The 115,343-nt window shown below is 54.1% G+C and carries 108 protein-coding genes (2 of these 108 running past the window's edge); 55 read left to right on the top strand and 53 right to left on the bottom strand.

What is annotated here, in order from left to right; genetic code table 11:
* Window positions 1-637 carry the 3' portion of a zinc-dependent peptidase gene (locus tag Q4606_RS04765; RefSeq protein ID WP_303606826.1) on the top strand. 191 nt of this gene lie to the left of the window's left edge, so only the last 637 of its 828 coding nucleotides appear in the window; its start codon lies beyond the left edge, outside the window; the stop codon is at window positions 635-637.
* 8 nt (window positions 638-645) lie between these two features.
* Here the strand turns inward: Q4606_RS04765 and Q4606_RS04760 are convergent, their stop codons facing one another.
* The 8 genes from Q4606_RS04760 to feaR all read right to left on the bottom strand — a co-directional run bounded on the left by Q4606_RS04760 (window position 646) and on the right by feaR (window position 8,558).
* Complete coding sequence (locus Q4606_RS04760) at window positions 646-1,344, bottom strand: crotonase/enoyl-CoA hydratase family protein (protein WP_303606825.1); 699 nt, start codon at window positions 1,342-1,344, stop codon at window positions 646-648.
* A gap of 107 nt (window positions 1,345-1,451) precedes the next feature.
* Complete coding sequence (locus Q4606_RS04755) at window positions 1,452-2,933, bottom strand: triacylglycerol lipase (RefSeq protein ID WP_303606824.1); 1,482 nt, start codon at window positions 2,931-2,933, stop codon at window positions 1,452-1,454.
* A 181-nt stretch (window positions 2,934-3,114) separates the two neighbouring features.
* Entirely contained in the window at window positions 3,115-3,294 is a 180-nt protein-coding gene (locus tag Q4606_RS04750) for a hypothetical protein (RefSeq protein WP_303596332.1), read from the bottom strand.
* Window positions 3,295-3,342: 48 nt separating this feature from the next.
* The gene (locus tag Q4606_RS04745) at window positions 3,343-3,735 is read right to left on the bottom strand and encodes a hypothetical protein (protein WP_303606823.1); all 393 of its coding nucleotides are present in this window, start codon (window positions 3,733-3,735) and stop codon (window positions 3,343-3,345) included.
* 164 nt (window positions 3,736-3,899) lie between these two features.
* On the bottom strand, window positions 3,900-4,340 hold the full coding sequence (trxC, locus tag Q4606_RS04740) for a thioredoxin TrxC (protein WP_303596334.1): 441 nt from the start codon (window positions 4,338-4,340) through the stop codon (window positions 3,900-3,902).
* A gap of 33 nt (window positions 4,341-4,373) precedes the next feature.
* Window positions 4,374-4,757: a DUF2750 domain-containing protein gene (locus Q4606_RS04735; protein ID WP_303596335.1), complete on the bottom strand. Its 384-nt coding sequence runs from the start codon at window positions 4,755-4,757 to the stop codon at window positions 4,374-4,376.
* Window positions 4,758-4,786: 29 nt separating this feature from the next.
* Window positions 4,787-7,402, bottom strand: coding sequence for a DUF2339 domain-containing protein (locus tag Q4606_RS04730; protein ID WP_303606822.1), 2,616 nt, complete (start codon window positions 7,400-7,402; stop codon window positions 4,787-4,789).
* Between the two features lie 241 nt (window positions 7,403-7,643).
* Complete coding sequence (gene feaR, locus Q4606_RS04725; protein WP_303606821.1) at window positions 7,644-8,558, bottom strand: transcriptional regulator FeaR; 915 nt, start codon at window positions 8,556-8,558, stop codon at window positions 7,644-7,646.
* A 343-nt stretch (window positions 8,559-8,901) separates the two neighbouring features.
* On the opposite strand from feaR, the gene Q4606_RS04720 reads away from it, so the two are divergent.
* From Q4606_RS04720 to Q4606_RS04660, 13 genes are all read left to right on the top strand, one after another.
* Window positions 8,902-10,224 carry a hypothetical protein gene (locus Q4606_RS04720; protein WP_303607012.1) on the top strand — a complete coding sequence of 441 codons (1,323 nt, stop codon included), beginning with the start codon at window positions 8,902-8,904 and terminating at the stop codon, window positions 10,222-10,224.
* 75 nt (window positions 10,225-10,299) lie between these two features.
* The gene (locus Q4606_RS04715) at window positions 10,300-11,709 is read left to right on the top strand and encodes an aldehyde dehydrogenase family protein (protein ID WP_303606820.1); all 1,410 of its coding nucleotides are present in this window, start codon (window positions 10,300-10,302) and stop codon (window positions 11,707-11,709) included.
* Between the two features lie 71 nt (window positions 11,710-11,780).
* Window positions 11,781-12,920 (top strand): amine dehydrogenase large subunit, encoded by a 1,140-nt coding sequence (locus Q4606_RS04710; protein WP_303596339.1) that lies wholly within the window; start codon window positions 11,781-11,783, stop codon window positions 12,918-12,920.
* An 8-nt stretch (window positions 12,921-12,928) separates the two neighbouring features.
* Complete coding sequence (locus tag Q4606_RS04705) at window positions 12,929-13,471, top strand: MauE/DoxX family redox-associated membrane protein (RefSeq protein ID WP_303606819.1); 543 nt, start codon at window positions 12,929-12,931, stop codon at window positions 13,469-13,471.
* Window position 13,472: 1 nt separating this feature from the next.
* Complete coding sequence (gene mauD / locus Q4606_RS04700; protein ID WP_303606818.1) at window positions 13,473-14,084, top strand: methylamine dehydrogenase accessory protein MauD; 612 nt, start codon at window positions 13,473-13,475, stop codon at window positions 14,082-14,084.
* Between the two features lie 17 nt (window positions 14,085-14,101).
* Window positions 14,102-14,632: a methylamine dehydrogenase light chain gene (locus Q4606_RS04695; RefSeq protein ID WP_303596342.1), complete on the top strand. Its 531-nt coding sequence runs from the start codon at window positions 14,102-14,104 to the stop codon at window positions 14,630-14,632.
* A gap of 2 nt (window positions 14,633-14,634) precedes the next feature.
* A complete protein-coding gene (locus Q4606_RS04690; RefSeq protein WP_303596343.1) occupies window positions 14,635-15,159 on the top strand; it encodes a cytochrome C in 525 nt (174 codons plus the stop codon).
* 319 nt (window positions 15,160-15,478) lie between these two features.
* Window positions 15,479-16,663, top strand: a complete 1,185-nt coding sequence (locus Q4606_RS04685) for a thiamine pyrophosphate-dependent dehydrogenase E1 component subunit alpha (protein WP_303606817.1) — start codon at window positions 15,479-15,481, stop codon at window positions 16,661-16,663.
* A gap of 1 nt (window position 16,664) precedes the next feature.
* Complete coding sequence (locus tag Q4606_RS04680; protein WP_303596345.1) at window positions 16,665-17,642, top strand: alpha-ketoacid dehydrogenase subunit beta; 978 nt, start codon at window positions 16,665-16,667, stop codon at window positions 17,640-17,642.
* Between the two features lie 26 nt (window positions 17,643-17,668).
* Complete coding sequence (locus tag Q4606_RS04675; RefSeq protein WP_303606816.1) at window positions 17,669-18,952, top strand: 2-oxo acid dehydrogenase subunit E2; 1,284 nt, start codon at window positions 17,669-17,671, stop codon at window positions 18,950-18,952.
* A gap of 5 nt (window positions 18,953-18,957) precedes the next feature.
* Entirely contained in the window at window positions 18,958-20,841 is a 1,884-nt protein-coding gene (locus tag Q4606_RS04670; RefSeq protein ID WP_303606815.1) for a phosphotransferase, read from the top strand.
* A gap of 93 nt (window positions 20,842-20,934) precedes the next feature.
* Window positions 20,935-21,678 (top strand): class I SAM-dependent methyltransferase, encoded by a 744-nt coding sequence (locus Q4606_RS04665; protein WP_303606814.1) that lies wholly within the window; start codon window positions 20,935-20,937, stop codon window positions 21,676-21,678.
* Window positions 21,679-21,764: 86 nt separating this feature from the next.
* Entirely contained in the window at window positions 21,765-23,933 is a 2,169-nt protein-coding gene (locus Q4606_RS04660; RefSeq protein ID WP_303606813.1) for a type VI secretion system Vgr family protein, read from the top strand.
* A gap of 81 nt (window positions 23,934-24,014) precedes the next feature.
* Here the strand turns inward: Q4606_RS04660 and Q4606_RS04655 are convergent, their stop codons facing one another.
* The 10 genes from Q4606_RS04655 to urtA all read right to left on the bottom strand — a co-directional run bounded on the left by Q4606_RS04655 (window position 24,015) and on the right by urtA (window position 34,045).
* The gene (locus tag Q4606_RS04655) at window positions 24,015-24,368 is read right to left on the bottom strand and encodes a zinc ribbon domain-containing protein (protein WP_303596350.1); all 354 of its coding nucleotides are present in this window, start codon (window positions 24,366-24,368) and stop codon (window positions 24,015-24,017) included.
* A 6-nt stretch (window positions 24,369-24,374) separates the two neighbouring features.
* Entirely contained in the window at window positions 24,375-25,607 is a 1,233-nt protein-coding gene (fmdA, locus tag Q4606_RS04650) for a formamidase (RefSeq protein WP_303596351.1), read from the bottom strand.
* Between the two features lie 167 nt (window positions 25,608-25,774).
* Complete coding sequence (locus Q4606_RS04645; protein WP_303606812.1) at window positions 25,775-26,782, bottom strand: formamidase; 1,008 nt, start codon at window positions 26,780-26,782, stop codon at window positions 25,775-25,777.
* Between the two features lie 156 nt (window positions 26,783-26,938).
* Window positions 26,939-27,976: an AAA family ATPase gene (locus tag Q4606_RS04640; RefSeq protein WP_303606811.1), complete on the bottom strand. Its 1,038-nt coding sequence runs from the start codon at window positions 27,974-27,976 to the stop codon at window positions 26,939-26,941.
* Window positions 27,977-28,004: 28 nt separating this feature from the next.
* Window positions 28,005-29,051 carry an aliphatic amidase gene (locus Q4606_RS04635; protein ID WP_303606810.1) on the bottom strand — a complete coding sequence of 349 codons (1,047 nt, stop codon included), beginning with the start codon at window positions 29,049-29,051 and terminating at the stop codon, window positions 28,005-28,007.
* A gap of 158 nt (window positions 29,052-29,209) precedes the next feature.
* A complete protein-coding gene (gene urtE, locus Q4606_RS04630; protein WP_303596354.1) occupies window positions 29,210-29,899 on the bottom strand; it encodes an urea ABC transporter ATP-binding subunit UrtE in 690 nt (229 codons plus the stop codon).
* Between the two features lie 2 nt (window positions 29,900-29,901).
* Window positions 29,902-30,660 carry an urea ABC transporter ATP-binding protein UrtD gene (gene urtD / locus Q4606_RS04625; protein WP_216007385.1) on the bottom strand — a complete coding sequence of 253 codons (759 nt, stop codon included), beginning with the start codon at window positions 30,658-30,660 and terminating at the stop codon, window positions 29,902-29,904.
* Window positions 30,660-31,847 (bottom strand): urea ABC transporter permease subunit UrtC, encoded by a 1,188-nt coding sequence (urtC, locus tag Q4606_RS04620; protein WP_303606809.1) that lies wholly within the window; start codon window positions 31,845-31,847, stop codon window positions 30,660-30,662. The genes urtD and urtC overlap by 1 nt, the downstream gene beginning before the upstream one ends.
* A 9-nt stretch (window positions 31,848-31,856) precedes the next feature.
* On the bottom strand, window positions 31,857-32,783 hold the full coding sequence (gene urtB, locus Q4606_RS04615; protein ID WP_303596356.1) for an urea ABC transporter permease subunit UrtB: 927 nt from the start codon (window positions 32,781-32,783) through the stop codon (window positions 31,857-31,859).
* Window positions 32,784-32,866: 83 nt separating this feature from the next.
* Window positions 32,867-34,045 carry an urea ABC transporter substrate-binding protein gene (urtA, locus tag Q4606_RS04610; RefSeq protein ID WP_303596825.1) on the bottom strand — a complete coding sequence of 393 codons (1,179 nt, stop codon included), beginning with the start codon at window positions 34,043-34,045 and terminating at the stop codon, window positions 32,867-32,869.
* Between the two features lie 393 nt (window positions 34,046-34,438).
* Here urtA and Q4606_RS04605 point away from each other — a divergent pair, with 393 nt between their 5' ends.
* The 4 genes from Q4606_RS04605 to Q4606_RS04590 all read left to right on the top strand — a co-directional run bounded on the left by Q4606_RS04605 (window position 34,439) and on the right by Q4606_RS04590 (window position 40,833).
* Window positions 34,439-37,822 (top strand): ATP-binding protein, encoded by a 3,384-nt coding sequence (locus Q4606_RS04605; protein ID WP_303596357.1) that lies wholly within the window; start codon window positions 34,439-34,441, stop codon window positions 37,820-37,822.
* Window positions 37,809-38,714: a response regulator gene (locus tag Q4606_RS04600; protein WP_303596358.1), complete on the top strand. Its 906-nt coding sequence runs from the start codon at window positions 37,809-37,811 to the stop codon at window positions 38,712-38,714. The genes Q4606_RS04605 and Q4606_RS04600 overlap by 14 nt, the downstream gene beginning before the upstream one ends.
* A gap of 105 nt (window positions 38,715-38,819) precedes the next feature.
* Complete coding sequence (locus Q4606_RS04595; RefSeq protein WP_303606808.1) at window positions 38,820-39,950, top strand: hypothetical protein; 1,131 nt, start codon at window positions 38,820-38,822, stop codon at window positions 39,948-39,950.
* Between the two features lie 37 nt (window positions 39,951-39,987).
* The gene (locus Q4606_RS04590) at window positions 39,988-40,833 is read left to right on the top strand and encodes a DUF72 domain-containing protein (RefSeq protein ID WP_303606807.1); all 846 of its coding nucleotides are present in this window, start codon (window positions 39,988-39,990) and stop codon (window positions 40,831-40,833) included.
* 30 nt (window positions 40,834-40,863) lie between these two features.
* Here Q4606_RS04590 and Q4606_RS04585 read toward each other — a convergent pair whose 3' ends face one another.
* The gene (locus tag Q4606_RS04585; protein ID WP_303596361.1) at window positions 40,864-41,658 is read right to left on the bottom strand and encodes an SDR family oxidoreductase; all 795 of its coding nucleotides are present in this window, start codon (window positions 41,656-41,658) and stop codon (window positions 40,864-40,866) included.
* A gap of 168 nt (window positions 41,659-41,826) precedes the next feature.
* The gene (locus Q4606_RS04580; protein WP_303596362.1) at window positions 41,827-43,572 is read right to left on the bottom strand and encodes a PHB depolymerase family esterase; all 1,746 of its coding nucleotides are present in this window, start codon (window positions 43,570-43,572) and stop codon (window positions 41,827-41,829) included.
* A gap of 186 nt (window positions 43,573-43,758) precedes the next feature.
* Between Q4606_RS04580 and Q4606_RS04575 the strand changes: the two genes are divergently transcribed.
* From Q4606_RS04575 to Q4606_RS04550, 6 genes are all read left to right on the top strand, one after another.
* Window positions 43,759-43,902, top strand: coding sequence for a DUF3096 domain-containing protein (locus Q4606_RS04575; RefSeq protein WP_100686898.1), 144 nt, complete (start codon window positions 43,759-43,761; stop codon window positions 43,900-43,902).
* A 387-nt stretch (window positions 43,903-44,289) separates the two neighbouring features.
* Complete coding sequence (locus Q4606_RS04570; protein WP_303596363.1) at window positions 44,290-44,559, top strand: ComEA family DNA-binding protein; 270 nt, start codon at window positions 44,290-44,292, stop codon at window positions 44,557-44,559.
* A gap of 161 nt (window positions 44,560-44,720) precedes the next feature.
* Window positions 44,721-45,500: a (Fe-S)-binding protein gene (locus Q4606_RS04565; RefSeq protein ID WP_303606806.1), complete on the top strand. Its 780-nt coding sequence runs from the start codon at window positions 44,721-44,723 to the stop codon at window positions 45,498-45,500.
* Complete coding sequence (locus Q4606_RS04560; RefSeq protein ID WP_303596365.1) at window positions 45,497-46,933, top strand: LutB/LldF family L-lactate oxidation iron-sulfur protein; 1,437 nt, start codon at window positions 45,497-45,499, stop codon at window positions 46,931-46,933. Before Q4606_RS04565 ends, Q4606_RS04560 begins: the two co-directional genes overlap by 4 nt.
* Window positions 46,930-47,583 carry a lactate utilization protein gene (locus tag Q4606_RS04555; protein WP_303606805.1) on the top strand — a complete coding sequence of 218 codons (654 nt, stop codon included), beginning with the start codon at window positions 46,930-46,932 and terminating at the stop codon, window positions 47,581-47,583. The genes Q4606_RS04560 and Q4606_RS04555 overlap by 4 nt, the downstream gene beginning before the upstream one ends.
* On the top strand, window positions 47,580-48,536 hold the full coding sequence (locus tag Q4606_RS04550; RefSeq protein WP_303596367.1) for a DMT family transporter: 957 nt from the start codon (window positions 47,580-47,582) through the stop codon (window positions 48,534-48,536). Before Q4606_RS04555 ends, Q4606_RS04550 begins: the two co-directional genes overlap by 4 nt.
* Here the strand turns inward: Q4606_RS04550 and gloA are convergent, their stop codons facing one another.
* Window positions 48,537-49,085: a lactoylglutathione lyase gene (gloA, locus tag Q4606_RS04545; protein WP_303596368.1), complete on the bottom strand. Its 549-nt coding sequence runs from the start codon at window positions 49,083-49,085 to the stop codon at window positions 48,537-48,539.
* A gap of 274 nt (window positions 49,086-49,359) precedes the next feature.
* Here gloA and Q4606_RS04540 point away from each other — a divergent pair, with 274 nt between their 5' ends.
* The 4 genes from Q4606_RS04540 to Q4606_RS04525 are packed head-to-tail and all read left to right on the top strand — an operon-like array spanning window position 49,360 to window position 54,658.
* Window positions 49,360-50,382, top strand: a complete 1,023-nt coding sequence (locus Q4606_RS04540) for a DUF6160 family protein (RefSeq protein WP_303606804.1) — start codon at window positions 49,360-49,362, stop codon at window positions 50,380-50,382.
* Window positions 50,383-50,421: 39 nt separating this feature from the next.
* Window positions 50,422-51,480, top strand: a complete 1,059-nt coding sequence (locus Q4606_RS04535) for a lysylphosphatidylglycerol synthase transmembrane domain-containing protein (protein ID WP_303606803.1) — start codon at window positions 50,422-50,424, stop codon at window positions 51,478-51,480.
* Window positions 51,477-53,714, top strand: coding sequence for a glycosyltransferase (locus Q4606_RS04530; RefSeq protein ID WP_303606802.1), 2,238 nt, complete (start codon window positions 51,477-51,479; stop codon window positions 53,712-53,714). The genes Q4606_RS04535 and Q4606_RS04530 overlap by 4 nt, the downstream gene beginning before the upstream one ends.
* Window positions 53,711-54,658 carry a DUF523 and DUF1722 domain-containing protein gene (locus Q4606_RS04525; protein WP_303596372.1) on the top strand — a complete coding sequence of 316 codons (948 nt, stop codon included), beginning with the start codon at window positions 53,711-53,713 and terminating at the stop codon, window positions 54,656-54,658. Before Q4606_RS04530 ends, Q4606_RS04525 begins: the two co-directional genes overlap by 4 nt.
* A 9-nt stretch (window positions 54,659-54,667) precedes the next feature.
* Here Q4606_RS04525 and Q4606_RS04520 read toward each other — a convergent pair whose 3' ends face one another.
* The 3 genes from Q4606_RS04520 to Q4606_RS04510 form a co-directional block, all read right to left on the bottom strand.
* On the bottom strand, window positions 54,668-55,399 hold the full coding sequence (locus Q4606_RS04520; protein ID WP_303596373.1) for a YdiY family protein: 732 nt from the start codon (window positions 55,397-55,399) through the stop codon (window positions 54,668-54,670).
* 35 nt (window positions 55,400-55,434) lie between these two features.
* Window positions 55,435-56,454: a rhodanese-related sulfurtransferase gene (locus tag Q4606_RS04515; protein WP_303606801.1), complete on the bottom strand. Its 1,020-nt coding sequence runs from the start codon at window positions 56,452-56,454 to the stop codon at window positions 55,435-55,437.
* 140 nt (window positions 56,455-56,594) lie between these two features.
* Window positions 56,595-57,326, bottom strand: a complete 732-nt coding sequence (locus Q4606_RS04510) for a thioredoxin domain-containing protein (RefSeq protein WP_303606800.1) — start codon at window positions 57,324-57,326, stop codon at window positions 56,595-56,597.
* Window positions 57,327-57,454: 128 nt separating this feature from the next.
* Here Q4606_RS04510 and Q4606_RS04505 point away from each other — a divergent pair, with 128 nt between their 5' ends.
* Complete coding sequence (locus tag Q4606_RS04505; RefSeq protein WP_303606799.1) at window positions 57,455-58,417, top strand: nitronate monooxygenase family protein; 963 nt, start codon at window positions 57,455-57,457, stop codon at window positions 58,415-58,417.
* Here Q4606_RS04505 and Q4606_RS04500 read toward each other — a convergent pair.
* The 5 genes from Q4606_RS04500 to Q4606_RS04480 all read right to left on the bottom strand — a co-directional run bounded on the left by Q4606_RS04500 (window position 58,414) and on the right by Q4606_RS04480 (window position 64,798).
* The gene (locus tag Q4606_RS04500; protein ID WP_303606798.1) at window positions 58,414-60,354 is read right to left on the bottom strand and encodes a methyl-accepting chemotaxis protein; all 1,941 of its coding nucleotides are present in this window, start codon (window positions 60,352-60,354) and stop codon (window positions 58,414-58,416) included. The genes Q4606_RS04505 and Q4606_RS04500 overlap by 4 nt on opposite strands.
* Before the next feature lie 127 nt (window positions 60,355-60,481).
* Complete coding sequence (locus Q4606_RS04495; protein WP_303606797.1) at window positions 60,482-61,975, bottom strand: DUF5666 domain-containing protein; 1,494 nt, start codon at window positions 61,973-61,975, stop codon at window positions 60,482-60,484.
* 40 nt (window positions 61,976-62,015) lie between these two features.
* Window positions 62,016-62,417 carry a hypothetical protein gene (locus Q4606_RS04490; protein WP_303606796.1) on the bottom strand — a complete coding sequence of 134 codons (402 nt, stop codon included), beginning with the start codon at window positions 62,415-62,417 and terminating at the stop codon, window positions 62,016-62,018.
* Window positions 62,414-63,271, bottom strand: coding sequence for a DUF6502 family protein (locus tag Q4606_RS04485; RefSeq protein WP_303606795.1), 858 nt, complete (start codon window positions 63,269-63,271; stop codon window positions 62,414-62,416). The genes Q4606_RS04490 and Q4606_RS04485 overlap by 4 nt, the downstream gene beginning before the upstream one ends.
* An 81-nt stretch (window positions 63,272-63,352) precedes the next feature.
* Entirely contained in the window at window positions 63,353-64,798 is a 1,446-nt protein-coding gene (locus tag Q4606_RS04480; protein ID WP_303606794.1) for a DUF5666 domain-containing protein, read from the bottom strand.
* 203 nt (window positions 64,799-65,001) lie between these two features.
* Here Q4606_RS04480 and Q4606_RS04475 point away from each other — a divergent pair, with 203 nt between their 5' ends.
* The gene (locus Q4606_RS04475) at window positions 65,002-65,175 is read left to right on the top strand and encodes a DUF6435 family protein (protein ID WP_303606793.1); all 174 of its coding nucleotides are present in this window, start codon (window positions 65,002-65,004) and stop codon (window positions 65,173-65,175) included.
* 30 nt (window positions 65,176-65,205) lie between these two features.
* Here the strand turns inward: Q4606_RS04475 and Q4606_RS04470 are convergent, their stop codons facing one another.
* Together Q4606_RS04470 and Q4606_RS04465 are read right to left on the bottom strand one after the other, a co-directional pair.
* Window positions 65,206-65,547: a chaperone modulator CbpM gene (locus Q4606_RS04470; RefSeq protein ID WP_303596382.1), complete on the bottom strand. Its 342-nt coding sequence runs from the start codon at window positions 65,545-65,547 to the stop codon at window positions 65,206-65,208.
* 15 nt (window positions 65,548-65,562) lie between these two features.
* Entirely contained in the window at window positions 65,563-66,528 is a 966-nt protein-coding gene (locus Q4606_RS04465) for a DnaJ C-terminal domain-containing protein (protein WP_303606792.1), read from the bottom strand.
* Between the two features lie 135 nt (window positions 66,529-66,663).
* Between Q4606_RS04465 and Q4606_RS04460 the strand changes: the two genes are divergently transcribed.
* Window positions 66,664-67,173, top strand: coding sequence for an acyl-CoA thioesterase (locus Q4606_RS04460; RefSeq protein ID WP_303606791.1), 510 nt, complete (start codon window positions 66,664-66,666; stop codon window positions 67,171-67,173).
* A 96-nt stretch (window positions 67,174-67,269) separates the two neighbouring features.
* Window positions 67,270-67,713 carry a YtoQ family protein gene (locus Q4606_RS04455; protein WP_303596385.1) on the top strand — a complete coding sequence of 148 codons (444 nt, stop codon included), beginning with the start codon at window positions 67,270-67,272 and terminating at the stop codon, window positions 67,711-67,713.
* A gap of 36 nt (window positions 67,714-67,749) precedes the next feature.
* Here Q4606_RS04455 and Q4606_RS04450 read toward each other — a convergent pair whose 3' ends face one another.
* From Q4606_RS04450 to Q4606_RS04430, 5 genes are all read right to left on the bottom strand, one after another.
* Window positions 67,750-68,181 (bottom strand): DUF3010 family protein, encoded by a 432-nt coding sequence (locus Q4606_RS04450; protein ID WP_303596386.1) that lies wholly within the window; start codon window positions 68,179-68,181, stop codon window positions 67,750-67,752.
* Between the two features lie 36 nt (window positions 68,182-68,217).
* A complete protein-coding gene (locus tag Q4606_RS04445) occupies window positions 68,218-68,562 on the bottom strand; it encodes a PBPRA1643 family SWIM/SEC-C metal-binding motif protein (protein WP_303606790.1) in 345 nt (114 codons plus the stop codon).
* 42 nt (window positions 68,563-68,604) lie between these two features.
* A complete protein-coding gene (locus tag Q4606_RS04440) occupies window positions 68,605-69,210 on the bottom strand; it encodes a class I SAM-dependent methyltransferase (RefSeq protein WP_303606789.1) in 606 nt (201 codons plus the stop codon).
* Window positions 69,211-69,321: 111 nt separating this feature from the next.
* Window positions 69,322-71,691, bottom strand: a complete 2,370-nt coding sequence (locus tag Q4606_RS04435) for a choice-of-anchor F family protein (protein ID WP_303606788.1) — start codon at window positions 71,689-71,691, stop codon at window positions 69,322-69,324.
* A gap of 424 nt (window positions 71,692-72,115) precedes the next feature.
* A complete protein-coding gene (locus Q4606_RS04430; RefSeq protein WP_303606787.1) occupies window positions 72,116-72,484 on the bottom strand; it encodes a hypothetical protein in 369 nt (122 codons plus the stop codon).
* On the opposite strand from Q4606_RS04430, the gene Q4606_RS04425 reads away from it, so the two are divergent.
* The gene (locus Q4606_RS04425; protein WP_303606786.1) at window positions 72,483-74,666 is read left to right on the top strand and encodes a LemA family protein; all 2,184 of its coding nucleotides are present in this window, start codon (window positions 72,483-72,485) and stop codon (window positions 74,664-74,666) included. The two genes, Q4606_RS04430 and Q4606_RS04425, sit on opposite strands and share 2 nt — an antisense overlap.
* Here Q4606_RS04425 and Q4606_RS04420 read toward each other — a convergent pair.
* Window positions 74,657-76,126, bottom strand: coding sequence for a DASS family sodium-coupled anion symporter (locus Q4606_RS04420; RefSeq protein WP_303606785.1), 1,470 nt, complete (start codon window positions 76,124-76,126; stop codon window positions 74,657-74,659). The two genes, Q4606_RS04425 and Q4606_RS04420, sit on opposite strands and share 10 nt — an antisense overlap.
* A gap of 272 nt (window positions 76,127-76,398) precedes the next feature.
* Here Q4606_RS04420 and ovoA point away from each other — a divergent pair, with 272 nt between their 5' ends.
* Both ovoA and Q4606_RS04410 read left to right on the top strand, forming a co-directional pair.
* The gene (gene ovoA, locus Q4606_RS04415; RefSeq protein ID WP_303606784.1) at window positions 76,399-78,561 is read left to right on the top strand and encodes a 5-histidylcysteine sulfoxide synthase; all 2,163 of its coding nucleotides are present in this window, start codon (window positions 76,399-76,401) and stop codon (window positions 78,559-78,561) included.
* Between the two features lie 43 nt (window positions 78,562-78,604).
* Window positions 78,605-79,225, top strand: a complete 621-nt coding sequence (locus Q4606_RS04410; RefSeq protein ID WP_303606783.1) for a flavin reductase family protein — start codon at window positions 78,605-78,607, stop codon at window positions 79,223-79,225.
* Window positions 79,226-79,251: 26 nt separating this feature from the next.
* Here the strand turns inward: Q4606_RS04410 and Q4606_RS04405 are convergent, their stop codons facing one another.
* Window positions 79,252-81,138 (bottom strand): monovalent cation:proton antiporter-2 (CPA2) family protein, encoded by a 1,887-nt coding sequence (locus tag Q4606_RS04405; RefSeq protein ID WP_303596395.1) that lies wholly within the window; start codon window positions 81,136-81,138, stop codon window positions 79,252-79,254.
* A gap of 5 nt (window positions 81,139-81,143) precedes the next feature.
* Complete coding sequence (locus tag Q4606_RS04400; RefSeq protein ID WP_303596396.1) at window positions 81,144-81,347, bottom strand: hypothetical protein; 204 nt, start codon at window positions 81,345-81,347, stop codon at window positions 81,144-81,146.
* 119 nt (window positions 81,348-81,466) lie between these two features.
* On the opposite strand from Q4606_RS04400, the gene Q4606_RS04395 reads away from it, so the two are divergent.
* The 3 genes from Q4606_RS04395 to Q4606_RS04385 all read left to right on the top strand — a co-directional run bounded on the left by Q4606_RS04395 (window position 81,467) and on the right by Q4606_RS04385 (window position 85,478).
* Window positions 81,467-82,684, top strand: a complete 1,218-nt coding sequence (locus Q4606_RS04395; protein WP_303596397.1) for a polyhydroxyalkanoate depolymerase — start codon at window positions 81,467-81,469, stop codon at window positions 82,682-82,684.
* Between the two features lie 163 nt (window positions 82,685-82,847).
* Window positions 82,848-83,591: a 3-oxoacyl-[acyl-carrier-protein] reductase gene (gene fabG, locus Q4606_RS04390; protein WP_303596398.1), complete on the top strand. Its 744-nt coding sequence runs from the start codon at window positions 82,848-82,850 to the stop codon at window positions 83,589-83,591.
* Window positions 83,592-83,684: 93 nt separating this feature from the next.
* Window positions 83,685-85,478 carry an alpha/beta hydrolase gene (locus tag Q4606_RS04385; protein WP_303606782.1) on the top strand — a complete coding sequence of 598 codons (1,794 nt, stop codon included), beginning with the start codon at window positions 83,685-83,687 and terminating at the stop codon, window positions 85,476-85,478.
* 42 nt (window positions 85,479-85,520) lie between these two features.
* Here Q4606_RS04385 and Q4606_RS04380 read toward each other — a convergent pair whose 3' ends face one another.
* From Q4606_RS04380 to Q4606_RS04360, 5 genes are all read right to left on the bottom strand, one after another.
* Complete coding sequence (locus Q4606_RS04380; RefSeq protein WP_303596400.1) at window positions 85,521-86,378, bottom strand: ABC transporter permease; 858 nt, start codon at window positions 86,376-86,378, stop codon at window positions 85,521-85,523.
* Window positions 86,375-87,256 carry an ABC transporter permease gene (locus Q4606_RS04375; protein ID WP_303606781.1) on the bottom strand — a complete coding sequence of 294 codons (882 nt, stop codon included), beginning with the start codon at window positions 87,254-87,256 and terminating at the stop codon, window positions 86,375-86,377. The genes Q4606_RS04380 and Q4606_RS04375 overlap by 4 nt, the downstream gene beginning before the upstream one ends.
* Window positions 87,256-88,404 (bottom strand): ABC transporter ATP-binding protein, encoded by a 1,149-nt coding sequence (locus tag Q4606_RS04370; RefSeq protein WP_303596402.1) that lies wholly within the window; start codon window positions 88,402-88,404, stop codon window positions 87,256-87,258. The genes Q4606_RS04375 and Q4606_RS04370 overlap by 1 nt, the downstream gene beginning before the upstream one ends.
* A gap of 11 nt (window positions 88,405-88,415) precedes the next feature.
* Window positions 88,416-89,489 (bottom strand): extracellular solute-binding protein, encoded by a 1,074-nt coding sequence (locus tag Q4606_RS04365; protein ID WP_303596403.1) that lies wholly within the window; start codon window positions 89,487-89,489, stop codon window positions 88,416-88,418.
* Between the two features lie 92 nt (window positions 89,490-89,581).
* Entirely contained in the window at window positions 89,582-90,667 is a 1,086-nt protein-coding gene (locus Q4606_RS04360) for a GGDEF domain-containing protein (RefSeq protein WP_303596404.1), read from the bottom strand.
* 178 nt (window positions 90,668-90,845) lie between these two features.
* On the opposite strand from Q4606_RS04360, the gene Q4606_RS04355 reads away from it, so the two are divergent.
* The 8 genes from Q4606_RS04355 (at window position 90,846) to Q4606_RS04320 (ending at window position 99,285) form a co-directional block, all read left to right on the top strand.
* Complete coding sequence (locus Q4606_RS04355; protein ID WP_303606780.1) at window positions 90,846-93,281, top strand: response regulator; 2,436 nt, start codon at window positions 90,846-90,848, stop codon at window positions 93,279-93,281.
* Between the two features lie 37 nt (window positions 93,282-93,318).
* The gene (locus tag Q4606_RS04350) at window positions 93,319-93,930 is read left to right on the top strand and encodes a YqaA family protein (protein ID WP_303596406.1); all 612 of its coding nucleotides are present in this window, start codon (window positions 93,319-93,321) and stop codon (window positions 93,928-93,930) included.
* 66 nt (window positions 93,931-93,996) lie between these two features.
* The gene (locus Q4606_RS04345; RefSeq protein ID WP_303606779.1) at window positions 93,997-94,782 is read left to right on the top strand and encodes a DUF1206 domain-containing protein; all 786 of its coding nucleotides are present in this window, start codon (window positions 93,997-93,999) and stop codon (window positions 94,780-94,782) included.
* Window positions 94,783-94,882: 100 nt separating this feature from the next.
* Complete coding sequence (gene phnD, locus Q4606_RS04340) at window positions 94,883-95,827, top strand: phosphate/phosphite/phosphonate ABC transporter substrate-binding protein (RefSeq protein ID WP_303606778.1); 945 nt, start codon at window positions 94,883-94,885, stop codon at window positions 95,825-95,827.
* Window positions 95,828-95,919: 92 nt separating this feature from the next.
* Window positions 95,920-96,735, top strand: a complete 816-nt coding sequence (gene phnC, locus Q4606_RS04335) for a phosphonate ABC transporter ATP-binding protein (RefSeq protein WP_303606777.1) — start codon at window positions 95,920-95,922, stop codon at window positions 96,733-96,735.
* The gene (gene phnE / locus Q4606_RS04330) at window positions 96,732-97,541 is read left to right on the top strand and encodes a phosphonate ABC transporter, permease protein PhnE (RefSeq protein WP_303606776.1); all 810 of its coding nucleotides are present in this window, start codon (window positions 96,732-96,734) and stop codon (window positions 97,539-97,541) included. Before phnC ends, phnE (Q4606_RS04330) begins: the two co-directional genes overlap by 4 nt.
* Window positions 97,538-98,347 (top strand): phosphonate ABC transporter, permease protein PhnE, encoded by an 810-nt coding sequence (phnE, locus tag Q4606_RS04325; protein WP_368502304.1) that lies wholly within the window; start codon window positions 97,538-97,540, stop codon window positions 98,345-98,347. Before phnE (Q4606_RS04330) ends, phnE (Q4606_RS04325) begins: the two co-directional genes overlap by 4 nt.
* Window positions 98,347-99,285, top strand: a complete 939-nt coding sequence (locus tag Q4606_RS04320) for a TIGR01459 family HAD-type hydrolase (protein ID WP_303606775.1) — start codon at window positions 98,347-98,349, stop codon at window positions 99,283-99,285. Before phnE (Q4606_RS04325) ends, Q4606_RS04320 begins: the two co-directional genes overlap by 1 nt.
* A 57-nt stretch (window positions 99,286-99,342) precedes the next feature.
* Here Q4606_RS04320 and Q4606_RS04315 read toward each other — a convergent pair whose 3' ends face one another.
* Window positions 99,343-100,512 carry a DUF418 domain-containing protein gene (locus tag Q4606_RS04315; RefSeq protein ID WP_303606774.1) on the bottom strand — a complete coding sequence of 390 codons (1,170 nt, stop codon included), beginning with the start codon at window positions 100,510-100,512 and terminating at the stop codon, window positions 99,343-99,345.
* A 165-nt stretch (window positions 100,513-100,677) separates the two neighbouring features.
* Between Q4606_RS04315 and Q4606_RS04310 the strand changes: the two genes are divergently transcribed.
* Window positions 100,678-101,724, top strand: coding sequence for a serine hydrolase (locus tag Q4606_RS04310; RefSeq protein ID WP_303596413.1), 1,047 nt, complete (start codon window positions 100,678-100,680; stop codon window positions 101,722-101,724).
* A gap of 138 nt (window positions 101,725-101,862) precedes the next feature.
* Complete coding sequence (locus Q4606_RS18210) at window positions 101,863-102,396, top strand: sigma 54-interacting transcriptional regulator (RefSeq protein WP_368502303.1); 534 nt, start codon at window positions 101,863-101,865, stop codon at window positions 102,394-102,396.
* Between the two features lie 28 nt (window positions 102,397-102,424).
* Here Q4606_RS18210 and Q4606_RS04300 read toward each other — a convergent pair whose 3' ends face one another.
* A complete protein-coding gene (locus Q4606_RS04300) occupies window positions 102,425-103,432 on the bottom strand; it encodes an NAD(P)-dependent alcohol dehydrogenase (RefSeq protein WP_303606773.1) in 1,008 nt (335 codons plus the stop codon).
* Window positions 103,433-103,694: 262 nt separating this feature from the next.
* Here Q4606_RS04300 and Q4606_RS04295 point away from each other — a divergent pair, with 262 nt between their 5' ends.
* Window positions 103,695-104,591 carry a DMT family transporter gene (locus Q4606_RS04295; RefSeq protein ID WP_303596416.1) on the top strand — a complete coding sequence of 299 codons (897 nt, stop codon included), beginning with the start codon at window positions 103,695-103,697 and terminating at the stop codon, window positions 104,589-104,591.
* A gap of 136 nt (window positions 104,592-104,727) precedes the next feature.
* Complete coding sequence (locus Q4606_RS04290) at window positions 104,728-105,072, top strand: hypothetical protein (RefSeq protein WP_303596417.1); 345 nt, start codon at window positions 104,728-104,730, stop codon at window positions 105,070-105,072.
* A gap of 76 nt (window positions 105,073-105,148) precedes the next feature.
* On the opposite strand, the gene Q4606_RS04285 is transcribed toward Q4606_RS04290, so the two are convergent.
* Window positions 105,149-105,793 carry a DsbA family oxidoreductase gene (locus tag Q4606_RS04285; RefSeq protein ID WP_303596418.1) on the bottom strand — a complete coding sequence of 215 codons (645 nt, stop codon included), beginning with the start codon at window positions 105,791-105,793 and terminating at the stop codon, window positions 105,149-105,151.
* The gene (locus Q4606_RS04280; protein WP_303606772.1) at window positions 105,774-106,799 is read right to left on the bottom strand and encodes a GTP-binding protein; all 1,026 of its coding nucleotides are present in this window, start codon (window positions 106,797-106,799) and stop codon (window positions 105,774-105,776) included. The genes Q4606_RS04285 and Q4606_RS04280 overlap by 20 nt, the downstream gene beginning before the upstream one ends.
* Before the next feature lie 172 nt (window positions 106,800-106,971).
* Between Q4606_RS04280 and Q4606_RS04275 the strand changes: the two genes are divergently transcribed.
* From Q4606_RS04275 to Q4606_RS04265, 3 genes are all read left to right on the top strand, one after another.
* The gene (locus tag Q4606_RS04275) at window positions 106,972-107,640 is read left to right on the top strand and encodes a glutathione S-transferase family protein (protein WP_303596420.1); all 669 of its coding nucleotides are present in this window, start codon (window positions 106,972-106,974) and stop codon (window positions 107,638-107,640) included.
* Window positions 107,641-107,709: 69 nt separating this feature from the next.
* The gene (gene ltaE / locus Q4606_RS04270; RefSeq protein WP_303606771.1) at window positions 107,710-108,720 is read left to right on the top strand and encodes a low-specificity L-threonine aldolase; all 1,011 of its coding nucleotides are present in this window, start codon (window positions 107,710-107,712) and stop codon (window positions 108,718-108,720) included.
* Entirely contained in the window at window positions 108,717-109,727 is a 1,011-nt protein-coding gene (locus tag Q4606_RS04265; protein ID WP_303596422.1) for a DUF6635 family protein, read from the top strand. The genes ltaE and Q4606_RS04265 overlap by 4 nt, the downstream gene beginning before the upstream one ends.
* A 31-nt stretch (window positions 109,728-109,758) precedes the next feature.
* On the opposite strand, the gene Q4606_RS04260 is transcribed toward Q4606_RS04265, so the two are convergent.
* The gene (locus Q4606_RS04260; protein WP_303606770.1) at window positions 109,759-110,739 is read right to left on the bottom strand and encodes a tetratricopeptide repeat protein; all 981 of its coding nucleotides are present in this window, start codon (window positions 110,737-110,739) and stop codon (window positions 109,759-109,761) included.
* Window positions 110,740-110,801: 62 nt separating this feature from the next.
* Window positions 110,802-111,911 carry a hypothetical protein gene (locus Q4606_RS04255; RefSeq protein ID WP_303606769.1) on the bottom strand — a complete coding sequence of 370 codons (1,110 nt, stop codon included), beginning with the start codon at window positions 111,909-111,911 and terminating at the stop codon, window positions 110,802-110,804.
* 212 nt (window positions 111,912-112,123) lie between these two features.
* On the opposite strand from Q4606_RS04255, the gene Q4606_RS04250 reads away from it, so the two are divergent.
* Together Q4606_RS04250 and Q4606_RS04245 are read left to right on the top strand one after the other, a co-directional pair.
* On the top strand, window positions 112,124-112,621 hold the full coding sequence (locus tag Q4606_RS04250) for a DUF2780 domain-containing protein (RefSeq protein ID WP_303606768.1): 498 nt from the start codon (window positions 112,124-112,126) through the stop codon (window positions 112,619-112,621).
* 104 nt (window positions 112,622-112,725) lie between these two features.
* On the top strand, window positions 112,726-112,923 hold the full coding sequence (locus tag Q4606_RS04245; protein WP_303606767.1) for a hypothetical protein: 198 nt from the start codon (window positions 112,726-112,728) through the stop codon (window positions 112,921-112,923).
* Between the two features lie 39 nt (window positions 112,924-112,962).
* Here Q4606_RS04245 and Q4606_RS04240 read toward each other — a convergent pair whose 3' ends face one another.
* From Q4606_RS04240 to Q4606_RS04230, 3 genes are all read right to left on the bottom strand, one after another.
* Entirely contained in the window at window positions 112,963-113,418 is a 456-nt protein-coding gene (locus tag Q4606_RS04240; RefSeq protein ID WP_303606766.1) for a GatB/YqeY domain-containing protein, read from the bottom strand.
* A 121-nt stretch (window positions 113,419-113,539) separates the two neighbouring features.
* On the bottom strand, window positions 113,540-113,995 hold the full coding sequence (locus Q4606_RS04235; RefSeq protein WP_303596428.1) for a DUF4112 domain-containing protein: 456 nt from the start codon (window positions 113,993-113,995) through the stop codon (window positions 113,540-113,542).
* Between the two features lie 41 nt (window positions 113,996-114,036).
* On the bottom strand, window positions 114,037-115,343 hold the end of the coding sequence (locus Q4606_RS04230; protein WP_303606765.1) for an EAL domain-containing protein. It continues 1,528 nt past the right edge of the window; only the last 1,307 of its 2,835 coding nucleotides appear in the window; its start codon lies beyond the right edge, outside the window; it ends in the stop codon at window positions 114,037-114,039.

Below are 115,343 nucleotides of genomic sequence, written 5' to 3'. Positions count from 1 at the left end.
GGAAAAGCAGGTTCAGCTATTCCTCGCTGAAAAAAACTTCTATGGATGCGACGGCTTTGAAGTGAATGACCGCGTGCGGGTAGCGATCGCCGGGCACGCCTGCCTTTTGACGCTCATGCGCTCGTATGCGGATTACAACGAGGTTCGCAGCATTCTTGTTTATCCTGATGTCTACAGGGTCGAAGCTTCGGAGCGCGATGGCATGGTGGTTGGCGTCAGCAACCAGGTTCGGGCGGGCGAGGCGTCATCTTTGGGGCAAGTCGTACTGGCCTGGGCGGAGTGTGAAAGTGGAGCTATGCAGCCCGGGACGGCGCACAATGTGATCCTCCACGAATTTGCTCACCAGCTGGACTACCTGGATGGCACCGCAGACGGCGCACCGCCGCTAAGCGGGGAGCAAGCCGATGAATGGCAACAGACCATGACCATCGCCTATGACAATCTCCGACACTCCCTAAGGCACCGGCGCAAGAGCTGGCTGGACCCCTACGGCGCCACAAAACCCGCCGAGTTCTTTGCAGTGCTGACAGAAACCTTCTATCAGCAACCGCAACACCTGAAAGACCAACAGCCAGCGGTTTATGATCTGCTCAGCGATTTCTACCGAATAGACCCTGGCGAGTTAATCCAGCACTAGCTTGTCTATCAACCTGAAATGCCCAGGCTTTCCGAATCTTTCTCGATGGACCGATCCAGCAGCTCCAGATAACCGGCTTTGGCTTTAAGTTTGGTCTGGGCGTGTGCTCTCATGTTCAGCTTCCGGAACGCCTGGGCCAGCTCACTCGCACGGTTCATAAGCTGCTCTGGCGCAACAACCTCATCAAGGAAGCCGGCTGCCACAGCGCCTTCAGGGGAGTAGATTTCAGCATTGATAACCGAACGATAAAAGTGAGCAGGAGCCAAACGATGCCGTGCAATCTCGATGCCGGCATGGTGCATGGTCATACCGATCGCCACTTCATTGAGCCCAAGCTTGAAGTCGCCTTCAACGCCAACCCGATAGTCGACAGACAGCATAATAAAAGCACCTTTGGCAATGGCGTGACCGCTGCATGCCCCGATAACCGGCAAGGGAAATGCCGCCAGGCGGCGGGTCAGTTTTGAGCCCACCGTGACCAGCGCGGCCGCCTCTTTCATGCCCTTCTGCATTTCCTTCAGGTCATAGCCCCCGGAAAAGATACCCGGCTGCCCTGACAGGATAACCACGGCCTTATCTTGTTCTGCCTGGTCCAGGGCCTTGTTCAGCTGTTCGAACACCTCGTGGCTGAGGGCATTGGCCTTGCCGTTATTAATAACGATTGTCGCGACACCATCGTTCAGCGAGTAATCTACAAAGTCCGTCACCGGCGTTTCCTCTTGGTGGAGTTAGGTGTGAATGCGCAGAACTTTGCCAGCTTATGCTGGCCGCCACAAATCATTCTTCAACCAATGCCGGTTTCTGCCAGATTTCATCAGGTGCGGTGCTGAAGATTCAGCCGCAACTGAGCGCTGAAACCTTTTTTCGATGACAGAGGAATCAGGTAACTGTCACCATCAGTTTCAGCCTTGCTTCCTCCACGTTCGCTCCATTGCTCATCTGTGGTGACATAGCGCAGGTTCCAGCCGTCACCGGCAGGCGTCATTTTCAGCGTGAGCGTGTCTCGGTACAAGTATTCGCCCTCCACCCTGTGTTCTGTCCACAATGCACCATCAATAAAGTAATCCGTTGCGGATACCGCAAGCTCGACAGTCATTACCATGGTTCGCCCTCGATCAACCGTGATTTTCGAGCTATCCAGGAACGTCGAAAACAGCACCGGAGAGCGAGCTGAATCAAGCCCAGCCTGAGAGGGTTTCATCATCTCGTCGAACTTTCTCAGCACGGCACTGAACGTTTCTTTGCGCCTTTCTGTCAACCGAAAGCTACGAGGCCCCCGGGGCGACACGACAACCTCGAAATAATAGGAAGCACGGACTCGTCTGCCCTCCTGCTTCGCCTTTTCGACAGACGGTGGCAGTGGCAGGGATTCAACCTCCATCACCCCATCGACGCGAACATCACCGAACAAAAATCGCACCATGTTCTGGTAGCCGTCTTCGGAATTAACGATGCCATATGGGCCACTGTGACTGCGATAAACAAAAGCCCTGGGCGCTCCCTGAACGCTGGCGTTCTCTATCGCAACCAGCCCGTCACTCATCTTGCCGGCAAGCCACTTGGATACGCCCTTGGCCGCCCCATAGTCTTGCTGATTGGTCCCGACCAGGCAGAAAAAGCGGTCTGGATCGAATTTGCCATCAAGGGTATCCACTCGCTCCGGCTTGCCATCCAGATCGAGATATTCCGCCATGGTTTTCCGGTTGAAGTTATTGATATCCCAAAGCCCGAGAAACGAAGGGACATTAATGCCAGCCATCTCGATACCATTGTGGGGCGTAGCATAGGTAAACACCTTATCCACAATGTTGCGCATCGGCGGGTTATTAATACCGTCATTCTGCAGCAGGCAACGACAAACTAGGCCGCCCATGGAATGCGCGACAAGATGCACCCGGAATTCCCCAAGCAACTCAGGGTCATCACCACAAAGCTGTTGCCGGATATTCAGAATCAAATCCCTGAGCTGCAAAGCGGCGGCGGGAATGGACAGCGGCTTACCTTCGCCAAAATCCCTGTCCGCCTGATCGTAATAACGGTAAACAACAAGGGTTTTATGAGTAATGTCCCGGTCGACCTCAGCACCATCGGAAAAGGCATCGGTATAACCGTAATCCTTCATCAGGCGCATCATCGGAGATTCAAAAATTTGCTTGTAGATGGCTCCATCCCAGGACTGGCGAACTTTCGTCGCGCCCAGGTTAAAGCCCATATAGGGCATGGATACAGTATCGGCAATTTCATTGGCCGTCATGGCATAGCCACGAACATAAATGATGGGATGGAACTGGCTCATGAGACATGCTTCCTTTCAGGCTGATCCTGCCCGACAGGCATGCGATATTCGTTCCGAAAGTCTCTTTATGATGAAGCTGCGAGCACTTGGACCCTTAGGGGTCAAGCTGTTTCAGGTTGGCTTGGCAGAAGTGTAAAAAAGGCTGACGAACAAAATCCCCCGGAGCTGCCTATCCTTTGTCTCAGAAAAAATAATACCGAACCATTTGAGCCACGATCAGCAAGGCCACCAAGGGGAAAATAAACCTTGTAAGGTTGCCGTAGTTACGCGATTCGCCTTTCGGAGCATATTTCTCAACTAGAGGCAGAATAACGATCAACGCCACGAAAAGAACGGCGAGAATAATCAGCAAAGTTTCCATAAGTTGTGTCCCATCTGGCTAGTTCCTTTTAACGAAGGCCGGGGTTGCTCAAGGCTTCAGCTCAATCGTTGGCCGTTGCTGCTTGTCGCGGCGCAGAGCGCAAAACTCCTGAGTTTCCCCGCCCTTGTATCGCACTTTCACATTGAAGCCTGCACCGGGAGTATGGTTGAGCACAAGCACGCGCTTTTTGCCGGGTGCAACGCGAAAAGCCAGTATCGATGATTGAGTATCGGCAGTTCCGAAATCCAGTTGTATGGACTCCACAGGAACCTCACTCCGGTTGTGAAACGTGACTTCCATTCCCTGAACCGGAGCAGTATTGCGGCCAATCACCCAGCCAACCGTCAATGCGATCACAAGTGCCAGATAGAAATAACGTCGGCGCATGCGAGGACGGCGGGGCTCCTCGCCAGAAGAAGCGCTGATAGTAGTGCCATCCATTGAACAAACTCCCGAAAAAACTTATCCCACAAATCTGTGGATAACTTTGTGAAAAGGCGAGGGACAAGCAAGCTCAGCCCGGTTAAAACGGGTGTTCGACAAATGTGACCGTTAAGTGACCAGATCATTTATTGTTCGGTGGCATTCTGTCGATACGCCGGCCTTCAACAGCCGTTGCTTTGCAGCCACTGATTAATCTGGCCCTGATTCATCGCGCCGCTTTGCCGAGCCAACTCGCGGCCGTTACGGAACAGAATCAACGTTGGAATACTGCGGATACCGAATTGTCCGGACGGCCCAGGGTGTTCTTCTGTATTGAGCTTGGCAAAGCGAACCTTGCCTTTCCAGCTTCGCGCTGCCTGCTCGAACTGCGGGGCCATCATCTTACAGGGGCCACACCAGCTCGCCCAAAAATCCACCAGAACAGGCAAGTCACTGCGCCCGGTATGAGCCGCAAAGCTCTGCCCGCTCAACTCCAGCACACCCTCTGGCCATAACGGCTGTTTACAGGCTCCGCAGTTACCGCCGGCGGCCACACGCTCCGCCGGCACGCGGTTTGTCTTGTTACAGTGGGGGCAAACTACATGTTTAATGTCATCACTCATGATTTCACCTCACAGTGCTTGGAATCGCTCGCTCTAAAAACCGGAAAGCTCGTCTTGCAGATCCTTTTTAAGCTCGGCCGCTTCGGTTATCCACACCGTTTTATCAAGGCCCGGAAACACTCCCACCTGCAACCCGTCTTTCGATAACCCCGGCACCCACTTCTTGAAGAAATCAGGCAAAGAGATACTTTTCGGGCTCAAATCATCCGAACCCTGGGCATAGGCAACAGCGAATTCTGAACTGGGCCAGACCGGCAAGTGCGCCATCCCGTCATCTTCCGAGACAATAGTCAAAAAGCGGCTATCCGAATTGACGAGTATCCAGATGTCCCGTTCTTCCATCACTTCGCTCAAAAAATAATCGTAACGCTCTTCGCCAGTCATCTCGAGAACGCTGGTCAGTTGCTCATCCGTCATAATCTGCATCTCTGTTTATTGAATTCGGCTCAGGAAGCCTGCTCACTGGTACGCTGCGCTTTTCGATACATCCAGGCCAGCCCGAGCAACGCCAGGCCCAGCCCCATAAAGGCTGCCACCCGCCAGAGGCCCTGCAGGCCAGCCATATCCAGCAGGAATATCTTGCCGATAACCATGCCCAACAAAGCCATGCCCGCCTTATACAACATAATATGGGCACTTTTCGCCGAATAAACCGTGGAATAGATAATTGCCGCGATGGCGTAGAGCATTCCAACCACCGAATAGGTATATAGCTCTCCCTCTGTCATACCAAACCAGAATGCCATGTCGCTACCTTGCCAAAGCTGACGAATTTCCAGGGCAGTGAACAGAAGAAAGCCCGCCGCCGCGACGCACAGAGACCAGATCTTCGGTGCAATCTCCGGGAACCGGCTGATAACCAGAGCCAGAAGAACCGGACCACCGAAGGCCGGCAGCAGCATATTGAAAATTGGCGTATCCCCGATAGTACCTTCACTCCACCAGGGGTTGTGGATAGTGATTAACGCAAGGTAACTGAGACTGGAAAGCGCCAACAAAATCCATGAGAACAACCGATAAAGCCAGGTCAGGGACTGGCTGGTTTTGGCACGAACAGCATAGGTCACGCTAAGCGCACCCCAGAGTAAGGCATTCAAGGTTGCTTCGGTAAGGCTGTATTCGTGAATAAAGATATTACCGTCGTACAGCCAGTAACGCAGCTCCGTACCGAGGAACAGCACCAGCAGGTGCAGGGTTGCGCCTTCCAGCCAGGGGCGAATCGAATGGTTTTTATCCGCCAGCCTGGTTGCAACCGCCGCAAGCAAAGTGGCTCCGCCGTAGGTCCATAACGACCAGTGAACACTCGCATCGTAACCCTGCAGCCAGGGGTTAAACGTCAGACGTGCCACGACCAGTGCCAGAACGCCTTTCAGAAGCAGGTAGAGTTCTGGCATCTGATAACGCCGCGCAAGCCAGGTCAGGCTGACAAACTGAACCGACAGCGCCAGCGTGAGCGATGCTTCACGGAAGGCCATAACCGTGGCCAGCGAGTAGCTGACGTGCGCTGCCAACACTGCCCAGACCACACCGTTTCCGTAACGCGCCCGCCCTTCCATTTGCCAGGCCAGAGCGCCGTATACTCCGCCCAGAAGAAGAGTGACAACCGCCCAAACGGTCGACGTCTCGCCATAACCGTGCAGCAAAAGCCACCCCAGGATCAGCCACACCAGCGGTGAGAGCAGCGTTAGCGAGGCCCAGCGCCGCTTATCGTCGAAGCGCCCCCATTGCCACAAACCAAGGCCTGTGGAGGTGATAGCAGCGACCATGAGGTAGCTGATAAAACCTGCCTGTTGCTTCATGGGGAGCTGAAGCAAATACACGAAATCATCCCCCACTCCTCCTACATAAAGCAGCCAGCCCGCGGCAGTAGCCAGAACAGCCGCCCAGGGCAGAAACCACAGAGCACCGCGGCTCTGTGGAACCAGGATGGCTGCCGGGAGAAGGAGCAACCAGCTCCACATCGGCGTACTGCCGGCAGTCTGGTGCGCAATTGAAATACCCCAGATGGCTAATATCGGCAAAAATGCTTCGCGCAACCGGGAGGGCGCGGCCTGCTCCTGGCCAGGCAAGAAAGCAAAAACCACAAACAGTACAGCCAGATAGCAAGCTGTGGCCAATTCCGTGGGCGCCGCAACGACGGTAACGGCCCACCAGAGCAACGCTCCCGCAAGCGTGGCGTACCAAAGCCAGTCGCGAAAGACGTAACGCATTAACAGGAGTGAGCTGAGCGTAATCAGGAAGCTGTATGAAAGCACAAAAGTGACACTGCCATCCTCACCACCGATCAAAAGAGGCACCAGGTAAGCGCCACTCAAGCCCATGATCGCCAGCAAGGGGCCGTGCACCAGTGCCAGAGCCATGGTCGCCAGAGATACTACCGCCAGGGCAATCAGCCCAATGACAGGCCCGATCAGGTCGTAGTGGTAAACACCGGCCAGCAAGGCCGCATACAGTGTGACACTGCCGCCGCCCGCCAGTGCAGCAAACACCTGGTCGGTGCTCATGTGGCGCCGGCGCAGATACTCCGCTCCCGCATGCAAGGCAAGGCCAGTAAAAAGAGCGAGCAGCAATTGCTGAGCCGGACCGATCAACCCTGCATTAATGGAATGGCTGACCATGAAAATGCCTGCCAGAGCCACACTCAGACCACCCAGCCAGACCATCCAGTTCTCTTTCAGAGCAGCAATAAAGCGGGATGGCTCACGGGGCTCAATCCAGTCATCTGTCTCTACTTCTGCGTGACTGCGCGAGGTTGACCACTGAGCCTCAATGGCCTTTTCGACTGCCCGCCGCTCAGACTCCGCCTGTTGTTCAGGGATAATCTCTCGTGGCTGTTCGGGCCGCTGTGCCCGCGAGGGTGACGGCGAAGCCTCCGGTGGAGCCTGCCTGTTCTGAAGACGCAATTCGGCAACCTCAAGGTGCAACGAAGCAACCTCATGACTCAGTGCGTCGATACGGGAGGCTTGCTCATTGCGCTTGCGAAATGCCAGAAAACCAAGAACGGAGCCAATTGGTATAAACAGTAAAAGACCCACGCCAAGAAGAATAAGTATTGCTTCCAAACCCCTTCACCTTTTTCAAGATTCCATTCAGATGCGGCGTAAGGCGCCGGCGTAATGCGCAGTCTATAGTTTCTGAGAAAAATGCTCATCTACAAAAGCCGACGTATTACGCGTCCAGGCAAAAAAACCAGCCAAGCAACCATCTATAACTTCTCGGGGTACGGGCGAAAAAAATGAACAGAAAGGGGCAACAGTTGAAATACAGAATTGGCTTGATGCCAGCCAATAGACAAAATAAATATCAGCTTGGGGAACAGCGTTTCCTGAAGTCAGAGGGAGTCATTCCAAAGCGCCCCTTGAACGCGGTGGAGAAATAACTGGAGCTACCAAAGCCAAACCTATACACAACCTCTGTGAGGCTCAACCTCCCGCTATTTGCCCTGATATAATCAGCACACATTTCCAGCCTCTGAGCCTTCACATATTCTGACAAAGTGATCGAATTACCCGCAAATGCTCGATGAAGGCTCCGGACCGATGTCCCGACTGAGTTGGCAACCATCGATGCGTTAAGGCCAGGTTCTCCGATATTGTTTTTAACAAACTCTGAAGCGGCCCTGAAAATCTTGTCGTAAGGCTCGGTACTATGGACGCTCTTAAGGACTGACGGTTTAATCAAGGTGGCCAGCGAATCGAGAATCGCCGCACCTTCCTCTATGTCGAGATTTTCATGCCGAGAGGCTTCAAGCACCAGCTTGGTAGCAAAGCGGGCAATATGTGAGTCAGCCGGAATTTTTACGCCCAGTTCAACCTTACTGAGATTCAATATCCGCTCAATAATCTGTCGCGGCAAAATGAGAGATATCTGTTGCGCCAGCTTTTGATAGGAAAACCGGAACGGTAATGCGGAATCCACAAGTACAATGTCCCCTGGCGTCAGAGACGAACGATTCCCGACTTGCTCCACCAGCGAACAACCCTGGATCTGGAAAACACAAAAAAAGTCCGGCACCCCACTTTTCTGTATCTCTTTGGGGGTTCGATATAGATCTGCGCCTCGGATACTAACCCTGGACATATCCAGCGATCCACCTACTTTCTCGACAGATCCTGAAAATTCATCTCCTACTGGGTTCGCCAAAAATGGCCCGCATATATCATTGATATTGCTGATCCATCTATCGAAATCATCAGTCCCGCCAGTACGTAAGGACACGTTTATGACCTCTTGCTCTTGTTAGTAATTATTGGCCATGAAGTTGACTAGAAAACAATCAAAAGTCAAGGAATCGTTCCGAGAGCCTGCGCCCGGATTTTGATACAAGCCCCTACGAATATCAAAGAAAGGGGTATCAGGCCAACCATGTGTTTTCGCCATACTGGCACAACAACGAAACCTTCTGGCACCGAAGAGAAAGCCCGCAGCGTGCTGAGTTGATAAAAATAGAAGACATAACGGCACCCATGCCGACGAAGGCCAGAGGCAGCTGCACAAGTTACTTCTGAGCCAGCTTCAAACATAAAACAAAAAAGGCTGAACAATGCATCAGAACAATCAACTGCGACATGCTTTTTTATGTCTTCTTGCTGCCGGTCTTGCGGTTCCAACGGCCTCCGCAGTCGAAATTTCAAACAGTGACAACCACGAACTTAATGCAGACCTGGAGCTAGCCGCCGGCATTTTTAAAAGTGACAAGAACTATCTGTATGACTCCGACCGAGGCGGGGCTACCTGGCAAGAAGGCTATTTCAAATACGGCCTATCGGGTAATTACTCTTTAGGTAAAAACGCTTCAATTTACGGAAGCGTTAGTGCTGTCTCGTCGGGTACGTTCGGTGAGGGCGATGCCGGCGGTTTCAGCACGGGAGACGAGCGCAACACGGATCTTGAGGATGCCTATATTGGCTTCAAATCCGGTGACTACCTGCCATTTCTCGGCCACAACGGCCTGGACGTATCGTTTGGCAGCCAGAACTTCGCCATTGGCGATGGCTTCCTCATAAACGGCGATGCCCTGAATTTTGGCGAGGGGTTGAATGGGGGAGGCTTTGATTTTGATCGCGGCGGGGCGTACTGGCTTGCGGCGAGAAAGGCCTTCGACAAAACCGCATTGGTTCGAATTGGAGGCAACACAGGATTACGCTCGGATTTGTTCTGGGTTGAATCGGACAATAATGCCCAGGCCGATACCAAGCTGACTGGCATCAACCTTGAGTATGTATCGCGCAACGGAACCTTCGGCCTGATGCATTTAAAAGGTCTGGGCGTAAACGACCGATATGCTCAGGCGCTTGGACTCACGGCCAGAGATGGCCAGGACACTACCAGCTTCAGGTATCAGGGTAATGCCGGCGTCGAGCCACTTTTTCTTTCGGCTGAGTTTGTAACCCAGGGCCAGGGTGACACCAGCCGTGAGGATGCCAGGGCCTGGTATATGGAAGCCGGGTGGAGCTTTAGTGAACAGTTGTGGTCTCCAAGCGTGAATATCCGCTACTCCACGTTCGAGGAAGACTTTGACCCTCTGTTTTTCGGTTTTAATCGCGGGTATGGAACCTGGTTCCAGGGTGAGGTTGCCGCGAACTACGCCGGGCCATTCAACAGCGACACAGATGTACTCCACCTTGGCATAAAAGCTTACCCCTCCCCCACCGTCGCAATTGGCGCTTTATTTTTCGACTTCAGTGACACTGCTCAAGGAAGCGGGACACTGGATAGCCAGGAATTCGACCTTTACGCCGAGTGGGCCGTTAACGACCATCTATTCCTGAGCCCTCTCATCGGTTTTTTTAAACCCGAGAACCGTGGGGCTGATGGCGGCAGCCAGCTCCAGGACAACGACCTGAACACATACGCTCAAATCATGGCGGTTATTGCCTTTTAAACAAGGGGCCAGCGGGGCACCAATATGGCTTCGCCCAAGAACAACATTGAACATCAACAGCTGGAGACCTGATACATGCAGACTTACCGGAATACTGTGGACGGAAACCTTGCAGAACCCGCGAGCAGGTACGAAATATTCAATCCTGCCAACGGTCAATCCTTGGGGTATGCGCCAGAGAGCGACGAACAGGAAGTCGACCGAGCGGTTCATGCGGCCTTGCTCGCTCAGAAAACCTGGGCAAAACGAAGTGATGGGGAACGACGCGACATTACTTTGAAAATCGCTCAGATCCTTGAAGATAACTCGGGGTATCTGGCAGAACTGCTCACACGGGAGCAAGGCAAACCCCTGTCCGGCCCCGGCTCGCGTTTTGAAATGCAAGCCTGTGTCGGATGGACTCAGATCCCGGCTAGTCTGGAACTCCCACCAGAGACGGTATACGAAGATGATGAGCGCAAAGATACATTACATCGTGTTCCACTAGGAGTTGTTGCGGCAGTCGCCCCATGGAACTGGCCCCTGATGATAGCCATTTGGCAAATCATCCCCGCCATAAGAATGGGTAATACCGTTGTCCTGAAGCCTTCTGAATACACCCCTATCGCAACGTTAGAGATGGTAAGGCTGATTAGCGAGGCTCTCCCGCCGGGAGTGCTCAACACCGTAACCGGTGACGGAAACATTGGCAGCAAGCTGACCCATCATCCCGATATCAGCAAAATCATGTTTACCGGCAGCGAAGCCACAGGCCGCCATATTGTCAAAGCATCCGCCAGCAATCTGGCTCCCATAACCCTGGAACTGGGTGGCAACGATGCCGCCATCGTTCTACCGGGAACGGACATTAAACGCATAGCAAATGATTTGTTCTGGGGGGCATTCCTGAACATGGGTCAGACATGCGCCTGCATCAAGCGTCTCTATGTTCAGGAGGACGACTACGAAGCCGTCATGTCCGAACTCAGCGCAATCGCCAGCCAGATGAAAATAGGTGACGGCATGGATGAATCGGTGCTGATTGGCCCCCTCCAGAACAAAATGCAATTTGAAAAAGTCAGAAACCTTGTGTCCGACGCCAGATCAGCCGATTGCGACGTCCGTGAATTTGGCGAAGTACCCGAACAAGGCTACTTCCTGCCAATTACGCTGGTCGGCAACATTATGGACGGCCAGAGGCTGGTTGATGAAGAACAGTTTGGACCTGCCTTGCCAATCATTCGCTATCGGGAGCTGGATGATGCTTTCGAGTCCGCAAACCGGCTCGACGCAGGCCTCGGCGCCTCCCTTTGGACAGACAGACCGGAAGAAACAATCGAGCTTGCAACCCGATTGGAAGCCGGGACTGTGTGGGTCAATCAGCACGGCGCGATTCATCCTATGGTTCCCTTTGGCGGGAACAAAGCATCCGGCTACGGCGTGGAATTCGGCATTGACGGCCTGAAAGCAGTCACCCAGAGCCGAGTGATAAGCATAAAAAAATAGAACAGCCTGCCGCATTTCCGGGATGCGGCAAATAACGAAACAACAGAAAAACAACATCGAGGATCTAAACAATGTACCTACCCAAAAAACTGGCGTGCTGCCTGATGGTAGCGTCCAGCCTTGTTGCTGCGAGCGCGAATGCGCGGCTACCCAACGAAACCGTTGGCAAGACAACCCTCCCGCTGCCTGATGACCATCGAAGCTACATGGTGGATTTTGAGTTCAACAACATGGTCTCTACGCGGGTTGTGGTAATTGACCCCGATAACCAGAAATACCTGGGCATGATACCGACAGGTCACGCTGCTCCTGCGACACTGTCTCAGGACAGGAAGACCATCTTCACCGCTGACTTCTACTACACGCGTTACGTGCGCGGGGAGCGCACAGATGTCCTCACCGCCTGGGATAGCCAAACCTTATCTCCGTCGTGGGAGCTTGAGTTACCAAGCCAACGTGCCTTCACCTTGACTGAACGTTTTTCGCTAGCGACCAGTAGTGATGACAAGTTCGTCTACATATACAACTTCACTCCATCTACCTCTGTAACCGTCGTCGATACCACCAAGAAAGAGATGGTTAACGAAATTACGATCAACGGCTGCATTCTTAACTACCCGGTGGGTGAGCGCCGGTTTGCTTCCCTCTGCGGAGACGGATCGCTGCAGATGATTACGCTGAACGATGAGGGTCAAGAAACCGACCGCACAAGAACCACATTTTTTGACCCGGATGTGGTCAAGCTGGTTGAAAGAGCAACCGTTATTGGAGAGACCTATTACTTCGTGACTACTCTGGGGGAAGTTCTGCCTCTGGACTTATCAGGAGACAAACCAAAGCTTTTACCACGCTGGTCGCTCGTAACGCGTGAAGAAATGGCCGAAGGCTGGGCACCGGGCGGCTGGCAACTGCTCACAGCCGCGCCGGAGCTGAATCGCCTTTACGTGCTGATGCACCCCGACCATAAGCCCCATAACTGGGAAGACCCAAGCCAGATTATCTGGGAGTTTGACCTGAAAACCGGCGAAAAAATCGGGACACTGGAATCCCCTAATTACATCTGGAGCCTGAGTGCTACCTCAGACAACACGCCTTTACTACTGGGCTCAAATATTGAGGGTGGGCTGGAGATATTTGACCTTTCCACTGGCGAACATACGGGAACAATGGAAGGCGTTACGAAAACTCCGACGCTGATACTGAATCATTAAGAGGTGACATGATGATAGACCCTATTATCAGCACAGCGGCTGCTTTGGCACTGAGCGTTATCTTCGCCAGTGCTGCCAGCCATAAACTTCGGCACCCCGGCTGGTTTCGCCGCCAGGTGCAAGAGTATGAGCTAGTCCCAGGGCTCACGGTACCCCTCGTAGCAACAGCCCTGCCGCTGGCGGAGCTCACGATTGCCGTTGGCCTGCTATGGAGCATCAGTAGACCTTATGCCGCGGCTCTGGCATTCATACTTATTGCTGCTTACACACTGGCCATCGCCATCAACCTGGCGCGGGGTCGCAAAGATATCGACTGTGGCTGCTCCGGGCCGGCAATGCGCCAGCCACTGCAACCCGCTTTATTTGCTCGCAACCTGCTACTGGTAGTCATGGCCCTTTGCGCTTTGCTACCTATGCTTGACCGTTCGCTCAGCCTGCACGACAGCTTCGTAATGATTGCCGCAGGAACCGTGCTGATTTTGTTATACACAGCCACAGATCTCTGGCTTGCCAATAGACCACTACTACTAAAAATGTCAGGAGAAAAATAAGATGCAAGCACTCATCGTTTCAAACATTCTGCTTTGGCTTCTGCTGATAGCCAGCTCCCTGGTTCTTCTCGGCCTTATCCGACAAATTGGCGTTTTACATTCACGAATTGCCCCTGCCGGCGCACTTATGCTCGATAAGGGCATCGAAGTTGGCCAGCCTGCCCCGCAAGTTACGGCACCAGACCGTTTCGGGCGTCCGGTCAACCTGGGCTATGCCGGTGAACGATCAACTCTTCTCTTTTTTCTTTCGCCTACCTGCCCCATCTGTAAGACGTTGATCCCTGCAATCAAAGCCATCAGCCGGTCGGCAAAAGATGTGGACGTTGTTTACGTCAGTGACGGCGACGCCGCAGAACATGACAAGCTCATTGCCGAGGCAGGGCTTGAAAAGTCTACCTATGTTGTAAGCCCTGAAGTCGGCATGACCTATCAGATTGGCAAGCTGCCGTATGCGGTGCTAATCGATAAAGCCGGCACTCTCAAGGCCAAGGGCCTGGTAAATTCCAGGGAACATCTGGACAGTCTTTTCGAGACCGAGATACTGGGCTCATCAACACTTCAGGATTATTTGAAGACCCAGTCCGCATCCCCGGGTATTCACACGCCATCCTGATTAAGGAGAAAAACAAAATGAAATTTCTTGATCGCTTTTTTGAACGCTCGTCACGTCACGTGGCCAATACGACGGGGCGGCGGCAGTTCATCGCAAGATTCGGATCCTTTATGGCTGTTGGTGTGGCTGCTCCAGCACTTCTTCCAATCGACAGAACGGGCAAAGCTCTGGCTGCCGGAGCGCCTTCAGCTGGGGACCCAGGGGATCCAACCAGCTGTGACTACTGGCGCTACTGTTCTGTTGATGGTTTTTTATGCAGCTGCTGTGGCGGCTCGGTAACCAGCTGCCCACCTGGAACGGAGTCCTCACAAGTCACTTGGGTCGGCACCTGCCGCAACCCGGCCGACGGCATCGACTACATCATTTCCTACAACGATTGCTGTGGCAAACACAGCTGTGCCCAATGCGCCTGTACACGGAACGACAGTGAAGAGCCCATGTACCGGCCATTCAATAACAATGACATCAACTGGTGTCTCGGCACCGACAGCAGTGTCTACAATTGCACAGTAGCGGTTATTCGGGGTGTAGCAACCCCAGGAGCTTGACAATGCGTGCACTGCTAAGTGCTTTGACTTTAGCCCTTCTGGTTGCCTCCCCTTCGGGGGAGGCAAGGGTTATTCCCGACCCTGGCCAGAAACCGGCACCGGGTAACGAAGCCCGGCAAACGCCTTTGCAGCAAGCCGGTTATTCACCCTCGGTGAACTATCAACTGCAATGTCTGGGCTGCCATCTGACAAACGGCGAGGGTTCGCCTCGAAATGATGTTCCCATGATGACAGGCTTTGTCGGGAACTTTCTGAAGGTAAAAGGAGGCCGTGAGTTTCTCATACAGGTTCCAGGCTCATCGCTGTCTGCTCTTAACAACCAGCAGTTAGCCGACTTACTCAACTGGATGCTGACAGACGACGGAATTGCATCAGGAAGTGCCCCTGACGGATTCAAACCCTACACGGGAGAGGAGGTCGAAGCCTACAGGGAGGTCATGATAAAAGACCTGCCTGGGTACAGGCTGAATCTCATTAAACAGATCAGGGATCTGGATATAGATATTCCCGAAAATGTCATACCGTAACTCAGTCCCCATGAATTAAACGCGGCTCAATCACACCCGAAGCCGCGTTTTCTTATTTTGTCGACAAACCTGACCCTCCTCGTTACAAACACTACCCAAATCTCGCACTTTACGTTAAGGTCAACTTTGCTGAGCTTTATTGGTTTTACCCAAACCGGTAAAGCTGGCAACAGGAGCCGCATCGCAACACCGGCAGGGTTGCATATTGCGTTCTATACTCTGGAAACCACCGGCAGTTAGAACAAAAGGCTCCGTAACTTAACGAAGCCCTCACAAGGGGCATTCTGTTCCTCAAGCCATCACCCCAGGACGAGGATTTATGACAACAACAAAGTCAAAAACCGTTTATTCCCCCGTTTTTACCGACGGAGCGGAGTTCCGTATCCCGACGTTTAAACTCCTGAAACAGGACGGCTCGCTCTACAAAGGCGGCAAGGCTCCTGACATCGAGAAAGAAAAAGCGCTTCGAATCTATCATGCGATGGTAACAACCCGTGTGCTGGATGAACGCATGCTGGGAGCCCAACGCCAGGGGCGCCTGAGCTTTTATATGCAGTGCACAGGCGAAGAGGCTTCTGTTATCGGCAGCACCGCCGCGCTGGACGATGCCGACATGATCATGGCTCAGTATCGTGAGCAGGGCTCCCTGGCCTATCGCGGCTTTACCATTGACGAGTTCATGAACCAGCTGTTCGGCAATGAACGGGACTATGGAAAAGGCCGCCAGATGCCGGTTCACTATGGGTCCAGCAAGCTCAATTACATGACCATTTCCTCACCGCTGGCCACACAGATTCCCCAGGCCACCGGTTATGCCTATGGCCAGAAAATGGCTGGCGACGGGCATTGCACGGTGGTCTATTTTGGCGAGGGTGCAGCGTCAGAAGGCGATTTCCACGCGGCCCTGAATATGGCAACCGTTCATCGCGTGCCGGTAATCTTCATTTGTCGTAACAACGGTTATGCCATCTCTACCCCGGCCGTTGAGCAGTTCGCCGCCGATGGCGTCGCGCCCCGCGCCTACGGCTACAAGATGGACGTCATCCGGGTAGACGGTAATGACATTCTTGCGGTTTACCAGGCCACCGAGGCCGCCCGAAAACTGGCCGTGGAACAGAACCGGCCGGTTCTGATCGAGGCCATGACTTACCGCCTGGCCGCACACTCCTCATCCGATGATCCGTCAGGCTACCGCAGTAAAGACGAAGAGTCTGTGTGGCGTGAGAAAGATCCCATCCTGCGCATGCAAAACTGGCTCACGAAGAAAAAATGGTGGAGTGAAAGCGAAGAGAAAGAACTGCAGGAGCGCCTGCGCCGCGAGGTGCTCGAAACCATGAAGCGGGCCCAGAAGCTCCCCCCTCCCCCACTTGAATCTCTGATCACGGATGTTTACGACGAGGTGCCTCCTGCGTTGAAGGCACAATATGAAAAACTCAAATCGCACATCCGCAAGTACCCGGACGAGTATCCAAAGTCGGCCGAACACGTTAAAGGAGGGGCGTAACATGGCGAAGATGAACATGCTGCAAGCCATCAATGATGCGCTTGATATCGCGATGGCCGCCAACGACCGCGTTCTCTGCTTTGGCGAAGATGTCGGTGTTTTTGGTGGTGTATTCCGGGCTACCAGCAATCTGCAACAGAAGTATGGCAAAGACCGCTGTTTCAACACGCCTCTGGTTGAGCAAGGCATTATCGGATTCGCCAACGGTCTGGCGGCCCAGGGCTCGTATCCGGTGGCTGAGATCCAGTTTGCCGATTACATATTCCCGGCCTTTGATCAGATCGTCAACGAAACGGCCAAGTTCCGTTATCGCTCTGGCAACCTGTTTAACGTGGGTGGGCTGACGATTCGTGCCCCCTACGGCGGCGGCATAGCCGGCGGCCTTTACCACTCCCAATCGCCCGAGGCCTATTTCGCCCATACACCGGGCCTGCAAATCGTAGTGCCACGCAACCCGCATCAGGCTAAAGGCCTGCTACTGGCCTCCATCAACGATCCCAATCCGACGCTGTTCTTCGAGCCCAAGCGCTTGTATCGCGCCTCCACAGGCGAGGTACCAGAAGGCGAATATGAACTGCCTATCGGCGAAGCCGAGGTTTTGAAAGAAGGCAGCGATGTAACGGTATTGGGCTGGGGTGCCCAGATGGAAGTTATCGACAAAGCCGTCGAGTTGGCCGAAGCAGAAGGCTTCTCCTGCGAGGTCATTGACCTGCGCACCATCTTGCCCTGGGATGTGGAAACCGTCGCCGAATCCGTGCTTAAAACCGGGCGCCTGGTGATCACCCACGAAGCCCCCCTCACGGGCGGCTTTGCCGGTGAGATCGCCGCCACGATCCAGGAGCGCTGCTTCCTCTATCTGGAATCACCGATCGCACGGGTCACCGGGATAGACACGCCTTTCCCGCTGGTGCTTGAGAAAGAGCACTTCCCCAACCACCTGAAGGTCTATGAGGCTATTCGGGAAAGCGTCGAATTCTAAGCGGATATCCGGACAGGAGAACAACGATGAGTGATTTTATACTGCCCGATATCGGCGAAGGTATCGTGGAATGTGAACTGGTCAAATGGCTGGTGAGTGAAGGTGACCTGATCGAAGAGGATCAGCCGGTCGCCGAAGTCATGACCGACAAGGCGCTGGTAGAGATTCCTGCCCCCTATAAGGGCCGTGTGACGCGCCTGTATTGGAAAGAAGGCGACATAGCAAAAGTGCATGCGCCCCTGTTTGAACTGGTTGATGAAAGCGGTGAAGGCTCTGATCAAGGCTCAGCGGAACAGGCTGCAACAAGCGAGGAGAGCAACAGCAAGACGCCGGAGGCAAAGCAGGCAGAGCCGCAAAAAACGCAGGAATCTGCACAAGCGCCAGCCGCAAAATCAGCTGTCTCCCCTGAGGCACCGCGCACCCCCGCCAGCCCTGCTGTACGTCGCCTCGTTCGTGAAAACGAACTGACACTCGATAGCATCGAAGGTTCTGGCAAGGATGGCCGCGTACTCAAATCTGATGTATTGACCCACCTGGAACAGCCTGCCTCCGGCGGTTCATCAGCCCCCGCGAGCGGAATGCGCAGGGCTGACGCGCAGAACCAGGAAGTTCGCATAGAACCCATTAAAGGCATGCAGGCGGTGATGGCCAAACGCATGGTGGTCTCTGCATCGACCATCCCGCACTTCAACTTCAGTGAAGACATTGATGTCACCGAGTTGCTGAGCCTGCGCCAGCAACTCAAGCCCGAAGCCGAAGCACGGGGTTCCCGCCTCACACTCATGCCTTTCATCATGAAAGCCATAGCGCTCGCTGTGCGGGAATACCCTGTGCTCAACAGCCAGCTCAACGAGGATGTCACCGAAATCCACTACCAGCCGAACTGTAACGTAGGCATGGCCGTGGACAGCAAGATCGGCCTGCTCGTACCCAACGTCAAAAACGTGGATCAGCTTACGTTGCTGGAGATTGCTGACGAAGTCACCCGGCTGACCGAAGCAGCCCGGGAAGGCCGGGTAAGCCAGGCGGATCTCAAAGGTGGCACCATTACCATCTCCAACATTGGTGCACTGGGAGGCACTTACGCCTCACCCATCATCAATGCTCCGGAGGTGGCTATTGTAGCTCTCGGACGCACCCAGAAGCTGCCTCGTTTTGATGCCAACGGGCAAGTGGCTGAACGCGCGATAATGACGATCAGCTGGGCTGGCGATCATCGCATTATTGACGGCGGCACCATCGCCCGGTTCAATAATCTGTGGAAGAGCTACCTGGAATCACCACAATCCATGCTTCTGCATATGGGCTGACCTGTATGGCGCCATCAGACCCATCACAGCCGATGTCGCAGTCGCCGCAACCGTCCCAGCTGCAGCAATTCTACATCCCGGAAGAGCAGTCGGTTTATCTGCTCAGTCACGATGATGCGAGAAAGCTGAAAGACTGGGTGGCGTTGTGTACAACGCAGCTCCGGCAGATGGGCTACGACGACATCGCAATGATTGGAAAAGGCGCCTATGGCTTCGTGTTTTCAGGCCGGTTGCAGTTGGAAGGTGCGCGTGATCTCGAACACGTGTTCAAGTTCACCCGCATCACCCTGCCCCAACACCTGCACGACCGGCTGGAGGACGAAGCCTATATTCTGGAACAGGTAGAGCACCTCCGGGTGCCTCGCCTGATCGCCTTTCACCGCGCCGGCAAACAGCCGATTCTGGTCATGGAGCGGGCACCCGGCTTTAACCTGGAGGAAGTATCCCTGCAGCAAGGCCGGCTGAGCCCGCGTCTGATTATCCGCATCGCTGATCAGTTAGCCGATATCCTGCGCAATCTGCGGCGCGAGTCCGGCAGCGACAAACGCCCCATCGTTCATGGCGATATCAAGCCCTCCAATCTGGTCTTTGACGGAGAAACCGAGAACATTGCCCTGATCGACTGGGGCTCTTCGGTATTTGCCCAGCTGGACGCCAACCAACAGTTCCTGAGCCCCAATGTCATGGAATTGATGTCGGATAACCTGCAGCAGACCAACGCCCGCCTTGGCGACGTCTACTTCATTGGCGAAGAACAACTGTATGGCGGCTTATCTTCCCCGAGGTTTGACGAGCAAGGTGCAGCAGCCACCCTGTACGCGCTCGCCTCCGGACAGTCCTGCCGCTTTGGCCACCAGGCCATACCCGCCACATCGCTAGGATTACCCATGGAGTTCGCCCGCATGCTCGAAGGCATGCTGAACCCGGATCCTGAACGGCGCAGGCAGGCCGGTGACTATTATCTGAAAGAAATGCCCCGCATGGGGCGGACAGTGATGATCGACCTGCCAGAACCTGCACCCACACCGCTGGTACCAATCTGGACGCGGCTTTCCGGGCGGGAAATCGACACCGTGGTTTATAGTTCCCGGAAATCCTTTCTCCGTCAGGAAGGAGCTCCGGAAACCCTGAACGACGTCAACGACGTGCAACTCGACCGCTACTATAAAAACTTCATGCAGGGCATGGGGGAAACCGAAAAAGCGTTCCTGGCAGCCGTCAGCAGGCTTGGCCGTTACCCAGTGGAAGGCGGGCTGGCAGTGCGCTGGGAACCTGACGGTATTTACGTGGATACTTCGTTGAATCTGCACAACCCGGAGCTCAAAAACGCCTTCACCACGGCCGTGAACAACATGGTTAACCTGGCTCAGGCAATTTACCGCCAGGGTATCTTCAAAAGCTGCCTGTTCAACGCCCGGGATACTCTGCACATTGAGCGCGACGAGCCAGACCAACCATTCCTGGCACCACGGGAAATGCGAATACCCTATCAGGTAAGCTCGGCACCGGAAGTAGAAGACCGCTCACGGGTACACTCCTACTTTGAAGACGGTCCAGACCCGGAGGAATTTCTGGTACTGCCGCAAACCATTATCAAGTCCCTGGAAGCACTCAACACGATTCGCCACACCGGCATGATTATTTTTGAGGCATTGCCCCGCCATCTGAAAATTCACAGCCAGTACTGCCTGCTTGATCCGGAGAAAGAAGACGAATTTCGCCAGCGACTTGACGAAATCCTGGCCGCCGTAAATCAGATCAGCGGGCTGGGTGTATCGGGCTTTATGAAGATGCCGTATAAGGACACTCGGTTCTTCCCCCACATCGAGCGACTGCCGGAACGGTATTATCCCCGGAATCCCAGACAGGAAGCTGCGGAAGCAAGCTAACTTCCGGCAATCATTTTATCTGCTTCGCAAACAGGCCTGATTGGTTTACGATGCGCCGCCATATCGCGTTCCCGCTAAAACCTTCAGGCTGCCATGTCCTCCAATTATCTGTACACCGATCTGTCTGGCTATTACGACTTAATGTGTTCGGATATCAGCTATCACGCACAAAGCTACGGCGTTCAGCGGCTGCATAAGCTGTTCGGCAATAACGGACAGACGCATCTGGACCTGGCCTGCGGGACCGGCCCTCATATTCGCCACTTTATTGACTTCGGATATCAGAGTAGCGGTCTGGACGTAAACCAGCCCATGCTGGATCAGGCAAAAAGCCGGTGCCCGGAAGCACAGCTTCTATTAGGCGACATGTGCGGTTTTGAGGTTGATGAACCTCTGGATTTGATCACCTGTTTTTTGTATTCCATCCACTACAGCGATGGCATCGAAAAGCTGAAGCAATGTGTTGCCAGCGCACATCGCGCGCTAAAGCCAGGCGGCATGTTTTGCTTCAATTCCGTCGATAAAAACAAAATCGACAACAACCTGTTTGAACAACACACCGTCGTTCAAGGGGGTAGCCTTTTCACCTTCCGCTCCGCATGGCACTACCCTGGAGAGGGGGAAAAGCAGTCTCTGAAACTCAGCATCGAAAAAACAACCGGGGGCATCACCCACTCCTGGGAGGACGAACACCCTATGGTGGCTTCAGGTTTTGAAGAACTGACAAAAATCCTTCAGTCCTTTTTCGATGTTCATATTCTTGAGCACGACTACGAAAGGATCGTTCCGTGGGACAATACATCAGGAAACGCAATCTTTGTATGCGTGAAGGCATGACCCGGCCACTGGATTTTCCTGACCAGCACTGGTAACTTCCAGCTCAGATTTATCACCAGATAAACATACCTTCAAGGATTGAAGATATGCCCCAGGCAAACGGATTGCAGTTCACTGCGCGTGTCGGTGAGCTCTCCCCAGATGTATTTTCTGTCGTCAGTTTTGCACTTACCGAAGGTCTTTCGGAGCTTTTCCATGGCCGACTGATCATGGCTAGCACAAACCCCGGAATCCAGGCCTCCGATATATTGGAGCAACCGGTGAATCTGGTGGTCTGGCAGGACGGGATTCCCCTGCGCCGCTTTACCGGCGTGGTGAACGAGTTTGTCCGAGGCGACACAGGCCATCGCCGCACCCTCTACGAGGTGGTCATTCAGCCGCCACTATGGCGTTTGGGGCTGATGCACAACAGCCGTATATTCCAGACTCAAACCACTGACACCATAGTGCGCACCCTGCTGGAAGAAAGGGGTATTGTGGATTCGGTGTTTGATCTCAAGCGGGCGCCACAGGAGCGGGAATACTGCGTGCAGCACAGGGAAAGCGACCTGGCGTTTATTGAGCGACTGGCAGCAGAGGAAGGCTGGCACTACCGGCACCAACACGGCAGCCTGGACGATGACAGCGAAGAAGAGAGACAGCCCTGTTTGATCCTTGCCGACCACCACGGCGACGCACCAAGGTTGGAAGCTGCCGATTACAATAGTAAAGCGGGCAGCAGCAGCCAACAGCCTGCGGTGTTCCGCTTCCGCTATGAAGAAAGAGTTCGAGCCGCGTCCATTGCCATGAAGGACTATACCTTCAAGAATCCCGCCTACAACCTTCTTCACGAACAGAACGCCGCCAGCTCAAATCAACGCCAGGATTATCAACACTTCGATTACCCGGGCCGATTCAAAGCCGACTCTAGTGGTCAGTCGTTCACAGAAGCGCGCCTGGATGCACTCAGAAACGATGCCATCACCGCCAACGGCGAAAGTAACCGACCAGACTTCACCTGTGGTGCAAAAGTCGAACTCACCCACCACGAAACCGAAAAACTGAACCGTGACTGGCTACTGACGTCTGTAACCCATGTGGGCGATCAGCCCCAGGCACTGGCAGAAGAAAGTGGCACCGCGCCAACCACCTATCACAATCGGTTCAGCGCTGTTCCAGCTAATAAAACCTGGCGCCCCCTGTGCAACCACCGCCCGCTGATGGACGGCCCGCAAATTGCCATAGTGACAGGCCCCGAGGGTGAAGAGATTCACTGTGATGAGTTCGGCCGGGTAAAAGTGCGCTTCCCCTGGGACCGGCGCCAGCGGAGAAATGAGGTAGAGAACAAGAAGAACAACGAACACAGCAGTGCCTGGCTGCGCGTAAGCCAGGGCTGGGCGGGTGGGCAATATGGTTTCATGGCGCTGCCGAGAATTGGCCACGAAGTGATCGTGTCTTTTCTTGATGGCGATCCTGATCAGCCCATCATCACCGGCAGAACACACCACGCCACCAATACACCCCCTTACGCGCTACCTGAGCACAAAACCCGCACCACCCTGAGAACCCGGACACACAAGGGTGAAGGCAGTAACGAACTGCGCTTTGAGGATGAAACAGATAGCGAACAAATTTACATCCACGCCCAGAAAGATCTCGACCTGCTTACGGAAAACAACCGCACTGAAGTCATCAAAAATGAGCGCCACCTGACCGTCGAGAACGATCAGTTCACCCATATCAAAAACGAGGATCACGCAACCGTAAACGGCGAGTACCGGGAAAACATCGGTGGCGACTTCAGCCTCACAGTTAACGGCAGCCATCACAGCAAATTCGGTAAAGCCCAACTCATCGAAGCAGGCAACGAGATACACCATAAGGCAGGCATGAAGATCGTTATTGAGGCCGGTGCAGAAGTAACCCTGAAAGCCGGCGGTAGTTTCGTGAAACTGGGCCCGAGTGGCGTAACCCTCTTCGGGCCTTTGGTGAGGATGAATTCCGGAGGTGGCCCGGGCAGTGGCAGTAAGGTCTCAGCACAGGCCCCTCTGCGGCCCTCATCACTTTCTGCGCAGGAGCAACCTGACCATGCAACAGCAGAATTGGCGCGAGCGTCTGAACGACCGAGTGCTTCATACAAACCACTTTCGCCGAGCATGGCCCATCAAACGAACAGGGCGGGCCTGTTAAAACTGGCTGCTCAGGAAGAAGCATTAACCGTGACTGCGTGTGTGTTCGATGAGCACGGGCGTTGCACCTTGCACCAACACACCTGAACTGTGCTCAACGCCACTGTATGCGAGGAACAAAAAAAGCCCCCGAAGGGGCTAAAACTTGAAACATTAAACGCAGTCTGATCAGTGACTGATCATCCAGGGCCGCATGGAGGGGAACATCTTTTTCCCGTCAGCGGTATAGAACAGCATGTGTTTGCCGTCTGATTTTTTCTTGCACCCACAGCTCTTGCGATGGTCTGCATCCCGTGCACGCTGGTCCGCAGTGGAGATAATCGGCTCATGCCGGGCTTTCTCATTGCGGGCTTGCGCCTTGCGCAGCGCCGGGTCCATGGCGAGCACCTCTGGCGGCAGAAGGATCACTCGCGGCGACAGCACCTTACACTCTGGACAGTTTGCCGGATGGCCAGCTTCCGCTACTGTGCCTAGCTCCTTGAACAGACCGTGCTCGCGGCACTTGTAGTCATACAACGGCATGGCTTGTTACTCCTTGTCCGGAGACAGGGGTACGTCGATGCCCGGGGTAACCATCTTCGTTGGGCCCTCTGCCGTGGGATTGATGTCAAAGTCGAAGATTTCGGTCGGCAACCACAGGGTTGCACAGGCATTGGGTACGTCTACCACACCACTGATATGGCCTTCGACCGGCGCGCAGCCAAGCAGTGCATAGCCCTGAGCTGGCGTATAACCAAATTTGGTCAGGTACTCAATGGCGTTCAGGCAGGCCTGGCGATAGGCTACCTGCACATCCAGGTAATGCTGCTGGCCTTCCTCATCCACCGAAATGCCTTCAAAGATCACGTAGTCTTCATAACGAGGCTTGATGGTACTGGGCTTGAACACCGGATTCTTGATGCCGTACTTGGACATACCATCCTTGATCAGATTTACCCGCAGGTGAATCCAACCAGCCATTTCGATCGCACCACAGAAGGTGATCTCACCATCGCCCTGACTGAAGTGAAGATCGCCCACCGACAGGCCGGCACCTTTCACATAAACAGGGAAATAAGCTTTGGAACCCCGGGACAAATCCTTGATGTCGCAGTTGCCGCCGTGTTCGCGAGGAGGCACGGTACGGGCCGCTTCTGCTGCGGCTTCCTTGGCAGCGTCACCGGCCAGTTTACCCAAGTGGGCAGTGTCGGCATACGGCATGTTGGCCAGCCCAGGTACCCGGTTCGGTTCGGTGTCGTAAAGTTCTTTCTCCCGGCGGTTCCACTCCGTCAACATTTCTTTAGACGGCAAGCAGCCAATCAGACCGGGGTGAATCATGCCCGCGAATTCCACATTGGGAATATGGCGGGATTTGGTGAACATGCCGTTGAAGTCCCAGATGGATTTTTGGGCTTCGGGAAAATGCTCCGTAAGAAAGCCGCCACCGTTTTTCTTGGCGAAGAAGCCGTTAAAACCCCATTGGCTGTCCTGGAAGGCACCAATATCCAGAATGTCTACTTCTAACAGGTCACCGGGCTCTGCGCCTTCGACGGCAACAGGTCCCGAAAGGAAATGCACCTGAGTAAGATCCACGTCGCGGATATCGTCTGCGCAGTCGTCGTTTTTGATCTGCCCGCCGGTCCAGTCGTAGCATTCCAGAACAAAATCATCTCCTGGCTTAACCGTCGCGGCCATGGGGATGTCCGGGTGCCAGCGGTTATGAATTTGCTCATTCTCGTAAGCAGATTTGCTTCTATCGATCTTGATCAGGGTTTCGGCCATCGTGGTAACTCCTCAGCGAATCAAAATAATCTAGTAAACATCAACGTGCTCACTATTGATGAATCCACTGGGCACAACCATTCGTTAATAACACCACCCACCTACGTCATTTAACGTAGGCGGGAGGTGGCTGATGTTACCTTCAGGCTTTTACGTGGAGCGAACAGTTATTTAGGCATGGGCCCTAACTTCACCCCGTCAGGATAGTATTTCCAGCCATCCCGGATCTTGACCTTATCATCCCAGGGAAGCTTGTAATTGCCCTCGGCAAGATCTTTGACCCATGTGAGGTAATTTTCGGTACTGCCTCCGGGCTGGCCAACATAGGCTCGACACCCCAGGTTGAAAATATTGTTTTCCAGGGCCCAGTTTTCCCGCGCTTTGTCCACCAGTCTCGGGAACAGCTCCGCCGTTACTATCTCCCATGGGTTGCGGTGCCCCTGCTGGACCACATTACCGTCATAGTTGCAGACAGTACCCTCACCGAAGTAATAGAACACACCGTCATAACCGGCCAGATTCACCGAGATGGTGTACATCAGGTTCTGCCAGGCATTGGTACGGTTGGTCCAGATCCACTGGTCGTTGACCTGTGTAGAGTAACCGGAGATGCGAATGTAAACGTTGGCGCCTTTGTAGGCGGCCTCGCGGGCCAGTTCCGGGAACATGCCATCGTGACAGATACAAACCGCCAGTTTGGATCCCTTGGGCCCATCACATACCGGCATACCATAGTTCCCTGGCGACCAGGGCTCGATCGGCACCCAGGGCTGCAGCTTGCGATAATGCAGTGCTATTTCGCCGTCACTATTGATGATGATGGCCGTATTGTATGGGGGCTTTGATGGGTCCTCGTTCTTCTCCATCAGCGAAAATACGCCCCAGACGTCGTTATCAACACACGCCTTTTTGAACTGGTCTATCTCAGGGCTGTCGATGGTCAACAACATTTCGTCGTAGGTCCAGATCGCCGTATTCAGGCCCTGGGTGGAATATTCGGGGAAAACAATCAGATCCAGATCGGGGTAGCCCGCTTTAGTCGAGGCGAGGGCCTTGCAAATCTGGTCCACCTGAACCTGGATATCCTCCGGCCCTTTGATGACCGGAACGGGGTACTGAATCATTGCAACCAGAAGCGCTTCTTCCCAAGCGCTAACACTACCTGTACTCGCCATGTTAAGACTCCTGAATAATGTCCGATTAAATTCTCAACAGCTGCAATGCTATTTTAAAACGTTATAACGTTTCATAAATGCGTCAAATAACGTAGTTCGGTAAAACGATCGATAATACGGGTTACAAACTGAGCAAAATGCGAGCCGAACGGCGCATCAAGACTGCGGTCGGGCAATCAGCCCCAGGTCCACGCAATCCACCACAAAGCCCGCCGCCGCAGGATTCGACAGTGTCGCCCTGGCGACGACAGGCCCCAATTCATTGCGCACCAGCCTGGCCAGGTCGCGGGCGCCATAACGGGTATCGTAATCGCGGCACAGATAGTCTCTGGCCGCTGGCGTCACCTCCAGCTCGACTCGGTGGTCCCGTAACCGGCGGTGCAGTTTATCCAACTCAAGATCCAGCAATTTTGCCGACTCGCGCTCAGGCAAGCGTTGGTACTGTAAGATGAGGTCAATTCGGTTAACGAATTCCGGGTCGAAGCGGCGGTTCAGCGCTTCATCCAGAATTCTCGATTCAGAGGTTTGACTGGGCTTGAGAAACTTTCGCCAGCCACGCCGAAAACCATTCTGATAACGCAGCAGTTCAGCAGCACCCAGGTTACTTGTGAGGAAGATCAGGGTGTTGTGAAAGTTGATCGTGCGGTTTCCCGCCGGCAGGGTCAGTACGCCTGTGTCCAGGATATTCAATAAAGTCCGGATGACCTCCGGGCTGGCTTTTTCCAATTCGTCGAACAGTACAATGCCCGGCTTACTGTAGCTGCCCTGAATCTTGTCCGCATCGAACAGGGTGTGGCCTTCCTTGCTCCCGACATAACCCGGGGGAGCCCCGGTAAGCGCAGACGCATAGTGTTCCTGGCCCAGCGTGTTCATGTCGATGCGACACAACGCTTGACGGCTGCCGTGAATCAGCTCCGACAGGATATGGACCGTCTCCGTCTTGCCCACACCTGTGGGCCCCATGAGCAGACATACGCCCAAGGGCCGGTCCTTTGAACCAAGGTCCGCCCGGACAACCTGAAACAGGCTATCAAGGCGGTGCAATGCATCATCCTGCCCGACAATTCGCCTTTTCAGGGTTCGGGCAATATGGTCAGGATCAAAGGTATAGCGCGTCTGCCTCAGGCCTGGCGGGGCTTCCTTCTCCGAAATCACGCGTCGGTTGGCCTCAATTCGATCATTAATACAAGGCATACAGGCTCCCTTCAAGGGCAGTTAGTGATTACTCGCCAGCCGATTTCTCTTTGCCGTCTACCGGCAGCGCACCAACCGGGCATTCCGCCACACCGATGGTGCTTCGCGTCATGGCCTCTACGTTTTCCTGTGCCTGTTTGGCGTCCATGACCCAGGTGCGGTAGAAGTCAAACGGGCAGTCCGCCACGCCCTTGTCGCCATCGCCGGAGCTATGAACGCCGGTGTAGCCACGGTGCAACAGTTTGAACAGATGGTTCTGGGACTGGTCATTGGCACGGGCATCGCGAATCTGGCTGATAGAAAGCTGGGCATACTGAATCCCCATATCTTCCTCACCACACTCACCCAAAGTGCGACCATCAAAGCCGATGATTGCCGAATGTCCGAAGTAGGAATAGACACCGTCGAAGCCGGATGCGTTTGCCACCGCCACATAACAGTTGTTCGCCCAGGCCATGCTCTTGGACATCATCACCTGCTGTTCCTTGGCCGGGTACATATAGCCCTGGCAGCGAACGATCAGCTCGGCACCCTTCATGGCGCAATCCCGCCAGATTTCCGGGTAGTTGCCGTCATCACAGATGATCAGGCTGATTTTCATGCCCTTCGGGCCTTCGCTGACGTATGTGGTATCACCCGGATACCAGCCTTCGATCGGGCACCAGGGAATACATTTGCGGTACTTCTGAACAATCTCACCTTCGTTATTGATGAGAATCAAAGTGTTATAGGGGGCCTTATTCGGGTGGTCCTCATGACGCTCGCCAGTCAGGGAGAAAATACCCCAGGTATTGGCTTCACGGCAGGCGGCAGAGAAAATCGCCGTTTCATCGCCAGGAATCGTAGCGGCGGTTTCCATCATCTCGTCGTTGTCGTACATGATGCCCATGGTGCTGTATTCCGGGAACACCACCAGATCCATACCCGGCAGGCCGACTTTCATACCCTTGATCATGTCCGCAATCTTGCGGGCGTTATCCAACACCTCGGCTTTAGTATGTAACCGGGGCATCTTGTAGTTCACTACCGCCACACCAACGGTATCGTTACTGCTGGAAATATCACCGTGTCTCATAAATTACTCTCCCGAAAATCTTACTCAGAATTTTGGGCCGCTGGGGCGGGATACCTCTTCCGAAACCGTACGCGGCAGGGATGCCGCGTCCGAGACTACATGGATGTATTCACGGCGAGTTTCGGAAGAAGTAACCCGCCGCAGCGGCTTGCACCAAACTAAACAGCCAGATAACTGGCAATCTTCTCCTGATCTGCCTCGGCCCGGCTCTCTTCATGGACGATCGCGCCCTTCTCGATCACCAGAATCCGGTCCGCAGCATCCATTACAAAACTCAAAACCTGCTCCGAGACCACAATTGACAGCCCACGCTCATCGCGTATGCGTCGCAGGGTTTGAGCAATTTCCTTGATAATGTTCGGCTGAATGCCTTCAGTGGGCTCGTCGAGCAGCAGCACCTTCGGCCGCGTCGCCAATGCCCGGGCAATAGCCAACTGTTGCTGTTGACCACCCGACAGGTTGCCGCCCCGCCGGTTCTGCATCTCCTTCAGCACCGGAAACATTTCATACAGATCTTCCGGTACCTTCTTCTCGCCCACTGCGGCGAGCCCGGTTTCAATGTTCTCCCGCACCGTGAGCGTCGGAAAGATCATCCGCCCCTGAGGAACAAAGCCGATGCCAGCGCGCACACGCTGAAAACTTTTGAGGCGGGTCAGATCAACACCGTCCAGGCTGACTTCGCCCCCTTTGGTTGGCGTCATGCCAACGAGAGATTTCATCAGTGTGGTCTTGCCCATGCCATTGCGGCCAACCACAGCCACAATCTCGTTTTTTTTCACATCGAGGTTCAGGTCCTGGATGATGGTGCTTTGGCCATAGGCCACCAAATGATGTTTGATGCTTAACATGATCAATGCCCCAGGTAGACTTCGATGACTTTAGGATCTGACTTCACGTGATCGATGGATCCTTCCGAGAGAACCTTGCCCTGGTGCATGACCGTGACCCGGTCAGCGATATCGCCGACAAACTGCATGTCATGCTCAATAACCAGAACCGTATGATCCTTGGTGATCACCCGGAGCAGTTCCGCCGTTTTCTTCCTTTCCGCCACAGACATGCCGGCCACCGGTTCATCCAGCATCAGCAGGTCTGGTTTCTGAATCAGTAGCATGCCGATCTCCAGCCACTGTTTCTGGCCGTGACTGAGGAGCGCAGCAGGTTCGTGCAGGGCTTCGGTGAGGAAGATGGTTTTCGCTACGTCTTCAACAGCCTCAATAACCGCCGCATCCCGCTTGAACGCAAGCGCACCGATCACACTGTGGCCTTGTGGATAGGAGACCTCGAGGTTCTCGAATACCGTCAAGTCCTCAAACACCGACGGGGTCTGGAACTTCCGGCCAACGCCCGAATGAACAATCTGGTGCTCTTTGAGTTTGGTCAGTTCCTTCCCCGCGAATTTGATGGACCCGGATGTGGCCTTGGTTTTGCCGCAGATCAGATCAAGAACCGTGGTCTTACCCGCGCCGTTAGGGCCAATGATGACCCGGATTTCCTTGGGGTCCAGATAGAAGGACAGGTCGTCCACTGCCTTGAAACCATCGAAGGAGACGGTCAGGCCTTCAACTGCCAGCAGAAAATCCCCGCTTTTGCTCTTGGCTATGCTCATCACGATTTCTCCGGGCTGTAGGTGTTTGCCATCGGACTGTAGTCATCGGCTTTTTCAGCAGTCTGACTGGTCCCCACAGGTACGGCTTTACTCTTGTTGCGCTTGAATACCTTGTCTTCCAGGGGCATAACGTAGCTCTTGTAGAGACCCGCAAGTCCATCCGGGAACGCCAGCACCACGCCGATGAACAGGGCACCCATGGCAAAAGGCCAAAGCTCGGGGAAAGACTCGGAGAAACCACTCTTGGCGGCATTTACCAGCAGAGCACCGTAAACGGCACCAAGGATGGACAGGCGGCCACCAAGGGCACAGAAGATGACCATCTCGATGGAGGCAACGATGCCAATGAACGACGGCGACATGAAGCCCACCAAGAGGGTAAACAGAGCGCCACCAATGCCGGCGAACGCCGCAGCCAGGCAGAATACGAAGATCTTGAAAGCCGCGACGTCATAGCCGGAGAAACGCACTCGCATCTCCTGAGCGTTCATGGCAACCAGAATACGGCCGAGTTTACGGTTCTGAACAAGACGTGCTGCAAACAAGCAGAGGAACAGCATACCGACGCAGATGAAGTACAGGATATTTCTGGCCTCATCGGTGCGGATGTCCCAGCCCATGAGGGTCTGCAAATCGGTAATACCATTCACGCCACCGGTATAACCCTGTTGTCCGATAATCAGGATGGTCAGGACCGCAGCGATAGCCTGGGTGATGATGGCGAAATACACGCCACCCACACGCCGGGTGAACATGGCAACACCGATCACGAACGCCAGCAGAACCGGCACACCAACAACAGCCAACAAGGTAAACGAGAAGCTGTGGAACGGTTCCCAGAACCACGGCAGCTCGGTGAGCTGGTTCCAGTCCATGAAGTCCGGGATGCCGGGCGTGGACTGAATAGCTGTGGCCTCCGGCGTGGAGGCCTCCAGTTTAAGGAACATGGCCATGCAGTAACCGCCAAGACCAAAGAACACGCCCTGGCCCAGGCTGAGGATGCCAGCCTTGCCCCAGCACATCACCAGGCCAATCGCAACGAATGCATAAGTCAGATACTTACCCACCATGTTCAGGCGGAACGAATCCAGCGTAAGCGGCAAAAGAACCACCAGCAGGAAGGCCAATGCCAGGTAATACAGTCCCTCTCGGGAGACAAACCACTTCATAAGGGGTGAATGCTTCATGACAATCTCCTAGCGACGGACCTTCAGGGCCATAAGTCCTTCCGGACGTATCATCAGAATTCCGATAACAACCAGCAGGGTCAGTACCTTGGCCATGGAACCACTGAGGAAGAACTCCATGGTGGACTGGGCCTGCGATATACCGAAGGCAGATACAATCGTGCCGATCAGGCTTTGGGCACCGCCAAACACCACAACCAGGAAGGTATCAACGATGTAGGCCTGTCCGGACGAGGGGCCGGTGGAGCCAATCATGGTGAATGCAGCTCCGGCAATACCGGCAATGCCGCAGCCAAGAGCAAAGGTAGCCCGGTCTATACCCGCACTGTTGATGCCCACGGCTTCCGCCATGGGGCGATTCTGAACCACAGCACGAACCTTCTTGCCGTAGCCGGAGCGATACATAAGCAAGTACACACCCACCGCGACCGAAAGTGCGATGACCATAACGAAGAGGCCGTTGATTGGCAGGTCGACCATTTCGGTTACCGGGATTGCACCCATCATCCATTCTGGTAGATCAACACCCACTTCCCGGGCTCCGAAGATAGAGCGGTACGCCTGCTGCATGATCAGGCTCAGGCCCCAGGTGGCAAGCAGAGTGTCGAGGGGGCGGTGGTAGAGATGCCGTATCATGAGCCACTCAACGAGTGCTCCCAGCGCGGCACAAATAAAGAAGGCCAGAACCATGGCGATAAAGAAGTAACCGCTGAATAGTCCTGGCAGATAGGATTGGAAAAATCCGGATGTCAGATACGTTGTGTAGGCACCGAGGATCATGAACTCCCCGTGGGCCATGTTGATCACACCCATCTGACCAAAAATAATTGCAAGGCCCAAGGCCATCAGCACGAAGACTGAAAACAGGGAGAGCCCGGCAAACCCCTGCATGGCAAATATCGACATCAATTCACTGCTGGTGTAGCCATCGAACATGACCCAATCTCCCGTTCAAACCAACGTACTTCCCGTTATAGCGACAATGGACGCCGGCGCCCGAAGGCACCGGCTATCCGGTCTTACTGGTAACCTTCCGGGAACGGATCTGGTTCCATCAGTTCTTCGGTCTCGTAAACCACTTTGTACTGGCCATCAAGCTGAGCCTGACCGATACGGGTTTTGGACCAGAGGTGATGGTTCTCGTGGATACGCACATAGCCTTCAGGTGCCTTGTCGAACTCAATGCCAGCGAACTCTTCGCGGATCTTGTCGATATCGAAGGAACCTGCCTTCTCAACCGCTGCTTTCCACAACCATGGGCCGAGGTAGGCCGCCTGAGTTACGTCGCCGATAACCATGTCATCGCCGTAGGCTTCCTTGAACGCCGCAACAAACTCTTTGTTGTTGGGGTTATCAAGGCTCTGGAAGTACTTCATGGACGCATAGATACCTTCCACGTTCTCACCACCGATACCGCGAATTTCGTCCTCGGTTACGGAGATGGTCAGCAGCAGAGGCTTCTCGTCGGTGAAATCAACACCCGCAGCTTTCATCTGCTTGTAGAAAGCTACGTTGGAGCCGCCCACAACTGATGCGAAGATCACGTCAGGCTTACGAAGCTTGATTTTGTTGATAACCGAGTTGAACTGGGTATGGCCCAGTGGGTAGTACTCTTCACCCACCACTTTCAGGCCCAGCTTGTCGATGTGCTTGCGGGCAATCTTGTTGGAAGTACGTGGCCAGATATAATCCGAACCCAGCAGGTAGAATGTCTTGGCACCTTTGGTTTCAACTGCCCAGTCGATACTTGCGAGAATTTGCTGAGTCGCTTCCTGCCCGGTGTAGACAACGTTGGGGGACTGCTCCAGACCCTCATAGAACGTCGGGTAGTACAGCATGCCGTTAAACTGTTCAATTACCGGCAGGATGGCTTTACGTGATGCGGAGGTCCAGGCACCGAAAATAGCCGCAACATTGTCCTGACGCAGCAACTTACGGGTTTTCTCAGCGAAGGTCGGCCAGTCACTGGCGCCATCTTCCTGAACATATTCAATCTGGCGTCCGAGAACGCCGCCCGAGGCATTGATCTGATCGATGGCAAGTTTTTCCGCCTGCACCGAACCGATCTCACTGATCGCCATTGTGCCGGTGATTGAGTGCAGAATACCGACCGTGACGGTGTCATCGGTAACCGCCAGCCCTGTGGTGTTGACCTCAGCTGTGCTCGGCGTGGCCGCTTGCACAGATGTCGCCAGCATGACGGACGCCGCCAGTGTCATCAGGCTCTTTCGAAACCCTGATCTTTTGCCATCTGACCGCCCGATGGCGGTTGTATCTGTCGTACCCATGGTGAATCCTCACAGTGTTTGGAAAGCCGGTGCTGCGCACCCTCAGGAGAGCACAGCGCCTACCCCAAACATTCTGCTAGACCCCTTCATAGGCGCCCATTCGGTAATCGCCCCAGCAGACTACGTCATTTGACGCATTCCTTCTGCACAGGCCAATACCTCACTCGCACGGTATAATCAGATCCGTTCACTCCCGCAAGGTGAAATCTGGCATAAAAGTTGTAAATACCTCCCTGCCCGACATAAAGAAGCACTAAAACGCACCAAAATCGGGCAACCTTCATATACAGAGACAAGACAGCAATGGCGGCAACACAGAATATCTTCAGGGTCAGGCGTCGATACAACCAATGGGTCGCCAACCAGACGCTCGAAGACTACGCCCTGCGTTTCACCGCCAAGAGCGCTCGACGCTGGTCTGCAGGAAGGGTGTCCAATACAGCTCTGGGCGCAATCTCATTTCTGGCCATGGAAGCCATTGGCGGCTCCATCACCTTGTACTACGGCTTTGACAACGCGGTGGCGGCTATTCTTGCGGTCGGTCTCATGATCTTTCTGACTGCCATCCCTATCAGTTACTACGCTGCACGCTACGGTGTGGATATTGACCTGCTCACCCGCGGCGCCGGCTTTGGCTATATCGGCTCAACCATCACATCGCTCATATACGCCAGCTTCACGTTCATTTTTTTCGCCATAGAAGCTGCCATCATGGCCATGGCCCTGGAAATGCTGTTCGATATTCCCCTGGTGATTGGCTATCTGATCTGCGCAGTAGCCGTTATCCCTCTCGTCATACACGGCATTACTACCATAAGCCGGTTTCAGGTTTGGACGCAGCCTGTATGGATTCTGTTACAGCTGGCTCCCTTCGTATTCATAATCTACGCCGACGCCTCTTCCGTCGGCGACTGGACACAGTTTGAAGGTCTTAGCCCTGTGGCCGGGCAAGGGCTCAATGTTATGGCGTTTGGCGCTGCGGCAGCGGTTGTTTTCTCTCTCATCGCCCAAATCGGCGAACAGGTGGATTTTCTTCGTTTTATTCCTGAACCCCAGAACCAGAAAGAAAAACGCCGCTGGTGGTTAGCCGTCATGGCCGGTGGGCCAGGCTGGATTGTAGTCGGCATATTCAAGATTCTGGCCGGATCGTTTCTGGCCGTACTTGCACTAAATCAGGGCATTTCTGTGACGGAGGCGGCCGATCCGACCCAGATGTACCTTGTGGCATTCAACTACATCACCCATTCCCCGGAAATATCCCTGGCATTGGCGGGCATTTTTGTAATTCTATGCCAACTTAAAATCAACGTGACCAACGCTTACGCCGGCTCTATCGCATGGTCAAACTTCTTCTCCCGTTTGACTCACAGCCACCCGGGGCGCGTAGTCTGGTTGTTTTTCAACGTGGCTATTGCACTGCTGGTCATGGAATTGGGAGTGTACCGGGCGCTTGAGGAAACCCTGGGCTTCTACGGCATTATTGCCATCGGCTGGGTCGGAGCACTGGTGGCTGACCTGGTGATCAACAAACCGCTTGGCTTCAGCCCTCCTCATATCGAGTTCAAGCGGGCACACCTTTATGACATCAACCCCGTAGGCGTTGGCGCCATGCTGGCGGCCTCCGTGGTAGGTATTACCTGTCATACCGGTGCCTTTGGAATGTACGCTCAGGCCTTGTCCCACTTCATTGCCCTGGGCACTGCGCTGATAACGGCACCGCTGATCGCCTGGCAAACGGGAGGACGCTTTTATACGGCTCGCCCTTTCGTTCTGCTTGCCACGGACCATCAACTGGTGCAGTGCACCATCTGCGAGCACAGCTTCGAACCTGAAGATGTTACCAGCTGCCCCGCCTATGCGGGCATCATATGCTCCCTGTGTTGCTCACTTGATGCCCGTTGTGGTGACTCCTGCAAGCCTGGCGCGGGCTATCACGAGCAGCTCCAGGAATTTCTGAGCAAACTGATTCCTCAAGCAATACTGAACCGCCTGCGTTCTCGTCTTGGCCATTTTCTGACGCTTCTTCTGTTGATCAACGGGTTATCAGGCCTGCTGTTGTCACTCATTTACTTTAAAACACCCGTCGCCTCGGTACCTGAAGCCCTGGTGCTTTCCATTACCTTGTGGAAGGTTTTCTTTATCCTTCTGATTGTCACCGGGGTGATCTGCTGGCTATTTGTTCTGGCCCATGAAAGCCGCGTGGTTGCCGAAGAAGAATCCCGGCGGCAAACCCGGCTGCTGACGGAAGAAATCGTTGCGCACAAAAGGACTGACCAGGCTTTACAGGAGGCCAAGGAGCAGGCGGAGGCAGCCAATGGTGCCAAGAGTCGGTATCTGACTGGGATCAGCCACGAACTTCGGTCCCCGCTCAATTCGATTCTGGGATATGCCCAGCTGATGGAGAATGACGAGGCGATACCAGCTCATCGAAAAGAAGCCGTGGGCGTCATCCGCAACAGCGGAGAGTATCTCGCAGACCTGATTGAGGGGCTTCTGGACATTTCCAAGATTGAAGCCGGACGTCTGGATCTTCACCGGGACAAGGTGCGTATAGGGTTACTGATGGAACAAGTGGTTACCATGTTCCGGTTACAGGCTGAAGAAAAAGGGCTGGCGTTTGATTACCACTGCCCAAATCCCCTACCCGAGGTCGTGACCACCGATGAGAAGCGTCTGCGCCAGATCCTAATTAACCTGCTGTCCAATGCGATCAAATATACGGACCACGGGAGCGTTTCTCTGACCTTGCGCTACCGCAGTCAGGTAGCGGAGTTTACGGTCAGGGATTCGGGTGAGGGGATTGCAGAGGAAAACATTGAACGTATTTTCCGCCCCTTTGAGCGTATTCGCCTCCCCGGGGAGAGCCGCATAGGCACCGGCCTGGGACTGACGATCACCCGTCTACTCACCGAAATCATGGGTGGCGACATCAGCGTGGACAGCAAACTGGGCCATGGCAGCACCTTTAAAGTCAGCCTTATGCTGTCCAGTGTCCACAGTTCCACCCCACGCTCCACCTCCGCTCCAACCCGTCGAATTTATGGTTATCAGGGAGTCCGGCGCAAAGTTCTTCTGGTCGACGACGATCCCTCGAATCGCCAGGTGATCCGCGCCATGCTGTCACCGCTTGGCTTCGAAATCATTGACACCGGCAATGCCCTCAAGGTTCTGGAGACCGTTGAAGCAGAACGACCGGACCTGATTCTGATGGACGTATCCATGCCAGGCAAAACCGGCTGGGAAGTTCTCGAGCAGTTGCGTGCGGAAAAGCATACTATGCCGGTAGTCATGGTGTCCGCCGATGCCAACGAGGGCCATCACTCGGTGGAATCCACCCCACTGTACGATGATTACATCATTAAACCCGTGCGGCTGAACTTACTGCTTGACACCATTGCCCGGGTGATGGACCTGGGCTGGCGCTTCGAAAAGAGCGCCGAACCGCTGGCACCACTGCAGTTGCCTGAAGCCGGCGCTCTTCCGCTCCCCGATATAGCGCACCGGCTAGCGCTCGCGAGCCTGGCTCGAATAGGCCACCGCAAGGGCCTTCTGGAATCCCTGCACGGCCTGAAACACAATGGTGAGGCTGACGAGCGGTTTACTCGTGAGCTGACAAGTCTCACCAACGACTTCCAGTTTGAGAAAATAATTGAACTCCTTAAGGTAGCCGAACATGAAGCCTCATGATGACCGTAAAACCGTTGTAATGGTCGTAGATGATGCGATCGACTCCATCCGAATGATCAGCGATGCGCTGGAGGAAGCGGGCATGACCGTACTGGTTGCGCTGGAAGGCAATCAGGCGCTGACCATCAGCCAGAACATCACTCCTGATGTTGTACTCATGGATGCGCTCATGCCCCATATGGATGGCTTCGAAACCTGCAGGCGCCTCAAGGAAAATCCGGCCTTCACCGATATCCCTATTATCTTCATGACGGGCCTGAGTGATACCGAACATGTCGTAATGGGACTGAAAGCCGGCGGTGTCGATTACGTTACCAAGCCCATCAATACCACTGAACTATTGGCCCGTATGGATGTGCATCTGGCCAACGCCCGTATGACACGAAGCGCCAGAAGTGCGCTGGATACGGCCGGCCAAAACCTGTTCGCGGTGGACCGGGAAGGTAACCTGCTCTGGGGCACCCCCCAGGTATGCCGGTGTCTGCCTGATATTGGCCACCCTGAATTTCAGGAGATTCGCAGCAAACTCTCTGAATGGCTGGGCCACAACCTGGAGCCCGGACACCAGATGCCGTTGCATGCTCTGGATACACAACACTCGGTAGAATATCTGACATTGGTAGATGGCCAGGAATACCTGCTTCGGCTGAAAACACCGCAAAGCCAATCCAGTGCCACCGCAGCCCTGAGGGACAGGTTCAAGCTGACATTGCGTGAGTCCGACGTATTATTGTGGATCGCTAATGGCAAGACCAACCGGGAAATAGCGCAAATTCTGGACATGAGCCCCCGCACTGTGAACAAGCACCTGGAGCAAGTGTTCCGCAAGCTGGGCGTCGAAAACCGGACCTCTGCTGCCGCCACGGCCATTCGCCTGCTGGCTACACAGTAATCGTATCAGTACATTTCTACGGCCACCTGCCCCATACAACCACCTGTTACACTCTGGTCAGGCTAGACTGATCGGCATGTACAACCCATATCCGGTGGTGATCATTTGAAAAAGCTACTTCTGATTTGTGGCATAGCCCTGCTGATGGCGGCTATTTTCAGCACAACCTCCCAGCCAGTCCCCATAGAGCAGAAGCTGATTAACATTCACGCCAGCGACGTGCTTGGTGACTTCCATGGCATTAAGCAGGAGTCCGTCGACATTCAGGCGATACTGCTGGACATGTCAGACGACCCTCTGCTGCTTTTGAAAGCCCAGGCCTCGTTCATACGTTATCCCGACATGGCCCGAAATCTGTTCCCACTCTACGCAGCAGAGCCCGAGTTTCGGGATATTCTCAGGCACTACGGCGAGGACGTTCTGCTACCCATTCAACACTTTGTAAACCAGCCCATCAGTACGATCGAGTGGATGAACAAGGCGTCTCGTCAGTATCAGGCCGCCAAACGTTACTTTACAGGTGCTAACGAGGCTTCAAAGCCCGACAGTCAGTCATCAAATGGAGAGAGCGATGACCTCTCACCGGAAGAGCGCGGCTGGTACGCCGTCAACTTCATTCAGAGCGAAGGCCACGACTTTTTGGGCCAGTTTATTGTGGATAGTCAGGGCGACACTCAGTGGATCGGCACGGAGCGTGTGCTGGAAGGCGTGAATCAGTTTTTTGCCAGTGGCCTTCGTGATCTGGAACGGAACTACCGGTTGGGCAATGAGATTACCGCCGGTGATATTGGCTGGGCATCGGTGGACATGCTGGTTTTTGCCAGTGCCGTCAAAGTACTCCGCGTTGGGCGTGCTGCCGCCGTCACCACCAAGAATGCTAGCCGCGGCACTCGTTCTGCGGCTCTGGCGGCCCGGGTGTCACGCAGCGGGAAAATGGTTCTGAGCAGCGCCCGTTATGCCAAATGGCCAGTTATTATCGGTGCAGGCTACCTGATTATCACCCACCCCAGCATTATCAATGATCTGTTTGCAGGTGTGGCGGAGGTGCTTGGCTACCCAGTGGTTGTCGTTCAGTTCGTGGGCTGGCTGTTACTGCTTGTTCCTGCGCTTTACATCGGTAGTTGGCTGCTATGGTTAGTGGCACCCTTTCTGATGGGACTGTTCAGGGCTTTGAGCCTTCTGGTGGCGGCTTTGAGCGGCCGCCGGCATCGTCATTCCGGATACGGTAAGCTATAACGCAACCTGAAAGCCTCACGTTCCGGAATCGCTGACCATGGCACTCCCCTATTTTCTTGGCTGCCCCCAGTGGCAACACCCCGCGTGGAGTCGAGGGCTACCACAGGGCAAAAGCCCGCTGAATCGTTACAGCCAGGTGTTTAACTGTGTTGAGGGCAACACAACCTTTTACGCGACGCCCAGCCAGGAGCAATGCCAGCAATGGCGATCCCAGGTGCCAGACGACTTCCGCTTTTTACTCAAGTTTCCACGTGCCATCACTCACGACCGACTGCTCTCTGGAGTAGACGCGGGCGTACGGGACTTTCTGGCGGTTGTTGCGCCACTGGAGGATGTACTCGGCCCGTTTCTGCTGCAGCTTCCTGCGGCATTTGGGCCAGAACACCTGGGCAATCTCTGGCAATTTGTTGATGGTTTGCCTGCGCCCCTGCAATGCACCGTCGAAGTCCGAAACAGCGCTTTTTTCAGCAAAGGAGAGGCGGAGAAAACGCTGAACCGTGGCCTCCGTGAACGCAGCATCGCACGCGTATGCATGGATACCCGGGCTCTGTTTTCGGCTACGCCGGATAGTGAAATCACCATTGAAGCCCAACGCAAGAAGCCTCGAGTGCCTGTGCATTTGCTTCCAGGCGACGCAGCTCCGGTAATCCGCTACATCGGCCACCCGGATCTGGAGTCCAACCGGCGGTATCTCGCGCCCTGGGTCGAGAGAGTTGCCAACTGGATCGAAGAAGAACGTCGACCGTATTTTTTCCTGCACATGCCGGATATTGGCGATGCTCTCTCCCTGACAGAAATCTGGACGGAGCTCCTGAGCAAGCGAGTAGATGGGCTGGAGCCCATGCATTTCAAAGAAAAACAGCCCCAAATGGGGCTGTTTTGAAGAAATCTTCCGGGCCCACAGGCCTGCCAGCTACGTCCTGGCCTTCGCAAGCCGGAATAACGCCTCCGGCGCCACCCGCTTGACCCACAATGCAGCCATTTCCTTGCCTTTGCCCACCGGGATCTCGCGCTTTTTCGCATCCAGAGCTTTAACGACCACTTCGGCGCACTCGTTCACCTCCATACCTCCGGAGATATCGTCATCGTCCTCACCAAAGGCTTTGCCGTCACCAGCAAGCGCATTTCGCGCGATATCCGTTCGAATAAAACCTGGCACGATCGTAGAGACATGAATGCCCTGCCCTTCTACCTCGGCACGCAGCGCATCGAAAAAACCCATAACCGCGTGTTTGGCTGCGCAATAACCGGTACGCAAAGGCGCACCCACTTTACCCGCCACGCTGGCCGTCACGGCAATATGACCAGCGCCACGCTCCAGCATATGTGGCAAAACTTCTTTCGTGAGCGCAATCTGGCCCATCACATCCACTTCCATCAGCTGGCGATAGACAGACATATCTGTATCCACACACAAAGAGCGCTGGGACACGCCAGCATTGTTGATTAACAGGTCAATATGACCAAACCTGCCGCGCACGGTTTGCACTGCATCAGGCAATGCCGCCCAGTCGGTAACATCGAGAGGCAAAACCAGAACCTGGTCTTCGTTAAGGCCATTTTCCGTGCAACGTTCAGCGACGCGTTTCAGCTCGCTTTCCCGCCGGGCGGAAAGTACCAGACGGACGCCATCCCGTGCATATCGAACAGCTAGCGCCTCGCCGATGCCAGAAGATGCCCCGGTTATCCAGATGGTTCGGTCAGACATTACCGTTTCTCCAAAAAAGTCGCCAAAAAGGTTTGTGAACTCAAACCTCTACTGACCCCAAGTCTATCGAAAAGCGCCGCCAATACGAACATGGGTGCGTCACTTCGGAAAGTCTGAAACCTCTCCCGGGGCGGGGGCAGCAATCGAGCCTACCCCCATCCTCAACCTCTATTGGCATTGTCCTTTCTCAAAAACTCCCGCCGGATTTTCCCTGACCCAGGCATTCCCACCTGGAAAAGCTCCAAGGTAATCGTCCCCTCCGGTGCTGTAATAGCCACCAGCATAATAGGCGCGCCCTGCCATATTGTGGTTCAGGTTACTGGCATTCCAGTCCTGGCAGACAAACGGTTCGCCACCACTGTTACCACCACCGTTACCACCGCCATTGCTGCCACAGGCGGCAGGCTCGCTGGCGAACCATTGGCCCGGGTTACCTTCATGAAGAAGTACATCGCTCCAGCTGTCAAAAGAGCCACCAATATCTACATCGTCACCGTTCGTGTAGGCACGGAGGTTATAGCTACCGCCAGCGTATGCCCGGCCCGCAGATATGTGGGCGCTGGGTGAGGCTGTCACCTGCTCACAGGTTTCGGTGGGCGCATTCGGATCCATAACCACAACCTGGCGCTCTGCCGTAGTCACATTGGCATCACTGTCCGTTGCCGTGTACATGCAAGAATATGTACCGACAGTGGATGCATCTACTGAACTGCAATCCGCCGTGACCGCTACGGATCCGTCTTCCGCATCTTCGGCAGTCGCACCCGGGTCGACAAATGAGGTATTTAAAGCAATTGTCGCAGGGTTATCACCAATCAGCGTGATCACCGGGAACCCTTCCGGTGCGGTACCGTTGCGGCTGTGCCCATTGAAAAAGTTCCAGATAATATCCGGATAGCTTGGCCCCGTTCGAACAGCCCATTTGCCATTGTTGCCCTGCTCGCCTCCAACCCAATAATGACCATGATTGGTATCCTGGGAGTTAGGTGTGGTCAATGGCCCGTCAAGGTAAACGGTTTCAACCAGCGATCTGGCGCCACTGGTCCCATCCTGGGTATACCGGGTACGCATGCAACCATAGTTGTTCTGGTAGTAAGGAGAGCAGGCACCAGACTCTGCCTGGGCTTCCGCTGGGGTGTCGAAAGAAGCCTCGCCAAATGCTTTCAGGTGGGCGTCGCGGATGAGATCGGCTGACGCTTTTATAACGGTGCAGTCATTCTCGTTTTGCAAAACCATCAGCGGTATCGGATAGGCATCATCCATCTCGGCGGCCATATCGGAAACTACCCGAGACAAGCTGTGAAATGTCGCATTTCCAGGGCACTGGCCGGTCAAGGATACCGACGACGCATCCTCACCATAGGGAATACCGGCCGCCGGCGCAGCCGCTGCCCAGTATTCATTATGCGCCACGGCTGCAACGACCGTCATCGCGCCGCCTGACGACAGACCTGTGATATAGCGGCGCTGAGAATCAACAGCGTAGTTGCTCTCAACCGCGAGCGCGATCTGGTGCAGGTCTTCCACTTCTCCTGCCCCCTGATGGCGGTGATGTTCAAACCAGAAACCCCAGCAGTTCTCGTTTCGCAAACCGTCATAACTGGTTATGTAGGGCGCAACGAGAATAAAGCCATACTGGTCGGCCGCTGCCTTCAGACCCCAGTCATTCAAGACATCATTGTTGGTCTGTTTACACCCGTGCAAGGCCATCACCATGGGCGCTGGTGACTGGATATTATCCGGAATGTAAACCTTGTAGTCCCTGGCACGGGACTGGTTGTAGCCTTGTTGCGGCAGGGTGTAGGAATCGGTCTGGCCTGCACTGGCAGACAGTGAGGGCAGCATTAAGGTCAGAGACAGAGTCAGTGCAGAAATAGCAATACGACTCATCCCGTTGAACATGATGTTCGACATGAAGTGCTCCTTATTGGATTTGTTTTTAGCACCAGAACAGAAAGAAAGAATCATGCCACATGGATAACACTTTAATTTAAAAGCACTAACCTTTTTGAGTAAGATAAAAAGTGGCCGGACAGCCAGACAGGGTGTCCGAAAACCAAGACACCAACCTTTCAAAGTTTCCCACTCAAAAGGACAGCTATGACACTCCACCTCGAACTTGCTCCGCTCATTAGTCTGGGCGCTGGGATTGGCATTCTGGTGTTTCCGCGCCTGCTTAACTACATTGTAGCTGGCTATCTGATCGCTCTTGGCGTGCTTGGATTGCTGGGGCATTCGCTGTGACATACCGATAAGCGCCGATCCTACGTTACCTGTAGGAGATCTCTCACAGGCCAGCGAGCTGATCTCCGGTATCCCGCAAATACACTCCCTATAGAATAGCTAACGTCAAGGATGACAAGCCGGCAAGGAACGTTGGCTCAGGGAAGACGCGCTCAGGATGAGCGACAGCCTGAAGGAACAGGCGGGGGTCAGCCACGGAATCGGGGATCACAAGGACTGTGGCCCTTATCCGTGCACCATATGTCACCCATCATGGTTTACGATGGAGATGTGACTCTCCTTCGTTTTTTCGCTGAATCCGCCGGAACCTGAGACCCTCGTCTCTGCTGCCTTGCGCCTCTGACCCATAACCACAAAGACGCAACTTGGACTCAGGGAAAGATTTACATGAAGCACACATCCTTTTTTGCAACTCTGGTATTGCTATTCAGCCTGGTAACCGGATTCGCGCATGCACAGCCACAGGTTATCAATATCAATCTCGCCGATGCAGCAACCCTTTCAAGCCTTGACGGAATCGGGAACAGCAAAGCAGAGGCCATAATTGCCTATCGCGAAGCAAACGGTCCCTTCGAGACAACACTGGACCTGTCCAACGTAAAGGGCATCGGAGCGCGCACCGTTGAAAAAAACGCCGAGCGTTTGTCTGTAAAATGAGTGCAGAGGGGTAATATTTCCCCGGGCATTTAAAATGAGGGCAGCTCCAAGCTGCCCTCATTTCCCATCCGCATAATGCACCACGAAAGTATTCTGGCAACTCCCACGCAGCCGCCCTATGATTACCGGACAACAAATCTAACCGGTTCGAGTGGCATGCTATGGCTGATCCCATCAAGGTTTACCCGCCAAAACCCTCCCATGTTTATTTTTACGCAACCTGTCTGATAGACATGTTCTACCCCGATGCGGGCATGGCTGGCATACAGCTACTTGAGCGTGAAGGCGTTAAAGTCATTTTTCCGGAAGATCAGACATGCTGTGGCCAGCCGGCTTATACGTCCGGTTACCATGATGAGGCCAGGACAGTCGCAAAAGCCCAACTTGATCTGTTTCCGGAAGACTGGCCTATCGTTGTGCCCTCTGGTTCCTGTGGTGGAATGATGCGTAAACACTACCCGAGCCTGTTCAAGCATACCGACCAGGAAGATAAAGCTTCCGGGATTGCCGCCAGAACCTGGGAGCTAACGGATTTTCTTCTGAACGTGTGCCACATACATCTGAAAGATCTGGGTGAGCCGACCACCGTTGCCATGCACACATCCTGCTCAGCCCGTCGTGAAATGGGTGTTGCTGAGGTCGGACCGCGGCTGCTAGGTCAGCTGCAAAACGTAAACCTGGTGGAACAGGTGCGCGCCGAGGAATGCTGCGGATTTGGCGGGACTTTTGCTGTACGCCATCCGGAAATTTCCGGGGCCATGGTGAGCGAGAAAGTGGATGCCCTTACCGATACCGGTGCAGGAGCATTTGTGACAACGGATTGCGGCTGCCTGATGAACATTTCTGGTTGCGCGGAGAAGAACCGAAAGCCCCTTGAAGGCCAGCATATCCTGAGTTTTCTCTGGGACCGTACGCATTCCGGTAGTGGGAGAGAGTCATGAATCAGGCAACCCAGGACCCGCACCACATCGATGTAAAAGAATTTCATCCCAGAGCACGGGCGGCCATTTCAGACCCCAAGATACGCCAGAACTTTCGCAAAGCTATGGACGGGCTGATTACCAAGCGCAAAGACGCCTTTGAAGGCATGGACCTTGAGGCCCTCAGAGAACTTGGCGCCAACATCCGCCTGCGGGCGCTGGCAAACCTGCCAGATTTGCTGGAACAGCTCGAAAAAAAGCTCAGTGAGAATGGCATCAAAGTGCACTGGGCGACGGATGGTGATGAAGCCTGCCGAATTGTGCGGAACATCTGTGTAGCCCGGAACGCCAAAACGGTGATCAAAGGCAAATCCATGGTGTCTGAGGAAATGGAGCTGAACCATTACCTCGAGGAACGTGGTATTACTGCACTGGAATCGGATCTGGGCGAGTACATAGTTCAGCTTGCCGGCGAAACCCCCTCCCACATCATCATGCCCGCGATTCACAAGAATACCGGTGAGATTTCCGAGCTGATGCACCAGACGACCGGCACCGATCTTTCCAACGATGTTGAATACCTGACTGCAAGCGCCCGCCAGCAATTGCGCGAAAAGTTCATGAATGCGGATGTAGGCGTCTCCGGGGTGAACTTTGCAGTTGCCGAGACCGGAACGCTTTGCCTCGTCGAGAATGAAGGCAACGGCCGAATGACCACCACGGTGCCGCCCTGCCATATTGCCGTTACCGGCATAGAAAAGGTCGTGGGTAACCTGGAAGATGTGGCTCCACTTCTCGCGCTTCTGACACGCTCAGCCACCGGACAGCACATTACCACCTACTTCAACATGATCTCGGGCCCGCGCAAGCTTGAGGAACTGGACGGCCCCGAGGAAGTCCATCTGGTACTGGTTGATAATGGCCGCTCGTCCATCTACCAGGACGACGAGTTACTGGACACCCTGCGCTGCATTCGCTGCGGCGCCTGCATGAACCACTGCCCGGTTTATACCCGCGTGGGTGGTCACACCTACGGCACCACCTACCCTGGACCAATCGGCAAGATTCTGATGCCCCACCTTATCGGTCTCGACGAAGGTCGGCACCTGCCCACGGCTTCAAGCCTCTGCGGTGCCTGTGGTGAAGTGTGCCCGGTAAAAATTCCGATACCCGACCTTTTGGTGCGCCTACGTCAAGAGTCCGTAGACGGCGATAAACTCAATCCCGCCAAAGTTCGCGGTCACGGGGCGAAACGCGGCTCGGTAGAAGCACTGGTCTGGAAAGGCTGGAGCTGGATGCACGCCCGCCCCGGCGTTTACAGGTTTGGTACAGCGCTGGCTGCACGCCTACGCAAACTGCAACCCGGGCAACTGGGGGGCTGGACAGAGTACCGGACGGCACCGAAACTGGCTGCCAAAACACTCCATGAACGTATGAAGGAGCGTGGCCAATGAGTTCCCGAGATGCAATTTTACAACGCTTGCGTAACCGCAGCGGCGGCGAGCTGGCCATACCCGACTGCGACTTTTCAGTACTACAGCGACCGTCTTCCTCTGTGGCTGAACGCGTTGATCAGTTTCAGAAAACCATAGAGTCCGTGCATGGGGAAGTGCATCGATGCACATCAGAAAACTGGATTACACAGCTTGCAGACCTGCTCTCATCCCGCGGAGCCCGTAATCTGCTGGTTCCCGCAGCACACCAAATCGGCCGCACGTTACGCGATGCCGATAGCAATGAACTACCAGAACTGCTGATCTACGACGAGCCGATCCACAGCTGGCAGGCCCAGCTGTTCAACGAAGTCGACGCCAGTATCACCTCCACCCGAGGTGGTATTGCCGAGACAGGATCGCTGATTATGTGGCCAACACCGGACGAGCCTCGCCTGATGAGTCTGGTACCCCCCATCCATATTGCTGTACTGGAAGCATCGGAACTCTATTCAACATTCCATGAGGCGATGCAGGACCAGAACTGGGCTTCTGGCATGCCGACAAATGCTTTGTTAGTCTCCGGACCTTCCAAAACCGCCGACATCGAACAGACTCTGGCTTACGGTGTTCACGGCCCCAAAGAACTAATCGTACTGGTTATAGAATGATTCGAGGCGCTCTGCTTATCGCCCTGGCGGCCCTGCTCTGGGCGACTACAGGGATTGTTGCAAAATTCCTGTTTACCGGCACAGAGCTACAAGCTACTACCCTGGCCTTTCTCCGGCTGGCCGTTGCACTGCCATTTTTCTGGTTACTCATGCGCAGGGAGCAATACCAACTTCGAAACGCGGATGCCAAAGCACCTGGTAGCTCCCTGCGACAATTAAACTTGAAATCCCTGGCCCCCCTTGCAGCGCTCGGGCTTTTTCAGGCTATTTATCAGGGCAGCTATTTGCTTGCAGTGGACCTGACCGGAGCCGGCATAGCCACGCTGATTGCCCTGTGCCTCCCGCCGGTGCTAGTGGCGATACTCGCTGCGCCGTTGCTTGGAGAAAAGCCAGGGCTGCTAACCATAATGGCTCTGATTACCGCGGTTATCGGCACCGCCATGCTGGTACTCAGCGATATGGATACCAGCGGCACCTTGCGACTTGCGGGTATACTCATGGCATTACTGGCAGCATTCGTATACACAGGTTTTACCCTGACAAGTCGCTACAGCTCAACCGGCACACCGGTCTTTACTACGGCCTTCATCTGTTTTTTTACCGCCGCACTCATACTGCTGCCCATAGTCGGACTCAGCGGAGGCTTTGCGGGACTTGAAGAACTGGCGCTCAGGCACTGGCTGATGGTGGCTTTTATCGGCATAGTCCCCACCTGCATCGGTTACGTATGCTTCTTCGCGGGCATGCAAACAACCCCGGCAACGCTTTCCAGCATTATTGTCACACTGGAGCCGTTGTTCGTCGCTCTACTCGCCTGGATTTTTCTGGAGGAGATTCTGGGGCCGATTGGAATCACCGGCGCTCTGATACTCACTGCAGCGGTGATTGTGGCTTCGCGTTATGGCGGGAAATCCGCTGCCGCTCCGAAGAGCGACACGGAAACATCCGTCTGATCAGCTGGTCTTGCGCTGCTCCTCCAGCATGTTTGGCTGCAGTATCTCGATCCAGTAGCCGTCTGGATCCTTGATGAAGGCGAGGCCTTTCATCTTTCCGTCATCCGGTTTCTTGACGAACTCAACACCCAGACTCGTAAAACGCTCGCAGGCGCTGTAGACATCTGGTACCGCGACGCCAATATGGCCGAAGCCCTGTGGCTCATCGTTGCCGTTATGGTAGGCAATTTCGTTATCATTTTCCGTGCCCCAGTTATGGGTCAGCTCCAGCATGGCTTCGCGCCCGAACGTGTAGGTGGTCCGGTGAGCGTCATCTGCCGGCACAAGGCCAGCCTGCCGGTCATCAAGGTAGCCGAGGAAATAGAGCGTAAACTTCATCTCCGGGAAGTCCAGCTTGCGCACTAGCCGCATTCCCATCACACGGGTATAAAAATCCATGGAGCGTTCAGGATCTTTTATGCGCAGCATGGTCTGGTTAAAAACGTAGCCTTCCGTTTCCGGAACTGGCTGTTCATGCAGACCGGGGGCTTGCTCAAAATGCTTGGGCATGGTTTTTCCCTTTTTTACTTTTGAAAAATCAGGCTATATACCTGTGTGCGATTCGGCTCAATTTCAAGGCTATGGTTCGGCGGGCTTTGTCTTCAATTTAATCCGTACCGGCAACTGTGATTCAACTCACAGACATACCTGCTCCTCCCTCCTATCGTAACAACATGTAACGAAACTCTATTGCCGCTGCGTCGGTTGCGTTCTCCCCTGCGGCCAGGAAGCTTTTAAAAGCTCCATACCAACAACAAAAACAGTCCATGGAACCGGGGTCGTCATGATTCAGCCGCTCACTTGTCGCCGCACGATACGATCAGAAACGTTTTCACTCTGGGTGCTCGCACTCTCACTGCCTAACGCTGCCATGGCGGAGTTTGAGCCGTTGGATGACGGCACTCTTTCAGGCGTTACCGGCCAGGCCGGCGTGACGATTGAGCTTGAAACCAAAATCAATATCGATCGCCTGACCTGGACGGATGAAGGCTCGTTGAATGTGAACAACATGCGGCTGTCCGGGCACAACAATACCCTTCTGGATAACCTTAAGCTGACCGTGGATATTGCCGGTACGGGTGAAGTACTGGAGCATGGGTTTTCAGAAATTGCTCGCCGGGCGAATGCCGGGCTTCTCAATACCAGTGATGCTGATGTTGCAGACGCATTGGCGACCTACTCCATAACCGGCGAGTTCGGTAAGCAATTCAACAGTGGAGACCTGGTTATTCATTTGGGCGCTACCAATTACGGCGACCCGACCAGCCTCTCTGACTACTTGCAGGCGGTGGATTTTGAGCTCGAGGTAGGAAGCATTATCGCCGCCGGTTCCGAAGGGACGGCCACGCTGTTTTCAGATGTGTTGCTGCAGGGTTATGTAGGGCCTACGGACCTGGTTATCCGCAACGCCAGTGGGTCAAATCGCACGTTGCGTAATGGTAACGTCGTTTCTGGGGCAGAACTGCAGCTGGACACTCATTTTGAAATCACCAATGGAAGCCTGAACTGGGATGCCGCGGATTTGATTCTGCTGTTCAACTTTGCTGCCGTAGGAATCGAGGGTCTGCAAATTCATAACCGGCGGGGCAATGACACCCTTGGCCACTTCGGCATGGCAAGCGCCACCGCCAAGCTCTCACAGGGCACAGGTTCGGTGTCAGGCAAGGAGGGCTTGTCGATTCACGACGTCGAGTTCCGGGCAGACATTGATATGCCCGTGTTCAAGGTAGGCTCGATCAGTATTGGCAGCGTTCAATTCACAGACTTTGCCATTACGGATACCACCATGTTGGTTTATGGCCACTAGTGTCCTGTAAACTGCCTGTCTCTTTTTGACGGGCAGCCCATGACTGACAACATTGACACCAGTTACCAGCCAACAACCTCGGCACGACGCCTGATCCTGTTCAGCCTGCTCTTTATTTTACTCACAGCGGCCGGGCTCTACGCCGTATATGATCAATTCGCAGGGCGCAGCATAAGTTTTGACGCCAGACTGATTGCTCCACAGACCCTTGTAGCCATCGGTGCCCTCCTTCTCGTGTATTTCATCTCCGATGGTCTGCGTCTGCACTTTACGCTGCGGGCACTTGGGCACTGCCTGTCTTTTCCAACGATATTTCGTCTGGTTTTTATCAACCTGTTTTTTTCCAACGTCACGCCCATGGCCACCGGCGGCGGCTTCGCTCAGATCTGGTACCTGAATCGCCATGGGGTGCCGGTGGGTAGGGCCACGGCTGCGACCACCATCAGAACAGTGCTGGCAGTACTTTTCATCTTCTCTCTTACGCCGGTCTTCCTGCTGACAATGGATGCGTTTGACGGCCAGACCATCACCGGCGACCTGGGCGTGGCACTGGCCATATTCATTTTGCTGTATTTGGGCTTTTTCATTGTCCTGCTGTTCCGCACACGTTGGCTCATCGGGCCCCTCAGCGGCCTGCTAAGGACTCTTAATCGCTGGCATATCATAGGCAACACTCGCCATCAGCTCTGGCAATTCAAGGCGCGGCGGGAGATGCTGCGTTTCTCACGCAGCTTTGGGGATTACTTGCGGGGCAAGCCTCTGTTCGTTGTGCTTTCGATCCTGTTTACAGCCCTGTTCCTTCTCAGCCTGTTCAGCTTTCCGGCTCTGCTTATTTACAGCCTGGATTATGATGTTGATTACCTTATGTCGCTGGGGCTACTGGTTGTAACAACCTTTATTATGTATTTCTCACCAACGCCCGGCGCTTCCGGCATTTCAGAGGGTGTCTTCGGCAGCTTCTTCAGCGGGATCCTTTCAGGAAACCACCTGATTCTGGTTATTGTAAGCTGGCGACTGATCACGATTTATCTCGGTATGATCATCGGCCTGTTCGTGCTGCAAAGAGAGCTGATTAAAACTCGCAGGAACCCCGGATGATTTTCCGAAACCCGCTAAAACTGCTGTTCTACCTCAGCCTTCTGATTGTGATATTGCTGGTGGGCTATAAGGCCTACCTGAACTTTTTCATGGAAGACTTCGCAGGGGTGCATAGCGAACAGGTCGATCGAATTCACGACAACCTGTCGGCCAACGAACCCTTCGCTTTCGCGGTGGTTGGCAACATCAACAATTCTGTCGGGATTTTTGAAGATCGCATCATTCCGGAGCTAAACGCGTCAGGAATGGATTTTCTGGTATCCGCCGGCAATGCCGTCAGCGGCGGGGGTGAAGACAAATACCGAGCCCTGTACGGAACTCTAAGCCATCTGGACATTCCGTACCTGCTTACATTTGGCGCCCACGAATACGATGATTTTGGCAGCTTTCGTTTTTACGACCATTTCGGACCGCACTTCTACAGCATTCAGGCTGGCAGCAGTCGGTTAATCTTTCTCGACAGCACCGGGAAAACGCCCTGGCGTTGGCAGATTCGCTGGCTGGACGACCTTCTGAGCCAGGACACCTCAAAAGCCAGAATCCTGTTTATTAGTCACCCACCTCTGCAGCCCAGCGAGGATGCTCTGTTTGATCAGCCTGAGGACTATCTCGAACCGTCTGAATTCCGGAGCGCATTTCTGGAGACGACCAAAAAACACAACATCGATCTCGTATTCTCAGCCAACCTCTCGCTTTACTCGGAGAAGCGCCTGGGCAACACGACGTTCATAACCACCGGAGGTGCCGGCGGGCTTATACTGAACGACGACACCAGTTTTTATCACTACGTGAGGGTGAACGTCAGCCCGGAAGGCGAGGTCAGCCACACGCTTCAAAAGCTTGAAGTCGGCCAGCACCCGATCCTGAAGCGTCTCGAAAGCCTGTGGTTCTTCGTCTATTCACTTTTTTATACCGGCTATATCAACTTCATTCTGATTGTGGCGATCTTTGCGGCGATCACCATCAAGCTCTACTCCGTTATTTTTGTCGGCAAGGACTATTACCCGGACTACGATCTGGATCCTACGCCATGGCTGGAGAAGCCGTTAAGAGTGGCCATGTTCACCAACAACTACCTGCCGTTTATTGGAGGTGTACCCATCTCCATTGCCCGGCTGCGACAGGGCCTTGAGAGTCTTGGCGACAAGTTGCTGGTCATTGCTCCGAGATACAAGGATCAACCTGAAGTTGAAGAGCATGTACTCCGGGTTCCTTCTCTGCTCGCAATGGGCGAGAAACGGGAGTTCCGGCTTGCAAACATTTTTCTTGGCCGAATCCGAAAGCGGGTGAGAGCCTTCCACCCGGATATTATTCACCTGCACCACCCGTTCTGGCTTGGGTCCCTCGGTTTATTTATGGCGCGGAGGCTCAAGGTGCCCGCTATTTACACCTACCACACCAGGCTGGAGCACTACGCTCACTTTGTGCCCCTGCCTGGCCTGATCTTCCGTAACTTTATCTCCCATGCATTGATCAAGCGCTTCGCCAACAAGTGTGATGGTGTAATCGTACCGACCTATTCAACCGAGGAATATCTCAGAATGATTGGCGTAAAAACGCCCACTTTCGTGCAGCCCACAGGGATCGAGTACGAGCGTTTTCAGGCCGTAACAGATGAGGAAATCACTCGACTCCGCAAAAAGCTGAACCTGGAAGGCAAAACCGTTTTCATCAGCGTCTCGCGCTTGTCTAACGAAAAGAATATCGATTTCATGATCGAGGCAGTCAGCACACTGCGCCAGGAAACAGAGAAACCTTTTCACTTCCTGATGATCGGCGAAGGCCACCAGAAAAGCCGGCTGCAAAGCAAGCTTCAGGAGCTTGGGCTTGAAGCCTGCATCACTCTCGTTGGCGCAATACCGCCAGATGACATGGCTGTCTGGTATCGCCTGGGCGACGCTTTTCTATTCGCATCCAAATCCGAAACCCAGGGTATGGTTATCCTGGAAGCTATGGCAGCCGGCCTTCCTGTCGTTGCTGTGCGCTCCAGTGGTATTGATGACGTTGTCCGCCATGGCTTCAACGGTTTCAAAACCCCGGAAAGACAGGATCAGTGGTGCGCTCAGGTAAAGTGTTTGCTGGAGGACGAGGATCTAAGACGTACTCTTTCGGAGCAGGCTCTGGCCTTCGCCAAAGATTTTTCAGTTGAACAGTTTGCCAGTGATGTTCGCGGGATTTACGCTACTACTTTGGCACTCAACGATAAAAAGCTGACAAAACGGAGAGAAACGTGAGCGGTATTCCTGTGGGAATCAGCACCTGCCTTTTGGGCAAAGAAGTTCGCCATGACGGCGGTCACAAACATTCAAGATACTGTACGCAGGTCTTGGCTCAGCACTTTGACTTCCGCTCCATTTGCCCGGAGCTCGAAGCCGGCCTGGGTGTCCCCCGCCCCGCCATTCATTTGCGGGAGTACCCGGATGGCATCCGTCTTATTGAAGCAAAGGGCACTGCCGATCACACCATAGCCATGCAGGAATTTACCGAGCGTATTCTGCCGGACCTGTCCGACCTGCGCGGTTACATCCTGATGGCAAAGTCGCCCAGCTGCGGCATGGAACGCATTAAGGTACATAACGCTGAAGGCCAGGTGGTGCGACGCGATGGGCAGGGCATGTTTGCCGAGGCGCTTATCCGCGCTTACCCGCTGATGCCGGTTGAAGAAGAAGGCCGGCTAAATGATGACACGCTACGGGAGAACTTCATCGAGCGAGTGTTCGCCTACGACGACTGGATCCAGAACGTTGCAGGCCAACACCTGACAGCAAAAGCCCTTATCGAATTCCACACCCGCCACAAGTTTCAGCTCCTGGCGCACTCTGAAAAGATCTACCGCCAGCTTGGGCCTATGCTGGGAGATCTCAAAGCGGACGCACTCGAAACGATCGCCGGCCGATATATTCAGGCATTCATGGAGGCGATGACGAAGAAAGTAAGCCGGGGCTCACACATCAATGTCATGCAGCATCTGATGGGTTACCTGCGGGATGCCATAGGAGACGAAGACCGCAAGGTTCTGGTAGAACAAATTGAAGCCTATGGCCGCGAAGAAATCCCACTGGTTGTACCTATGACATTACTGAGAATGGCACAGCGCAGGGAGCCAGTGGATTATCTGAACCTGCAACACTACCTGAGCCCCTACCCGGATGAGTTGGGGCTCAGAAACAAGGTTTAGGGCGTTGGATCAGAAGCCATAAAGCAGTGTGATCGCCGTCTCCGTATCCGTAGAGTCTTTGCCGGCAGGCGCATCGGACAAATGCTTCACGCGGTAAGCAGCCTTCATTGAGAGATTGCCAACTATGTTGGCTTTTATCGCAGTCTCGGATTCGCTGATCACGTTGTTGTCATCCAGGCCAATTTCCGTGCTCAGCTTCTGATGGAATAGTGCATTGTCAGAAAGTTCATAGTCGAACTGAGCTGCAAGCCGTGCGATTGCTTCTTTCTCGACATCTTCACCGTCTGAATTTACGACCTCCAGCTTGTTGTAGCGATAACCAACACCTGCCGAGAGATCAAGAAATGAGTCTTCTCCCCGCTGCCAGACCCGGTTTCCATAACCGGTGGTAGCACTGGATTCGAAGTCGTATCCGGAGAAACGATCATTCTCGTAGCCGCCCCGCAGAAACCAGTACTGGCTTTCATCAAACTTGTAGTTGGTTTCCAACGAACCTCTGTATTTCTCCGCCGTGGTTTCATCCTCGGCTTCAGAGTAGTTGGAACTGAACTGCGCAATGTTACGCCAGTCCACTACCTCATGAACCACCCCAAGGCGTCCATTGACGTTGGTTTCTTCAGTATTACCAGAAGTAATGAGCACACCAAGTTCGGCCTCGCCTTCCCAGTCTTTGGCATCCTGGCCGTAGGCCAAAGGTGCGGCTGAAATAGCAATAACGGCAACTGTTTTTTTAAAACCCATGAAAGCTCCTTGATAGCGGGTTAACTCAAATTCGCTCAGGTCTCAAGACCATGTGGCTGCCCCTCACCCTTCAGGCTTTTCTCCGCATGGCGTTCACGCTCTGACTTTTTGCGCGCCTTGCGCTCAGCAATAAAACGAGCAGCCTCACCGCCTACATGCACTTCACCGCGGGCCTCGGCCAACCTAATCTGGCGTTCCCGCTCGGCAAATCGAACCTTTTGTTCTTCACTCAGAGTGTCCAGGCACCGATGACAACTCACACCTTGCTGATACTCCGGACGCTGCTTATCAGCCTCGGTAATCGGGCGGCGACAGGCATGACATTGATCGTAATCGCCCCGTTCCAAACGATGATTGACCGTAACCCGATCGTCAAATACAAAACATTCACCTTTCCAGAGGCTTTGTTCTTCCGGCACCTCTTCCAGGTATTTCAGAATACCGCCCTTGAGGTGATATACCTCGTCAAACCCTTGCTCTCTAAGGTACGCCGTCGATTTTTCGCAACGAATGCCGCCGGTACAGAACATGGCAACTTTTTTATGCTTTGCCGGGTCAAGGTTCTGCTTTACATATTCCGGAAACTCACGAAACGTATCTGTGGCCGGGTTAACAGCATGAGTGAAGGTGCCAATTTCCACCTCGTACTGGTTACGGGTATCCACAAGAAGAACATCCGGATCGGAGATCAGGTCGTTCCAGTCGCTCGGCTCCACGTAGGTGCCGACGATGCGCTTTGGATCGATACCATCAACGCCCATGGTGACAATTTCTTTTTTGAGCTTCACTTTGGTGCGTTTGAACGGCTGGATATCGACGAACGATTCCTTGTAATCAATACCATCAAAGCGCTCATCAGCGCCCAACCAGTCCTGTACCGCATCGATACCGCTGCGGCTTCCGGCAATGGTGCCATTGATACCTTCCCGGGCCAGTAACAGAGTGCCATGCACACCGTGGGCCAGCATGACATCAAGTAGCGGCTGACGAAGGGTTTTGTAATCATTCAGAACGGCGAACTTATAAAGCGCGCAGACAACAACGTTGTTGCTCATGGGCATTCTCCTGCGGGCCGGATCGTAAATCCGGAGCATGGGTTTATTTATCTGGAAGGCATAAGCCAAGAGAAGGCGAGAATTCTAACCCACTCCGGCTTATGTTCAAATCAGGATTGACCGAAGTCAAAATCCAATGCTTATTCGCTCGCGGCAGAAAGCTCCCTCTCCACTAGGGCTGAAAGCTGCCCCCAGCCCGGGCGTGTAAGGCGGATATTATCCACCAGCACCGTTGGGGTACTGGTTACTCGCAGCTGCACAGCAACTCGGCGGCTTTCTTCAACAGCCTCACGATGTAACTCTGTTGTCATACACCGGCGAAAGCGGCGCTCTTCCAGACCTAAATCGTTCCCGTAGCGGGTAAACGTAGCAACAGGATCGTTCGACCCGCTCCACTCAGACTGCGAATCGAAAAGGCGTTCATGCATTTCCCAATATGCACCCTGGTCGCCGGCACAGCGTGCAGCCTGAGCAGCAGGAAGAGCGTTCTGATGCTGCTGTAACGGCAGGTCGAAATACACAAAGCGAACCTTCCCCGCCTCCACATATTCCTGCTTCAGGCGCTTGCTCGCTTCTGCAAAAAGACCACAGGCAGGGCACTGGTAATCAGCAAATTCCCGCACCACAACCGGGGCGTCATCAGCACCCACTGAAACACCGTACTGGTCCAACTGAGCAGGAAAAGCGTCTGCGCCTGGCGCAGCAACCGGCAAGTCATCCGACGTTGGCTTCGGAGCTGCCGTCAGAAAGAACGCGCCAATAACAATAGCTGCCAGAACCAGCACACTCACACCGATGACCAGAGGCTTTCGCGAGGTGGTTTTCCGGGGCGGCGGCGCTCCGGTTTGTTTGCGACGTTTTGCTTCACCCATTCTTGACTCCCTTTTGTTTTACCGAGGTTACCCGGCGTTTGTTAGCAGGCGAACATTTCCACATTCGCTCAGGCAGGCTAAGATCCTCTATATCCTACATAAGTTCCAATACAAATTAAGGAGATCTCATGCCGCTTCCCGCCTTTAGCAAAGATTCACTCAATCTGCCCGTCGTTGCCGCCCCCATGTTTCTGATCTCTGGCCCCGAGTTAGCACTTGCGTGCTGCCGGGAGGGCATAGTGGGTAGTTTCCCGGCTCTGAACCAGCGCACAAGCGAAGGTTTTGAGGAATGGCTGATTCAGATGACGGAGGATCTTGCCAGGCTGGAAAACGAAAATACTGAAGCCAACATAGCACCCTATGCTGTCAACCTGATCGTGCATCGCTCCAACCCGCGCTGGCAGGCCGATCTGGAGCTGTGCGTAAAGCATCAGGTACCCATCATCATCACGTCGTTGGGCGCTGCAAGCCAGGTGGTGGAAGCGGTGCACAGTTATGGTGGCATGGTTTTCCATGATGTAACCAACCAGAAGCACGCGCGCAAAGCGGCCGAAGCCGGCGTAGACGGAATTATAGCGGTGTCAGCCGGTGCCGGTGGACATGCAGGCACCACAAACCCCTTTGTTCTGGTTCATGAAATCCGCGAAGTGTTCGATGGCATTATTTTACTGGCGGGCGGGCTCTCCCATGGCGAAGATGTTCTCGCTGCCCAGGCTCTGGGGGCGGACCTGGCTTATATGGGAACACGCTTCATCAACACCACAGAATCCCAGGCGGAAGACGCCTACCGCAATATGATTATTGAATCGGTATCCGGCGACATCATCCATACGCCTGCAGTTTCCGGTGTACCTGCCAGTTTTATGCGACAGAGCCTTGAGGCTGCAGGCTTCCCGATGGACAAACTGAACCAGGCCGGCGAGATCAACTACGGCGACAAACTCAAACCGGTTGATGACGAAGCCAAAGCCTGGAAGACCGTCTGGTCAGCAGGCCAGGGTGTCAGCCAGATCCACGATGTACTGACGGTCAAAGATCTGGTGAGCCGCCTGTCCGAGGAATACCAAAGCGCCAGGGCCCGTCTGGCCTAAACCCGGAACTGTGACGCTTTGTCCTGCAGGGAGGTCAGTGTGCGCGCAATCTCGCCACTGGCCTCATCAGAACGTTCAATCGCTTCGACTGTTTGCCGAGAAGAGCCGGCTATATCGCTCACGCTTACGCTGACTTCGCTGGCGTGACGCCCCTGCTCTTCCGCCACCGATGATATCGCAAGAGCCCGGTCCTGCAGACTGCTTAGCAGCTGGTTGATCCGATCAAAATGTTCATCAGCCCGACGGAACTCCGACGACGATTCCACAACCTGTCCGGACACATCACCGATAACACTGACCGCCTGCCGACTGCCCTGTTGCAGGCGATCAATGATAGCCTGAATCTCCGTGGTGGACTCCTGGGTCCGGCTCGCCAGGGTGCGAACCTCATCGGCCACCACCGCGAAGCCCCGTCCAGACTCTCCTGCACGGGCGGCTTCTATAGCGGCATTCAACGCCAGCAAATTGGTCTGCTCGGCGATTGAACCAATCACCGACAGCACCGAACCGATTTCCTTACTCTGGTTGTCCAGCTCGTTAACGGCACCCACCGCCTTTTCAACATTCCGCACGACCTGATCCAACCGGCTTCGCACGTCCCGGGAAATCCCAGCTGTCGCCTCACTCTCGGAGCTGACGTTGCTCACCGAGCCGGCGATACTCTGAATGTTATCGGCCACCTCGGAAATACTGCGTGACATGGCATCCATGGTTGCCGACACATCAGCTACCTCTTGTTCCTGACGGTTCACGGCTGCCACCGCAGTGCGGCTGACCGCACCCTGTGCCTCGGCCTGACCTGCCGCCGATTCGGCAGAGGCTTTCACATCCGAGACCAGCTCCTGAATGCGGGCGATAAAACGGTTCACGCCCCGGGCCATTTCTGTGAGCTCATCATTGCCTTTCATGGAGACCCTGCGCGTCAGATCTGCCTCGCCGTCAGCGATACCCCAGATTGCAGAGCTTAGCCGGGACACTCGCGCCAGCAAGCCTCCGCCCAGTACCAATGCAACCAATGCGATAAGAACAAGCACCGAGCCAATCACCAGAAAGCTCAAGTTTGCCGACAGGCTGGAGGCCTCAATATTCAGTGCTTCCACCGTACTGCGGATGCGTGATCCCGTGTCGGTATCCATGCTGGCAAGCTGTTGCTGAAGACGCTGATTCACCTGCTCGGTTTCTGATTCCAGTGTGCTGCTCAGCGCGCCAATGCTGCCGCCAATCGTGGCACTGAACTCTTCCTCCAGCGCGGCCAGATCCCGGTTGATACCTTCAAGAGACAACCCCAGTTTGAGCTGACCGATTGCGGAGCCCTGTGGTGCTATATCCGCTGTAACGATCACCACATTCGAATCACGGCTTGCAGCATCCAGAACACGGTTTGCTGCACCACGCCCTTCCCCCTGCTCCATTAAGGTGCGCACACGGTCATCACTGCGATCCACATAGCGGGTGAGGCGTTCACCGTACTGGTCGTAATAGACGGCGAACAGAACAGATTCACGGGCATCTGCAAGTTCTACAAGATCGGTAAGCCGGGGCACGTCACGGTCCCAGATCAGGGGGGCAGCTACGGCTGCAAGCACGTCTGCAAGCCCCTGGGCTTCAGCCATAACAGCACTGCGGACGTTACTTGCAACCCGCTCTTGCTGTGCGGTCTGCTGGCGGGTTAGTTCCAAAGAGAGTTCGTCAGTGGTCGTCTGCCGCATGACGTCCAGGCGAGAGCGGACGTCTTCGCGGGTATCCCCGAAGGAGGCACTGACCTGCTGACTACTGGCCTCAAGTGCCGAGCCTGCGGTTTGGATCAGACGCTCAACCTGACTGGATATCAGCCACTGGCTGACCAAAACCTGAACCAGGCCGGCAACCACCAAAACGATGAAAACAGGCCGAAGAAGGCGACTTGAAATCAGCCTTCTGATAAAACTGAGTGACATATGGACTCCGCTAATGTGTGCGCTTCATGCATCCTGCACACCTCTGAATAGCTTCCCTGCGAAGCGTGTCCATATGTATAGCAAAACCCGGGCCGGAAAGGGGCGTGGTTATGTACAGGTTTTGTAGTCAGTCGTCATCGTCTTCTTCGAGTTCGATTTCGCTGATGACATAGTGCGAGCTTGAGTCTCCAGCTTCATACTCAACTTCGACTTTCGGTTTCGGCCTTTCATCGTCATCAACCAGCCCCTGGAGCTCACCGCGCGAAATGTCATCAAACTCAGTGTCGTTAGTAATAACTAAGTCCACCCCCAGCACCTGAATGCGATCACCCACCATTTCGGAGACTCGACCGGTCAATTCAAAACTGTCACCAGGCGAATCATCATCCCGCTCGATTTTCAAGGCCTCCAGGAAAACCTGGCCGGTATCGCTCACCCGTTGAATACCATCAATCTCAAGCTCACTGTTCGCTTCAAGAGCCCAAAATGACAGTCGGGTATCGTCATCATCAGTAATGATGGTCAGCGGCGTTACCTGAACAAGAACACCTCCGACTTTGAACTGACTGAGGCTTGAATTTATTTCCTGCGCAGGACCGCCCTGCACTTCCGAGTCAGCTTCGCGCGACTCGATTTCTTCAGCCGTAACCGATCCATCGCTCTCGAAACGACCATCAACTTGCACCAGTACGCCCTGAACAAGGTCGTCAGGCCCGGTTAAACCATCAAACTCTGTGTCATTAGTAACCTGCACTGGAACACCATTAACTGTGAATGAACCTGTTACCTGACTGTAGGCAGCGGAAACCGGCCCTACGAATTCCGTTTCATCTTCTGTGCCAGGGCGGTAGCGGCGGGAGTCGTCTGGCCTGATCTCCTGAGCCATAAGCGTGCTGCCTGAGAGAGAACCCTCCACTTCCACCGCAACACCATTCGCAAGCTCCGCCAGAACCAAACCATCAGGCGTCGCACCGGAATAATTCACCACCTGAGACCCGATACGGAAATCGGTTTCTGTGAAGTCTGAAATAACACCTTCCAATTCCACCTTGTTCAAAGCATCAAAATCATCGCTATTGCTCGATGTCTGAATCCCCAGATAGCTGGCACGAAACTCTCCATTCGGAAGGCGCCATCCAGACATCCGAACAAAAGAGCCACTGGTGAGATTACTTACCTGTATGCCTTTAACCACAGTCTGGGAGTCAATACTTACGGTCTGTTCCAGAATTTTTATCGTTGCGGTTTTGTTTACGGGGTCCCAAGGATTGAGAACCTGCATCGTTCCTCGCAGGGTATCGTCATACTCGACGCTTTCCGCATCACCCAGCCCTGAGGTCCCCCACTCGCCTTCAACTCGCAGGATCATACCCACAACAAGACGGTCTTCCTGATTGATACCATCATCACCGCTAACGTTGCGATCAGTGCTGAACTTCACACCATTAACAAATACACTACCAAAGCCAGAAACCGGCCCGACGCTTGAACCTGTACCACGAATTCCGCCATCTGCCACGTCCAGGCCGCCGCCACCGGCACCTCCACAAGCAGATATCACACCGAAAGCCACCGTACCGGCTGCCAATCCGAACACGCGATTGCGGAATTGCCGTTTCATTGATTCTATCTCCCTATCCGGCATTTCAGGCCGGTATCCTTCAATAAGTATCGTTGAAGCGCCGACGAGCAATCGCTTCGTCAGCTCTGAATATTCGGTTGATCCGATGGGCCCTATGACGTCGGGGCTGCGATGGTGCGTAAACACTGCGCCTTAGCAACAGAGAGCCGTTATCAAGAGGCTCGACTACACCTTTACGAAGTAATTCGTTCAGAACCACCAGTGGTGCTAATTCGGGACTGGTAGACTGAACCAGTTGGGCAAACGAATTCGCGGACTGAGTATCCATCATCAACATGACGGGATCATTATGCTCGTCAAGAAATTCTTTGGAACTGATCCAGGCACGAATCACTTGTCGGGCAGACGCAGAGAGAATGGTGCTCGCCAACTCGGTTGGCTCCCAGCGACAAATAGTGTCCGACTGCCTTGTGGAGCTCATAGTGGCCCTTCTCCTTTAGCATCTTTACCCGCGGGTTCTTCAAAAAAGAAGATGCTCACACCCGTTCGGAATGAATCTCCTGGTTCGCCGCTCGACTGCTGTCCCGATATATCGCGGTCATAGGGTCCCAGCCATTTGTCCATTTGTTCCAACAATGCCTGGGACTGCTCAGCTGCATACTTGCGCCAGCGTTCCATGATCTCCGGAGGAATGTTGTTGTAGGTCAAAGTCCTTTGAAACAGCGCAGCCTGACCGGGATCATTCCTAACCAGATTGTGATCAATTGTCGTTATCAGATCTGATACGTCCTCGCCGAAAATCTGCAGCATTTCCTCACTGTCCCCGACAGGAACATAGGCTCTCTGCTGCAATATCAGGCCACCTGATCCCCCATCGACCGAGACCACACCTACCCGGAGTAGCTCATCCAGTACAGCGCGGGGGGGCATATCACCACTGTACTGTTTGACCAGCTCACTGAAGCTCACGGGACCGTCGAAGGCCAGCATGGCTGGCTCGCCATCTGCCGCTTGAAAAGCGGTGTCGTGGACCCAACCGGACACCACCCGCGAAGCGCGGTTGGCATGGAGCTTATCTCGCGCTCCGGTGTGTTCACCGGCCAGTACTTCCCGCTGTTTTTTCACTTCCTTCCGGGTCAAGCCGGTCATCACTGCAGCGCGGGAGTCAGTGGGTTTGCGCCGCCCATCAGCGAAGTCGTCCAGCGCCGCTTCCACATAGGCACGCTTTACCAGTTCAGAGAACTCTCCGAAAGGAATACCGTTCCGTAACAGCAGCCTCGCCAAGGGGCGCAGAATGCGAAACAGCGCTTGATGCAAGGGGTTGGTCTCTTTCATGTTTGGGATTGTATTCCCATAGCGATGTTAAAAGCCAGAAAACCGGGCCAGAGCTTCCTGGCCCGGCTCAGCGATGACTAGTCAGTCGTCAGAGTCGTCATCGTCAACATCGACATCATCTGTCAGTTCAAACTGGCCACCACTGTTCTGGCGATATTCTACCTCTACTTCATCACCAACCTGAGCTCCGGAGCTTCTATACCCATTCAGCAGGATTTCGAGATTCATGATGGTTATGGAATTCGAGCTAACGCCATTTACACGTGCTTCAAGCTCGTAGTTGTCATCGTCATCTTCGTCTTCTCGTTCAATGCTCAGAGCTTCAAGAAAACCGTTTTCCGTACTGCGCTGACGCCCCTCTATTTCCAGATAATCACCTACCTGTAGGCTCTGGATGTCCTGCACCCGGCTGCGGCGACTGTCGTCATCATCGTCATCGATAAGGGTGTTTGCAGTGAGCTGGACGCGAACACCGCTGACGACCAGGGATTCATTAGTCAGGTCGATGGATTCAATCCGGCCATCCAGCTCTGCATCAGATGCCTGCCCCTCGATTTCTTCGGCAATAAGAATGCCGTTACGGAAGTCGCCTTCTACTTCTACGAACAGGCCATCGGCCAGACTGTTTTCACGAAGGTCATCAAACTCGGTGCCACCGTTAACCTGAACTGTCACTCCATTCAGGGAGAACTGGCGACTGGCTGCATCGAAATTGTAGATTGTTCCGGACATCTCGACGTCATCATCATCATCGAACCAGTCGTCTTCATCATCGATCTCTTCTGCCATGATGGTATTGCCGTTGAGATAGCCCTCAACCTCGACAACGATTCCATTGGTCAGTTTGTCGAGAGAGAAATCATCGTCTGCCACTGCACTGGTGTAATCAATGGAGAATCCATTGATGGTGAAGGTTTGCGCGCTGCTATCGAGGTTAGCGACCACCCCCTCAATCTCGACTTCATTGTTGTCATCGAAATCCATACCAATAGCACGAGCACCTACAAAGCTTGCCCGGAAGCTGCCATCATCCAGGCGCCAGGCACTGACACGCACCCGATAACCTTGGGGGTTGCTGTTAATGGCGCCTGCAGTGGCACCCCGGAAGACTGTTCTGCTATCCAGTGTGATGCTCTGCCCCAGCATAGTAAGGGTTCCTGTTCGGGCCACATCGTCCCAGCTCATGCCGGAGACTGGCCCCCGGAGGGTGTCGTCATAACCGACCTGATCAGCACGGCCTTGGCCACTACCGTCCCAGTCGCCCCTGACTTTTAGAATCATGCCTTTTTCAAGCTGATCCTCCCGGCCAACGCCGTCATCACTCTCAACACTGCCGTTGGTTTCGAACCGGGTGCCATTTACATAAACACTGCCAAATCCGGTTACCGCACCCACACTTGTGCCCGAGGAGGTTCCGGCTGTCGCGGAAGAGTCATCTGAACCACCGCCACCACAGGCCACGAGGGTGCCAACCATTGCACCGGTTATGACCATTTTCACTGCCACTGACAAGGGATTGCGTTTCATCGTTTTTCTCCAGGTTCGCTCGTGTACCCAATAAACAGTCGATTCCGACCATCTTTATTTTGGGATTATTTTCCCAAACTTTGTTATTGGGAATTTAATCCCAAATAATCAAAGAGTCCAGTGGTTGTTTATGAACTTTTTGTGAACTTTATGGATTTAGGAGCGTAAACGACTGAACCATCAATCAAATCAGGCACAGAAACATGCTGGGATTTTTAAGAAGTGATCCGAAAAAGAAATTGCAGAAAGCCTACGAAGACAAGCTAACCAAAGCCCTGAAGGCACAGCGCAATGGCGACCTCAGAACACATGGGACACTGATGGAAGAGGCTGAAAAGATATACGCCGAGATTCGAGCGCTGGAAGAAAAGAACTGATCAGGGGGAGTGGCTCCCCCTGATCGCTTGCTAGTCCATTAACTGCTGCAAGCGTTGATTAAGCCGCGCCACCTCCCGGCGCATTTCCTGAACTTCGTCCAGAAGCTCCAACGACATAGCCAACCCTGGCAGGTTCATTTTCAGGTCCCTCTGCAACCGCCGGGCTTTGTGCAAACGGGCCAGTGCCGCCACATCAAACAGCCACTGGCGAGCCTCCTCAGAAGGCTCTACGGGCGCGATAATGCCGTAGTTAACCAGTTTGATAACAAATTCAGCGTGGCACTCACCCCGCTCGCACACCTCGTGAAGGGTATAGGTGCTGCCATCGGAGTCCATTACTTCAACGGTCAGAATACTGTCTTTATTACTCATCCCTTACTCTCCCCTTCACAGATGGAGTTTACTGCGTGGATCGAACGCTTTTTCAGCTTCTGCAAGCTGTTCGTAGAGTTTGCTTGCCTCCGCAGAATGCTGCTCCGGTATGGCAATCTGAAGGATAACGATCTGGTCACCAGGGTGTTTCCCCGGAAGCCCCTTACCCTTGAGGCGGAGCTTGCGACCGGATGAAGTTCCCTTGGGTACTTTCACATTAACCCTGGAACCAACCGTCGGAACCGTAATTGTTGCGCCCAGGGCAGCCTCCCAGGGCGTCACGGGAACAGTCAGGACAACATCTCTACCCTCCACACTGAACAACGGATGGGGCGCCAACTCGACTTCAATCAGCAAGTCGCCTGCATCACCACCGCCAATTCCGGGGGAGCCCTGGCCTTTCAGACGCAGGTGTTGCCCCTCTCGCATGCCCGCAGGGATTTTCACTTTCAGCGTTTTCTGACGTGCAACTATGCGGCCGTGGTCATCGGCTTCATGAACAGTGAAGGAAACCTGCTTCTCTGTTCCGTTAAATATTTCCTCAAGGAACAGCGGCAAACGGGCAATGACATCTTCACCCCGCATGCGCACGTTCCGGCCGAAACCACCGCCAGCGCTTCGACCACCCGCATGGCCACCACCGCCAAACATCTGCTCAAAAAAGTCGCTGAACTGACGGCTATCCGCATCGGTGTATCCTCCGCCACCAAAGTTGGATTCGCTCTGCCAGCCCGGGGGCGGTTGGAAAGAGCCATCGGCCTGCGCACCGTATTTTCGTAGCTGATCGTACTCAGTCCGTTTTTCCGGATCTTTCAGCACTTCGTAGGCCTCGCCCAGTTCTTTGAACTTCTCGTCGGCGTTATCCTCTTTACTGACATCCGGATGGTACTTCCGGGCCAGCTTCCTGTAGGATTTTTTAATCTCCTCGGGGGACGCAGACTCGCTCACACCGAGCACGGCGTAATAGTCTTTGAAATCCATTGGACTCCTCGCATATGGTCAAAGATTGTTCTCTTGCTCTATATAATTGGCGCAAACAGCTGGAATACAAGCTCTGCCCGGCGCTTTCGCAGATATAGTAACCTTAGCCCAAAACCGAAGCCGAGAAAGAAAGTTATGCCAGATAAGCCGTCGAAACCCGTATCCGCCTCAGCGATTGAGAAACACGTTTACAAAGTCTTTCCCAATGACATGAATGCCCACGACACCGTATTCGGTGGCATGATCATGGCAAAATGCGACCGCCTTGCACTGGTGGTCGCAGAGCGCCACTCGGCGCACGTGTGCGTAACTGCGGCAGTCGATTCCATTCATTTCCGAGCACCGGCAAAAGGTAATGATACCCTGCTGTTCAACTTATCTCTGAACCGCAGCTGGGGCTCGTCTATGGAGATCGGCGCCCGCGTTGAAGCAGAGAACAGCTATACGGGTGAAACCCGGCATATTCTCTCCGCATTCTTTACCTTTGTAGCTCTGGACAGGAACGACAGGCCGGTCGATGTTCCCTCCGTAACCCCTGAAACAGCCAAACAGCAGCGGCGTTTTGCAAATGCAGAAATTCGCAGAGAGGGGCGGCTAAAAACCCGTTCAGAGCTGGCGAAAGCTGCGCAGGAGGAAGGCTCTTAACGTGCCGAGATTCTGTAAATGGGCCAGCTATGATAGGGTCTCGCGAGCTTAAACCTTCTCCATCCACCTTGTTCAATGAAAACTCAGGAGCACTGCATGATCTGGAATGTCTACCTCTCTGGCGAGATCCACACCGACTGGCGTGAACAAATTCAGGCCGGAGCCGAAGCCGCCGGGCTGCCGGTAGAATTCACTGCGCCCGTGACCAATCACGAAGCCAGTGATGCCGCAGGCGATATGCTGGGGAAGCCTGAAGTGGGGTTCTGGCGTGACCACCAGTCATCGAAGGTAAATGGCATTCGCACCAAAACGTTGCTGGAGCAATGCGACCTGGCCGTGATCCGGTTTGGAGACAAGTACAAACAATGGAACGCAGCGTTTGATGCCGGCTTCTGTGCTGCCATGGGTACGCCCTACGTTACGCTGCACAACGACGACATTATTCACCCACTGAAGGAAGTAGACGCATCCGCCATGGCATGGGCGCAGACTCCCGAGCAGGTGGTTGAGATCCTGAAGTACGTTACCTCAGCTCAGTAATTACCTGAAACATCTGGCGAAGAACAGGCCTGGAGGCTACTTCGCCAGGTGTCCCACGTAAGCTGCTACAAAGGCGGTTTCCTGAAACACCTTCAACCCTGTCTCTGAAAAGGAGATAGGCATCGGCTTGGCAGCCAGCGTCGATTTGATGGTTGCAGGTGAAAGCAATTCCACCTCAACATCTGTACCTGGCATCAACTGAATAGCCGCTTCCATTTTGAAGCTGATCGCACCACCGGCAAACTTGCCTTTGGGCATGCGCTCTTTAATGGCCACTTTTTTTACATCGTGCTCTGCCAGAAACTTTGCAAAAGACACTTGGAATTCCTGCAAATCCTCACGGGTGTGATTCTTCTTCAAGGTGATCTTGCGAACCTTGCTCTCTGGCAAGCTGAACTGCCCCGAATCCAGGTTCAGCAAACACACCACTGCATCGCTGCCGCTCAGTTCAACACCACAAATAAGCATGGGCACTCCTTTTCGATGAGGAAGGTTTTTTGTTTATCAGGCGCAGCACTTTTTGAATTTTTTTCCACTGCTGCAACTGCAGGGGTCGTTCCGGGAAGGTGTTTTGGCCTGTGTAATGGTGCCGCCCTTATTCAGAATAGCGGTAAGTTCCGCTATGGATTCAACGGCACCCTCCTGGGAATCGACAGTGATATCCGCGTGCAGCTGTGCATTTGCCACCAACGCCTCAACCTCTTGCTTGCGGGCCTCACTGGTCACTGTCAGTTTCAACGGGAACTTTTTGCTACCACTTTTCTGACTGGCGTTTGTCTTAAAGCCGCCATAAGCCGTGTGGTGCTGGCGCGCATCCTGCCGGCCTTTGAAGAAAAATTTATCAGACATGCTGAAATTCCGGATAAAAAAGGGCGATCACAATAACACCGCCTATGGCCGCGACGCGATCAGCAAAAATACCGGGTAATTACCGGATTCCCTCTCGATCGTACTGGCAGATACCACCTCCACGTTTTCAAAGCCCGCCTGGGCGGCGGCAGAGGCAATGTCATCCCGATCGAAACCGAAATGGAACACCCCGGTATCTTCGGTGTGAAAGGAGCCGTCCTCCTTATCCAGATCGGCTATGGCAATAAAGCCACCCGGCTTCACCATCTCATGAAAACGGCGGAACATGGCGCCAACGTCTCGAACATGGTGCATCGTCATAGAGGAAATAATGCCATCGAACTGCCCCTCTATGGATTGGCTTTCCAGGTCCAGTTGAAGAATCTCCAGCTCACAGCCCAGGCTGCCCTGCTTCTCCGCCAACTGCTTGTTCATGGAGGGCGAGATATCAACTGCCGTGATCTTTTTCACGTGAGGCGCAATGCGTTCCAACAGCAACCCGGTTCCGGAACCAAAATCCAGCAGGTGCATATTCGACCCAAGCTTCGCCTTTTCAAGGATGGTGTTGGCAATGTTGCTTACATTATCGACGCGATCGGGGCTCTGTTCGTAGGTGTGTGCCTTGTGGGCGAAAAAGTCTTTGTTCATGAGTACCTCGGAACATTAATCGTGGTTTGAGTGATTCTGCATGCCTGTTTTGGAAGCTTCAATAAAAAAGCCCCGGCAAATGCCGGGGCTTCAGTCCAGACACTAAAGTGCTTAGTGCAGAGTTTGCTTACGACGGTTGCGGATAACCAGTCCACCGAGTGCCGCCAGTGCCACAAGTGGCAATGTCGGATCGAACGGAGCACCCGGGTTGTAGCTACAACCGAAGAGTGTGCCGCCACCTTCTTTCTCATCGGTGCTAGTGCCAGAATCCGTTGGCTCGTCAACCCTCACGGTGATTACAGCAGAGTTGGACTCTTTACCGTTCACGGTGACCGTATAGGAGAAACGATCCAGCCCGGTAAAGCCTGACGCAGGCGTATACAACACTTTGCCGTCCGCAATAACTGCGTTGCCGTTCAACGGATCATTATCCAGAATCAATGTTCCTCCAACCGCACGCGAATCATTGTCCAGCACGTCAATCGTTACCGGAGTGTTGATGAAGGTCACAGCCGAATCGTTTTGGGCGATTGGCGCATCATCTTCCGGATAGGAGACGACTTGGATAGTGACCGTCGCGGTGTTCGAAACAGAATCCGTGTCGTAATCATCGGAATCGCCAGGGTTGGTATCAGTCACTTCCACCTGATAGGTGAACGTATCCTGACCTGCGAAGCCAGAACTCGCTGTGTAGGTTGCTTGCCCATCAGCAGCGTTGACGCTGACCGTACCATTTGCCGGATTTCCAACAACGGTATAGTCCGCAGTGACATCACCATCTGCAATACGCTGGCTCAGAAGAGCTCCGTTTAGAACATCGTTCTCCATCAGATCGATCTCAACCGGGAAAACCCCGACAGCCTGCGCTGAATCGTTCAGAGCTTCCGGAGCTGGCCTTGGAGCCCGGTATGTCGCAAGATCCGGAGCCGTATTTTCACCAGTGACCGGATCAACCCAAGCCGGAGTAGCGTTGCCAAGGCTGGTAGCTGTAAGCCCTTCACCAGCCGTAGAAACAGCCGTTACCCGCATGGTGATATTGTCGTACTTGGGGTTGCCGTCTCCATCCAGTATGCCGTCACTGATGTAGATATAGACGTCCATATTCTGGACAGCCAGATCGTCGGCCAGGATAGAGGCATAGCGCACTTTATCGGTGTCAGTTGTAGGAGTGCCCAACAGCTTTTCAGCCCATGCAGCTAGCTGGCTGGGATCCACCTCACCGAACGAATTCAAACCGGCAGCGTCTCCGGCCTGCCCATAGCGCCAGATGCTTCCATCCCACCAGGCTTCAAGTGCATCCGACTCGCCATCGGGGATGCCTTCGTCATAGCGTGCGATGGTGAATGGCGCCAATGAATCGGACAGCCAATATCCGAAGATACCCTCAGCGCTACCGTCATCAAAACCGGTTCCTGCTGCCTGCAAGTCAGCCATGCTGAAAAAGTTCTGGGTAACTGCCCCGAGTGCACCTGTCTCTGCGTTGAAGTCAACACCACTGGCTATCCGTGTCGTTTTGTCCGAGCTATCACCCGCTGCATTGCCAACATCCTGTGGCGGGAAAAGACCGGCAGCCTGATCGGAGAAGAAGCCGGGATCAAAGCGCGCACGTTCACCGGTATCAAAAGCCTTCGGCGAGAAGGTAGAGAAGCGCTCTGTATCCCATACTTCGATATCCGGCGCGCCGGTTTCTCCTTCAAAGAACTCGCGGGGCACAAGTGGACGGAGTTCAAACGCAACACCGTCTTGGGCGAAATTGAATGGCGTGAAATCGTCTCCGACACCGTGACCCAGTTCTACTTCAACACCCATCCAACGCTCGTCAGAGTTGTTGATCACCTTTTGAATCACACGATAGATACGGCCGATGCCGTATTCCTCACGGAAAGCGGCTAATTCTTCGCCTCCGTCATCGCTTTTCACACCCTTATAGCGAATGTCCTTCAGACCGACATCGAATACCATATCGACTGGCTGATCAGCTGTCCGGATTTCCAGGAAGTAGCGCTTGGAGCTGCTCTCCGAATCACTGCAGGTTTTAGGAACAGCCACACCCAGCTCGTCGTCAACTATCTCACCTGAAGCCATGATGCAGTTGTTGGTCGGGAAATCCAGATCGTCAGTTACGGCCTGAATGCCAGGCGCACGACCGCTGCCGTTATCAAGTTCCCAGTAAACTGCTGCAGGGCTTTCTGCCCAAAGTGCACCTTCAACATCACCACTGCCACCGATAGCCGCTTCAGCGGTATCTCGTGTCGTTGCACTGGGATAGAACTGAGTCCGCGCAGATGCCCCCGAGTAGCCGTCAACACCCGGTTGAACCGTCAAGGTGTTGGCCTCGGTATTCCAGCGGGTTAGCTGGGGCACAGAAACATCTATGTATGTATTAGGCTCTGGATTGGGTTCCTGAGCGACAGCAACGCCAGAAAGCGCGCCCGCAACCAGAAAACCGGTAAAAAAGGCCTGCGGCTTTCTGCGAGCCAAACTCTTTGGCGCCCCGGCGGGGCCCGATACTCTGTGATAACAAGACTTCAAAATCATATTAAAGCTCCGATTACTTCTTATTCGTAGACGGAAAAACCAACACAGACGGCCTATCACAACATAACATGAACGTTTGTTCATAATTAATGCTACACGAAGAGCCCCCAGTATCCAAAAGGTTATTTCGTTATATCCAATACAAACCTTAGCCGAGCACTACCCTCTGCCAAAATGATTCGTTACTAGCTTGTAACGATTAGGAATAAAGCGTTTTAATACATGGCACTTGGGGGTGCGGCTAATTGACGCACACTGATATGAAGGCGCAGGTTTGGGGAAATAGAGTACTTCTGATGGCAGCGAAACCACCGAATACATCGTTGTCTGGCGACAAGCAAACTCGGATTGTGAATCAGCTGACGTGTTAACCTAGCGCATCCGGCACCAGGCAATTTATCAAGGTTATCGACAGGTCCCGAAAAACAGCCTCTGAGGCCACAATGCTCGGAAACTGGTCGTACATCGCACGCCGGCAGGTCGACGTGCGGGTTTCCGCTTGCGCTACACAGCGGGTATAAGCCCTGGAGCCTGGTGGCTGCCCGGTAGCATCCTCACAGAGGGAAGGTACCTGAGTCACAATCCAGCCCACCGCCGTACTGAGTTGAACGGGATTTTCCGCCAGACTGGTAAACCTTTTTGCATCGACAACTTCTGGCTGCTCCCGAGCTTGGTCCCAGAGAACAAACATTAACGCGGCTGAAACCAGAGAAACAGTAACAATCGGGAATTTCATGAAAGCCTTTATGGGTCGAAGTGTTAAACGAATTATTATAGCCCTGCTCGCACTGGGCTGTCTGGTCGCCTCCTGGCACCTCATGCAAACCGGGCTCGGGCAACTCGCTCAGGCGCGCCAAATGGAGCGCATGCCACAGACACCCATCGGAGCCCTGGCAAAAGGGCCGTATATCCTTGCCGGACAAGTCCATATCGAACGGGATGCACTCACAGCTCCCTACTCCAACTCGGAGGCCGTTTATTACCGCTACAAACTTGAGGAAGAGTATCGGGATTCCGACGGCGATTTGCGCACCCGTACACTCGACTCCGGCCAGCGCGGCACAAACTTCCAGCTTCGGGATTCCAGTGGCACCGTTACCATTGCCCCCGGAAAGGACCTGTCCGCCATCGAATGGAGCCTTGAGCGAACCTACAGGTCAAGAACCGGGGATAAAATCTATTCGGAATGGGCGCTGAAGCCCGGTGAGACTGTGCGAATAATCGGGCACTACAACAACGAGACCCGCAAACTAACATTCTCCGGTCTGGAAGACTTTAGTCTGCCAGCGCTGATTTCAGGCTTCACCCTCGATATCGATGGCGGGGATCGAATGTTCAGCGCGGCCATCCGGATTTCAATTGCCACCGGTTTGCTGGCGCTGGGCGTGGCTTTGCTGCTGACGGCCGCCAAAATACACCGTTTTTGGGTTTATGTGTGGGTGATGAGCATCGCTGTTTCGGGAACGCTTGCGGCCCTGGGCGTGACCAAGCTGAACCAGGAATGGCAGGGAATTGCCACACTTTACGAATCCCGCTATCAACAAATTAGCACCGAAGCCAGCAACCCACTGGTACTCGCAGATCTCGCTGCTTTGCGACAGCTCATTCACCAGAGCACAAGCGGGTGGCTCGACCGATGGAAATTCCGGAGCCTAGTAGAAAAACGCTTGCCGATACCTGAACTGGATGCCAGTACCGCTGCGAGGGCGGCACAAATTATCGAAAGTCAGCCAAACGGCAAATTCCAGCATACCTGGACGAGCTGGGGGCTCTCCGCCGCAAGCTCGGTACTCGCTGTTGTTCTGATTCTGTTCGCCATACGTGCGGTTAAACTGAAGCGTTTGATTGAGGCCGTGCCTACAACCAGCACCAAGGGCTTGAGCTTCGGGCTTTCCGAGCTGAAGGCTATGGTCGATGTAGATGATGCATACCCACCGGTTCGCGACCCACTTCGGAACGAAAAATGCGTTGCCTACGATTATAAAGTTGAAGAACGTAGGGGGTCCGGTAAGGATAAAAAATGGCGCACCTTAGAACATAAGAAAGAGCGCGTGCCCTTCTGGCTGGAAGACAACGAAGGCCGGGCACTGGTCTATCCCGAGGGCGCCAACATCACCTACCCGAAACGCCACTCGGAAATCCGTGGCAATAAACGCTACACCGTCAGGTTACTGGACACACTGGTCAATGTTTATTGCCTTGGGTTTGCGGGACTCGACCGTGAGCAGTCAGACCGCCTGGCCCTGCAAAAAGATAGTGACTCGCCATTTCTGATCACCACTCAGGAAGAAGACGACATAGTCCTTTCTCGGGGTGCGGGAGGATTTGCCGGCACGGCTGTGAGCCTCGGACTGTTTCTATTTGCGGCCACTGCCTTGTTGGCTGCAGACGGCAGCTTTAGCCCGGATAATCTGTTGCTGTCTGCACTCACCGTTCCATTAGTGCTCTGCGCCTACCTTGGCGTTTTGCACTACAACGACATAGTGTTCCTTAAAAACCGCGTCGACAGGGCCAGAGCCAATATCGACACAATCTTACAACAGCGCCATGACCTGTGGCCCAACCTCGAGAAAGCGGTAAAAGCGTCGCTGGCCCATGAGAAAGAGCTGCTGAGAACCATCGGCCAACTGCGATCAGCTAACCCTGCGGCGACCAATACCTCTGCCCGGATAGACCAGTTGATGGCAACGGAACAGCAGGTGGTCACAACTCTGTTGGCCCGGATAGAGAACTACCCGGACCTTAAAAACAATACCGTGATCATGAAGTTTATGAGCATTATGAGCGAGACCGAAAACTACCTTGCGCTTCTACGGAACAGCCATACGGAAAGCGTGATGATCTACAACACCCGCATACAGTCCTTCCCGGATCTGATTCTGGCCAAGCTGTTCCGGTTTCGGCCAACTCACCAGTAGCCCAACAGCTTCCACCAGAGACCACCAACCACTACCCATATGGACAGATTTACCAGGCTCATCACGAAACCGGCCTTCCACCACTCACCCAGGGCGACATAGCCCGAGCCAAATATGACCGGCGATGTGCCGGTGGCATAGTGAGTTAACGTCATCATGATGGAGGAGGTGGCCGCCATCATCAGCACAAAAGCCATAGGTGGAGCGCCCAGGCCAAGACCAACGACCAGAAAAGCTCCCATCATCGCAGTGATGTGGGCAGTGGTACTGGCAAAGAAATAGTGGGAATACAGAAACACCAAAACCAGAATCGCCGTTGAAGCTGGCCACGCCAAGCCTGTGCTGACAATGCCATCCTGGATAGCCCCGGAGAACCATGTAATAACGCCCAGCTCGTTAAGCTGAGTGGCCATCATCACCAGTGCCCCGAACCAGACCAGCGTATCCCAGGCGCTCTTCTCACCCAGCACGTCCTTCCAGTTCAATACGCCGGTGACCAGCAGAATCGACAAACCTACAAAGGCCGTGGTGGTTGCGTTCAGTTTGAATGAGGCCCCAAAAATCCAGGCAGGTATATCCGCCCAAAGCAACAACAGAACCAGGAACACACCCAGCATGATGCCTTCATCACGGGTCAGCTTTCCCAGCTTTTCGAGGCGTTCACGGGCGAAATTGACCGCATCCGGTGTGGCTTTTATTTCCGGGGGATACATCAAGTAGATCGCCAGAGGCATCAGCGCAATGGCAACAAGGCCAGGCAACAACATGGCGAAAGCCCAGGTCATCCAGCTCAGGCTGATCGCGGCGCCCGTAGCATCGGCAATCAATTTGACGGTCAATGGATTGGGTGCGGTGGCGGTAATGAACATCGCCGAGGTAATAGGATTGGCATGGTAGTTTACCAACGCCAGATACTTGCCGATTTTATTGGTATTGCCTTCGTCTGGCGTGCACCCATAGCTCTTGGCGATAGACAACATGATTGGGTGAATAATAGCGCCGCCACGGGCAGTGTTGCTGGGCGTGACCGGTGCGATCACCAGTTCTGAAAGCGCCAGGCCGTAACCAATTCCAATGGTTTTTTTGCCAAAGATCGCAATAAAGTAGTAGCCAATACGCTCACCCAACCCGGTTTTTATGAGCCCCCGGGAGATCATGATCGCTATGGCTATCAGCCAGATCAGCGAATTACTAAAGCTCCCCAGCGCATTGCGAATCGACGTGCCCGGATTGTCGCTGGTAACGCCGCTAACCGCCACTACGGTAATCGCCACAATCGATATAGCGCCAATCGGCATTGCCTTGCCGATGATGGCCGCAATGGTCGCCACGAAGATGGACAGCATCAGCCAGCCCTGAGCAGAAACACCTTCCGGTGTAGGTATGAACCAGATAGCAATCCCGATGGCGATTGCAACAAGGGCAGGCAGTAAACGAAAATCGGATGTAGAAGATGGCATTACAAACAATCCTTTAGTGTTTTTTGAAAAAGCTCCATTGAGATCAAACAGGCCAACTCTCTGAACAAGGGAACTCCACTAAGAGAAATCTGCTTACAGGCTAGTCGCTGACGGCTATGGCTGTAAACAATCTGCGAGAGACTTTCGGGCTCACTTGCCACATATCATCAATCCGGCTTAAAAGAAGGCAATTTGTGCCCTATCATGAACCGTTACACGGTAACTAAACGTATAAATGCCTGATCCAACACCCCAAAGGAACGTGTTTGACCATGACATCGCCATCCCAGACAACTGTGTTCACAGCTAAATCACCCAGTACACGGCCAAGCCCGATAACATTGCTTAGAACACCCAGGCTGGACGACGGCGCTCCGAGCGAAAAGCGTAAAGAAATAGCTCTCTACTTCCTCAACACTTTTGACACCTATACAAGCCTTTTCGACTGTTTGGCGGATGATACGGGGTTCTATCAAAAATCCATTCCATTGCGGCATCCGCTCATCTTCTATCTCGGCCACACCGCAACATTTTTTATCAATAAGCTCACGCTGGCGAAACTTCTTCCAGAGCGCATTGATCCTCGTATGGAGTCGATTTTTGCGGTAGGTGTGGATGAAATGAGCTGGGACGATCTGAACGACGATCATTACAGCTGGCCAAGTGTGTCTGAGGTAATGGACTACCGGGCCAGGGTACGAGCCACGGTACTTGACCTGATCGACACCCTGCCCTTGCACATGCCGATTAACTGGGACAATCCCTGGTGGCCAATCGTCATGGCCATTGAGCACGAACGCATTCACCTTGAAACTTCGTCCGTACTGATCCGCCAGCACGACGTCGCAAGGGTTCGGCCACAGCCAGCTTGGCGACCCTGTATGGCAACGGGTGAAGCACCGGTAAATGAACTGATCACAGTACCGGCCGGTAGAGTCCGTATCGGGAAGTCTTACGACGACGCCTACTATGGCTGGGACAACGAATACGGCGAGCACGAAGCAGACGTCGAAGAATTCAAAGCCAGTCAATATCTGGTGAGCAATCAGGAATTCCTGGAGTTTGTCGAGGCAGGCGGTTATGAGCAGGGCAGATACTGGAGCGACGAGGGGCAATCCTGGCGCCGTTTTACGGGCGCCAAGCACCCCACCTTCTGGCAGTGGCGCAACACCTGGCACCTGCGACTGATGACCGAAGAAGTTGAAATGCCCTGGGACTGGCCTGTGGAGGTGAATTACCACGAGGCAAAAGCTTTCTGTGAATGGAAACGGGAGCAAACCGGGCTACCTGTTCGCATGCCCACAGAAGATGAATGGTACCGGCTGGTTTCGGCCGCCGGTGTAGAGGAAGTTGGCGACGACGCCGCGAACGGAAACCTGCACCTGGATCACGGTGCCTCGCCCTGCCCGGTAACCCGTTACCGGCATGGCGGATGGTTTGATGTCGTCGGCAACGTATGGCAATGGACCGAAACACCGATCTACCCTTTCAATAACTTCAAGGTACATCCTCTATACGACGATTTCACCACTCCAACCTTCGACGGTCAGCATAATCTCATCAAAGGCGGTTCCTGGATTTCGTGCGGAAATGAAGCGCGTCTTGCTGCCCGCTATGCGTTCAGACGCCACTTCTTCCAGCATGCCGGGTTCAGATATATCACATCTGAGGCGGAGGCAGCGCAGCCCAATGCCTATTATGAAAGCGATAAGCTACTCACGGAGTACGCGGAATTTCACTTTGGTGACACCTCATTCGGGGTTGGCAACTTCCCGAAGGCCCTTGCGGATTTGGCATTGGAAGCCATGAAAGGAAAGCCAACGCAAAAGGCCCTGGATCTCGGGTGCGCCTGCGGCCGCGCCAGCTTTGAACTGGCCCGACAATTCAGTGTGGTGGAGGGCGTTGATTTTTCAGCCAACTTTATCCGCCTTGGGGTCGAAATGGCAGACCAGGGCTCGGTGCGATACTCACTTGCCGAAGAAGGCGATTTGGTTAGCTACCATACCCGCACGCTCAAGGAACTTGGGCTGGAAGCAGCCGCCCAAAGGGTGTCGTTCCATCAAGGAGACGCCTGTAATCTGAAACCTCAATTCACCGGTTACGACCTGGTACTGGCTGCCAACCTGATTGACAGGCTTTACCGGCCAAGACGCTTCCTCGACAGCATTCATGAGCGAGTTAACGAAGGCGGCCTGCTCATCATTGCATCACCCTATACATGGCTGGAGGAACACACACCCAAAGACGAATGGATTGGAGGCTTCAAAAAAGACGGAGAAAACTACACAACGCTGGACGGCTTGCGAGACCTCCTCTCTGACAACTTCCGGTTAGTAGGAGAGCCCAGAAAAGTGCCCTTCATCATCCGTGAAACACAACATAAGCATCAGCACACCTTGTCTGAAGTTACTATTTGGGAGCGGTTGCCACGCTGACCCGCGTGGCTCCATCCAGCCAATCAACACCAAGGAACGTTTTATGGCAGAAGGTATTCACTTCTATGAACCAGCCCAAGGCCATGGGCTGGCCCATGACCCGTTCAACGCCCTGGTGGCACCACGCCCGATTGGCTGGATTTCATCCAGAAGCAGTGAGGGAACGCTTAACCTAGCTCCTTACAGCTTCTTCAATGCTTTTAACTATATCCCCCCGATCATTGGATTCTCGAGCATCGGCTACAAAGATTCCGTTCGCAATGCACAAGAGACGGGAGAATTCTGCTGGAACCTGGTCACGCGCTCGCTCAGCGACGCCATGAATCAGACCTGTGCACCTGTCGGACCAGAAGTTGACGAATTTGCCCTTGCAGGGCTTACACCCAGACCGTCCCGGATTATTTCTCCTCCGCATGTCGCGGAAAGCCCGGTAACCCTGGAATGCACAGTTTCACAAGTACTACAGCTTTCAGGTGCCGATGGAAAAAAGGTAGACACCTGGGTGGTTTTCGGTGAAGTCGTTGGTGTGCACATCGCACAACAGCTTCTTAAAGATGGGATCTACGATACAGCGGCAGCAGAGCCAGTCATGCGGGGTGGCGGCCCTGCCGACTACTTTACCTTGGACGCAGCGCAGAAATTCCAGATGCACCGGCCCAAATAAATCTCGGGCCAATTGCTACACCCTGATCAATGATGTTCCGGCGGTGTCCATACCGGAACATCCTCGGGCTTTGGTTCGTCCCAGTCCCGATGCATGGCGCTGCTCAATGCTTCTTCCAGCTTCATGAACAACTCACCATATCGAGGACTAAACTTAATACCTCCCTCGATTTCCTTCCAGGCCTCAAACAACTGGTCTTTATGGGCCTGCTCGTTATCAACAAACGCCCAGGTCATCTGCCGCGCCCGCATAGGATGCACGCCTAACGCGGTCAGGGTGTAGCCGCCAAGCTCCAGCGCAGAGTGGTAGGTTTCACTGACCACATCGTCTGCACCCGCTTCCCTCAACTGATAGCCATGCCCGCGGTCAAAAGCCCGAGCCAAAATCCATACGCCCGGGAAGAACTTCTTCGAGTGCTCTACTATCTGAACAGCACGTTCGCTGTCGTTAATGGCAACCACCAGCAAACGCGCCTGCCCAATGCCCGCAGTTTCCAGCAATTCGGGCCGGCTCGCATCACCAAAGAAGCTCTTGATGTTAATCTTGCGAAGATTCTCAATCTGCTCGAATTCATGGTCGAGAGCCACGACAGGAATGTCGTTGGCCCGGAGCAGCCGACAGATTACCTGGCCAAAGCGCCCCACACCCACGACAATCACTGGCGCTTGCTCATCTATCGTGTCCGACTCCCGTTCGTCATTTTTCGAACGCCGGTAGAGCGGCAAAACAAGCTTGTCGTAAGCAATGAACAACATGGGTGTGAGGAACATCGACAACGCAACAACCAACGAAAGAATCTTGGCGACATCTGGCGGAATAACGGCGTTTTGTACGCCATAGGTAAGCAACACGAATCCAAATTCGCCTGCCTGTGCCAGCCCCAGAGTAAACAACCAGCCGTTGCTGCCACGGCTCCTGAATATCAGCGCAAGGATGAGCAGGATAAGAGCTTTTATCACTATCACCGTTACCACCAAACCAGCAACGGCGTCCCACTCGGCTACCAGTACCCCGAAATCAATGCCCGCACCCACGGTGATAAAGAATAACCCCAGCAACAGGCCTTTGAAGGGTTCGATACTCGCTTTCAGTTCATGGCGGAACTCACTGTTACCCAATACCACACCGGCCAGAAAGGCTCCAAGAGCCGGCGAGAGGTTCACGATACTCATCAGTGCCGCAATGCCGATAACCAGCATTAACGCTGTGGCAGTGAAAATCTCACGTAACCTGGATTGCACAACATAGCGGAACAAAGGGCGGCTCAAATAATAACCACCAACGATAACGGCAGCGACCGCACCCACAACTACCAGTGCGTGGCCCCAGCCGGGAAGACCGTCGACCAGGCTCAATCCTGTTTCAGGACTGGCAACAGAGCCGGAGTTCGATTTCAGGCCAGGTAACGCCAGCAGCGGAATCAGAGCCAACATGGGAATAACCGCGATATCCTGAAACAACAAGACGGAGAACGCGTTGCGCCCCCCTTCTGTTTTCGACAGGCCTTTCTCTTCCAGGGTCTGCAACACAATAGCGGTAGAGGAAAGCGCAAAAATCAGGCCTACCGTCAGTGCCGTCTGCCACTGAAGCCCAAGCCCCCAGGCCACAGCCATCCCGGCCGTAGAGGTCAAGGTTACCTGTAAGCCACCAAGCCCCAGAAGGTGAACCTTCCTGGCCCAAAGCCTCTTCGGGTCGATTTCCATGCCGATCAGAAACAGCATCATAACGACACCGAATTCTGCAAAATGCTGAATAGTGCTGGTTTCCTGCCCCACCAGCCCCATAACAGGCCCGATCGCCACGCCGGCAACCAAATAGCCCAACACAGAGCCCAGGCCATAACGCTTTGCTAAAGGCACTGCAACTACGGCAGCAAGTAGATAAATGAAAGCTTGAATAAAATAAGTGGTCATAGGGGTCAGAGATCAATAAATCTGGGGGTGAGCATCAGAACAACACCGACAGCTACCACAGCAATTGTGTCAGTTACCAAAAATGGATAAAGAATCAGGGCAATACCGCAATATCGTGCGATCAGACTCGACTGTTTTCGACCGTAGACAAAGTAACCGATGCCAATGGAGCCGAAAATCAACCCCAAAAACAGATGAGCGGTTTCCATGGTACTTAAGCTCCAGGCCAGGATCTCGATTGTTTAAAAACATGCTAGTGTGTGAATCACGGTTCCCAATAGGCTCGCCGGGGCATCTCTGCCGGCCAGAACTCAATCAGGACAACGCCATGATGTATTTTGCCCACGAGATAGGCCGCGCAGCACTGAAGCCGGTACGCATGATAGCCAGTGTTCAGAGCAAGCTGCTCCAACATCGACTCAGCCCACTCTCCCGTATCCCGGGTGCACGCAGCGTAGCTTCAGCTTACAGCGTATTCGGAGATCTAACCCGCCGCTACCCGAAGCCAGCCTTTAATTTACCCACAACCATCTGTGATGGCGAGCAAGTCAACATTCGCGAGGCCATTGTCAAACGCAAACCCTTCGCGCAGCTTAAGCATTTCCAGCGCGATGTGGCGCGCCCGGATGACCCGAAACTACTGATTATTGCACCGCTATCAGGCCATTTTGCTTCGCTTCTTCGCGGCACAGTGGAAGCTATGCTACCGGATCATGACGTATACATTACCGATTGGCGCAATGCCTGTATGGTTCCACTTTCAAAGGGCGATTTTGGTCTCGACGAGTACATTGATTACATCATTGATTTCATCGACCACCTGGGGCCCGATACGCACGTGCTGGCCGTTTGCCAGCCAGTAGTGGCCGCACTGGCAGCAACCGCCGTCATGGCAGAGGATGGCCACCCCTCGGCGCCTCGCTCACTAACGTTAATGAGCGGGCCTATTGACGCACGCATCGACCCGACAGAACCATGCAAACTGGCGACCAAACACAAACTGGCGTGGTTCAAACGTAACCTCGTCCACCCGGTGCCCGCGCCCTACCCTGGTGCCATGCGCAAAGTTTACCCGGGATTCCTGCAACTGACCGGGTTTGTGAACATGAACCTCGACCGCCATGTTGATGCCTATCGGGGGCTATTCAGATCCATTCGGGACGACGAAGCCGAGAAAGTCAGCCGCCACCGTGAATTTTATGACGAGTACCTGGCCGTGATGGACCTGCCGGCCACTTACTACCTCGATACGATACAGCGTGTCTTTCAGGAATTTCAGCTGGCACGCGGCTGCTTCAAGTACCGCGGCCGCCTGGTAAACCCAGCCGCCATTCGCGACACCGCCCTGATGACGATTGAAGGCGAAAAAGACGACATTTCCAGCCCTGGGCAGACCCGTGCCGCCCAGGATCTATGTATCAACATCCCGGACTCCCGCCGGCTGCATCACTTGCAGCAAGGTGTGGGCCATTACGGCGTGTTCAATGGCAGCCAGTGGCGCAAGGCGATTTCACCCAGATTACGGGAATTTATCCGCGCCGCCTGATCGTTTGTTTCGCCGATTCCTTGTGGCGTCGTGGGGCCTCTGCTAGCTTAATTAATGAGTAGTCTTTGCATATAGCTTTTGGTTTAAACGCAAAATACTCAACGATCAACAATAATTATTAGCTACGCAGTACCGAAATCAAAACAATACCAAGGAGAGTCTCATGAAAGATCTCACAGGCAAGGTGGCCATTGTCACCGGCGGCTCTCGTGGCATCGGCCGGCATATCGCACTTCAGCTCGCGCAACGCGGCGCAGACGTCGCAATCAACTATCGCTCACGGCAATCCGATGCAGACGAAACCCTCAAGGAAATTGAGGCGGAAGGCGTCCGGGCACTGGCCATCAAGGCGGACCTTTCGAAGATGCCGGAGGCGCGCGGCATGATCAAAAAGGTTCACGAAAAGTGGGGGCGTATCGACATCCTGGTGAACAACGCGGGCATCACCAAGGATAAATCCATGAAAAAACTTACCGATGACGACTGGAATGACGTTCTCGATACCAACTTGGGGAGCGTTTACGCGACCTGCTCCGAAGTGCTGAATATTATGCTGGAGCAAAAGTACGGGCGCATCATCAACATCACCTCGTTCGTCGGCCAGGCCGGTAACTTCGGCCAGGCTAACTACGCTGCCAGCAAAGGCGGCATTATCGCCTTCACCAAAACCATGGCGCTTGAAGTGGCAAAGCATAACATTACCGTCAACGCCATTGCCCCGGGCTTTACCGAGACCGAAATGCTTGCCCAGGTCCCTGAGAACATCCGCGAACAAATCATATCGAGAGTACCTATGGGGCGCTTTGGCCAACCGGAGGAGATCGCCAGAGCGGTCGTATTCCTGGCCGCGGAAGGAGACTACATTACCGGCCAGCAGATCAACGTTAACGGCGGTGTGTACATGTAAAACCCCGTCGCGGCAGATGCAAAGAGCCCTTGCGTCCACCGCCGTTTTTAACAGATCCGCGGCCCTGGTGGTCGCGGGTTGGAGACTGTGCCAATGTCTGAGAAACCTGTTAAAACCACACCCAACCCCGAACTTGAACCCAACGTTGTGCCCCGCTCCCTGATGCGCGTCAGCATACATGGCAGCAACCTCCTGAAACGCTCTATTATGAGCCGTTTACAACGCAGAAGCCCTAATCCGGTCAGCATCAAAAGCATGGCCAAACCCTTTGTTTCACTCACAGGAAAGCTCCTGACCCAGCCTGACACACTGGTCCTCGCGCAGGTGCGCCTACTCAGAGACACCACCAAATTCTGTTCGGGCCTGGTCTCCAGTGGCATACGCAATAAGCCATTGGACGTGATCGAGCCGGAAAGGGGCGATGGGCGCTTCCGCGATCCAGGCTGGAACGACACGATGGCATTCAACGCCATCAAACAGGCGTACTTGCTCACTAATCGCTGGATCATGGACACCATCAATGATGTGCGCGGAATGGACAAGCACACCAGGCGCAAAGTGCGTTTTTTCACAAGCCAGATGACAGACGCTCTCGCACCGAGCAATTTCGTTCTGAGCAACCCGGAAGTGCTGCGTACAACCGTGCAGACGCGCGGCACGAATCTGCTGCGCGGGATAGCCAACTTGCTGCGTGATCTGGATGAAGGCTCGGGCCCTATGCCCTTTAGAATGTCTGACCCGGATGCCTTCACAGTTGGGGAGAACCTGGCCAACACGCCGGGAGATGTTGTTTTCCAGAATGAGCTGATGCAGCTGATTCAATACAAGCCAACGACTGACACCGTTCACCGTCGGCCATTGCTGGTCATCCCCCCCTGGATCAACAAGTACTACATTCTCGATCTGGGTGAGAAAAAATCGTTCATCCGCTACTGGGTGGAACATGGGCACACGGTGTTCGTAATCTCATGGGTTAATCCAGGGCCGGAACTGGCACACAAGAGCTTTGAAGATTACATGCTGGACGGGCCCATCGCTGCCATGGACGCGATTGAGCAAGCCACCGGAGAACGCGAGCTCAATACCGTCGGCTACTGCATTGGCGGCACCCTGCTTGGCTGCACACTGGCCTGGCTCGCAGCCCGCAAGGACAACAGAATCAAAAGCGCAACCTTTCTCAACAGCATGTTGGATTTCTCGGATGTTGGCGATCTGGAGGTGTTCATTGATGAGGACGCCGTTAGCAAGCTCGAGAAGGCCATGGACAAACAGGGCTATCTTGAGGGCGCCTCCATGGCAACCGCCTTCAACATGCTGAGGGCCAATGGACTGATATGGTCATTTTTCGTCAACAATTACCTGCTGGGTCGCGACACCGCCCCCTTTGACCTGCTCTACTGGAACTCAGATGCCACTCGCATGCCTGCGGCCATGCACAGCTTTTATCTACGCAATATGTACATGCATAACCGGTTGCGTGAGCCCGGGGGTATTGAACTGGCGGGCACACCGATTGATCTGGGAAAGGTCAAGATTCCGACTTACTTCGCCTCGGCCATCGAAGACCATATTGCGCCCTGGGTCTCCTGTTACAAGGGGTCCCGTTACCTGGGCGGACCTGTGCGATTTGTACTCGGAGGCTCCGGGCACATCGCTGGCATCATCAACCCGCCGGACCGGAAAAAATACGGCTATCGTCTCAACGATGACAGCAACCTGGAGCCGGATGCCTGGCTAAGTGGCGCAGAGCAGTTTGAAGGCTCCTGGTGGCCAGATTGGATCGCTTGGGCGGCAAAGTTTGGCGGTGGCAAGGTGAAAGCCCGCCAGGCCGGGGAAGGAAACCTCACGGTAATCGAACCAGCACCCGGGGCTTATGTGCAGAATTAAAACGTAACGCTGTCACCTGGCAGGCGGCCCCGGGCAAACTCATCACTGTTTATCCGGGCGCTGCGCAAACAGTGAGACCAGGGCCAGACACGCCGAGCCCACCATCAGCAATACCGAAACCGCATTCAATACCGGAGTAGAGCCTTCGCGCAGCCGGTCAAACATGGCAATGGTCAAAGGTGCGTCTGAGCCCACCAGCATCAGGGTGGTGTTGAAGTTCTCAAAGGACATCAGAAATGCCACCACGCCGGCACCGAACAGGGCCGGCTTCAAAAATGGCAGTGTCACAGTTGCAATAGCCGTCAGGCGGCTCGCGCCGAGATTCATAGCAGCCTCCTCCTGGGTAACGTCGAACTTGCGCAGGCGTGCAGAAATAACAAGGGTGGCGATGGTGGTAATGAAAGCAAACTGACCAAGGGTGACTAACACCAGGCCCGGCCGCAAAGCTTCGAAATCGTAGTCAAACTGCACTTCAAACCAGTTTGCCACCGTACTGCTGAATACCAGGATAGAGACACCAAGTATGACCCCCGGTACTACCAGCGGCATCAACATGAGTACATAAAGAAAGTTCTTGCCCGGGAACTGCTCCCGCTCGAACAAAAAGGCATTGCAGGTCGCCAGTGCGAGGCTTGCCAGCGTAGTCACTATAGCTACCTGAACACTAACGCCGATACTCTCGAGCAACGCGTCATCATGGAACAACCCGAGCCTTGGCTCCTTGCTGCCCAGGTACCAGTCCCAGGTAAAGCCGTTCCACGGCAACGAAGGAAATAAGGAATCGTTGAACGAGAACGCCGCCACCACCAGTAGAGGCGTAATCAGAAAAATAAAAAACAGTACGACGTAACACAGGTAGGACGCCCGATAAAAACGGCTACTGGAAATAGAGGGGATCATGACATCACCCGTGTAAAAGACTGCTTGGTGATTTTAAGTCCCAGCCAGACAATCAGCGACGACAAGACCAGCAGCAAAATACCGAAGGCCGCACCCTGCTCCCAGTTAAAACGAGTGATGAACTGGGTGTAGATTTGCTCGGTAAACCACAAGCTGTCTTTGCCTCCCAGAAGTGTCGGGGTCAGGTAATTTCCCAGCGTCAGCATAAACACCACGATGCAGCCACTCATGATGCCAGGCATGGCATGGGGAATTACGATGCTCTTCATCACATGCCAGCTACTGCCACCAAGATCGTAACCGGCTTCGATCAGGCTGTTATCCAGACTGTCGAGCGTTGTGACAAGAGGCACTACCATGAACAGCATGGAGGTGTATATCAGCCCCACCATAATGGCGACATCGTTGTAGAGCATTTCAACAGGCTGGTCGACCAGCCCCAACCACTGCAGCGCCCCGCTAACCAACCCGGTCTCTCGGAGCAGAATCATCCAGCCGTAAGTACGCACCAACTCGCTGACCCAGAACGGAATCAGGCACAGAATAAACAGCGCCATTTTCGGCTTGCCACTGAGAACTTTCGCAATATAAAACGAGACAGGAAAGGCAATAATTAACGTAAGTGCCGTGGCCACAATGGACATTACTGCGGTGCGAACAAAGGTATTCCAGTATAGCGGCTCAGTAAAAAATTCGGTGTAATTGCTGAAGCTGAACTCATACTGCCGGGATGCGACGCGTTCCCGCAGAGACACCAGCACCATATCGATATGTGGCAGAATAATCAGCAAACTGAGCCAGAGCACAATAGGCGCAAGTAACAGCCAAAAGCCAAGGCGATACTGCGTACGCTTTAAACTGCCAGGCTCTGCGCTCATCACACAGCCTCTGGCCGGGTTACCGGTGCGACCGGAAAGCAAAGGCACTGGTTGGCTTGCCAACTCACATACACAGAGCGGCCCGGCTCAAGGGCATGAAAGTCCGCGGTTTGGGGAAGCGCCACAGTAAGCACGGCACCTTCAGCCGTTTCCACTTGTAGCTGGCTGCGAGCGCCATCAAACAGCGTGCGCAGAACAGTTACCTGCAGGCAGTTATCCTGCTCAGCCTCCGGTTGACCCAGACTGATTTGCATCACTTCCGGCCGGATGAACACTGTGATGCGTGAGCCGGGCGGCGTCTCCTCGCTGCTTTGACTCAGCAACCGCACGCCGTGCTCGGTAACAACAGTGATGGTTTTACCCGACTGACCTTGCACCTTGCCTACATATTGATTGCTATCGCCGATAAAACTCGCCACAAAGGGTGTCTTGGGGTGATAGTAGAGTTCCTGTGGCGTGCCCACCTGCTCAAACCGCCCCTTATTCATCACTGCCACCTGGTCAGACATCACCAGTGCTTCTGATTGATCGTGGGTGATGTACACAAACGTGGTATTGAACTCACGCTGCAGGCGTTTGAGCTCAATTTTCATTTGTTCTCGCAGTTTCAGGTCCAGCGCACCCAAAGGCTCATCCAGTAATAACACTGCAGGGTTCAACACCAGACAGCGGGCGATCGCTACGCGCTGTTTCTGTCCGCCAGAGAGTTGATCAATCCGCTTTTTTCCATAATCGGGCAACTGAACCTTGGCCAGCACCGCGTCGATAAGGGTGGCGTGTTCACGCTTTGGAACACCTTTGCGCTTCAGTCCGTAGGCAATATTCTCTGCAACCGACATAGTGGGAAACAACGCCAGGTGCTGAAACACCATATTTACCGGGCGCTTGTTCGGGGGCGTATTCAGTACGGACTGGCCTTTAATAAGTATGTCGCCGGAATCGGGCTGCTGGAACCCGGCCAGCATACGCAACAGTGTTGTTTTACCGCAGCCGGAGGGCCCAAGGATGGAAAAAAAGGCCCCGCGAGGGATGCTGAATGACACTTCATCAACCGCGGCGAATTCACCAAAATGTTTGCTCAGCAGGGTGCAGGCAAGATCCTCCTGCACCCCAGCACCTGCATCCAAAGCGAATGCTTGATCCGACATAGACAACAACCTTAGTTAGCGGCTTTCACCCTATCAAGCACCTTGCCCTCCATCTCTTCCAGACCGGCTGGAACGGGCGGGTACCAGTTGATGTTGTCAAGATCTGCTTGCGGAAAGCTCTCTTTGAACTGAGCCTTCAGAGTGTCATTAACGAAATCATCACTGCCTTTGGAAGCCGTAAAGTTACCGGCAGACTCAGTAATGCGTGCGGCGACGTCTGGCTGCATAACAAAGTTGATCCACTGGTATGCGGCATCTTCTGCTTTCGTTTTACGGGGAAGAACAAAGGTGTCGATCCAGCCCAAAGCGCCAGATTCAGGCGCCACAAAGGTAATATCCGGACTCTCCGCGTTAAGCTTCCAGCCACCGGCATCCCACGCCATTGCCGCAGACACCTCGCCGGAGCGCATCAGATTCAACAAGGCATCGCCACCTGACCAATAGGCTTTAACGTTACTTTTACAATCGATCAGTTTTTCTTCGACCTTATCCAGAATGGCCTGATATTTTTCCATATCGCCATAAGCTGCGAACGGGTCTTCACCCATAGCAAAAGCGAAACCAATCAATGTGGGACGTTTAAGGCGATACGATACAGAGCCGCTCAATGAATCATCACAAAGGTCGGTGTAGTCCTTTACTGTGGCTGCAGTCTTGCGGTTTACAATCAGCCCGCTGGTGCCCCAAACGTGAGGAACTCCGTATACCTCGCCGTCAAATTCAGTATTCTTTTTGGTCGCTTCCAGCATGGAGGGAATGATCTTTGCCGTCTCGATTTTGCTCAAATCCATCGGCTTATATATATCGAAATCGGCCTGGGCGCTCACGATCCGATCCTGGCTGGGCTGAGCGAGATCGAAGCCGGCACCGCGGGTAGCGCGCAATTTCGAGATCATATCTTCGTTATTGGAGAGGGTGACTTTGACTTCAATGCCGGTCTCTTTCTCAAACTGCTCAACTACATCCTGTGGTGCGTAGCCGCCCCAGGTCAGTAGCCGAAGTGTTTCAGCCTGAGCTGAAACCGAAAAGGCCGCAGTAGCGGCAGCAAACATTGTCACGTACTTGAATTGACGGAAAGATCTCATGATGGGGCCTGTCCTTGTGAGCAACGAGAAGCAATCTCGGGGGATTCATGACCTTAAATGTAGCGTGTTACAGATTTTTGACAAGCTACCAGCTAAACCACTACGAAGGTTCCCCGCCCTCGTTCTTTCGCAAGGTACAGCGCCTGATCAGCGGCTTGAATCATGCCTTCCAGAGACCCGAAATCCTCAGGCTGCCCATGACATACTCCGATTGAACAACTAAGAAGCTTTTCGCCCGGGCTCTCTTCGTTCGGCATTGCCGCATTCTTCCATTCAGCCAGAATCCGTGCCGCCTGCTGTTCGAGTTCAAGCTCCCCCTGGTTCTGGTTTGCAGTCACGACAATAAACTCTTCGCCACCATAACGGCCGATAATATCTGTTCCGCGTTTGAATACTTTTTTCAGGATATCGGCTTGATAGCGGATAGCACGATCACCTTCCTGATGACCATAACAGTCATTGAATTGCTTGAAGTGATCCAGATCGATCATGAACACCGCCAACGACTGGCCTGAACGCCGTTGCCAGGCGAACAAACGCTCCGATTCACTCATAAACGCCCTGCGATTCAGCAACTCTGTAAGTCCATCCGTGGTGCTCAGAGTAACTAACCGCTCATTCACTTTGTTAATTTCACCAACCAACTGATCAACCCTGTACCTGCCAATAGCACCAATAAACAGCGAGCCAACCACAAATCCAGCGCTCATGGCGGTGCGGTCGCCGTAAACAGGCTCCAGAAACATCAGCCAGACAAATCCAAACGAGCTCAAAAACATCAGCCATAACGCAAAACGGAACTTCATACCGAATACAAAGAAGCCGAAGAACGCGTACAACAATGTTCCCTCATAGGGAAAGCTGAACGCGACCCGCTCCCAGAGAGTATGAATCAGGTAGTAGTTGGCATAGGTGAGGCCAAGAATAGTCAGTAAAAAAGCTGACTGGGAAAATCGAAAGAAATGCCGATAAAAACTCAAAGCAAACAGAGCCAGCAGAATTGGAAGCTGAACAAAAACCCGGTTATTAAAATAAACACCCGCCACTTCTTCGGGTACGAGTTTAAGGTCGCCAATCATAAACAAAACGATCAACACGCCGCCCATTAAGATAGACAACCTGAGCATAAGTAGGTCGCGAGGGGACGTGTAATTGAGATCAACCGAAGCTTGCGGCATAAAAATGGTTCTCTTGGCCAACTATTAGCTCGGGGGTTAACTACCTTGTAATCCTGATCAGGGTAACTAAAAAGGCAAACTTGCGATACGCTCTACACTTAACCTAAAGGGCAAATGCGGCCGAGTAGCGATCCACAACCTGCCCTTGGAACCCATTCAAGATGCAAAAGGTGTAGCAATGGCGGATGCCAGTCCCAGGCAGAAGCTCCAGGAACTCAGAGGCAAGTACGTTGCCGGACTGCCCGACCGTTTGGCAGAGCTCAACGACTCCTGGAGTCACCTTCAGCATGTCAGCTGGAATCAAAAATCACTCACCTTCATGAGCCAATGCGCGCATAAGTTGAGCGGCAGCGGGGCCACCTTCGAATTTCCGGACATTACCAATACGGCGCGAGTGCTCGAAGAGCAGCTACAAACGGTCCTGACCAAACCTGACGCGACACCAGCAGAACGCCAGGAAATAGATAGTGCACTCAAAGCACTTGAGCGCGCCATCGTGCGAGCTACTAACACCGATCTAAGGCATGAGCCGGACGGCTCGGAACTGCACGACACCCGGAAGAATAACAACCCGCACCGCATCGCCGTCATCGAAGATGATGCAAATCAAGCCGACCATCTCAAGAACTGGCTGGAGCTACGAGGCTATTACGCAGAAACTTTTGAGGACCCTGACACCTACAACCAACGGGCAGACAAACGCTTTCATGACCTGATTCTGCTGGATATCAGTTTTCCCCAAGGCGCTATGGAAGGTATTGCCTGGTTGGAGCGCCTGAAAACCCAGATGGGGACCAATGCTCCCGTGATCATGATGTCCGCGAGGAGCGATATGGTCGCCCGCATGCGGGCACTCCGGGCGGGCGCAGATATCTATCTGACCAAACCACTCAATATGGGCGTACTTGAGAAGCGCATCCACCAGTTACTTGAAAGCAACGCAACAAGCCGGCCAAAGGTACTTTGGGTAGACGACGACGTTGAACTTCTCGCCCACTATGAAACCATGCTGGCCGCAGAAGGCTACGAGGTAGAAGGGCTGAGCCAGCCCGTTCGCGTTCTGGAGCGCATCGCCCAGTTCCAGCCGGATGCCATTGTACTGGACCATGACATGCCCGGCTGCCGGGGCATCGAACTGGCGAAGGTGCTCAGGCAGGATGCCAACTACATGACCATCCCTATCCTTTTTGTATCAGCCTCGTCAGAAGCCCTGGAACAGGTCGAACAACACAGCATTGCCGGCAACGAGTTTTTCCAGAAACCGCTGAACAGCGAACAGTTCCTCACCTCCCTGCAGCGCCACTTGATGAACGCCCAGCTTATTGCGGCCCGCATCAACCTGATCAGCCAGCGCAAAGAACCCGAGGGACTGCAGAACCTGGACTATTTCCTGACTGAGCTAGGAGGTCTCCTCGCCACTATCGGTGGCAACCCGGAAGGTGAGTCGCATTATCTGGTTCAGGCCAGCATTGACCACCAGGAATATTTGCGAGCCCAGCATGGTGCTCGTGCCATGGCAAGCCTTGGCGCCCGAATGGAAAAACACTTCGCCAAACAGCTCAGGCCCGGGGATTCCGGTTGCGCCCTGGGGGGCGGTAGCTTTCTATTCCAATTGCATGAGTCCACCGCCAGTGACGACGGCGTATCAATCCTTCAGCGCTTCCAGCGAAACTTGAATACGCCCGCCTGGACCCTGACAGACGAACACACTCCTGTAACTCTCAGTCTGGGCGCACTGATGCTTAACGACGCTCTGGATGAAGACAAGGCTCTGATCGAAGTGGAACATGCTTGCAGCGAAGCCATGCTGAGTGGTGGCAATCGCATTCAGTGGCAACAGGCGCCGGAACGCTCTTCTGAACCCAAATTCAACGCCCGTATCAGGGAGTTGATCGCGGCTCAGCGATTTAACCTCTACTACCAACCGATCGTTAATATGGAAACCGGCGACACTTTGTTTGAGGCGTTGATACGACTGGTAGACGATGACAATGCCGTGTATTTGCCGAGCCAGTTCCTGCAGCAGCTGCCTGAGGGCATCCGGGGGCCATTCCATGAGCTGGACCGCTGGGTAATCCAGCACGCGGTAGAGGCCCTTTCCCACCTTAAAGGCAAAGATGCCGCCAGCCATTCGGTGAGCATAAAGCTTTCTTCCTCCATGGCTGTTGTAGAGAACCTTCTCCCTCTGCTGAGTTCAGCAATCAGGAACGCACGCCTCAAGGGCAAACGCAGAATCTATCTGGCATTATCCAGCCAGAATGTAATGAAAGATGTACCCGGCGCAATAAAGATAGCGCGACTGGTTCAGAACATGGACTGCGGGCTGATCATTGAACACATAGATACCTCAGCCGCCTCTGTCGACCTGATCAAAGAACTGAATTCGGTGGATGTTGTGAAACTGGCACCCGCACTCGGCGCAGTTGCTCAACAAACCCCAGCTCTGGAACAGCTGTTGGATCAACTGAAAGCCACACTCAACTTCAACCGGAAGATAGTGGTCACCGGCGTCGAAGACGCCAAAGCGCTTTCCTGGTTCTGGGAGCGCGGCATTCGTAACTTCCAGGGGTACTTTATCCAGGAACCGAAAGGGGCCATGAGTTACGAGCTATAGCCTTTAGCCGGCAAGATTCATTATTCCAGGAGCAACGATGACAAATGGAAGTGCGCGCGCGCCAGGGGGACTGGCTCGCATAAAACAACTGACGATACGGCTCATATACTCCCGTCATGCTTTCTGGGGCCTGGGCCTCGCATCTTTTCTTGAATCCATCCTCATACCAATTCCGCTGGAGGCGCTGCTCATTCCCTTGATGCAGGCCCGGCGCAGCCAGATATTCATTCTCAGCACCATCGCTCTGCTCGGTTGTCTGGTGGGAGCCAGTGTTGGCTACTTTGTCGGCTACTTCGTGTTTGATGCGATTGGTCAGCAGCTCGTGGAAATGGTCTCCACACCCGAACAATTCGAAAGTGTGCGCGGGCGCATGGAGGAAGACGGCTTCTGGTTTATCCTGAGCGTGGGCGTTATCCCGGTTCCCTTTCAGATCGCCATGTTGGCTGCAGGTGCCACCAGCTATTCGTTCTTCCTGTTCATGCTCGCATCAGCCTTATCCCGGGCGCTGAGGTACTATGGCCTGGGGTTACTGGTTCTGATTGCAGGCAATCGGGCCCAGGCTATTTTCGAACGTCACAAAGTGTCTGCAGCTATAGTGATTACAGTAATGGTTCTGGTGATCTGGGGCGGATCTTTACTGGGCGGTTGATCGTCCAGTGCAACTGAACCTCTTTGTACGAAAGCGGAAGAATTCTGCGCGAGCGGGAGAAACACCATGAACAACCCTGCATATGAGCACAAAATGAAATGGTTCGCCCGTTTGGGGTACGGGGCTCGCGGGTTGATTTACACCATTGTCGGCGGGCTTTCTTTGCTGTCGGCGATCGGTGCGGGTGGCGACACAGTGGATAGCCGGGGCGCCATCCAGAAGGTGCTGCAACAACCGCTGGGCAACACAATGTTAGTCATCCTTGTGGCAGGTCTCTTGGGCTATGTCGGATGGCGTTTGATACAAGCAATTAAGGACACAGATAAGCACGGTACATCCATAAAAGGATTCGCTGTCCGTGGGGGACTTTTTATCAGTGCCGCGACGCACGCAGTATTAGCGTATTACGCCACCACACTCCTGTTTGCCAGCGGCTCCTCAGGCGGGGGATCGGAGGCAGGGAAAAGCTTTATCGCCTCAACGCCAGGCCAGATATTCCTGATGCTGGCGGGCCTGGCAGTCATCGGTGCCGGGGCGGCCCATATCATCAAAGGCTTTAAAGCCAGGTTTGAAAAATATATGGAGATCCCCGCCAAACAAACGAGCTGGGTTCGACCTTTGTGCCAATTCGGTCTTATAGCTCGCGGAGCCGTCTGGTTACTGATCGGCTGGTTTATGATCCGGTCTGCCCTTTGGGCTCAGAGCGGAGACATTGCCGGCATGGGCGAAGCGCTCGATACGCTAGCGACCAGCCCCTATGGCACCTGGCTCCTCGGAATCGCGGCTGCAGGTCTGTTTGCTTTTGGGCTCTACAGTTTTCTGGAAGCCGCCTATAGAAGGATTAACGCTTAGTCCGGACTTCTAAAACAAGAACCTCTGCCACTGTCACCTAACCATAACAATCCATGGTTAGTATCAGGTCGATGATCATTTCATGACCAAGGATACGAACATGAAGAAGTTGGTGACACTAACGTGCGCAGCGCTGATGACCCCGATGCTCGCGCAAGCCGCATTCAAGCTCGACTCCAGATACACCGACCAGGATGGCGACCTGATTGCAGACATTCCGGCCAAATCCGAACAAGTCGATCCCTCTACGCTTATATTTGCCTACACGCCGGTAGAAGATCCTTCCGTGTATTCCGAAGCCTGGTCTGACTTTCTCGATCACCTGGCCAGGGAGACGGGCAAAAAAGTTCAGTTTTTCCCGGTGCAGTCCAACGCAGCTCAAATTGAGGCCATGCGTGCCGGCCGCCTCCATATTGCAGGTTTCAATACAGGCTCCAACCCGATAGCGGTAGCCTGTGGCGGCTTTCGGCCATTCACGATCATGGCATCGGCTGACGGCTCGTTCGGCTATGAGATGGAAATCATTACCCATCCTGACTCAGGCATTACCGACGTTGAGGAGCTGAGAGGCCGCGAACTGGCCTTCACCTCTGAAACCTCGAATTCAGGCTTCAAGGCACCGTCTGCCATCCTGAAAGCAGATTACGACCTGGTACCAAACAGGGACTTCACCCCGGCGTTTTCTGGTAAACACGACAATTCCATCCTTGGCGTTGCCAACAAAGACTACGACGCTGCCGCCGTAGCCAATTCCGTTATGTCGAGAATGTTGGAGCGGGACGTAGTCAGCGAGGATCAGATTGTATCGCTATACAAATCCCAGACTTTCCCGACTACTGGCTATGGCATTGCTCACAACCTGACGCCCGAGCTACAGGAAAAGATCCAGCAGGCATTCTTCTCATTCGAGTGGGAAGGCACCTCTCTGGAAGAAGAGTTCTCCAAATCAGGCGAAGCACAGTTCATCCCGATTACCTTCCAGGAACACTGGGAAGTCATTCGTAAAATCGATGATGCCAACGGTGTTGTTTATAACTGTCGGTAAAGACTCATAAGCAATCCTTTGTCAGCGAGCTGACCATGTCGTGAGATGTGGTCAGCGCCGCTGATTTTTATTATCAGCCATGGCAACACATTGTGCTTGAACTCAAAGCCTTATCGAAAACCTACAAAACCGGCGACCGGGCACTGACAGACATCAGCTTCTCCGTACCTGCTGGCCAGGTCGTGGGGCTGATCGGCCCTTCCGGTGCTGGCAAATCGACCTTGATCCGTTGCGTCAATCGTCTGGTTGAGCCTACCTCTGGCAGCATTCAACTCGGCCCAACAGAACTGACCAGGCTCAATGGCCGGGCCTTGCGCCAGGCTCGCCGGCGTATTGGAATGATCTTCCAGGAATATGCGCTGGTTGAACGCCTCACGGTGATGGAGAACGTGCTGTCGGGCCGTTTGGGTTATGTCACCGCCTGGCGCTCGTTCCTGCGCAGATACCCCCACGCTGACATTGACCAGGCCTTCGGCTTGCTGGACCGGGTGGGCCTGGGTGATCACTGCAATAAGCGGGCAGATGAACTGTCTGGCGGTCAGCGCCAGCGTGTGGGGATTGCCCGGGCACTGGAGCAGAACCCCGAATTGTTGCTGGCCGACGAGCCAACCGCATCATTGGACCCGAAAACCTCCCGTCAGATCATGCGATTGATTCAGAGTGTTTGCCGGGAAATGAACCTGCCCGCCATCATCAACATACACGATGTTGTGCTGGCGCAGAATTTTGCAGACCGGATCATTGGTTTACAAGCCGGCCAGGTGGTTTTTGACGGCCCTCCATCCGCGTTAACCCACGATGTCTTGACCCGAATTTACGGTGCAGAGGACTGGGACCAGGTGCAACAGAACGCTGAGACCCAGGACGACGATGTTCTCAGCGAGGCCCAAGCCCTGGAGCAATCATGAGCCGTGAAGTCACCTCTTTGCGGGCCTGGAAACGGCCTCCGATATTGCTGAAGAACCCTCGTTGGCGCTGGACTATTCTCTTGGGCAGCGCAATCTACCTGGTTTTGGCGATCAGCTCTGTGGACGTGGACTGGTCTCGGGTTCACGAGGGGCTTGAGCGTGGCTGGCGATTCATCCAGGGATTTCTGACGCCGGATTTCAGCTCCCGCTGGAGGGACATTCAGATCGGGTTGATAGAGAGTCTGACCATGACACTCACCTCTACCGTGGCCGGCGTTCTGATCTCGGTACCCATAGGAATAGGTGCAGCCAGAAACCTGGCCCCTATGCCTGTGTATATGATCTGCAGAGGCATCATTACAGTATCGCGCTCGTTCCAGGAAATCATCATTGCGATCCTGTTGGTCGCCATGTTCGGGTTCGGCCCCTTTGCCGGCTTCCTTACATTGACATTTGCTTCCATCGGCTTCCTTTCCAAGCTGCTTGCAGAAGAAATAGAAGACTGCGACAGCGCACAGATCGAAGCCATTCGTGCAACCGGGGCAGGATGGTGGCAAGTGGTCAACTATGCAGTTCAACCCCAGGTCATGCCCCGACTTATCGGCCTTTCCCTGTACCGGTTGGACATCAACTTCAGGGAATCGTCCGTCATCGGTATCGTCGGTGCCGGCGGTGTCGGGGCCACGCTGAATACAGCCATTGATCGCTACGAGTACGATTCGGCCGGCGCCATTCTGATCATCATCATCGCAATTGTATTAGTGGTGGAATACTCCTCATCCTACATCCGGCGGTGGGTCCAATGATGCCGGTAACACCTACTCAAACCTGGCAGTTCCGATCACCGAAACAGCATCTGTTGAGGTGGGTCGGCTGGTTCTGGCTCATTGCACTCACCGTGTTCTGCTGGAACCTGATGACTGAAAACACCATATGGGCATTTGTAGCGGATGCACCGCGACAGGCGTCGGATATCGGTGGCAGAATGTTGCCCCCACGCTGGGGTTACCTGAACGAGCTCTGGAAGCCACTCTGGGACACCCTGAATATCGCCACTCTTGGTACCTTGATTGGTGTGATCATCGCCATACCTGTGGCATTTCTGGCTGCGGGTAACACAACTCCGAGTCGACATTTCGTGCGCCCGCTGGCACTACTGATTATCGTAACTTCGCGCTCGATCAACTCCCTGATCTGGGCCCTATTGCTGGTCGCTATTATAGGCCCCGGCCTGCTTGCTGGCATTATTGCTATCGGGTTGCGCTCTGTCGGGTTTATCGCCAAGCTGCTGTACGAAGCTATTGAAGAGATCGATGAAAGTCAGGTGGAAGCCATACGGGCCACAGGTGCCTCGAACGTCCAAGTGATCGACTATGCGATTATCCCGCAGATCCTTCCGGCATTCTGCGGGATTTCAGTCTTCCGCTGGGACATTAACATCCGTGAGTCGACGATTCTCGGGCTGGTAGGCGCCGGTGGTCTCGGGCTGCAACTGCAGTCCTCTTTGAGCACGCTGGCGTGGAACCAGGTAACCGTGATATTTCTTGTCATTCTGGCAACGGTCATCGTTTCCGAGTGGGTGTCAGCCAGAGTTCGACAAGCGGTGCTTTGATGTCAGCTTTAACACCACCATTGCAAACGCCTTCGACACGCTGGGCATTTGAAGCCTATCAGCGCGTTCGCCCGCGGCTTCCAATATCAGCTTCGACAAATGTTACACCTGAATTTGTACCATCACTTGGCGCCATTGCCGACCAGTTCGATGGTTTTATATTCGATGCGTTCGGTGTACTCAATGCCGGCAATACTGCCTTGCCCACGGCCGTCGCGCGCTTCCATGAGTTGCAGGCAATGGGCAAGCATTGCCTGATACTCTCCAATGCCGCCACCGCTCCTCAACAGCAACTGGTGAAGAAGTACCGCCACCTCGGTTTTCCCATTACACAGGAACAGTTAATTTCCAGCCGTATGCTGGTCAGCGACGCATTGGCGCGCGAAAAAGAACAAACCTGGGCCGTTATGGCACCTGCATCGGCACATGCCGACCAACTGCCCTGCCATAGCTTTGTTATCGCCAACCAGACTGTAAAAGCTAACCGTGAGAAGCTGGATAACGCCGACGCGATATTGATGTTAAGCGCTCAGGGCTGGACCGAAGAGCTGCAACAAAGCCTTACCGAGAGCCTGCATCGCAGGTCACGACCGGTCTGGGTGGCAAATCCTGACCTGGTAGCCCCCCGAGAGAAGGGTCTGTCTCTCGAACCCGGGCACTATGCGCACCGACTGATCGACGCCACTGGCCGGGATACTGTATTTTTCGGCAAACCTTTCCGCAACGCTTTCGATGCAGCCAAAAACCGCCTGTCCCACATACCGGCGTCCAGATTGCTGATGGTAGGGGATACCCTGCACACGGACATCCTTGGTGGCCGCAGCTCTGGTATCAGCACAATGCTGGTAACAGCCCATGGTGCGCTCAAAGGTCTCGATGTGACTTCCTGCATAGAGCTGTCGGGCATAGTTCCGGATTTTATTGCTCCGGAAATCTGAAGTTGCAGGCCAGCGGATAAAGACCATTCAGGGGCATCACCCCTGGCTAACAACAACTCAGGCTTTTCGTAACGACGGTCGAGCACCTTTAACCTGCCACCGCCAAAGCCATTCCAGGGGCCCGTAATTAAACAATTTCAACCAGACAGCACTGAAGACCACCTGCACCAGGAAGAGCGCCAGTGAAAACAGCATCAATGCGGCAAGGGACATAGTGGCGAACCGACCACCACCGAACCCATAGAACAGACTGATGCACACCGCAGACTGCAGAACATAGTTGGTCATGGCCATGCGCCCCACAGGCGCAAACATTGCACGAACGCCTCGGGTAAGCAGGCCGTTTCCACGCCACCACCACAGCAGAACAGCCCCATAGCCCATGGCGAGAAGTGGCGGGCTGGCGACATTTCCCATAATCGTTATAAGCCGCCCGGCAGCAGTTTCAGCCTGAGGGCTCACTTCGCCAATCGCCAGAGCCACTCCTGCCCCGAGGCCGAAAATGGCCACGATTGCCAATAACTTGATGTGCCCGGTATTACTCTCAGCCAGGTGCAGCCTAGCGGCCGCCGCCCCCAGCAGAAACATGGCAAGCACACGCAGTGGCCTCAAGCCTTCAAGCCGGTCCATCAGCACGCTGACACTCAGGTAAGCATTGGCTTCAACAACCTCAGGATAACTGCCGCCACTAAGAGCGGGAACATTATCCTGCAGCAGTCGCAAAGCCAGTTCGCCACGGCCGGCCGGCAACCCCAGTTGAGGCCCGAACCACAGGGTAACCCCCACAACCAGCAAAAGCCCCAGGGCCCAGATGGCTAGCGCCCCTGCCCTAACATTCAGAAAAGCACCCAGACACAACCCCATCACCGCATAGAGCATGAGAATGTCCCAGGGCGATAGAAGCAGCGAGTGCGCTATGCCAATCACCAGTAACCCGAACATGCGCTTTATATGGTAGCGAAGGGGCCCATGCTCAATCTTCTGCGCCAACATCATAAAGCTGTAGCCAAAAAGCAGGGAGAACAGGCTGAAAAACTTGGTACGCACAAGAACATCCAGCCAGGTGCCGATGGTCCCGTCCCACTCAGACCAGGTCAGTGCTTGCCTTGTTTCAGTGGCAACAAAGCCCCACCCCGAGAACACCTGGATGTTGATCAGAAGAATGCCGAGGATCGCAAAGCCCCTCAAAGCATCCAGACTATCAATGCGACCGCTTTTATTAGCCAACTACTGCCCCCTTCCGCGTGTTGTTCCGGTTCTGACACTAGTGTTTTCCTGCCTCAACATCCATAGAAAGTAAAATATGGTAATCAACGCCTGATTGACAGCGAGGAAAGCTGAGGCTCAGCATGGGCGGACTTTTTTGGCAGCAATAGCGGGACAGGAGAATCGATGCACCTGGAAAAACCTCGGACGTCTTTAAGTGCAGCTCTGCTTTTTCTTTGCACTTTAAGTTTCCCGGTTCTTGCTCTGGGCGGTGACTGGACGGCCTCACTGGCGCGGGATATAGAGCAAATTGACCAATCATTCTCTGGGGATTTAGGTGTCTATATCAGGCACATGGGCAGCCATCAATCTGTCTCCCACAACGTAGAGCAGGACTGGTATCTCGCCTCGACAACCAAAATCCCACTTGCGATCGCGCTGATGCAGCGTGCTGAAAGCGATGGGCTGGACCTGGAACAAAAGCTCACACTGCGCGACTCAGACTACGTGGACGGCAGTGGTGATCTTATGTGGGTGGAGCCCGGAGCTCGCTATAGCCTGGAGGAGCTCAACAAAAGATCAATTGAAGACAGTGACAGCACAGCCACCGACATGCTGATCCGCTTCCTCGGTGAAGAGTCGTTTAATGAACAGGTAAAAAGGATGGTTCCAGAGGGCCTTGGCCCCATCACGACCATTCTGCAGGTGCGCTACGATGCCTACAGTGAAGTCCACCCCAAGGTATCGGTGCTTACCAATCGTGATTTCATTGATCTGAAAACCGTAAGCACGTACGACGCCCGATTCGACATGCTCATTGAGAAGCTCGCCGTCTCGGCTGACGACATTGGAGCCAGCAGTGTCCGGGAAGCGTTTGAGCGCTATTACGAGCGCGGGTTGAACTCGGGAAACCTGGTGACATTTGGTCGATTACTGGAACAGTTGGTGGATGGCGAACTACTGAATGAAGCCCACACTGAGCGTCTACTTGGTTACCTCTCAGAGATCACCACGGGCGACAACCGGATTGCGGGCGGGCTTTCATCAGAGATACGCTTCGCCCATAAAACCGGCACCCAGGTGGCCCGTTCCTGCGACATCGGCGTACTGAATCCACAAACGCCTGACGACGCAGTGATCGTGGCCGCCTGTGCCAAAAATTACGGTGCTCTCAAAGAAGCCGAAAAAGCCTATCAGGCTGTAGGCCACGCTCTGCAAAAAGCGGGTTTTTAGTTTCGGCACAGAAGGCTGGCTTCCGCCAGCCTTCTCTCATTCAGGACAGGTGGTGCACGCTTTCCATGCCATAAACCGGTGTATTCAGGCCCTCTTTTCGAGCTTTCAGCTGAAGGGCCAGATACAGGGAATAGTGGCGTGATTGCAGCCACGCATCAGGACCTGACCCAACTCATTGAAAACGGCCATTTCCGGGCCGACCTGTACTACCGGTTGAACGGTACTACCTTGCGCTTGCCATCCCTGGGCGAGCGGGCCGACCGCCAGCATGTCATTAACCGCGTACTCACGAACCTGGTTCAGCAAAACAACCTTCCCGATGTCCGAATCCGGGCAGATGCTATGAGCGCTCTCCTTGCCTACAGCTGGCCGGGCAATATTCGCCAGCTCGTCAACGCACTGGCATTTGCCGAAGCCACCTGTGACAACGGCCAGATCACGGTCAACGATCTGCCGGAAGAATGCCTGAGTAGTCACGAGGTTGCAGAGCCCGGCTCAGACCCGGATCGGGACAATAAAAACGCCGAGAACAACCGATTGCTGGAATGCCTGAAAGAATACCGCTGGAACGTATCCGAGGTCGCACGATGCTACGGCGTGTCACGGCCGACCATCTATCGCTGGATGCAACACCAAGCGATAGAGCCGCCCAGATTTCTGGGTAAGCGATGACTTGTCGCCTCTACATGGGTTCAGGAACCTAAAACTCCAGGCAGATCTTGCCAAAGTGCGCGCCTGACTCTTCATAGCGAAAGGCATCTGCAATCCCGTCCAACGCGAACGAACGGTCAATGACCGGGCGCATGTCGTTGGCCTCGATGGCGCGAATCATTTCCTGCTGCTGCACCCTGCTGCCCACGATTAGCCCTTGCAGGCGCGCCTGCTTGGATAACAGTTTCAGTGTGGGCACGTCCCCTGCAACACCCGTAAGAATCCCAATCAATGATATGTGGCCCCCGATACTCACGGCGTCGATGGATTCCGGCAAGGTGCCGGGGCCGCCCACTTCAATCACATGATCCGCTCCTCGGCCACCAGTCAGATCAAGTACCCTTTGCCCCCATACAGGCGTGGTTTTGTAGTTGATGGTCTCGTCAGCACCTAACGCCTTCAGGCGCTCAAGCTTTGCATCGGATGATGAGGTTGCGATTACCCTGGCCCCCATCATCTTCGCAAATTGCACCGCAAAAATGGAGACGCCACCAGTGCCCAGGGTGAGTACCGTATCGCCCGCTTTCAGGTTGCCGTTGACCACCAGTGCCCGCCATGCCGTAAGCCCGGCGGTTGTAAGGGTAGCGGCCTCTGCGTGGCTATAACCCTTCGGCGCTTGGGTAAAGCCCTGGGCCAGCCCAATGACCTGCTCCCGGGCGTAGCCGTCGACGCCGTCGCCCGGCGTGGTGCTGAAGTTATCTATTGGTGCAGGACCGTCCACCCAATGCGGGAAGAAGGTTGAGACCACATGGTCACCCACTGAAAACTCGCTCACGCCTTCGCCAATGGCCTCTACCACGCCTGCACCGTCGGACATTGGAATACGGTTATTTTCGGTTGGCAGAGCGCCCACGACCACCGCGTAGTCGTGGAAGTTCAGGGAGTTGGCGTGAATCCGCACCCGGATTTCACCTGGTCCGGGTTCGCCGGGTGCGTTGCCAGCGATTACCCTGAGTTGGTCCAGTCCGAATGGATGAGAGACTGTTGCAAGCTTCATGAGCCGGCTCCTATTCGTCAGTCGCGTGAAAAGTGAGATCGCTTGGCTCCAAAATGGAACCGTTACTATCGTCGACTCAGTTTTGGCTAACGGGCGCCGGCGGACAATGCTACTTGAGTGCCATTATTGCTGTCACGAAGAGCTATTCAAAGGGGCTGTTTCGCACCCGGTTCAGGGTGATAGGGTAAGGCTCAAGGGGAAAGATCAAACGTTACCAATAGCGAATGCTCCTGCGGCAGTTCGCTAGTGGGGTTTGCGATTTATGTATCACAGCAACGCCCTTGTAGTAAAAAGTTCGGCGTTTGTCGCACTGGCTGCTCTTTGTTGGGGCCTGTCTGGCGGTATTGGAAGCATCCTGCTGGCTGAAGGGTGGAGCGCCTTTGTGGTGGCACTTTGCAGAGGTGCTATCGGCTTCCTGTTTGTGCTCGTCTGGTTGTTGCTACGACCGCATAACAGCGGCTTGGCAAATCCTCGGCTATGGTTCTGGTCTGCCATTGCCGGGCTTGGCGTGACAGGCAACTTTACCTTCTATTTCATGAGCATCGGCGAGGGTAGCGTCGCAGTTGCGGCAACGTTAATGTACTGCGCCCCAGTGTTCGTCTATCTGGTGTCCTTCGGGCTGAAACTTGAACGTCCGACACCGCTCAAGTTAACGGCCATCTGCGTTGTCATTCTCGGAATCGTATTGCTTACCGGCGTTTATGATACCGGAGGTAATAAGATTACACTTATTGGGGTCGTTGCCGGCCTTCTTGCGGGATTGTCCTATAGTATTTTCATTTTCGGTTTCAAGTACGCCGCGCCTTATGGCAGCCCCCAGGCCATTCTCGTGATAGCGCTCGCGCTGCTCTCCAGCATTCTTAGCTGGCCAGGCGAAACAGGCCAAACCATCGCCGTACTGACTTCCCCCGACTGGCCGCTGTTTGCAGCTCTGGGTGTGCTGGGTGCCGGCCTCTCTTTCATCCTTTATATTGTTGGGCTCAACCAAACAGCACCGACCACCGCCTCGATTATGGCAATGATCGAACCTGTTACTGCGTCACTGTTCGGTGTTTTATTGCTGAATGAGAGTATCGGCGGATTGCAGTATGTTGGTATGGCGCTAATTCTGATTACAGTTACCATTTTGAGTTTCAATTCAAGCAGGGAGGCGAGGTGACATCCTCACGCACCAATCCTTGAGGACCTGGTTCACTGAACTGAAAAGACGTCCATGATTTTTCCAAAGGAAGCCTTTGTTGGGCTAACATATCCAGCGTTTATCAGTAATTCACCTTCAGATTGAACAGGTTCACATGTCCGAAGATCCCCTCAAAGCCCTTTCCGACATGGCTAGCGATGCGCATACCCGCATTCAGGCGGCCCACCAGCACATCAACCCGGTGATAGAAGTGCGCCGTGGTATGCGTGATGCCGGCATTCCCGCAGATGTGATGACCATAGACTGCCTGCGCACCCGCCGCCGCATCACACTCATATTGCATGATGAACAGCCAGGTGTGTTGCTCTATCAGTTTGTAACCATCGAGGATGAAGTGGGAAACGACTTTAAACAGATAGCGTTGCCGGAGGTAAGCACCGGCACGCTATTTGACTGGATGCAGGATTATTTCGACAGCCCTTTGAACAGCGCCTCATAAAAGCGCTCTGATTCCCGAATGTGGGGCGAGTGGCCCAGATCGGAGAACAGGAGGCTCTCACAAAGCCGGGCTCGCATTATTGCTCGGTGGCGATTTCCTGGAAGGCTTCTACCAGAGTAGCGGGCTCCTGAGCGCCTGCAATGAGGTACTTGTTGTTGATAATAAACGCGGGGACAGCCGTGACGCCGGCCTTCTGATAATTCTCTTCGTCTTCTCGCACGGTCTGCGCGTATTGGTCCGACTCAAGGACAACCTTGGCCTGTGCTGGATCCAATCCCAGACCTTTAACGCACTGGACAAGAATATCGTGGTCTGAGACGTTCTCCCCCCTGCCAAAATAGGCCTCAAACAGTGCCTGCTTCATACCAGTCTGAAGCCCTTGCTCGCCGGCCCACTTGACCAATCGGTGGGCATCAAAGGTATTGCAGGTTAGCCGCTCCTGCAATTTATCGAAGTTGATGCCAAGATCTCTCGCAATCGTCATCATCTGATTCTGGGTTGCACGCGCCTCTTCCTCGCTCTTCCCGTATTTCCGAGCCAGAGCCGGCAAAATCGGTTCGCCCTCCCCGCTATGCTCAGGGTTCAGTTCAAACGCATGCCACTCGATAGTGAATTCATACTCGGGCGCCAACTGCGCCATTGCACGTTCCAGCCGAGCATAGCCAATGGCGCACCAGGGGCAAGCGATGTCAGAAACGATATCAATGTGCATCTTGATCATAATGGGTCCTCGAATGTGAACAGGCAATTACGGCTTCTTCCAGATACTCGAGTGCGTGCTTGTCAGAGCTAATACATTCGAGACGGCTATCCGGACTCATTTCCAGCCTGGTTTCAGACAGTACGTTATCCGCCTTGTCGTAAGCAATGACTCCTTGATCAGTTTTAAATACGCCTTTGATCCGTTCAGCTTCCGCACCTGAAAGCAGCGTGTACAGCCGGCTTGCATCAAACACCCAGTCGGCGTCAAACACCCAGCCCTGGCTGTAAAACCCCTCACTTTCTTTCCCAACACCAAGATAGCCTTCAGTCGGAGTATCGACTGCCTTTGCAAAGGAGAAGAATTGTTGGGGGGCAGCATGATCATCGGGCAAGCGGTCGTCACCTGCAGACGTATCCAGCCAGCCAAGCTCCAGCGCCCCCCGGCTCACTGGAAAAACGGATTCCGACCGGGCGTTCAATGTCTTATGGAGATAGTCCAGCAGCGCCGGCAAATCTCCGGGCTGATACTGTTCTGCTTTGTTGGCAACTATCACGTCGGCGACACGTAACTGCTGGTTGAAGGTTGCGTGGTTCAGGTACCGGGCGTCGTGAATTTTTCGTGCATCAACGAGGGTAATCGTCGCGCGAAGATCCAGTATTTCCCTGTAGTGCTCTGAGCCCAGAACCTCGAGCACCTCTTTGGGGTGGCCAAGGCCGGTAGGCTCAATCAGCAACCGGTCCGGTTTGGCGCGAGCGATGAGCATATTAAGCGCCACCTGCATAGGCAAACCGGCAGCGCAACACATGCAGCCACCCGGCACCTCGCGAATGAAGACACCCTGTTGCCCGCTTTCGTGCCCCTCGAGCACACTGCCGTCGATACCCACCTCGCCAAACTCGTTGACAAGCACGGCCCAGCGTTCGGTTTCAGGCTTATGCTTAAGCAGGTGCAGAATAGCTGTGGTTTTCCCAACACCCAGAAAGCCGGTGATGACGTTGGTCGGAATTGGTTTAGAGATTGGCATTTAAAGAAACGTTCTCTTGTGCGGCTTTGACTGCTTCGCCACGTTATAACATATCACTCCATGCATAAGAAATCGGAGTGGGCAGCATAAAATATGCGGTAACAGTGAACCAAAAAGCCAATTGCGGACTACTGTACTAGTCTACTCATTTTTTCGCGAACGGAGCTCCCGCATGATCACAGTTCACCACCTCAATAACTCCCGCTCACAGCGGATTCTCTGGATGCTGGAAGAGTTGGGAGTCCCCTACGAAATACAGCGTTACGAACGCGATCCCAAAACCATGCTGGCACCCGCAAGCCTTAAAAAAGTACACCCGCTGGGCAAATCGCCGGTGATCACCGATGGCGATCTGGTCGTCGCCGAATCAGGCGCGATAATCGAATACCTCGCCCACACCTACGGCAAAGACACTCTACTGCCAGAGAGCGGCGGGCAGAAGTGGCTCGATTACACTTATTGGCTGCATTATGCCGAAGGTTCCCTGATGCCGCCTCTGCTTATGCGCCTGGTATTTGAAAAGGTGAAAACCAGCCCGATGCCGTTTTTTATCAAGCCCGTCGCAAAAGGTATTGCAGACAAGACCAATAAGGTTTTCATCGGCCCCATGATCAAAACACACCTTGATTTTGTCGAATCCCATCTGGCGAAAAACACCTGGTTTCTTGGCGACAACCTGAGTGCTGCGGATATTCAGATGAGCTTTCCGCTGGAAGCCTCAGTAGCCCGGGGTATTGTCGGTAAAAGCCGGCCAAATATCACAGCCTGGGTTAAACGAGTTCATGCGAGAACTGCTTATCAGAAAGGCCTGGAGAAAGGTGGAGATTACGATTTTGCCTAAGTGGGCAGCATAGAGCTCAAGTGCCCTGTAAAGTGTAGTACCCCGGATGACTCACGAGGTGCTATCAACATGAGCGATTTTCGCAGCGACACAGTTACTCGGCCAACCGACCGCATGCGCAAGGCTATGGCCAGCGCCGAAGTTGGAGACGACGTGTATGGCGACGACCCAACCGTAAATAGCCTGCAGGCATACGCAGCCGAGCGGTTGGGCTTTGAGTCCGCCTTGTTCACCTCCACAGGCACCCAGGCCAACCTGTTGGCAATCATGAGCCACTGCGAGCGGGGGGATGAGTACCTCTGCGGCCAGTCGGCACACAACTATCGCTACGAAGGTGGCGGCGCCGCCGTGCTGGGCAGTGTGCAGCCACAACCCATTGAAAATGAGCCAGACGGAAGCATCCACCTTCAAAAAGCCAAAGCTGCTATTAAAGCTGACGACTTCCACTTCGCCGTCACCCGCATGCTCTCGCTGGAAAACACCATTGGCGGCAAAGTGTTGTCACTGGACTACCAGCGCCAGGCTCGCAAATTTTGCGACGACCACGGGCTGCAACTGCACCTCGATGGCGCCCGGATATTCAATGCCGCAGTCAAATCGGGCTGCGATGTAACCGAGATAACCAAGCACTACGACTCGGTCAGCGTCTGTCTCTCAAAAGGGCTGGGTGCACCGGTAGGGTCGCTGCTGCTGGGTACAAAAGCCTTTATCGACCGCGCGACACGGCTGCGCAAAATGGTAGGTGGTGGCATGCGCCAGGCTGGGATACTGGCAGCCGCCGGGCGCATCGCCCTGGAACAGGGCCCACACCGGCTTTACGAGGACCATGAAAACGCCGAATATCTGAGCGCCGGCCTTGCCGCCATTCCACAGTTGGAAATTAACCCCGCCAGCACCCAGACCAACATTGTCTACGCCCGCTGCCGAACCGGCCGCGCTTCGCAACTGCGCGACTATCTCGCGGATCTGGGCATACAGGTCACCGCAGGCGACCCCATTCGATTCGTAACGCACCTGGATGTGGACCGGCAAGATGTAGACCGGTTGCTAGGCGCCATCCAGGGGTTCTACCAATCGTGATAGAGGTAGAAAAACCGGAGACGGGCGCTGAGCCAGACCAGAGCATCCCGGAAGCTGAAATAGCACAGGCTTTACGCTTGGGAATAACGCGATACTTTGCCGACTGTCGGGCAAGGGTGCCTGCGTTTATCGACCGTCATTTTAATTACCCGGGCGCTGTTGCAACCAACCGGATGGCACTGGGGTGGGACATGGTTCGAGCCCCGGTCAACCTGCTTTGGGCGCCGTTTTACGCACTGGCGTGTCTGGTGAAAATCATGCCTCGCAACCGGGCCGGCCTCAAGTGGCTGCACGCCGTAGCCGACTCTGTGCCGGCAGGTTTTACTACTCGGGTGCAGCAGCACATCTCGAACCTGATTCAGACAGACCTGCTCAACAAGCAGGAAGCCATTCATCTTGCTGACAGTGCCCTGCCTGAAGCGCACCTGCTAGAGAGCTACCTGGTTGAAGCCTTGGAGGAAGTTTATGCACGCAATACCCATAAACCGGTAGATCACCAGCGTTTCACCAAACTGATCGAGCCCCTGATCGGAGACGCTCTCCGCCAATATCGGGTAACCCGAACCGCTTCCGCCGATATCACCAACAGCATTTCATGCACCGTGTTGGGCGCCTTTGCCTTTCAGAAATTTACCCCCGGGGGCATAGGCCTGGGCGTGGTACTCGCATCCATGGTCGCAAAGAACCTGGCTGCGAGAGACTTTATTCTGGGCGAAACCATCGGCGGCTGGTATTACAGCGTATTTCCACCTGAGCCGTCGCTGGCGACGACGGCCAGCGTGATGCTTGCTGTTATGGCGACACTGGCGGCGTTTGCGGCTTTGTCCGGGGTTATTTCCGACCCATTGCAGGCTGCACTCGGCCTGCACCGACGACGCCTGAACAAACTGCTGGATCATCTGGAGCAGGACGTAACACTGAGCACCCAAAACAGCTTCCGCCCCAAAGACCAATATGTCGCACGGGTTCTGGACGCCTTCGACATGATCAGGTCTGGTTTAATCTAAGGACCCCAGTCGGCGCAAGGCATTACCAACATTAGCCGAGAACCTCTTGTATCTGATTCAGCAGCTGCAGAGCGTCCTCATAAAAACGCGCCTGGCTGCCCTGCTCACGCAGGTACTTACCAGTGGCTTCAAGGGCTTCTTCCTGCCGCCCCGTTTCATGAAGTGCTTCGCCATAGAAATAATAAAAATCCGGATCCAGCGGCACTTCAAGCTCCTCCAGGCGCTCGAAAGCCGGTAAAGCTTTCTCGTAATTTCTGGCTGCCAGAGCATCTCGCAGGGCAATCATATACTTATCCACCAGCACTTCTTTAGGCAGCGAGGCTTCTAGCACCCTTCTCCTCTCATCTGCAGCAACGGCTCGCCGATCAGATTCCACCACAGTGACCATCGTCTGACGTTCCGCGGGGGCAATCAGCACATGGGGAATGGTGTCGTAGACGGGTGCGCAGGTCTCCAGTGAAGGCTGGTCAAGGCACGCCTTGACCAATTGCTGCTCTGCTTGGGGAAGGTAATCGTGGCGCGGTCTGGAGGGTTCAATTACAACACGACTGTACCAATGCAGATTGTCAAACCACTCCTGGAATTCATGCCTGGAGATTTCACCATAGGGACTCCAGATCCAGGGACCTACATTCTCAAAATAAAGCTCCTGGCCCTGGCGGATGGTAAACATCAGCTCATTCGACTCATGCCCTTCGAGCTGGGTTTTCAAGCGATAGCTACCCGGCAACAACGGCAGCCGAACGAGGCCTCGGTGTTGGGTTCCAACGGCAACATCGTTGAGCCAGATAGTCACCGGCTCGGATTCGTACCCACCGAAAGGCACAGATATGGCTGCCACCTCGCTTAAATCTTCCGCCAACAACACGTCCTGCTGCTCTGTCGAAACCGGCTCATTTAACACTGCGTTACTGGCACACCCGCTTGCAATAACAGACAACGTAAATACCAGCAAAAGATGCAGGCATCGCGTAATCACACAGCCAGGAACTACTGGAAAGAATCTCCACATAATCGCTTCATCCGCGGTTTCTGATTTTTAAGTAATGCCAACTAAAGATCAGACGGCAGTGATTAACGGAAGCTGAAAGTGCCCCCACTCGCCGCACACAAATCTCTGACAGTAGCTGGATCCGTGCCTGGTGTGATGGTCACGGAAGTCCGGTTTTCAGAGTCTATTCGGCAGGCAGGCCCTGAAACAGGACACTGTGAGTGTATCTCGGCCCCCGCCTGGCGACACTGCGCCAGAAACTGATCATAGGTATTTTGGCTACCCAATGTGTATTCCACACACATAGACTGACTCACCAGATTACAGGCCAAAGCATGGTCGCCAGGCACAGTTCGAGTGCTGGATGAATGCCCGGTGCCTGAATGGCCGGTGCTCGCAGTATTTGAAGCAACCGCATTCCCCGCCTGTGCACGCATATTACCCATGCCGTCGGTTCCAGCCGTACTGTCCTGAACCATAGCCCCGACAAAGGCCACCTGGTCTTCAACATCCAGTTCCGTCAGGCCGCCGGCAAGAGCACCCGCGCCAAGTGCCGCCAACTTGCCCCACTGAAACGAACTGCTGTCATTGTCTGGCTGTCGTGCCTGGGCAACGCGCCTTTGATGCTCCTTTTCTGCATCAGCGATAAGCGTGTCAGCCTGTTCGTCATAAATCCTGAGGGTTTCACGCCGCCGATCGAGAGCTGTGATCGCAACCCGGGCCTCTTCGATAGTCGGTGGTGTCATATCCAACAATGAGACTTGCTTCTGCAACTTATTGCATTGATCTAGCCGCTGGTCTTCAAGCCGGAGGACGTCGCTCTTGATTGCGCCGTAGGAATTATCGTAGCAACCGGCTCGCTCCGAGGAGCAACTGCAAAGAAGGTCGAGCGATTGTTTCTTGCGCTCAAGCTCAACATGGGCGTTCTCTAGCGCAATGCGATCCCGTTGGAGCGGAATATCGCTCAGGCGAATGCCTGTTTCGCTGGAGCGTTCACGTTCATCGTCGTCGGGAGTAGCAGCGGATAGCGGGGCTGGCTGTGCTGTTGTCGAATCATCACGCAGGTCGGCAAGGCTGAATTTACTGCTACCAGGTGGCGGCGTAGCCGCTGAAGATTGAAGCGAGTCCGTTTGTGCACGAGCCAAACCAGCCAGGGCAAAAAACAACGTCAGAAGCAAAACAATAGGCTTCATGAACTCATCTGTACCTGTATTAAACTCACACACATCAAAATCAGTTTAAATACTTCTCACGAATTTTCCAGACTGGCTAGAGCATTTTTTCATCAAATCCGTGAAAAGTGACACGTCTGGATGCGGGCATCTCGGTTTCCCGCACTTTTATTTTGACCAAAGCGCCCCATATATTAGTTAACTTCAGAACCTTCATACCCTAGGACACCACAATGAACGCTATTCTCAAAAAGTTTCTCTTTGTTTCGAGCATTTATCTGCTAGCACCCTCTGCTGGTGCTTTCAGCTTGGATAGCGCTCTGTCCAGCGGAACAGCCGCACTCACCTCAGCAACAGAGGTCAACGGCGAAGCCCAACAACTGATGGGTCAGCTTGAAGAACAGCTCGGTGTTACCGAAGCTCAAGCCGCAGGTGGCACAGGTGCACTGCTGCAACTGGCCCAAAGTGAGCTAGGCGCCAACACTATGAGCTCTCTCACCAGCCAGGCCTCAGGCCTGTCCAGCCTTCTAGGCGGCGGCAATAGCCTGACGGAAAGCATGCTCTCCAACATTTCATCCATGAGCGGGGTCGAGTCGGCCTTTTCTGCACTGGGCATGGACAGTTCCATGATTCAGCAGTTCGTGCCAATCGTGATGGGTTTCCTGGGAGACCAGGGCGTTGGCTCTTCTCTGCTAGGCCAGTTACAGGGCCTGTGGACACCTGCCAGTTAAGAGCAAGGCTTACAGAAGCTACAATGCTACGCCACGTTCAATATTGACGGACCGCCCTGCGGCATGCCTGAATGTAGAGCATACCAATGGGCGGAGGAACAACCATGAAGTGGATCATCCTGATCATTATTGGCGCAGCAGTAGCTTTCTGGCTATATCAGGGCCGTCGCAAGAACAACGTTGAAGACCCTGACATGAAAACCTTCGAAGAAAAGGACTACTACCTCCGGCCAGGTGACGACTCATCCGGTGAGCGTTTATCCGATGACAATTCCTCCGACGACAAAAACCCGCGTCACTGAATTGCTTCCTGCCAGCTCCATACAGATATCAAGCGGGCATTAGCCCGCCAATGCGGCTCGCACCTTCTTACCCAGATGGCCCATTTCCACCCGGCCAAGCACCTGTGGACGTAGCTCATTCATCACGCGCCCCATGTCCTGCATTCCCTGGGCGTCGGTTGAGTTGATTGCCGCACTAATCAGGTTGTCCAGTTCATCCTCCGTAAGAGCTGCAGGCATGAACTCTTCAATAATCACCATTTCCGCCCGCTCAGTATCACCCAGCTCCTGACGACCAGCATCGTCATATTGGCGGGCAGAATCGCGGCGTTGCTTGAGCATTTTATCCAGCACTTTCAGAACGTCTTCGTCACCCAGCTCGCGGCGTTCATCAATTTCAATCTGCTTGATCGCGGCCTGCGCCGTACGAAGAGTGACAAGCCGAAGTTTATCCCGGTTCCGCATCGCAGTTTTAACCGCACTGCTCAGTTGTTCCTTGAGTGATGATTCCGCCATTGTTGAGCTCCTGTTCCAATAGTTAAGAGAATGAACTTCGCAATAATCAAAGAGACGAGTGTAGCGAAAGGATACTACACACCGGACGCTGCTGAACGGGACATGCTGAAGAAAGAGACAGTTAAAAAACGAAGGCTACGCCCGTGGTAATAACACCAAACAGAATGGACAATCCGATCAGGGTTTTCCAGGGAAATGGTGGCGGGGGCGGCTCCACCGTTAGCTGCTCTTCCAGATAGTTTCTCAGCAACCGGGTATTACGAGTATTGGCCTTATAAATCGCATCAAAGGCATCCCCGACCAAAGGCAACAGACCACCAACAAAATCGATACCCATATTGCGCAGCATGCGCAGCTTTACATCCTTACTGGCTCCGGCACGCTGGGCCTCCACCAACACATAACTTGCCAGCACCAGGCCTGCAGCATCGCCTACCACCGGCAACAATCCAATAACAGCCTCTGCCCCGATCTGGACTCGAGTGAAAGGAATACCAATACTGCTGTCAGTAAAGCGGCTGAACTTGTCCAGCCTCGCAAGAATCGCCCTCTGACGGGCTTCGGTAGGTTTGGCCATAGAACATCCAGAAAGTCAGAAACCCGATATCGACTATTCTATCAGCGTGGGGTTGCTGTCGTCCTCACCAATACGGGTGATGGCTTGCCAATATGGTAGCCTTGCGCGAAATCAACGCCCAGCTCCCGTAACTTAAGCAGCGTCACTTCATCTTCGACAAATTCCGCAATCGTCTGCATCCCGAATGCATTAACCATGTTGGTGAGACTTTCAACAAACACCTGATTATCCGGATTCTTGTCCAAATCCAGAATGTAAGAGCCATCGAGCTTAACGTAACTCAAGGGCAGCTTCTTGAGATAGCTGAATGATGAGAAGCCCACGCCGAAATCGTCCAGGGCAATCATGACACCCGTAGCGTTGATTTCCTCCAGGTTCGACAGAACCATCTGGAAGTTTTCTATATAGGCGGTTTCTGTCAGCTCCAGAATCAGCTGCCCGGGGCTTATTTGATATTTGCGAATCAGATCAGTCAATATCCTGGGTAGATCCGCCGTCTGAAGCGTTGGCGCCGACACATTGACAGCAAAACACGTGGCACCCCCTTCAGCATTCTCAGCAGCCAATCTTCGGATGGCGCTTTCCAGCACCCAGGTATCAACCAATCGGATCAGTCCCATACGCTCTGCTGCGGGGATGAATTCGCTGGGAAAAACCGGAGTGCCATAACTGTCCTTCAATCGCAGCAGGACCTCGTGGTGGCTGATCCTGTTCTCCTCAAGAAACAGAATCGGCTGAAAATGCAGCTCGAACAAACCGTCTTCGGCCAAGGCGCGCTTCAACAACGCCGTCAGAGCGTGGTCGCGGCGCAGCCCCTCCAGATTATTGTCTGCGGGGTCAAAGATTTGCCATTGGTTGACGCCTTTTTTCTTGGCCTGGTACATCGCCATGTCTGCATGCACCACCAGTTCCTGCTCGGTGGTACCGTGATCTGGAATCAAGGCGGCACCAATACTGACACTGTACTCGGCGGTCCGCCCCTCGGCCGGGATCAGAATTTCGCCGTTGAGCTGAGTCGAGAGTTTAACGAGCACAGCCTGAAGCTGAGCCGGGGTAACTCCTGGCAGGATAACGGTAAATTCATCCCCTGCCAGCCGGCTGATGGAGTCGCTGGCTCGTACACTCGCGGTCAGTGAATTCGCGATCTGAATCAGCACGCTGTCACCGACCGCGTGGCCATAAAGATCATTAATCTGCTTGAACCGATTAATGTCGATGAAGACGATGGCACCCGCGGTCCCGGCTTCGAGAGCGCTGGCCAAATCATGCTGAAAGGCCCGACGGTTTCCTATACATGTTAAAGGGTCGTTATTTGCCAGCCATTCCAGTGCTTGTTCATCACGTTTCC

This window comes from Marinobacter sp. 1_MG-2023, assembly GCF_030549045.1.
Classification (GTDB): Bacteria; Pseudomonadota; Gammaproteobacteria; order Pseudomonadales; family Oleiphilaceae; genus Marinobacter.
The sequence above is the reverse complement of the archived record's forward strand: the minus strand, read 5'-3'. Positions and strand labels throughout refer to the sequence as shown.

Bases quoted from the DNA above. Each gene is read 5' to 3' on its own strand.
- Q4606_RS04755 (WP_303606824.1), bottom strand. From the start codon at position 2,933: ATGAGCCAGTTCCATCCCATCATTTATGTTCGTGGCTATGCCATGACG.
- Q4606_RS04750 (WP_303596332.1), bottom strand. From the start codon at position 3,294: ATGGAAACTTTGCTGATTATTCTCGCCGTTCTTTTCGTGGCGTTGATC.
- Q4606_RS04745 (WP_303606823.1), bottom strand. From the start codon at position 3,735: ATGGATGGCACTACTATCAGCGCTTCTTCTGGCGAGGAGCCCCGCCGT.
- trxC (WP_303596334.1), bottom strand. From the start codon at position 4,340: ATGAGTGATGACATTAAACATGTAGTTTGCCCCCACTGTAACAAGACA.
- Q4606_RS04735 (WP_303596335.1), bottom strand. From the start codon at position 4,757: ATGACGGATGAGCAACTGACCAGCGTTCTCGAGATGACTGGCGAAGAG.
- Q4606_RS04715 (WP_303606820.1), top strand. From the start codon at position 10,300: ATGCAGACTTACCGGAATACTGTGGACGGAAACCTTGCAGAACCCGCG.
- Q4606_RS04710 (WP_303596339.1), top strand. From the start codon at position 11,781: ATGTACCTACCCAAAAAACTGGCGTGCTGCCTGATGGTAGCGTCCAGC.
- Q4606_RS04705 (WP_303606819.1), top strand. From the start codon at position 12,929: ATGATGATAGACCCTATTATCAGCACAGCGGCTGCTTTGGCACTGAGC.
- mauD (WP_303606818.1), top strand. From the start codon at position 13,473: ATGCAAGCACTCATCGTTTCAAACATTCTGCTTTGGCTTCTGCTGATA.
- Q4606_RS04695 (WP_303596342.1), top strand. From the start codon at position 14,102: ATGAAATTTCTTGATCGCTTTTTTGAACGCTCGTCACGTCACGTGGCC.
- Q4606_RS04690 (WP_303596343.1), top strand. From the start codon at position 14,635: ATGCGTGCACTGCTAAGTGCTTTGACTTTAGCCCTTCTGGTTGCCTCC.
- Q4606_RS04685 (WP_303606817.1), top strand. From the start codon at position 15,479: ATGACAACAACAAAGTCAAAAACCGTTTATTCCCCCGTTTTTACCGAC.
- Q4606_RS04680 (WP_303596345.1), top strand. From the start codon at position 16,665: ATGGCGAAGATGAACATGCTGCAAGCCATCAATGATGCGCTTGATATC.
- Q4606_RS04675 (WP_303606816.1), top strand. From the start codon at position 17,669: ATGAGTGATTTTATACTGCCCGATATCGGCGAAGGTATCGTGGAATGT.
- Q4606_RS04670 (WP_303606815.1), top strand. From the start codon at position 18,958: ATGGCGCCATCAGACCCATCACAGCCGATGTCGCAGTCGCCGCAACCG.
- Q4606_RS04665 (WP_303606814.1), top strand. From the start codon at position 20,935: ATGTCCTCCAATTATCTGTACACCGATCTGTCTGGCTATTACGACTTA.
- Q4606_RS04660 (WP_303606813.1), top strand. From the start codon at position 21,765: ATGCCCCAGGCAAACGGATTGCAGTTCACTGCGCGTGTCGGTGAGCTC.
- Q4606_RS04655 (WP_303596350.1), bottom strand. From the start codon at position 24,368: ATGCCGTTGTATGACTACAAGTGCCGCGAGCACGGTCTGTTCAAGGAG.
- fmdA (WP_303596351.1), bottom strand. From the start codon at position 25,607: ATGGCCGAAACCCTGATCAAGATCGATAGAAGCAAATCTGCTTACGAG.
- Q4606_RS04645 (WP_303606812.1), bottom strand. From the start codon at position 26,782: ATGGCGAGTACAGGTAGTGTTAGCGCTTGGGAAGAAGCGCTTCTGGTT.
- Q4606_RS04640 (WP_303606811.1), bottom strand. From the start codon at position 27,976: ATGCCTTGTATTAATGATCGAATTGAGGCCAACCGACGCGTGATTTCG.
- Q4606_RS04635 (WP_303606810.1), bottom strand. From the start codon at position 29,051: ATGAGACACGGTGATATTTCCAGCAGTAACGATACCGTTGGTGTGGCG.
- urtE (WP_303596354.1), bottom strand. From the start codon at position 29,899: ATGTTAAGCATCAAACATCATTTGGTGGCCTATGGCCAAAGCACCATC.
- urtD (WP_216007385.1), bottom strand. From the start codon at position 30,660: ATGAGCATAGCCAAGAGCAAAAGCGGGGATTTTCTGCTGGCAGTTGAA.
- urtC (WP_303606809.1), bottom strand. From the start codon at position 31,847: ATGAAGCATTCACCCCTTATGAAGTGGTTTGTCTCCCGAGAGGGACTG.
- urtB (WP_303596356.1), bottom strand. From the start codon at position 32,783: ATGTTCGATGGCTACACCAGCAGTGAATTGATGTCGATATTTGCCATG.
- urtA (WP_303596825.1), bottom strand. From the start codon at position 34,045: ATGCTGGCGACATCTGTGCAAGCGGCCACGCCGAGCACAGCTGAGGTC.
- Q4606_RS04605 (WP_303596357.1), top strand. From the start codon at position 34,439: ATGGCGGCAACACAGAATATCTTCAGGGTCAGGCGTCGATACAACCAA.
- Q4606_RS04600 (WP_303596358.1), top strand. From the start codon at position 37,809: ATGAAGCCTCATGATGACCGTAAAACCGTTGTAATGGTCGTAGATGAT.
- Q4606_RS04590 (WP_303606807.1), top strand. From the start codon at position 39,988: ATGGCACTCCCCTATTTTCTTGGCTGCCCCCAGTGGCAACACCCCGCG.
- Q4606_RS04585 (WP_303596361.1), bottom strand. From the start codon at position 41,658: ATGTCTGACCGAACCATCTGGATAACCGGGGCATCTTCTGGCATCGGC.
- Q4606_RS04580 (WP_303596362.1), bottom strand. From the start codon at position 43,572: ATGTCGAACATCATGTTCAACGGGATGAGTCGTATTGCTATTTCTGCA.
- Q4606_RS04575 (WP_100686898.1), top strand. From the start codon at position 43,759: ATGACACTCCACCTCGAACTTGCTCCGCTCATTAGTCTGGGCGCTGGG.
- Q4606_RS04570 (WP_303596363.1), top strand. From the start codon at position 44,290: ATGAAGCACACATCCTTTTTTGCAACTCTGGTATTGCTATTCAGCCTG.
- Q4606_RS04565 (WP_303606806.1), top strand. From the start codon at position 44,721: ATGGCTGATCCCATCAAGGTTTACCCGCCAAAACCCTCCCATGTTTAT.
- Q4606_RS04560 (WP_303596365.1), top strand. From the start codon at position 45,497: ATGAATCAGGCAACCCAGGACCCGCACCACATCGATGTAAAAGAATTT.
- Q4606_RS04555 (WP_303606805.1), top strand. From the start codon at position 46,930: ATGAGTTCCCGAGATGCAATTTTACAACGCTTGCGTAACCGCAGCGGC.
- Q4606_RS04550 (WP_303596367.1), top strand. From the start codon at position 47,580: ATGATTCGAGGCGCTCTGCTTATCGCCCTGGCGGCCCTGCTCTGGGCG.
- gloA (WP_303596368.1), bottom strand. From the start codon at position 49,085: ATGCCCAAGCATTTTGAGCAAGCCCCCGGTCTGCATGAACAGCCAGTT.
- Q4606_RS04540 (WP_303606804.1), top strand. From the start codon at position 49,360: ATGATTCAGCCGCTCACTTGTCGCCGCACGATACGATCAGAAACGTTT.
- Q4606_RS04535 (WP_303606803.1), top strand. From the start codon at position 50,422: ATGACTGACAACATTGACACCAGTTACCAGCCAACAACCTCGGCACGA.
- Q4606_RS04530 (WP_303606802.1), top strand. From the start codon at position 51,477: ATGATTTTCCGAAACCCGCTAAAACTGCTGTTCTACCTCAGCCTTCTG.
- Q4606_RS04520 (WP_303596373.1), bottom strand. From the start codon at position 55,399: ATGGGTTTTAAAAAAACAGTTGCCGTTATTGCTATTTCAGCCGCACCT.
- Q4606_RS04515 (WP_303606801.1), bottom strand. From the start codon at position 56,454: ATGAGCAACAACGTTGTTGTCTGCGCGCTTTATAAGTTCGCCGTTCTG.
- Q4606_RS04510 (WP_303606800.1), bottom strand. From the start codon at position 57,326: ATGGGTGAAGCAAAACGTCGCAAACAAACCGGAGCGCCGCCGCCCCGG.
- Q4606_RS04505 (WP_303606799.1), top strand. From the start codon at position 57,455: ATGCCGCTTCCCGCCTTTAGCAAAGATTCACTCAATCTGCCCGTCGTT.
- Q4606_RS04500 (WP_303606798.1), bottom strand. From the start codon at position 60,354: ATGTCACTCAGTTTTATCAGAAGGCTGATTTCAAGTCGCCTTCTTCGG.
- Q4606_RS04495 (WP_303606797.1), bottom strand. From the start codon at position 61,975: ATGAAACGGCAATTCCGCAATCGCGTGTTCGGATTGGCAGCCGGTACG.
- Q4606_RS04490 (WP_303606796.1), bottom strand. From the start codon at position 62,417: ATGAGCTCCACAAGGCAGTCGGACACTATTTGTCGCTGGGAGCCAACC.
- Q4606_RS04485 (WP_303606795.1), bottom strand. From the start codon at position 63,271: ATGAAAGAGACCAACCCCTTGCATCAAGCGCTGTTTCGCATTCTGCGC.
- Q4606_RS04480 (WP_303606794.1), bottom strand. From the start codon at position 64,798: ATGAAACGCAATCCCTTGTCAGTGGCAGTGAAAATGGTCATAACCGGT.
- Q4606_RS04475 (WP_303606793.1), top strand. From the start codon at position 65,002: ATGCTGGGATTTTTAAGAAGTGATCCGAAAAAGAAATTGCAGAAAGCC.
- Q4606_RS04470 (WP_303596382.1), bottom strand. From the start codon at position 65,547: ATGAGTAATAAAGACAGTATTCTGACCGTTGAAGTAATGGACTCCGAT.
- Q4606_RS04465 (WP_303606792.1), bottom strand. From the start codon at position 66,528: ATGGATTTCAAAGACTATTACGCCGTGCTCGGTGTGAGCGAGTCTGCG.
- Q4606_RS04460 (WP_303606791.1), top strand. From the start codon at position 66,664: ATGCCAGATAAGCCGTCGAAACCCGTATCCGCCTCAGCGATTGAGAAA.
- Q4606_RS04455 (WP_303596385.1), top strand. From the start codon at position 67,270: ATGATCTGGAATGTCTACCTCTCTGGCGAGATCCACACCGACTGGCGT.
- Q4606_RS04450 (WP_303596386.1), bottom strand. From the start codon at position 68,181: ATGCTTATTTGTGGTGTTGAACTGAGCGGCAGCGATGCAGTGGTGTGT.
- Q4606_RS04445 (WP_303606790.1), bottom strand. From the start codon at position 68,562: ATGTCTGATAAATTTTTCTTCAAAGGCCGGCAGGATGCGCGCCAGCAC.
- Q4606_RS04440 (WP_303606789.1), bottom strand. From the start codon at position 69,210: ATGAACAAAGACTTTTTCGCCCACAAGGCACACACCTACGAACAGAGC.
- Q4606_RS04425 (WP_303606786.1), top strand. From the start codon at position 72,483: ATGAAAGCCTTTATGGGTCGAAGTGTTAAACGAATTATTATAGCCCTG.
- Q4606_RS04430 (WP_303606787.1), bottom strand. From the start codon at position 72,484: ATGAAATTCCCGATTGTTACTGTTTCTCTGGTTTCAGCCGCGTTAATG.
- Q4606_RS04420 (WP_303606785.1), bottom strand. From the start codon at position 76,126: ATGCCATCTTCTACATCCGATTTTCGTTTACTGCCTGCCCTTGTTGCA.
- ovoA (WP_303606784.1), top strand. From the start codon at position 76,399: ATGACATCGCCATCCCAGACAACTGTGTTCACAGCTAAATCACCCAGT.
- Q4606_RS04410 (WP_303606783.1), top strand. From the start codon at position 78,605: ATGGCAGAAGGTATTCACTTCTATGAACCAGCCCAAGGCCATGGGCTG.
- Q4606_RS04405 (WP_303596395.1), bottom strand. From the start codon at position 81,138: ATGACCACTTATTTTATTCAAGCTTTCATTTATCTACTTGCTGCCGTA.
- Q4606_RS04400 (WP_303596396.1), bottom strand. From the start codon at position 81,347: ATGGAAACCGCTCATCTGTTTTTGGGGTTGATTTTCGGCTCCATTGGC.
- Q4606_RS04395 (WP_303596397.1), top strand. From the start codon at position 81,467: ATGATGTATTTTGCCCACGAGATAGGCCGCGCAGCACTGAAGCCGGTA.
- fabG (WP_303596398.1), top strand. From the start codon at position 82,848: ATGAAAGATCTCACAGGCAAGGTGGCCATTGTCACCGGCGGCTCTCGT.
- Q4606_RS04385 (WP_303606782.1), top strand. From the start codon at position 83,685: ATGTCTGAGAAACCTGTTAAAACCACACCCAACCCCGAACTTGAACCC.
- Q4606_RS04380 (WP_303596400.1), bottom strand. From the start codon at position 86,378: ATGATCCCCTCTATTTCCAGTAGCCGTTTTTATCGGGCGTCCTACCTG.
- Q4606_RS04375 (WP_303606781.1), bottom strand. From the start codon at position 87,256: ATGAGCGCAGAGCCTGGCAGTTTAAAGCGTACGCAGTATCGCCTTGGC.
- Q4606_RS04370 (WP_303596402.1), bottom strand. From the start codon at position 88,404: ATGTCGGATCAAGCATTCGCTTTGGATGCAGGTGCTGGGGTGCAGGAG.
- Q4606_RS04365 (WP_303596403.1), bottom strand. From the start codon at position 89,489: ATGAGATCTTTCCGTCAATTCAAGTACGTGACAATGTTTGCTGCCGCT.
- Q4606_RS04360 (WP_303596404.1), bottom strand. From the start codon at position 90,667: ATGCCGCAAGCTTCGGTTGATCTCAATTACACGTCCCCTCGCGACCTA.
- Q4606_RS04355 (WP_303606780.1), top strand. From the start codon at position 90,846: ATGGCGGATGCCAGTCCCAGGCAGAAGCTCCAGGAACTCAGAGGCAAG.
- Q4606_RS04350 (WP_303596406.1), top strand. From the start codon at position 93,319: ATGACAAATGGAAGTGCGCGCGCGCCAGGGGGACTGGCTCGCATAAAA.
- Q4606_RS04345 (WP_303606779.1), top strand. From the start codon at position 93,997: ATGAACAACCCTGCATATGAGCACAAAATGAAATGGTTCGCCCGTTTG.
- phnD (WP_303606778.1), top strand. From the start codon at position 94,883: ATGAAGAAGTTGGTGACACTAACGTGCGCAGCGCTGATGACCCCGATG.
- phnE (WP_303606776.1), top strand. From the start codon at position 96,732: ATGAGCCGTGAAGTCACCTCTTTGCGGGCCTGGAAACGGCCTCCGATA.
- phnE (WP_368502304.1), top strand. From the start codon at position 97,538: ATGATGCCGGTAACACCTACTCAAACCTGGCAGTTCCGATCACCGAAA.
- Q4606_RS04320 (WP_303606775.1), top strand. From the start codon at position 98,347: ATGTCAGCTTTAACACCACCATTGCAAACGCCTTCGACACGCTGGGCA.
- Q4606_RS04310 (WP_303596413.1), top strand. From the start codon at position 100,678: ATGCACCTGGAAAAACCTCGGACGTCTTTAAGTGCAGCTCTGCTTTTT.
- Q4606_RS04300 (WP_303606773.1), bottom strand. From the start codon at position 103,432: ATGAAGCTTGCAACAGTCTCTCATCCATTCGGACTGGACCAACTCAGG.
- Q4606_RS04295 (WP_303596416.1), top strand. From the start codon at position 103,695: ATGTATCACAGCAACGCCCTTGTAGTAAAAAGTTCGGCGTTTGTCGCA.
- Q4606_RS04290 (WP_303596417.1), top strand. From the start codon at position 104,728: ATGTCCGAAGATCCCCTCAAAGCCCTTTCCGACATGGCTAGCGATGCG.
- Q4606_RS04285 (WP_303596418.1), bottom strand. From the start codon at position 105,793: ATGATCAAGATGCACATTGATATCGTTTCTGACATCGCTTGCCCCTGG.
- Q4606_RS04280 (WP_303606772.1), bottom strand. From the start codon at position 106,799: ATGCCAATCTCTAAACCAATTCCGACCAACGTCATCACCGGCTTTCTG.
- Q4606_RS04275 (WP_303596420.1), top strand. From the start codon at position 106,972: ATGATCACAGTTCACCACCTCAATAACTCCCGCTCACAGCGGATTCTC.
- ltaE (WP_303606771.1), top strand. From the start codon at position 107,710: ATGAGCGATTTTCGCAGCGACACAGTTACTCGGCCAACCGACCGCATG.
- Q4606_RS04260 (WP_303606770.1), bottom strand. From the start codon at position 110,739: ATGTGGAGATTCTTTCCAGTAGTTCCTGGCTGTGTGATTACGCGATGC.
- Q4606_RS04255 (WP_303606769.1), bottom strand. From the start codon at position 111,911: ATGAAGCCTATTGTTTTGCTTCTGACGTTGTTTTTTGCCCTGGCTGGT.
- Q4606_RS04250 (WP_303606768.1), top strand. From the start codon at position 112,124: ATGAACGCTATTCTCAAAAAGTTTCTCTTTGTTTCGAGCATTTATCTG.
- Q4606_RS04245 (WP_303606767.1), top strand. From the start codon at position 112,726: ATGAAGTGGATCATCCTGATCATTATTGGCGCAGCAGTAGCTTTCTGG.
- Q4606_RS04240 (WP_303606766.1), bottom strand. From the start codon at position 113,418: ATGGCGGAATCATCACTCAAGGAACAACTGAGCAGTGCGGTTAAAACT.
- Q4606_RS04235 (WP_303596428.1), bottom strand. From the start codon at position 113,995: ATGGCCAAACCTACCGAAGCCCGTCAGAGGGCGATTCTTGCGAGGCTG.